This window comes from Streptomyces sp. NPDC007808, from assembly GCF_042868655.1.
Lineage (GTDB): Bacteria > Actinomycetota > Actinomycetes > Streptomycetales > Streptomycetaceae > Streptomyces.
In genome coordinates, this window is sequence record NZ_JBIAEQ010000009.1 from 1 (window position 1) to 114938 (window position 114938).

The window sequence follows — 114938 nt, forward strand, 5'->3', positions numbered from 1 at the left end:
CCCCCGGCACGGCCCCGCCCCACCCACCACCCCCAGGCGCTACGCACACCCCCACAACCCCGCACAGGCGCCGCAGGCACCGCGCACCCCCACCGAACCCGCACAGGCGCCGCAGGCACCCCGCACCCACCCCCCTGTGGCGGACACCTCACCCCATAACGCCGCCGCCCGGAACCGATCCTGCCGGGGGGCGCGTCTAGGGGGGCGTGCAGCGTCAAGGCTCCATCGGCGGCAGCGCCGCGATCAGCAACCCGCTTCGTGTGACGGGCAGCGTCCTGCTGGTCGCTCATCTGGCATTCGTCGCCTGGCTCACGCTGCGCCCGCTCGACGTCCCCTGGGTGATGCCCGCCAACCTCCACCCCTTCGCCGGGATAAGGGCCGACCTGGCCCTGGGCTGGCAGGAGGCCGCCCGCCGTATCGCCGAGGGCCTCGCGCTACTCGCGCCGCTCGGCGTACTCATCCCCATGGCGCACGGCAGAATCTGCGCGTCCCCCCTCGGCTCCCTGGTCCGCACGGCCACCGCCGCCGCCCTCATCTCCCTGGGCATCGAACTGCTGCAGACCGGCGTACCCGGCCAGGTCGTGGACGTCGACTCCCTGCTCCTGAACACCGTCGGCGTGGCCCTCGCGCACGCGTCGATCGTGCCCGCCTCCCGCGCGTGGCTCCGCCGCAAGTCCCAGCGCGCACACCGCTCGACGGTCCCCCAGGAGGAGCCGTCTCAGGGACGGACCCCGACGATTCCCAGGGTCGGGATAGCTCCGTAGAGTGACGTTTTGCCCGCTTCGTCGCCGTAGCGTGGATGTCAGTCGAGGCACCCACCTCCCACCGACGCCAAGCGAAGGAGCCGCACCATGACCGCGCTCGCCCGACCCACCCACGGCCGCATGATCGGCGGAGTGTGCGCCGCGCTGGCCCGGCGCTTCGGCACCTCCGCGACGACGATGCGGGTGATCTTCCTGGTCTCCTGCCTGCTCCCGGGCCCGCAGTTCCTGCTCTACGCCGCGCTGTGGATCCTGCTGCCCTCGGAGGACAAGGCGAAGGCCCGCACAGCCTGGTAACCGCGCAGACGAGTGCGCCCCCGCCGTCGGCGGGGGCGCACTGGGCAGTGTCACACGGCTCACGCGGCCGTGACCGGCTCCCGCCGCCGCAAGCGAGCCGCCCGCGTCCCGAACACCGTGATCGTCACGACCCCGGCCACCGCCAGCAGCCCGACCCCGACGGTCCCGGCCCAGCCGCCCGTGTGGAAGGCCACCGCGCCCAGCATGCTGCCGGCGCTGGAACCGACGTAGTAGGCGGACTGGTACAGCGCCGACGCCTGGGCCCGCCCGTGCGTGGCGGTCCTGCTGACCGCCGAGGACGCCACCGCGTGGCCCGCGAAGAACCCGCCGGTGATCAGGACCAGCCCGAGCAGCACCAGCGGCAGGGACCCCGCCAGGGACAGCAGCAGACCGGCCGCCGTGGTGGCACCGCCGGCGTACAGCGCTCCGCGCCGCCCCAGCCGGCCCACGAGCCGTCCCGCCGTCGACGCCGAGACCGTGCCGACCAGGTACACCAGGAAGATCGAGCCGACGACGCCCTGGGGCAGACCGAACGGCGCCTCCGTCAGCCGGTAGCCGATCACCGTGTACACGCCGCCGAACACCGTCATGAACAGCGCGCCGATGGCGTACAGACGGCACAGCAGCGGGTCGGAGAGATGCCCCCGCACCGTCCGCACGAGCACCCGCGGCCGCAGCGACCCCGGCTTGAAGTGACGCGGCGCCGGAAGCAGCATCCGGAAGGCCACCGCGCAGGCCACGGCGAGCGCGCCGACGACCCCGACGGCGACCCGCCAGCCCCACTCCTGCGCGACCCAGCCGGTCACGACGCGGCCGCTCATGCCGCCGACGCTGTTGCCCGCGACGAACAACCCGATCGCCGTGACCAGCGCCTTCGGCCGGACCTCCTCGGCGAGATAGGCGGTCGCCGACGCCGGCAGTCCCGCCAGCGCCGCGCCCTGGACCGCCCGCAGCGCGACCAGGACGGTGAGGTTCGGCGCGAAGGGGACCAGCATTCCGACGGTCACGGCGACCGCAAGCGAGGCCGTCATGACCGTACGGCGTCCGAACCGCTCCGACAGCGCGCTCATCGGCAGCACGAACAGCGCCAGCCCGCCCGTGGCCGCCGCCACCGTCCAGCTCGCCGCGCTCGCCGTGACCCCCAACTCCCCGGAGATCAAAGGCAGAAGGGCCTGCGTGGAATAGAGCAGGGCGAAGGTCGCGACACCGGCGAGGAAGAGGGCGAGACTCATCCGGCGGTAGCCGGGGCCGCCCGGGGCCATCCGGGAGTCGAGGGAGGGGACGGAGTGCGCGGCGCCCACGACGGTGGACGCCCCGGTACTGGCGGGAGACATGCTTCGAAGCTACGTACGCCCCTACTCATCCGTCCAATGCATGGATTCGACATAATCGTTCCCATGGTGCATCAACACAGCTCACAGCCTCGCCTGTCACCGTCCGGTGACACAGAAGACATGGCGGAGATGTCGAGGCTGCTCGCGCCCCGTCTCGCGTACTTCGCCGGTGTCGCCCGCACCGAGCACGTCACCCGGGCCGCTCAGGAGATGCGGGTGCCCCAGTCCACGCTGTCGCGTGCCATGGTCCGCCTTGAGCAGGACCTCGGCGTCGACCTGTTCGCCCGCCACGGCCGTACGGTCTCCCTGACCCCCGCCGGCCGCACCTTCCTCGCTTCGGTCGAACGCGCCCTCACCGAGATCGGCCGCGCCGCCGACGAGGTACGGGCCGATGCCGACCCGGCCACTGGGAAGGTCGCCTTCGGGTTCCTGCACACCATGGGCGCGGAGACGGTGCCCGGGCTCCTGCACGCCTTCCGCGCCGACCATCCCCGCATCCGCTTCAGCCTGGTCCAGAACTACGGCGAGGCGATGATCGAGCGTCTGCGGGCGGGCGAGCTGGACCTGTGCCTGACGTCCCCCGTGCCGGACGCCCCCGACCTGGTGGCCCGCCGCCTGGACGAGCAGAAACTTCGCCTGGTCGTGCCGGCCGACCACCGCCTCGCCGCCCGCAGGCGCATCCGTCTGGTGGAAGCGGCCGACGAGACCTTCGTGACGCTGGAACCCGGCTACGGCCTGCGCCGTATCACCGACGACCTGTGCCGGGAGGCCGGATTCAGTCCGCGCGTCGCTTTCGAGGGCGAGGAGGCGGAAACACTGAGGGGCCTGGTCGCGGCGGGCCTGGGGGTGGCGCTCCTGCCTCCCCCGACCGTCCCGCGGCCGGGGGTGGTGGAACTGACGGTCACGGCCCCGAGGGCGGCCCGGGAGATCGGCGTGGCCTGGCTGGCGCACCGCCCGGACACGCCTCCGGTGGCGGCCTTCAAGAAGTTCCTGCTGTCCAGGAGGGGCAACCTGCTGCCGGCCTGACGAGTGCGGAACCACCACACGATCCGCACCCCGACCCGACAGCCGCCCCCGACAACCGACCCGACAGCCGCCCCCGACAACCGACCCGACAGCCGCCCCCGACACCCGACCCGGCAGCCGCCCCCGACAACCGACCCGACAGCCGCCCCCGACAAAGCTACCGACGCAACGACTTGCCGAATCCCGCGGCCAGCGGCATACGCAGCCCCAGCGGCGGCGGAGCGGCGAACGCGTCCACGACCGGCCGCGAGAACGCCCGCCCGAACAGCACCCCCATGACGAAGTCCTCGGCCAACGCGAGGACTTCGTCCCGATGCTGCTGCAACCCGTGCCGATCGGAGTGCACTTCGAACCGGCACACCTCCCGGTTCGCCTTCTTCGCCCGCGCCGCCAACCGGAACGACAACTCGGGATCGGTCCGCTCGTCGTTCGTGCCGTGCACGATCATCACGCGCCGCCCCCCGAGCTGCTTCACCGGTTCGGGCGACGCCGCCACGTCCTCCTCGGGCAGCCAAGGGGCCATCGCAAGGACGGAGTTCACCGCTTCGTGTCCGCCGGCCTGGAGGGCCGCCCGTCCGCCCATGTCGACCCCGGCGAGGCAGACAGGAACGTCGCCGTAGCGCCGTACGACCTCGTCGGCGGCCCACAGCGCGTCGCTGCGGTGGTTCGCGTCGCTGCCGTTCCACCCGCGGTACCGGTAGTGGACGACATGCGCGGCGAGCCCCTCCTCCCGCCCGGCCCGCGCCAGACGGCGCCCCAGTGTCCGCAGATACGAGGGCGCCAGCAACGTCGCCGGCTTGCGATGTGAGACCTCGTCACCGCCGGGAAGCAGGAGCACCACACCGCTCACCGCTGTCGGCTCCGGTCCGATCGCCTTGCCCAGTCGGGCTCTGCGAACCGGCGTCGCTTGCTGTGCCATGACAGAACAGTGTCAGAAGTGCGGGTGTACGCCACCCGTCCGTGGGGTCACTGTTACGTATCGACGGATTCGTAAAGCGCGGTGCGCGCCGGGGGGCGGGCGGGTGGCGATCGGGCCGTCACCCAGCGATCTACGCGGGTAGGCGTTTAGAGTTCCACAATGACGAGCGAGACTGCCCCGAAGGCACACACCCCGAGCTCGGACCAGATCCGCCGAGCGCCGAAGGTTCTGCTGCACGACCACCTCGACGGCGGGCTCCGCCCCGGCACGATCATCGAGCTCGCCCGCGAGTCCGGCTACTCCGGGCTCCCCGAGACCGACCCCGACAAGCTCGGCGTCTGGTTCCGCGAGGCCGCCGACTCCGGGTCGCTGGAGCGGTACCTGGAGACCTTCTCCCACACCGTCGGCGTGATGCAGACCCGTGACGCCCTCGTCCGGGTCGCGCGGGAGTGCGCCGAGGACCTCGCCGAGGACGGGGTGGTCTACGCGGAGGTGCGCTATGCACCCGAGCAGCACCTCGAAGGCGGGCTCCGCCTCGAAGAGGTCGTCGAGGCGGTCAACGAGGGCTTCCGGGAAGGCGAGCGGCTCGCCCGGGCGAACGGCCACCGCATCCGGGTCGGCGCCCTGCTGACCGCCATGCGGCACGCCGCCCGCTCCCTGGAGATCGCCGAACTCGCCAACCGCTACCGCGATCTCGGCGTCGTCGGTTTCGACATCGCGGGCGCCGAGGCAGGCCACCCGCCCACCCGGCATCTCGACGCCTTCGAGTACCTCAAGCGCGAGAACAACCACTTCACCATCCACGCCGGCGAAGCCTTCGGCCTGCCGTCGATCTGGCAGGCCCTGCAGTGGTGCGGCGCCGACCGGCTCGGGCACGGGGTGCGCATCATCGACGACATCCAGGTGCACGCCGACGGCTCGGTCAAGCTCGGCCGGCTCGCCTCGTACGTGAGGGACAAGCGCATCCCGCTGGAGCTGTGCCCCAGTTCCAACCTGCAGACCGGCGCCGCCGACTCCTACGCCGCCCACCCCATCGGCCTGCTGCGCCGGCTGCACTTCCGCGCCACGGTCAACACCGACAACCGCCTGATGTCCCACACCAGCATGAGCCGGGAATTCGAGCATCTCATCGAGGCATTCGATTACACACTCGACGACATGCAGTGGTTCTCCGTCAATGCGATGAAATCATCGTTCATTCCTTTCGATGAACGACTCGCGATGATCAATGACGTGATCAAGCCCGGATATGCCGAACTCAAGTCCGAGTGGCTCTTCCAGCAGACCACGTCTACCAGCGACTCTGCAGCTGAACAGGACTGACCGGGGGAACCGCGCGTACACGGAGCGCAAACGGCATTCACAATCCGTCCTCATTTCGATGTTTGCGGCGGCAGCCGCGGCGTGTTTACGGTCGAGGACCGCTCAAAACCCCGTAACGAATTTCGAGGACGCATTTCATGAAGCAGTCTGCTGCCAAGACCCTCGGTGTCGCCGCTCTCGGTGCCGCCTTCGCCGCCGCGGGCGCCGGCGTCGCGAACGCCGCGCCGGTCGGCCCGGAGGCCGCCGGCACGGCGCTGGACACCGTGACCAAGTCGATCCCCGCCGAGAACCTCTCCCAGGCGACGCCCGCCGCCACCGAGGGGCTGGCCCAGGGGCAGGAAGCGGTCACCACCGGCCTCGCCGCCGCGCAGCCGGCTGCCGAGCAGGCGGTCGCCGGCGGTCCGACCGGCCTGGTCACCGGACTGCTCGGCGGCCTGCCGGTGCAGGGCGGCCTGCCCACCCAGGGCCTGCCGGTGAACGGCCTCCCGGTCGCCTGACCCGTCGTCGCACCCGGCCCGCACCACACTGGGGCGCACCCTTCTGCGGGGTGCGCCCCAGCTGCGTTCCGGGACCCTGTGCACGGTGACCGCATTCGGCATCGGGGCCCTTTGAACTGCGCCTTCGTCCGCTCCGGGGGCCGTTGTCAGTGGGCTGCGGTAGCTTCCGAAGTGTGGGGCGCGACGAGGCGTCCTCCGGGAGAGGCCACAGGGGTGGGTGGACGATGAGCGACGGTACGGCGACAACGACGGACCTCGACGTCAGGCTGGAGAAACACCGCGTCGAACTGACCGGGTACTGCTACCGCATGCTCGGCTCGTCCTTCGAGGCGGAGGACGCGGTGCAGGACACGATGGTCCGCGCCTGGCGCAGCTACGACAAGTTCGAGGGGCGCTCCAGTCTCCGCTCGTGGCTGTACCGCATCGCGACGAACGTGTGCCTGGACATGCTGACCGCCGGCAACAAGCGGGCCAGGCCCATGGACCTGACGGAGTCGACTCCGCTCGCCCACGCGGCGCTCTCGCCCCGCCCGGACAACACCTGGCTGGAGCCCATGCCGGACAACCGGGTGCTGCCCACGACCGACGACCCCGCCGAGGCCGCCGTCGCCAAGGAGTCGGTCCGGCTCGCCTTCATGGCCGCCCTTCAGCAGCTGCCGCCCAAGCAGCGGGCGGTGCTGATCCTGCGCGAGGTGCTGGCCTGGAAGGCGAGCGAGGTCGCCGAACTGCTCGGCACCACGGTCGCCTCGGTGAACAGCGCGTTGCAGCGGGCGCGCGCCACGCTCGCCGAGCAGCAGCAGCCGGGCGGCGACGCGGCCGTCTCCGACCCGCTGGACGACGAGCAGCAAAAGCTCCTCGACCGGTATGTCGCGGCGTTCGAGGGCTACGACATGACGGCGCTCACGGCTCTGCTGCACGAGGACGCCATCATGACGATGCCGCCGTTCGACCTGTGGCTGACGGGCGCGCGGGACATCACCGGCTTCATGACGACGCTCGGCGCCCCCTGTGCCGGCTCGCATCTGGTTCCGGTGCAGGTCAACGGGCTTCCGGGGTTCGCCCAGTACAAGCCGGACCCGGAGAAGGGCGGCTTCGTTCCCTGGGCGGTCCAGGTCCTGGAGATCTCAGACGGCCGGATCACCGGGTTCCACTGCTTCCTCGACACACAGCGTTGGTTCCCGCTGTTCGACCTCCCCCTCCGCCTCGAAGCCGAGGCCGACCAGGTCGAGGAGGGCGTGTAGCGCGGGATCGGCGTCCCTGAGCCGGATGTGGCCCCCGGCTCGCCGCGCGGCCAGCTGAAGCCGCGCCAGCAGTTCCACGGCGCCCAGTCCCGGCGGCCCCAGCCCTCCCACGTCACACACCAGGACCTTGGCCCCGGTGGTCTCCAGCAGCGCCCGCGCCCTCTCGTACAGCCCCGCCACCTCGTCCCGGGTGACGGGGCCGGCCAGCACGAGTACCGCGGGTGTCATGGCGTCCACGATCGGTAGACCGGGCGGGGGCACGGAACTCATCGGACGGCGGGCCCCTCGCCCGGCGCCCGGTGTACCGGTGCCCATGCGCGGGATGTCCGCCGACCGGGATCACATTGACCCGCGCCCCTCCTGCCCAGGAGGGTTTGCTGTATGCGCCACCTATCAGCATGTCTCCGTGTACGCCGTGGCCGCCATGCCACCAAGGGGGCTCCGTGCAGGGGGTGTTGACCGGCTTCGCGGTGATCGCGGTCGTCATCGGGGTGGGCTATGCGATCGGCCGGCGCGGCCACCTCGGTGTGCATGGCCGGGACGTCCTCACCAAGCTGGCCTTCCACGTGGCCTCACCCGCGCTGCTCTTCACCACGCTCGCGCGGACCGACCTCTCGGTGATCTTCTCCAGCCGACTGCTGGTGACGGCGCTGAGCACGGCCGCGGCGGCCGGGGTCTTCGTCGTAGTGGGGGCCGTACGGCGCTGGGGCGTGGGCCGTACGACGATCGGCGCGCTGTGCTCCAGCTACGTCAACTCCGGCAACCTCGGCATCCCGATCGCGGTGTACGTGCTCGGAGACGCCTCGCTCGTGGCGCCGGTGCTGCTGTTCCAGCTGGTCGGGGTCACGCCGATCGCCCTGACGATCCTCGACCTGTCCGGCGGGGGCGGGAAGGGCCCGCTGTGGCACCGGCTGCTCACCCCGCTGCGCAACCCGATCGCGGTCGGCTCCCTGGCGGGCGTGGCGGTGTCGGCGACGGGGCTGAAGGTCCCCGCTCCGGTCTTCGACCCACTGACCCTGATCGGCGGCATGTCGGTCCCGGCGGTCCTGCTGGCCTTCGGTATCTCCCTGTGCGGCAGCACGATGCCCGGCCGCGGCCCGGACCGCCTTCCGGTCCTGCTGTCGGTCGCGCTGAAGTCCCTGGTTCAGCCGGCGGCGGCCTGGGCCCTCGCGGCGGGGGTCTTCGGCCTGCGGGGCGCTCCGCTGCTGGACGTGGTGGTGACGTCGGCCCTGCCTGCCGCGCAGAACCTCTTCACGTACGCGTCGAGTTACGGGGTCGGCGAGCGGTTGGCGCGGGACTCGATCCTGCTGTCGACGGTGCTGTCGGTGCCGGTGCTGGTGGCCGTGGCGACACTGCTTGGGTGAGGTCAGTCGACGGGGAACTCACCGGTGTCGATCGTCACGTCGAACGGCTCCGGCAACGTGATGGGGTCAGCGAACTTGACCGCGCTCAGAACCCCGTAGACATCGCCCTTCGGCTCTCCGAAGAGCGTGGCGGTGGGCGTGGGCCCTCCGGGGGCCCAGCGGTCGATCAGCAGGTAGAGCGGGATCCCGGCGGTGGCGTAGACGGCGGGCTTGCTGACGCGGTCGTGGTGGGCGTTGGACCTGGAGGTCACCTCGACGACGAGTTCGGCCAGGGCCGCCGGGATGTGGGAGTCCGCCTCCGCGCATTCCCGCACGGGAGTGACGAGCAGGTCAGGGATGAGCATGCCCAGCCGGGACGGTACGGCGATCGCCTGTGTCTGGAAGATGCCCCGGTCCTCGGGGATCGCGGAGTAGAGGCGACGCTGGATACGGCCGCGATCACGTTGTGGCGGGACGCGGGAGCAGGTGTCACGGTGACGATCCCCTCGATGATCTCCACCTTGCTGCCCTCGGGCCAGTCCATCTCCTCCCAGAACCGGACGAGGTCGTCCCAGTTCTGGTCGGGGTCCTGGCTCACGGTGAGTGCGCTCATGGCGGTCTCCTTGTCGAGGCGCCATCGATCCCAGCACGCCGAACGGGACCGGTGGGGGTCCACCGGTCCCGTTCACCCGAAAGGGCTTTGGACGTCCGCGGCGTCCGACCGCGGGCGCGCCAGGTCAGGCGATGCGTTCCAGCACCACCGGCGACGCGGTGAAGTCCGTGCCCGCCGCAGCGATGTCGTAGGAGCCCTCGACCGACTGGAGGGCGTACTCGAAGCGCTCGGGGGTGTCCGTGTGCAGGGTCAGCAGGGGCTGGCCCTCGGTCACCGTGTCGCCCGGCTTGGCGTGCAGCTCGACGCCCGCGCCGGCCTGCACCGGGTCCTCCTTGCGGGCACGCCCGGCGCCCAGGCGCCAGGCGGCGACGCCGATGTCGTAGGCGTCCAGGCGGGTGAGGACACCGGAGGACGGGGCCTTGATCACGTGCTGTTCGCGGGCCACCGGCAGCTCGGCGTCCGGGTCGCCGCCCTGGGCCGCGATCATGCGGCGCCAGACGTCCATCGCGGAGCCGTCGGCCAGGGCCTTGGCCGGGTCGGCGTCACGGACACCCGCCGCCTCCAGCATCTCCCGGGCCAGGGCGACCGTCAGCTCCACGACGTCCGCGGGGCCGCCGCCCGCGAGGACCTCCACCGACTCGCGGACCTCCAGCGCGTTGCCCGCGGTGAGACCGAGCGGGGTCGACATGTCCGTCAACAGGGCCACCGTCTTCACACCGTGGTCCGTGCCGAGGCCCACCATGGTGGACGCCAGCTCCCGCGCGTCCTCGATGGTCTTCATGAAGGCGCCGGTGCCGACCTTGACGTCCAGGACCAGGGAGCCGGTGCCCTCGGCGATCTTCTTGGACATGATCGACGAGGCGATCAGCGGGATGGCCTCGACCGTGCCCGTGACGTCCCGCAGGGCGTACAGCTTCTTGTCGGCGGGGGCCAGTCCGTCGCCCGCCGCGCAGATCACCGCGCCCGTGGTGTCGAGGACGTTCAGCATCTCCTCGTTCGACAGCAGCGCCCGCCAGCCGGGGATGGACTCCAGCTTGTCGAGCGTGCCGCCGGTGTGGCCGAGGCCCCGGCCCGACAGCTGCGGGACGGCGGCGCCGCAGGCCGCGACGAGCGGGGCCAGCGGGAGGGTGATCTTGTCGCCGACGCCGCCGGTGGAGTGCTTGTCCGCGGTCGGGCGGGACAGGGACGAGAAGTCCATGCGCTCGCCGGAGGCGATCATCGCGGCCGTCCAGCGGGCGATCTCGCGACGGTTCATGCCGTTGAGCAGGATCGCCATGGCGAGCGCGGACATCTGCTCGTCGGCGACCTCCCCGCGGGTGTACGCGTCGATGACCCAGTCGATCTGCGCGTCGCTGAGTTCGCCGCGGTCCCGCTTGGTGCGGATGACAGAGATTGCGTCCATGGCCATGACTTTCCTTCCGGCCGTACGTTCGAAAAATGACGGCCCTTCTGAGCGGCTCGCTCGATCGAGCGCTCAGAAGGGCCGCACAGGAGTTACTTGTCGAGGTGGCCCCGCCCGAAGGCCTGGGGCAGCATCCGCGACAGCGGCAGGATCCCTTCGGGGGTCTCCAGCAGCAGGTCCGGGCCGCCGAACTCTTGCAACAGCTGACGGCAGCGGCCGCACGGGACCAGGATCTCGCCGTCGCCGTCGACACAGGTGAAGTGCGTCAGCCGACCGCCGCCCGTGTTCTGCAGCTCCGAGACCAGCCCGCACTCGGCGCACAGGCCGAGGCCGTAGGAGGCGTTCTCGACGTTGCAGCCGGTGATCGTACGGCCGTCGTCGACCAGAGCCGCGACGCCGACCGGGTAGCCGGAGTACGGGGCGTAGGCGCGGGACATGGCGTCCCGGGCCGCCGCGCGCAGCTTGTCCCAGTCGACGTCGTGGGAGGCGGCCGGGGTCACTTGCCCTGCCCCTTCCGGTACGGCAGCCCGTCCGCCTTCGGCACCCGCAGGCGCTGCGCGGACAGGACGAGGACGACGAGGGTGATGACGTACGGCGTGGCCGAGACGACCTGGTTGGGGACCTCGTTGGTGGTGGCGTACCAGGTGAGGACCAGGGCGCCGATGACCGCCGTGATCGCGGCCGAGGTGTACTTCTTGCGGACCGCCAGCCAGATCGCGCCGATGAGCAGCAGCAGGGCGGCAAGCAGCAGCAGGGCGTGGACGTTCTCCGAGCCGCCGCGCAGGTTGAGGCTGTCGGTGTACCCGAACAGGCCGGCGCCGAGGGCGAGGCCGCCCGGCATCCAGTTGCCGAAGATCATCGCCGCGAGGCCGATGAAGCCGCGACCGCTGACCTGGCCCTCCAGGTAGAAGGGGTTGGCCACGATGGACAGGAAGACGCCGCCGAGGCCGGCCAGTCCGCCGGAGATGACCACGGCGATGTACTTGTACTTGTAGACGTTCACGCCGAGGGACTCGGCCGCGACCGGGTTCTCACCGCAGGAGCGCAGGCGCAGGCCGAAGGCGGTGCGCCACAGGATCCACCAGGTCGCGGGGATCAGCGCCACGGCGACGAGGGTCAGCCAGGAGACGTTGGTGACCAGGCCGCCGAGCAGGCCGGCGATGTCGGAGATGAAGAACCAGCCCTGGTTGTTGAGGTCCCGCAGCGCGTCGGACAGGCCGGGCACGGTGAAGTTGCCGAGGGACTCGACCGCCGGGGACTGCTTGGCGGAGCCGCCCGCGTGGCCCTCGAAGGCGAGGGGCGCGAGGTAGCGGGTGGCGCCGAGGGCGAGGATGTTGATGGCCACACCGGAGACGATGTGGTTGACGTTGAAGGTGACGGTGACGAAGGCGTGCAGCAGGCCGCCGATCGCGCCGCCGAGGACGCCGACCAGGACGCCGGTCCACGGACCCCACTGGAATCCGGCCCAGGCACCGAACCAGGTGCCGAGGATCATCATGCCTTCGAGGCCGATGTTGACGACGCCCGCGCGCTCGGCCCACAGGCCGCCGAGACCGGCGAGGCCGATCGGCACGGCGAGCTGGAGCGCGGTGGACATCTGGCTGACGTTGGTGATGCCGTCCGCGCCGGTGATGATGCGGACGATCGAGGTCAGCGCCAGGGCTCCGGCGATGACCAGCAGCAGGACGGGCCACGACAGGCGCCGGCCGGTGGGGGCCGCGGGCTGCAGCGTGGGCTGGTTGACGTCGACCGCTGAAGTCTGCGGGGTGGTCATCGGCCCGCCACCTCCTTCGTGGTGTTGTTGTCGGCGCCGAGGACGTGACCGGCGGCCAGTTCGGCGCCCACGCGGCGCTGCTGGCGGCGCAGGCCCCACTCGCGGACGGCCTCGTAGGAGACGACGACCGAGAGCACGATCAGGCCCTGCATGATGACCGCGATCTCCTTGTCGTAGTCGTGGAAGTCCAGCTCGGGCGAGGCCTTGTCGAGCCAGGCCCACAGCAGGGCGGCGAACGCGATGCCGACCGGGCTGTTGCGGCCGAGCAGGGCGATGCCGATACCGAGGAAGCCGATGCCGGTGGGGAAGTTCAGGCTGTAGGTGTGGGTGTCGCCGAGCAGGATCGGCAGGCCGGCGAGGCCCGCGATGCCGCCGGAGAGCAGCATGGCGGTGAGCACCATGCGCTTGGGGTCGACACCGCTGGCCGCGGCGGCGGTCTCCGAGGCGCCGGAGGCGCGCAGGTCGAAGCCGAAGCGGGTGCGGTTGAGCACGATCCAGTAGGCGATGCCGAGCAGCACGGCGAGGAAGACCAGGCCGTAGATCTCACCGGCGTCGCCCATGTTGATGCCGGGCACCCAGCCGGACTCGTACATCTCGCCGGTGGTGTTGTTGTTGCCGACCTTGACGCCGAAGACGCTCGGCAGCCACAGGTAGGCGATCACCGAGGTGGCGATGGCGTTGAGCATGATCGTCGCGACGACCTCGCTGACACCGCGGGTGACCTTGAGGACACCGGCGATGCCGGACCAGAACGCGCCGGTGCACACCGCGGTGAGCAGCAGCAGCGGGATCTGCAGGGCGGTCGGCAGGTTCGCGTGGGCGCCGACGATGGCGGCCATCATGGCGGCGAGCTGGTACTGGCCGTCGACACCGATGTTGAACAGGTTCATCCGGAAGCCGATGGCCACCGCGAGGGCGGCGATGTAGTACATCGAGGCCTGGTTGATGATCAGGACCTGGATGTCGGAGAACGAGGCCTGCTCGAACATCAGGGTGTACGGCTCGACCGGGCTCTTGCCCGAGGCGATCAGCACGATCGCGCTGAGCACGAAGGCCACGGCGAGCGCGATGACCGGTCCGGCCACGGCGAGGAGCACGCGCTCCTTGTCGAACTTCTTCATCAGCGGGCCTCGTCTTCACCGGACTCGGGAGACTTGCGAAGGTCGGGAGTCTCGGGGGTCGTCTCTTCGTGCTCCAGGTGCCCGGTAGCGGCACCCGTCATGGCCGAGCCCAGCTCCTCCGGGGTGATGGTGGCCGGGTCGGCGTCCGCGACCAGCTTGCCGTTGTAGATCACGCGGAGGGTGTCGGACAGGCCGATCAGCTCGTCCAGGTCGGCGGAGATCAGCAGTACGGCCAGGCCCTCGCGGCGGGCCTCACGGATGTGGTCCCAGATCGCGGCCTGCGCGCCGACGTCCACACCGCGGGTGGGGTGGGCGGCGATCAGGAAGCGCGGCTTGTGGCTCATCTCGCGGCCGACGATCAGCTTCTGCTGGTTGCCGCCGGACAGGGAGGCGGCGGTGACCTCGATGCCGGGGGTACGGACGTCGTACGCCTCGACGATGCGGCGCGTGTCCTCCTGCGCGGCCTTCGGGTCCAGCCACACGCCCTTGGCGTTGGGCTTCTCGGTGACGTGGCCGAGGATGCGGTTCTCCCAGAGGGGGGCCTCCAGGAGCAGGCCGTGGCGGTGGCGGTCCTCGGGGATGTAGCCGATGCCCTGCTCGCGGCGCTTGCGGGTGGGCCAGCCGGTGATCTCCTCGTCGATCAGCTTGATCGTGCCGGAGTCGGCCGCCTTGAGGCCGATGAGCGCGTCGACCAGTTCGGTCTGGCCGTTGCCCTCGACGCCGGCGATGCCCAGGACCTCGCCCGCGTGGATGGTGAAGGTGATGTCGTCCAGCAGGGCCTTGCCGCCGGCCGTCTCCAGGCGCAGCTTGTCGACCGTGATGACGGGCCGGTCGGTGACCGTCGACTCGGCGGTCTCCGGGGTGGGCAGTTCGCTGCCGACCATCATCTCCGCGAGCTGGCGCGGGGTGGTCTCGGCGGGCACGGCCGTACCGACCGTCGTACCGCGGCGGATGACGGTGATCTCGTCGGCGACGGAGAGGACCTCGCCCAGCTTGTGGGAGATGAAGATGACCGACAGGCCCTCGGCCTTCAGCTCGCGGAGGTTCTCGAAGAGCGCGTCCACCTCCTGCGGCACCAGGACGGCCGTCGGCTCGTCGAGGATCAGGGTGGTGGCGCCGCGGTAGAGGACCTTGAGGATCTCCACGCGCTGGCGGGCGGCGACGCCGAGCTCCTCGACCAGGCGGTCGGGCTCCACGCCGAGGCCGTAGCGCTCGGAGATCTCCTTGATCTTGCGGCGCGCCCTGGCTCCGATGCCGTACAGCTTCTCGCTGCCCAGCACCACGTTCTCGAGGACGGTGAGGTTGTCCGCGAGCATGAAGTGCTGGTGGACCATGCCGATGCCGCGCACGATGGCGTCGGCCGGCGACGAGAAGGCGACCTTCTCGCCGTTGATCGCGATGGTGCCCTCGTCCGGCTTCTGCATGCCGTAGAGGATCTTCATCAGCGTCGACTTGCCGGCGCCGTTCTCGCCGACGAGGGCGTGGACGGTGCCCTTGCGGACGGTGAGGTGGATGTCGTGGTTGGCCACGACGCCCGGGAAACGCTTGGTGATCCCGGCGAGCTCGACGGCGGTCACCTGACCGTTGACCGCCGCGTCGGCCGGAGGGCTGCTGGACGCGTTGATGGCGCACTCTCCTGGGGACGGGGGTCGTCTACGCGCGTAGCGCCCCTATGGCCTGAAAGGGGGCCGACGCACCGCGACAACGGGGTACGGGCAAACACCCCCCGTACCCCGCCTCGCGGACGTAACCCCTCGGTTACCGCTGCTCAGGGTGTAGCTTCACTCAGCTGGTCTTGACCTTGATCTCGCCGCTGATGATCTTCTCCTTGGCCGTCTTGATGGCTTCCTGGACCTCGGCGTCGTCCGCGAACTTCGGGTTGGAGTTCGACAGGCCCACCTCGCCGGACTTCAGATCGCCACGAACGATACCGGTCTCGGGCTTACCGTCCTTGACCGACTTCGCCAGGTTGTAGACCGCCTTGGCGACATCCTTCATCGCCGAGGTCAGGATGGAGTCCTTGTACTTGGCGAGGGCTTCCTGCTGGTACTGGTCGGAGTCGACGCCGATGGCCCACACCTTGTTGGCGGCGGCGGCCTCGATGACACCCTGGCCCGACAGACCGGCGGCCGCGTAGACGACGTCGGCCTTCTTCTCGATCTGGCCCTCGGCGGCGGACTTGCCCTTGTCGGGGCTGGAGAAGCCACCCTCCTCCGCGGTCTGCGTGAGGTACTGGGAGAGGACCTTGACCTTCGGGTTCGTGTCCTTGACGCCCTGCTCGAAGCCCGCCTGGAACTTGTGGATCAGCGGGATGTCCACGCCGCCCACGAAGCCGACCGTGTTCGTCTTGGTGCTCTTGGCCGCGGCGACGCCGGCCAGGTACGAGGCCTCCTCCTCGGAGAAGACCAGGTCGGCGACGTTCTTCGCCTCGACCGTGGAGTCGTCCACGATGCCGAAGGTGGTCTTCGGGAACTTCTCCGAGGCTCCCTTGACGGCGGCGGCGTAGGCGTAGCCGACACCGATGACCGGGTTGTAGCCCTGCTTGGCCAGCGACACCAGTCGCTGCTCCTTGTCGGCGTCCGTCTCGCCCTCGGTCGGCTCGACGTCATCGGTCTGGTAGCCGAATTCCTTCTTCGCCTTCTCCAGGCCCGCGAACGCGGCGTCGTTGAAGGACTGGTCGCCCTTGCCGCCGACGTCGTACGCGATGGCGAGGCCCTTGTCGCCCTTCGACTCCGAAGACGAGGCGGAGGTGGAGGTGCCGCCGCAGGCGGAGAGCGCGAGGGCCAGAGAGGCGGTCGCTGCGCCTGCGACCGTGATCCGGGAAATCCGGCGCATGTTGTGTGACTCCTGTCGTACAAGCGCCGGACGGTACAGCTCGGTACAGCTTCACAGCAACGGCGCTGGCTTTCGCCGCAGAGTAACGCGCGTAGACCTGCCAGGAAACCCCTTCTGTCCACCTTGTTATGCGCCCGTGGCCAACTCCACTCGCGGCCTTGACCAAGGGCTTGCCGAAAGCAAAGGGAGGGTGGCGCTGGGTGACGCGAGGCCGGAACAGCGAACGGGCGGGCACCCTCTCGGATGCCCGCCCGTACGGAGGTGTACGACCGCGACTACTCGGTCTTGACCTTGATGGAACCGTCGATGATGCCTTCCTTGGCCTTCGCCACGGCGTCCGTGAGACCCGAGATCTTCGCGAACTCCGGGTTGGACTCGGACAGGCCGACGCCGTTGACCTTCAGGTCGAAGGTCTGGGTGCCGGTCAGCGGCTTGCCGTCGTGGACGGACTTGGCCAGCGTGTAGACCGCGCCGCCGACGTCCTTCAGGGCGGAGGTCAGGATGTAGTTCTTGTACGCCGCGAGGGCTTCCTGCTTGTACTGGTCGGAGTCGACGCCGATCGCCCAGACCTTGGCCTTGGCGGCGGCCTCGATGACGCCCTGGCCGGACAGGCCGGCCGCCTGGTAGACGACGTCGGCCTTCTTCTCGATCTGGCCCTCGGCGGCGGCCTTGCCCTTGTCGGGGCTGGAGAAGCCGCCCTCCTCCGCGGTCTGGGTCAGGTACTGCGAGACGACCTTGACCTTGCCGCCGCTGGTGTCCTGGACGCCCTGCTTGTAACCGGCCTCGAACTTGTGGATCAGCGGGATGTCCACGCCGCCCACGAAGCCGACCGTGTTCGTCTTGGTGGCCTTGGCGGCGGCGACGCCGGCCAGGTACGAGGCCTGCTCCTCGGCGAAGACGAGGGAGGCGACGTTGTCGCCCTCGACCACGGAGTCGACGATGCCGAAGGTGGTCTTCGGGTACTTCTTGGCAACGGCCTCCATCGCGGGGCCGTAGGCGAAGCCGACACCGATCACCGGGTTGTAGCCCTGCCGGGCCAGCGAGGACAGACGCTGCTCCTTGTCGGCGTCCGTCTCGCCCTCGGTGGGCTCGACGTCGTCGGTCTGGTAGCCGAACTCCTTCTTCGCCTTCTCCAGGCCCGCGAACGCCGCGTCGTTGAAGGACTGGTCGCCCTTGCCGCCGATGTCGTACGCGATGGCGACGCCCTTCTTCTCGCCGCCGTCGCCGCCGTCGCTGCCGCCACCGTTGTCACTGCTGGTACCACCACACGCCGTGGCGGCGAGCGCGATCGACGCGACCCCCACCGCGACACGGGTCAGTTTGGATGTCCGACGCATCGTGAAGTCCCCATTCTCCAAGCCCCGCAGTGGGTGCTGAGTTCGGCGCACATTAACGCGCGTAGACACTCCTGGGAACGGGGTTTCGCCGTGCCGTTATCCATTCGTGCCGATGGCCGGTTACGCCCTTGTGAACCACCGGCCCGAAAGGTACGCAAGGGGCGACTGCCCCCTGTACGCACCGCGCACTGCCGTGACCACGCGCACCAGGGGTAGCGCCGCCGTGGTGGCGCCCAGGACCGCCCGCCATGGGGCCAGACTCCCTCGGCTTCGCCGGGGCCGCAAGCGGAGGACGCGAAGGGCCCAGGGCGGGTCCGCGAAGTCCCGCCGCCCGCCCGGAGGACGGGCCGCGGGGCAGGCGGGACTTCGCGGAGGCGGCCTGCATGGAGGCGGTCTAGACGGAGGCGGTCTAGACGTGAGGCGGTCTACACGGACGCGTCGAGGAGCGCCGCCGCCGTGAACAGCTCCACGCCGACCTTGATGGCCGACTCGTCGACGTCGAAGTCGCCCTGGTGCAGGTCGCGGCCGATCCGGTCGCCCGGGTGGCGGACGCCCAGACGGGCCATGGCTCCCGGGACGCGCTCCAGGTACCAGGAGAAGTCCTCGCCGCCGAGGCTCTGCTCGGTGCCCTGGACGGAGTCGGCGCCGAGGCGGGCGGTCATGGCGTCGCGCAGCAGGGCGATGGCGTCCGCGTCGTTGACCACGGGCGGGACACCTCGCACGTAGTTGATCTCCGACTTGGCGCGGTGCAGGTTGGCGACCTCGTCGATGGCGGCGACGACCAGGTCGGCCGCCTGCCGCCAGGTGTCGAGATCCAGGCAGCGGACGGTGCCCGACAGCTCGGCGTGCTGGGGGATGACGTTCGGCGCGTGGCCCGACTCGATACGGCCCCAGGTCACGGAGAGGCCGCTGCGGGCGTCGGCGCGCCGGGCGACCAGCGCGGGCACGTCGGTGACGACCCGGGCGACGGCGGTGACCAGGTCGGTCGTCAGGTGGGGGCGCGCGGTGTGCCCGCCGGGGCCGTCCAGTGCGATTTCGAGCCGGTCGCAGGCCGAGGTGATCGCACCCCGGCGCAGCCCGATCTTCCCCGCGTCCACCTTTGGGTCGCAGTGCACGGCGAGGATCCGGCCCACGCCTTCGAGCGCCCCGCACGCGATGGCGTCCGCGGCGCCGCCGGGGAGCACCTCCTCGGCGGGCTGGAAGACCAGGCGGACGGGGCGGGGCAGCTGCCCGCGCCGCAGGAGGTCGGCAAGGACCAGCCCGGCGCCGAGCACCACGGTGGTGTGGACGTCGTGGCCGCAGGCGTGCGCCCGGTCGGGCACGGTCGAGCGGTACGGGCACTCACTCTTCGTGTCCGGGATGGGCAGGGCGTCGATGTCGGCCCGCAGGGCGAGTATGGGCCGCTCGCCGTCCCACTCCCCGATGTCACAGATGAGGCCGGTCCCGGAGGCGAGCACGCGGGGCTGGAGGCCGGCCTTCTCCAGGCGGGCCTTGATCGCCGCGGTCGTACGGAACTCCTGGTTGCCGAGCTCCGGGTGCATGTGCAAGTCGCGCCGGAACTCGATGAGTTCGGCACGGAGCGCCTCCGGCAGGGTGCCGGGAAGGGTGGCTTCCCCGGTGTGATCGGCCTCGGACTCTGGGGACATCAGTCGGTTCACCCTCTACAGGGTAGGACGCCGGAGTGGCCAACTCGCCCTCGATCAACAAAAGTTCAACCCGTTGGGGGCAGAAAACCCGGCCGCTCGACGCATGGGCGTGGATGAAGATGGGTAGGTTCCTCTTTTCTCTACGCATACCACGCCGGGAACAGAACCGTCGGTTCTGTTCATCTTTCGGGATCGCGCATCCTCGGTGAACTTCCGGACGTCGGTCCACCGCCGCGGGAGTCGGCCCATGCCCGCCGAGTACCCCGAGATCGCCGACTTTCTCGGCGCCACCGGGGCCCTGCAGGCGCCGCCTGCGCCCGCCCGGGCCGCCGGCGTCCGTCCGCCGTGCAGTCCCCGTGCGCAGCTCAGCGCGGGCGCCGCGTTACGGCTGCTCCGGGCGGCCGGCGTCCGTCCCGGCCGTCCGGCGGGCGGCACGGGCCGGACGAACCGAGCGGAACGCCGTCGCGAGATGGTCCAGCAGCGTCGCGGCGCAGGGGTGCGGGTCGCGACGCGGTGTGATCGCGTGGATCCCGCGGGTCGGAGGATCGACGAGGTCCACGGTGGTGAGGTCGGCCCGCAGCGCGCACGTCAGCACCCCGGGTACCAGCGCGATGGCGTGTCCCGTGGCGACCAGGGCGGTCTTGCCGGGCAGATCGGCCGCGGTGAGGTCGATCCGGGCGGTGACCCCGGCGCGGGCGGCGTGCTGGCGCAACAGCGCCGCCGAGCCGTCGTTGTCCTCGACCCACGTCTCGTGGGCCAGCTCCTGGATGTGTACGCGGCCGTGCCCGGCCCGCGGGTGGCCCACGGGCAGTACGACGACCATCTCGTCCATGCCCAGACACCGTCGTTCGAGACGCGAGTCGTCGGGCAGCCCCGGTGGCGCGTCCGTCACGACGGCGACATCGAGGTCGCCGTCGAGCACGCGGTCGTGCAGTTGTGCGCTCAGCCCTGGTACCAGGCTCCACCGGACGGGTCCGGCCGTGTCCAGCAGGCTGCGGACCGCGGCAGGCACGACCCCGGCGGCCAGGGACGGCGTCGCGCCGACGGCCAGGGGTCGGCTGAGCGCGCCGTCCCGGACGTCCCGTACGGCACGTACCGCACGGTCGGCCTCGTTGAGGGCGGCCAGGGCGTGGTACCGGAACGCCTCTCCCGCCGGCGTCGGGCGTACGCCCCGGGCGTGCCTGTGCACCAGTGGCTCGCCGAGCCGGCGCTCCAGCGCGGCGATCTGCCGGGAGACCGCCGACTGCGTGTAGCCGAGCTCGACGGCCGCCGCCGACAGGGACCCGAGGCGGCACACGGTCACGAACGTCCGCCATTCAGTCAGGGACATGGCGGCCAGTATGCGCTCGATATGCGTGACGCGCATGGCAGACCTTCGCGATCTGCGCTTTTCGCAACCGCCCGGGGGGCTCAGTCTGGGGTCCATGACCGCACCGCACCAGACCGCACCGCACGAGACCGCACCGCACCGCATCGCCGTCCTCGGCCTGGGCCGCATGGGTGCCGCGATCGCGACCCGACTGTCCGACCGTGCCTGGGACGTCGTCGGCTGGACACGCTCCGGACGCACCACGGCCGCCGTGGGGACGACCGGCGACCCCGGCGAGGCCGTGGCGAAGGCCGACACCGTGATCCTGGCGTTGTTCGACGGCCGGGCCTGCGGGCAGGTCGTCGACCACGTCCGCGACGCGCTGCGCCCGGACACGGTCGTGGTGAACACCAGCACCGTCGCCCCGGCCGAGGCATCGGGGCTGGCCCGGCGGCTCGGCCCGTCCTACGTCCACGCGCCCGTGCTCGGCTCCGTGCCGGCTGCCGCCGCCGGCACCCTGCAGTTCCTCGCCGCCGGCGGCACCGAGACCCTTCACCGGGTCCGACCGGTCCTGGAGACGCTGGGCACCGTGCGGCGGGTCGAGGACGCCGCCGACGCCGCCGCGCTCAAGCTGATCGCCAACCACAGCCTCGCCGGTGCCGTCCTCGCGCTGCGCGACTCCTTGCGGCAGGCCGACGCCCTGGAGCTGCCCCGGGCCCAGGTGCTGGACGTCCTGGAACTCGGCCGGCTCGGCGGGCTCGTCGGCGCCAAGCGCCCTTTCCTCACCGGCCGACCGGTCACGGCCACCGCCGAGTTCACGATCGGCGCGCTGGCGAAGGACATGGCGCTGCTGGCCGCCGCGTCGAACACCCCGCTGCCCTGCGCGGCCGACCTGGCGGCCGGTGCCGCCGACCCTTACGCCGACATCGCCGTGGCCGCCACGGCCCCCGCGGTGCAGGACGCCGTGCTCGCACCGCTCCGGGCGTACATCCGCGGACACGCCACCGGCGATCCGGCCCACTTCCGCCACGCTTTCCTGCCGACCGCCCACATCGAGGGGGTCAGGGACGGCGCGTTCGTCTCGTGGCGCCTGGACGAGTACTGCGCTCTCTTCCGGGGCCGGCCGGCCCCGGACGAACCGGCACGCTCCCGCCGCATCGACGCCGTCGACGTCCACGGCACCGTCGCGACCGCGGCCATGACGCTCCGGCACGGCGCGGACACCTTCACCGACGTCTTCCTGCTGGTCCACGTCGAGGACGTCTGGCGCATCGCCAACAAGGCCTACCACCGGCACTCCTGACCTCGGTCCGGCCGGCCGGGCCGGGCAGTCGGTCGCCCCGGGGGCGCCGTCGTCACCCGAGTGCCCACCCCGCACGCGGTCTTCTACCCTGGGCCGGGCGGCTGAGTGGGGGGATCGGCGATGAGCATGTACTTCGACGTCGGCGACGAGACGCTGTGGAACCCGTCGAGCGGTGCCGGCCGCCTCTTCCTACGGCAGGTCGAGGTCTTCGAGGCCGAGCTCGGGCTGGCCTCGGGAATCGGCCGGGGCAAGGAGGGGGGCGACCCGGACACCCTTGAGGTCGATCCGGCCGTGTACGCGACGTTCGTACGCAAGCTGGTGGCCTGGCACTGCCGGACGGGACACTCCGTCATCCTCGCGCTCTCCGAAGGGTTCGTGGCGGCAGCGGTCACGCTCGCGCGGCGCGCGGGGATCGACGTGGAGATGCCCGGAACCGGGTCCGGCTCCGCGTGGGGTGACGTCCGGCGCGACGTGCAGGTTCCCGGCGGTCCTCGCGCCGCGTCGGCCGCCGTCGTCACCGCGCTGGACACGCGGGCGCGGGAGATGGACCGCTGGATGGCCCGCTGAGCCGGTGCGCCCGGTCCCGCCCGCCGCCGGCTCGATCATCGGTGCGGACGTGCCGTTCACCTTCGCGGACGCCTCGGGGAACCGCGTACCGCAGCCGTGGTGTGGATGGCCCGAGCCGGCGATCACACGGCTGTGACCGCCGACAACCGGTGCACGTCCCGAGCCGTCCCCGTGACCCCCGACAAGAACCCCTGCGCCCGCGGCGAGGCGTTCTCGGTCAGCCATGCCGGGTCGATGTCGCAGACCGCGACGCGGACGTCCGTGCCGGTGAGGGCCAGGGGCAGGGTGTGCACGACCGTCGACGGGAAGCTCAGGATCGTTCGGCCGATCGGGCCCCGGCGGGCGATCAGCTCCAGCGGGAGGTCGGGGCGTACGACCTCCAGGCCGGTCTCGACGGCCAGCCGGTGGAGCTTGTCCGCGCTCTCGCGGCGGTGGGCGAAGTAGCGGGTGGCGCCGTGGGTCTTCGCGAGGGTGTGGACGGCCTCCAGGTAGCGGTCGTTGTCCACGACGCCGGTCTCGACGAGGGACGTGCCGACCATGTCGGCGCCCTTGGTGATGCGGGGCGGGCCGAAGCGGTCGCGGGTCCAGGCGAAGGTGTTGGCCGTGACCGTGACGCCCTGCGGGGTCTGCTCCATCGGCATCGACGAGAAGATCTCGACCCTGCGGTGGTCGCTCGGGGTGAGGCGCCTGCGGGCGGCGGAGGACACGGGGGCGAAGACCAGGTCGCGGGGGCCGGGACGGCCGCCCTTGCGGTGCCAGCGCACCAGCCTTTCGCCTCGGGCGAGTTGGGCGACGAACTCCATGGTCGCCGTGCCGTCGTCGACGACGACCAGCTCACGGGCCTTGGTGATGGTCAGCAGGAGCTGGACGTAGCGGGAGAACGGGTCGCCCAGGACCACGCGGTCGGCCCGGCGCAACCGGCCCGTGAGACCGCCGATGGTCTGGAAGGGAGCGGCCGCGCCGCCCCGTGCCTCCTCCCAGCGGACCTCGTGTCCGTCCTCGCGCGCCAGTTCCGCCATCCGGCGCAGCTGGCCGCGGGTCATGGGGTCGTTCGGGGCCAGGACGACGAGGGTGACTCCCGCGCCGACGGCGTGCTCGCGGGCGTGCGCCCACTCCAGCACGTTCAGGAGCTGTACCGGGCTCTCGACGAAGGCGAGAGTGCGGGGGCCGGTGTTCCCGGCGCGGAGGCTCATCGACGTACGACCTACCCGTCGTAAGGCGCTCATGCGGCGCTCGTATGCAGGCTGGGGATCGGCTCGTGGTCAAGAGCCCGAAGGGCGCCGAGTCCGAGCACCCCGGCTCGGGGCACTCGGACGTCGGCGCGCTCGGACTCGGTGCGTTCCGGCTCAGACCTGGACCGGCTCGCCCGCCGCCGCGGCGATCTCCGCCTCGGCGACCACGCCGGTGACGCGGCGCAGCTTCTTCATCGGGCCGAGCTCGGAGTCGTAGACCTTCTTGACGCCGTCACCGAGGGAGGCCTCGATGGTGCGGATGTCGCGGACGAGGCGGGTCAGGCCCTGCGGCTCGACCGAGGCGGCCTGGTCCGAACCCCACATGGCGCGGTCGAGGGTGATGTGGCGCTCCACGAAGGTCGCGCCGAGGGCGACCGCGGCCAGCGTGGTCTGCAGGCCGGTCTCGTGGCCGGAGTAGCCGATCGGGACGTTCGGGAACTCCTTCTCCAGGGTGTTGATCACACGGAGGTTCAGCTCGTCGGCCTTCGCCGGGTAGGTGGAGGTGGCGTGGCACATCAGGATGTTGTCGGAGCCGAGGACCTCGACGGCGTGGCGGATCTGCTTCGGCGTCGACATGCCGGTGGAGAGGATCACCGCGCGGTTGGTGGCGCGCAGGGAGCGCAGCAGCTCGTCGTCGGTGAGGGAGGCGGAGGCGACCTTGTGGGCGGGGACGTCGAACTTCTCCAGGAAGGCGACGGCCTCGGTGTCCCACGGGGAGGCGAACCAGTCGATGTTCTTCGACTTGCAGTAGTCGTCGATGGCCCGGTACTCGTCCTCGCCGAACTCCACGCGGTGGCGGTAGTCGATGTAGGTCATCCGGCCCCAGGGGGTGTCGCGCTCGATGTCCCACTGGTCGCGCGGGGTGCAGATCTCCGGCGTGCGCTTCTGGAACTTCACGGCGTCGCAGCCGGCTTCGGCGGCCACGTCGATGAGCTTGAAGGCGTTCTCCAGGTCACCGTTGTGGTTGATGCCGATCTCGCCGCAGATGTAGACGGGGCGGCCGGGGCCGACCTCGCGCGAACCGAAGGTGCGGATGCGGGAGTTGGTGCTCATGGCAGAGATGTCCTTACTTGGTGAGGGAATCGAGAGAGGGGCCGAGGATCCAGCTGGCGATCTCTCGGATCGCGCCGTCACCGCCGGGGACGGTGGTGACCGCGCGTGCGGCGCCGCGCACGACGTCGTGGGCGCTCGCGACCGCCACGGGCCAGCCCACGAGGGCGAAGCACGGGAGGTCGTTGACGTCGTTGCCGACGTAGAGCACGCGCTCAGGCGCGATGCCCTGCTCCTCGCACCACTGCTTCAGGGCGAGGTCCTTGCGGTCGATGCCGTGCAGCACGGGAATCCGCAGCTTCCGTGCGCGGGCGGCGACGACCGGGTTCTGCTCCGTGGACAGGATCAGCATGTTCAGGCCGCTCCTGCGGAGGGCCGCGATGCCGAGGCCGTCTCCGCGGTGCACGGAGACGAACTCCTTTCCATCGGCGTCGATCAGCACCCGGTCGTCGGTCTGGGTGCCGTCGAAGTCCAGTACGACCGCGTCGATGTCGTCGGCGGTCGGAAGGGCGCCGGGCCGGTCCGCGTCGAACAGCGGCGCCAGGGCCCGGGCGCGGGCCAGGTCGTGCGGGTCGTCGATCTCCAGCACGCGGGCCGGCTCGGTCCGTACGAGTTCGGTGCGGCCGAAGAAGCGGTGCCGGTGCTTGCGGAAGCCGGGCGCGTCCATCGCGTAGGCGGCGCCGGTCTCCAGCAGGTCCTGGGGGCGGTCCTGGCGGCGGGGGCGGAAGGACTTGTCGTGATTGACGCCGTAGCCGCCGCCGACGGCCGCGTCGGCCTCCGTGACGGAGCCCGCGGTGACCTCGTCCTCGCTGTCCCGCCAGATGAAGCCGTGGAAGGGGGCGACGGTCACGGCGGTGTCCGCGCCGTTGTCGGCGATCGCGCCCGCCACCCCGTCGATGTCCTCGCGGACGATGAACGGGCTGGTGCACTGCACGAGCAGGACGACGTCCACCGGCGCGCCGTGCAGGGCCTCGTGGGCGTCCATGGCGTGCAGCACGGCGGCCTCGGAGGTGGCGGTGTCGCCGGCGATGGCGGCGGGGCGCAGCACGACCTCGGCGCCGGCCTCGCGGGCGGCGGCGGCGATGGCCTGGTCGTCGGTGGAGACGACCACGTCGGTCACGAGCCGGGAGGCGAGGCACTCGCGTACCGCGCGGGCCACCAGCGGGACACCGCCGACAGGCAGGAGGTTCTTCGCGGGTACGCCCTTGGAGCCGCCCCGCGCGGGGATCACCGCGAGCACGCGGCGCACCGAAGCGCCTCGGCCCGCTTCCGGGTTGGACATGGCTTCTGCTCCTTGACGTGCTTGACGTGGTATCGGGCGGCTCACAGCTCCCCCATCCGCCGGATGACGGGCGCCACGCGCTGCACGCCGTGCCGGTAGGCGCCGCGCGCCGCCCGGCGCACGATCTGCCGGACCGGGCCGGGGTCCTTGTCGTGCGCGGGGGCGCCGGGCAGCGGGCCGCCGTCGGGGCCGAGGTGGTGGCGGGCGAGGATGCCGGGCAGATAGCCCGGCGCGGTGGCCGGCGTGTAATACGGGGTGAGGGCGGGCAGCCCGCCGGGCCGGTCCAGCAGCTCGGTGATGCGCTCGCGGGCGGCGTCGAAGGCGGTGGCGTACGAGCCTCCCCCAGAGGGGGTACCGCCGGCGCAGACACCCTGCCGGGCCACCCACTCCTCGTCGGGCACCGGCCGGTGGCCGTCGTCGAGCTGGTCCCAGGAGGCCAGGCAGCCGGAGCCGACGAAGTGGTGGTTGCCGAGCACCTCGCGCACGCCGAGGTCGGTGAGGACGACGGTGGGGATGCGGCGGTGCAGCGACTCCAGCGCGGCGGTGGAGCTGATGGTGACCAGCAGGTCGGTCCGGTCGAGGACCTCGCCCATGTTTCCGTACACGAGGCGGAAGTTGGCGGGCGGATCGAGGCGCTGCACCAGCTTCTGGTACGGCAACTCCTCGATGTGGGTGGTGTGTTCGCCCGGCTTGGAGCGCAGCTTGAGCAGCACCTCGCGCTCGGGGTGCTTGCGGGCGTGCTGGATCAGGCGGTTCAGCAGGTACGTGCGGTCCCGGCGGTTGTCCGGCACCGAGGGCTGGGCGGCGAAGACGACCGTGTAGGGCCCGCGCCGCCCCTGTTCCGCGGACGGGTCGCTTTCGCCGGGGTAGGGCTTGCCACCGAGGAACGGCAGCGCCACCTCGGTCACCGCCGAGGCGTCGGCGCCGACCCCCTCGTACACCGCGCGGAAGCGCTCGGCGTCCTGACGGGAGTTGGCGAGGACGAGGTCCGCGCCGTGCCGCAGCAGCAGGCCGTCGGCGAGCTTCTCGTAGACGACGCCGACGTAGCCGGTGACGACCACGGGGCGCTGCGGCTGTCCTTCCCAGACCCGCTTCAGCCCGTGCAGCACGGCCTGCACACCCCCGCCGACGAGGGCGAGCACCAGGACGTCGTACGACTCCCGCGCCATGGTGCGCAGAAACTCGACGGCGGTCACCTCACGGAGGAGGTCGGCGTGGACGCCGACTTCGTGGAGCTGGCGCGGGGTGGGCGTGGCCCGGCCGCGCAGGAGGTAGCCGTCCAGGCGGATGTCCGCTTCCCCGGTGTTCTCCTGGGCGATACGGCTCGCGGTGAGCGCGCCCCATTTCCACCGGGTATCGGAATCCGCGAGTACGGCAACTCGCCGGGTCTTTGTCGCACTTTCTGGCACGTCGAAGACGCTAGGAAGGCATTTCGAGGTTCCGCCCAACCCGAATGCAACAAACGGTTAACAGCACACCGACGAACGGCGAATCGAGGCCCGGGAGCGTCGAGAAAAAGCCTGGTTCACGGCATCGCCACGCGTCGTTCACCTGACATCAAGGTCCGGGTAAAGACGGGTGCCGGACCGCCCCCTAACGTCCTTCGCGTGGTCAAGCTCTCCGTCATCGTGCCGTTCTACAACGTGCAGCAATACGCACCGGACACCGTGAAGAGCCTGCGTGCGAACACACGTGAGGACTTCGAGTTCATCCTCGTCGACGACTGCTCGACGGACGCGACCCCGGAGGTGCTCGCGCGCGCGGAACGCGAGCTGCCGGGCGCGGTGGTCGTCAGACACCAGCAGAACGGAGGACTGGCCACCGCCCGCAACACCGGTATCGACAGGGCGCGCGGCGAGTACCTGACGTTCCTGGACGGCGACGACTGGCTCGCCCCCGGCTACTTCCCGCAACTCCTCGCCGCGATCGAGGAACTGGGCTGCGACTTCGTGCGCACCGACCATGTGCAGTGCACCGGGCGGGCGCGCAGCGTCCACCGGGTGCCGCACGGCCGGCGCGGGACGGTGATGGACCCGCGGGAGGCGATCCTGCCCGCCGACCGGTCGACGTCGGTGGACTACGCGTACGCCTGGGCGGGCGTCTACCACCGACGGCTGGTCGACCGCGGGCTGCTGCACTTCACCCACGGGTTGCGCACCGCGGAGGACCGGCCGTGGATCTGGAAACTGCACCGGGAGGCGGAGTCGTTCGCCGCGGTGGGACTTCTGGGTGTCCACTACCGGCGCGGAGTGGCGTCCTCGCTCACTCAGATCGGTGATGTCCGGCAGCTGGATTTCATTCGCGCGTTCGACCAGGTAATCGAGGAAACCGCGCAGGATGGGGAGGCGGACAAGCTGCTGCCGAAAGCGGTGCGCACATATTGCGCCATCATGGCTCACCACCTCGGACAAATCGAGAGGTTCGAACCCGCCGTGGCTCGAAAACTGCGCTCGCTGAGCGCCGCAGCCCTGAAAAGAATGCCGCAGGACGTGCTCGCGGAGGTCATGGACTCGATGGACGCCCAGCGAGCGGCCCGGCTGCGGCGGGTGCGCCGCAGGTCGGTGGGGGCACGGACGGTGGCCGCCTGATGCCGCGCACCACCCAGATCTTCTGTGCCTCGACCCTCTACGGCGCCGCGACCCTCGCCGCCGCCCTGGACGCCGGGCTCTTCGAACCGGCGGACCGCCGGCTGCTGCTGGTCACCAACAACGCGACCAACCCCGAGACCACCCCGTCCGTCGACGCGATGCCCGGCTTCGACCGGCTGCGCTACCGCTTCGACGAGGTGCTCTCCTGGAACGCGACGATCTCCCCGTTCCATCCCGGCGGCTGGTCCCCCCGCGCCGACGACATCCCCCTGTGGGAGCGGTACGTACGGCTGCTGTGGAACCTCGGCGACGACGAGGTTCGCCTCGCGGTCGAGTCCGTCCACGTCAATCCGGCTCTGGCGCTCTGCCGGCTGTTCACCGGCGCTCCCGTCGACGTCTACGCCGACGGCCTGATGAGCTACGGCCCCACGCGCGACAAGATCGACCCGCTGGTCGGCACCCGTGTCGGGCGCCTGCTGCACCTCGACCTCGTCCCCGGCCTCACCCCGCTGCTGCTCACCGAGTTCGGCGTCCCGGCCGTGCCGGTGCCGTCCGAGGCGTTCGTGAAGGTGCTCGGCGAACTCGCCGAGGCGGAGGCCGGGTCGGCCGAGGCCGCCGGTGGCGAGCAGCCGGCGCTGCTGCTCGGCCAGTACCTCTCGGCGCTCGGCATCCTCACCGACGCCGAGGAGGAGGAACTGCATCTGCAGATGGTGCGCGGCGCGGTCGGGCTCGGCCATCGCAGGCTGGTGTTCAAACCGCACCCCGTGGCGCCGGCCCGCTGGTCGCGGCGCCTGGAGGACGAGGCGGCGAGGCTGGGCGCCGAACTGACCGTGCTGGAACGGCCGGTGCCCGCCGAGGTGGCCTTCCAGCGGCTGCGGCCCGCGCTGGTGGCCGGCTGCTTCTCCACCGCGCTGCTGACGGCCGCGAGCCTGTACGGCGTTCCGGTCGCACGGGTCGGCACCGGGGCCCTCCTGGCCCGCCTCGCGCCCTACCAGAACAGCAACCGGGTGCCCCTGACCATCGTCGACGCGCTGCTGCCGGACATCGCGGACGCCGAGGCGGTCGAGGGCTGGACGATGCCGGCGCGTGCACGGGTGGACGAGCTGACCGCGTTGCTGAAGGCGGTCGGCTTCGCCATGCAGCCGAGGATCCACCCGGAGCTGCGCGGCGCGGCCGAGTCCTACCTCTCCCAGCACCTGAACCCGCACACCTGGCGCTACTTCAAGCGCAGGCGCCTGACGTCGCTGGCCCTGCCCGGTGCCGTGCCGGCCCAGCTCTCCTTCATCCCGCGCAACGCCACCGTACGGCGACTGGCGCGGCGGGCAAGGGCGTTGAAGCGGGCGACGGTCAGGAAGTAGCCGCCGGAGGCGTTCATCCCGGTGACATCTTCGGTCCCCCCGTGCGTCAGCCGTCACTCACCTGCCACCCGTCGGGGGGACATAGCGTTCCGTCACTCGACTCCCCCCACGAGAAGGGTCCCAGGATGAGCACGGCTGAACAGGCCACGGCACCGCCGGCACCAGCGGCACTCCGGCTGGAACAGGTCCTGGCCGAGCGGCCTGCCGTACGGCGGCCCCGGGGGGAGAGCCGGCTGCGCGCCTTGGACGGGCTGCGGCTGCTGGCGGCGCTGATGGTGTGCATGTACCACTTCACCGGCAAGAACGGTGAGGTCGCCGCCTCCTGGAACCAGTCCCCCGGCACCGTGTTCCCGACGCTGTCGCAGCTGTCCACCTACGGCAGCCTGGGCGTCCAGTTCTTCTTCGTCATCAGCGGCTTCGTGATCTGCATGAGCAGCTGGGGCCGCAGCCTGGGCGACTTCTTCCGGTCCCGGATATCCCGCCTGTACCCGGCGTACTGGGTGGCCGTCGTCATGGTGACCGGCGCGGCGGTGCTGCTGCCCGTCGTCGTCGCCCCGGTCCGGCCGGACGAGTTCCTGGTCAACCTGACGATGATGCAGCAGCCGCTGGGCGTGGAGCGGGTGCTGGGCGTGTGCTGGACGCTGTGGGTGGAGCTGAAGTTCTACGTGCTCTTCGCGCTGTTCGTGATCTGGAAGGGCGTCACCTACCGTCGCGTGGTCATCTTCTGCATCCTGTGGACGCTGGCCGGTGCCTTCGCCCGGGTCGCCGACAACCCGCTCACCGACGAACTGGTGATGCGCGACCACGCCCCGTTCTTCGTCGGCGGCCTCGCGCTGTACCTGATCCACCGCTTCGGCAGCGACCTGCTGCTCTGGGGGATCGTGGGCATGTCGTTCCTGCTGGGGCAGCGCTACTCGGTCATGGCGCTGTGGCACCCCGCTGAGCAGGGCGACTTCCACCGCTCCCCGTACGTCATCCAGGCCGTCGTCTTCCTCGCCTTCGCCGCCGTCGCGGCGGTGGCGCTGGGCTGGACGCGCTGGGCCGACTGGCGCTGGCTGACGGTGGCGGGGGCGCTCACGTACCCCTTCTACCTGATCCACGAGCACCTGGGCTGGTTCTTCATCCGGGTGCTGCACCGGGGCCTCGGGCTGGACCCGTACACGACACTGGCGCTGTCCGTGGCGAGCCTGCTGTCGCTGGCCTACCTGATGCACCGGTTCGTGGAGAAGCCGTTCGGGCCGAAGCTGAAGAGGGCGTTGCCCGCCGTGCGCTCCTGAAGCCCGAAAGGCAGTGGGGGCGCCCCGTGACCCGGGGGGCGCCCCCACTGCCCTGCACCCGCTTGTTCTACTTGCGAGCCGTCGACCGCAGCTGCCGTACGGCCTTGCGTACCGCCGGATGCCGGCGCAGTGCCTCCGCGCGCACCGGGCTGCCACCGGGCAGGCGCAGGCTGGTCAGGCGACGGCGCTTGAAGTAGCGCTGGTTGCGGTCCAGGTGGGCGGTGAGCCAGGCGGTCACCTCGGCGCGCAGGTCGTGGTGCTTGCGGGACTGCATGCAGTAGCCGACGCTGCGCACCAGCGGCGCCAGTTCCTCGGCCGCGCCGGTGAGTTCGAGCGGTCCGCCGAGCTCGGCCTGCTCCGCGTCGGGCAGGGCCGCGTCGATGATGGTGAGCGGGATGCGGTTGCTGTTCTCGTACGGGGTGATGCGTTCGAGGAGCAGGTCCGTGCCGACGCGGGCGACCGGGATGCCGTAGAAGGCGGCGGCCGTCATCAGCGCGGTGGAGAAGCAGCCGATGACCAGCTTCGGCTTGAGGCCCGCGAAGACGGTCTCGGCGAGCACGGGCTCGTTCAGCACCGTGAGCCGGACGCCGAGTTCGTCCGCGACCGCCTCCAGGGAGTCGTTGAAGACGGCGGGTGCGCTGGGGTGCGGCTTGAACAGGACGTCCCTGTGGCCGGCCCGGGCGGCGGCGCGCAGCATGCGGATGTGCAGCTGCTCCTCCTCGTCCTGGCTGATCAGGTCGATGGCCGAGAGGTACTGGCCGAGAAGGACCGCGGTGGACGGGTTGTCGACCGGGAGGCGCTCGGCGAGGACGCCGGCGCCCGACTCGCCGATCTGCGCGAGGACGTCGACGATCGCGTCGTTCGGGACGGCCTCGGGTGGGACGCCGTACTCGGCGAGGAGCATGGGCGTGAGGCCCGGCACCAGGTCGAGGTGGAGGACGCGCTTGATACGGGTGCTCATGCCGTGCGGGATGCGGTTGCGGGTGGGGCCGTAGCTCATCAGGCCGTCCGCGTACACATGGATCGGGCTGTCCGCGAAGATGTCCGCGACCGCGCGGGAGGGGTTGGCCTGGATGGACTCGCAGGCGATCTCCACGGGTTCGTCGCCCAGGTTCCAGGCGAGGCGTACGGCCTTCTCCCACAGCAGGGTGTCCTGCCCGCGCGGCGACCAGCCGGCCGGGTGGTGCGGGGAGATGAACTCGTTCCAGGAGCGCACCTCGTCGAACTCGGGGCGCAGCTTCTCGAAGCCGGCCATCTTGTCCAGCGGGGTGCCGACCTCGGGGACGGCGGAGGTGTTGCTGACGACGAGGATGCGGCGCACGCCCTCGCGCGGTCCGAACAGGCCGGCGCGGATGGCGGCGGTGACGGTCGCGGCCGCGTACTGCGTGGCCGAGAAGAACAGCTGGATCATGCCGCCACTCCCTTCATGCCGCCCCGTATCCGGCGCAGCATGTACACGCGTTCCTCGCCCATCCCGACGAGGGCCTCCTCCAGTTCGTCCTCCGGCATCCGGCCCAGCGCCTCGGCGGCCAGCTGCTTGAGCCGGGCGGCGATGCTGCGCTCGAACCGGCCGCGGCTGAGCAGTTGGTGGGCGATGACGACGCAGTAGTTGCGCAGCGCCTTCTTGCGCAGCCTGTCCGCCTCGGGGTCGTCGGCGAGCTCGGCGAGGACGAGGTCGAAGGAGCGGAAGAAGTCCAGCTGGCGCACATCGCCGATCTGGGTCAGCGAACTGGCCACGCCCCGGCGGTAGAAGACCCCGCGCAGGCTGGCCACGGCGTAGGACTCGGCCCTGCGGTGCAGGTCCCAGATCCAGGGGCGGTCCTCGGCGGTCTTGAGACCGTCGTGGAAGCGCAGCATCCCCCTGTCGAGGAGGCGGCGATGGTAGACGCCCGCCCAGGCGTAGGGGTAGTCGACCATGGTCGTGTCGTCCACGGGGAGGATCGAGGTGCGTGGGTCGAGCGGGGTGTGCCGGCGGCCCTCGGGCGCCCGGTGGACGGTGCGTTCGACGCCTGTCACCTGGACGTGGTCGGTCCGTACGAAGTCGACGTCGAACCGCTCGACGGCGTCCACCAGATCCGCGAGATAGCCCGGCGCCAGCCAGTCGTCCCCGTCGAGGAACGTGAGGTAGCGGCCCTCGGAGGCGTCGATCCCGGTGTTGCGCGCGGTGGCCAGTCCGCCGTTGTGCTCGTGTCGGATCACCCGGCTGTTCCTGAGTCTCTTCGTCAGCGTCAGCAGCGCTTCGTACGTCTTGTCCTTGGTGGACCGGTCCTCGACGAAGATGAACTCGAAGTCGTCCCGTTCGTTGTTGACCAGGCTGGTCACGGTCTCGGGTACGTACGACTCGATGTTGTAGCAGGGAACGATCACGGACAGTGTCGGGGGGCGGTTGGTCACGCGTACACCTGGGCTCTCTCCGGGGGGATCCCTGCGACCGTAGGAGACCTTCGGCGCCGGACACCGACTCCCCGCCGACCACCGGGTGAACGAAAGGTAACGGTCAGCTGATCCCGTACCGCGCCCCGATCCCGGCGATCACCACCGCCAGGCCTTCCTCGAAGTGCGTGTCGTAGTCGGTGAAGATCTCCGCGCCGGCCTGGGCCGACAACGGGAAGTCGGCCATCGACCGGGCCCGTTCCGCAAGGTCGTACCCCTCCCTGCGCTCCCCCGCCACCGGCTCCACACCCTGCTCCTCGGTGACGAAACCCAGCGTGTAGAGGTACGTCGTCGAGATCGCCCGGACCGCCTGGGCGAGGGTGAGGCCGGCGGCCGTGAACAGGCGCAGGTTGTCCTCCATCTGCTCCGCGTGGTCGGTACCGGTGAAGCGGGAGCCGCTGAACACCTTCGCGCCGTCGCGGTAGCCGAGCAGCGCCGCGCGCAGTGCCCGGTTGGACCGGAGCAGGCGTTCCCGCCAGGTGTCCGCGGGGTCCAGGGGGGTCGCGGCGACCATCCGGCGGTACATCTCGGTCGCCATCTCGTCGAGCAGCGCCTGTTTGTCCTTGAAGTGCCAGTACAGGGCCGGCGCCTTGACGTCCAGCTCCTTGGCGATGGCACGCAGGGTCAGGCCGTCCAGTCCGACCTCGTTCAGGAGCCTGAGGGCGGTGTCGGCGACGCGGTGGCGGTCGAGGGGTGCTCGGCGTGGTGCGGTCACGCTTGACAGCTTAACGACGTTAAGGGCACGCTCATGGCCAACGGGGCTTAACAACGTTAAGGGGGATTGCCCGATGCATCCAGGTAAGGACATCGACGTGCTGATCGTCGGCGCCGGCCCTACCGGTCTCGCCCTCGGCATCGACCTGGCCCGGCGCGGAGTGGACGCGCTGCTCGTGGAGCGGGCCGACGGGCTGTTCCCCGGCTCACGCGGCAAGGGCATCCAGCCGCGCACGATGGAGGTCTTCGACGACCTGGGCGTGCTCGACGCGATCCGCGCGGCGGGCGGCGGCTATCCGGTCGGGATGATCTGGCAGGACGGCCAACGGATGGGCGAGCACCGGATGTTCGACCCGGCCGAGGCGACGGAGGACTCCCCGTACACGGAGCCGTGGATGGTGCCGCAGTGGCGGACACAGGAGGTGCTGCTCGGGCGGCTGGAGGAGTTGGGCGGGAAGGTCGCCTTCGGCCGGGAAGCGGTCGGGATCACGCAGGACGAGGACGCGGTGACGGTCCGCTTCACGGACGGCGGGAGCGTCCGGGCCCGCTACGTCGTCGCCGCCGACGGAGGCCGCTCTGCGGTACGGCGGTCCGTCGGCATCGGCATGACCGGGGAGACCGTCGATGCCCACCCGATCCTGGTCGCGGACGCGAGGATCACCGGCCTGGACCGCGACCACTGGCACCTCTTCCCACCGCGCACGCAGGGCGAGGGGTTCCTGGCCGTCTGCCCCCTCCCGGGTACGGAGGACTTCCAGGTCGTGGCCCAGTTCGCGCAGGGGGCGTCCGTGGACGTCTCCCTGGAGGGCGTACGCGAGGTCGTCGCCGCGCGCTCGCACCTGGCGCCGCAGGACGTGACCGAAGTGGGGTGGGCCTCGGACTTCCGGCCGCGTGCGGCGCTCGCGGACCGGTTCCGGGACGGACGGGTGTTCCTCGCGGGGGACGCCGCGCACGTGCACTCACCGGCCGGCGGGCAGGGGCTGAACACGAGCGTGCAGGACGCCTACAACCTGGGGTGGAAGCTGGGGGCGGTGCTGCGGGACGGGGCGGACGCCGCGCTGTTGGACACGTACGAGGAGGAGCGGCGGGCCGTCGCCGCGGACATGCTGGGGCTGTCGACGAACGTGCATCGCGGGGAGGTCCGGCGCGGGGCGGCGACGCGTCAATTGGGGCTCGGCTACCGGGAGTCGAGCCTCACGGCGGAGACGCGGGCGGCGCCGGGCGCGGTACGGGCCGGCGACCGGGCGCCGGACGGGACGCTGGGCGGTGAACGGATCTTCGACGCGTTCCGGGGGCCGCACTGGACCCTGCTGGCCGTCGGCACGGCCGCCGCACCGCAGGCGCTCGCCGCGCGCACACTGCGGGGCGCCTCGCACGAGACGTACGGCACCGGGATCTTCCTGGTCCGCCCGGACGGCTACGTCGGCTGGGCCGGCGACCGGGCGGCCGGGCTCACCGAGTACCTGGCCCGCTTCGGGCTTCGCCGGTCGCCTGCGTAGAGGAGAGTGTCGACGGCGAGGTCGTCGGTGACGCCGACGGATTCGGGGAGGGGGACGGTGTGGCCTCACCCGTAGCGGGCGGGGTCCTTCGCCCCGATCACCGATTCGACGGAGTCGGCCGGCTCAGAAGGCGTCCGACGGCACGTACGTTCCCCAGACCTCCCGCAGCGCGTCGCACACCTCCCCCACCGTCGCCCGCGCCCGCAGCGCCTCCTTCATCGGGTACAGCACGTTGTCCTCCCCCTCCGCCGCCTTCTTCAGGGCGTCGAGGGCCGAGTCGACCGCCTCCTGGTCCCGCTCGGCCCGCAGCCTCGCCAGCCGCTCCGCCTGCTGCGCCTCGATGGCGGGGTCCACACGGAGCGGCTCGTACGGCTCCTCCGCGTCGAGCTGGAAGCGGTTGACGCCGACGACGACCCGCTCGCCGCAGTCCGTCTCCTGGGCGATCCGGTAGGCGCTGCGCTCGATCTCGTCCTTCTGGAAGCCGTGCTCGATGGCCGCCACCGCGCCGCCGAGTTCCTCGACCCGCCGCATCAGGTCGACCGCCGCGGACTCCACGTCGTCGGTCATCCTCTCGATGGCGTACGAGCCCGCGAACGGGTCGACCGTCGCCGTGACGTCCGTCTCGTACGCCAGGACCTGCTGGGTGCGCAGGGCGAGGCGGGCGCTCTTGTCGGTCGGCAGCGCGATCGCCTCGTCGAAGGAGTTGGTGTGCAGGGACTGCGTACCGCCGAGGACCGCCGCGAGGCCCTGGACGGCGACGCGCACCAGGTTCACCTCGGGCTGCTGGGCGGTCAGCTGCACCCCGGCCGTCTGGGTGTGGAAGCGCAGCATCAGCGACTTGGGGTTCTTCGCGCCGAACTCCTCCCGCATCACCCTGGCCCAGATGCGGCGGGCGGCACGGAACTTGGCGACCTCCTCCAGGATCGTCGTACGGGCGACGAAGAAGAACGACAGCCGGGGCGCGAAGTCGTCCACGTCCATGCCGGCCGCCACCGCCGTACGGACGTACTCGATGCCGTCGGCGAGGGTGAAGGCGATCTCCTGCGCGGGTGACGCCCCGGCCTCGGCCATGTGGTAGCCGGAGATCGAGATCGTGTTCCACTTCGGGATCTCGGCCCCGCAGTACTTGAAGATGTCGGCGATCAGCCGCAGCGACGGCTTCGGCGGGAAGATGTACGTCCCGCGCGCGATGTACTCCTTCAGCACGTCGTTCTGGATCGTGCCGGTGAGCTGGTGCGCCGCGACCCCCTGCTCCTCCGCGACCAGTTGGTACAGCAGGAGCAGCAGCGCGGCCGGGGCGTTGATCGTCATCGACGTCGACACCCTGTCCAGCGGGATCCCGCCGAACAGCACCCGCATGTCCTCGATCGAGTCGATGGCCACGCCCACCTTGCCGACCTCGCCGTGCGCGATCGGCGCGTCGGAGTCGTGGCCCATCTGGGTGGGCAGGTCGAAGGCGACCGACAGTCCGGTCGTGCCGTGGGCGATCAGCTGCCGGTAGCGGGCGTTGGACTCCGTCGCCGTACCGAAGCCCGCGTACTGGCGCATCGTCCAGGGGCGCCCGGTGTACATCGTGGGGTACACGCCCCGGGTGAAGGGGTACGCGCCCGGCTCGCCCAGCTTCTCGGCCGCGTCCCAGCCGGTCAGCGTGTCCGGCCCGTAGACCGGCTCGATGGGCAGTCCGGACTCCGACTCGCGCGCCATGGTGTTCCTCCGTGTCGCCGTTCACCGCTGTGTCCCACCATGCCCCGTAGTTCGCAACCGGTCACCCGCGGGGAACATCTCAGGTGACATCAGGGCGGTCGGGGGCGGCCGCGGTGAGACGCCGGGGGTCGGGATGCGTACCAGGGGCATGGGGAGATCGACGGCCGTACTCGCCGCGGGTGCCGCGCTCGTGGCGCTGTGCGGCTGCACCGTGCAGGGACAGGACGGGGAGCGGCGGTCGCCGGTGCGCATAGAGCTGCCGGACGGCACCCCCTCGCCCAGGTCGGCCCCGCCCGACGACAGACCCGTCGCTCCGGACCGGCCCGCGGCACCGGCCGTGCTGTGGTCGCGGGGCGACGAGGGCCGTGACATACGGGAGCTCCAGGCCCGGCTGCGGCAGATCGCCTGGCTCTTCGACGGGCCGACCGGGACCTACGACGACCTGACCGAACAGGCGGTCAGGGGCTTCCAGGGCAAGCGGGGACTGCCGAGGACGGGGAGGACGGACGAGGTCACCTGGCGTCAGCTGCTGAAGATGACCCGCGAACCCGGCAAGTGGGACCTGTATCTGATGGGCGGCCAGCCGGCCGACGCGCCGGACGCACGGTGCCTGACCGGCCGGGTGCTCTGCGTCAGCAAGACGAGCCGGACGCTGCGCTGGATGATCGACGGACGGACGGTCCTGACCGTGCCGGTGCGGTTCGGGTCGCAGTACACACCGACACGGGAAGGCGTGTTCAGCGTCTATTGGAAGTCCCGGCACCATGTGTCGACGCTCTATGACTCACCGATGCCGTACGCGATGTTCTTCAGCGGTGGCCAAGCGGTGCACTACTCGTCCGACTTCGCGGCGACGGGCTACGCCGGCGCCTCGCACGGCTGCGTCAACGTACGGGACGAGCGGGCGATCGCGGAGATGTTCGCCCAGGTGAGGACCGGCGACAAGGTGGTCGTCCACTGGTGAGGCCGGACGCGGATGTGGGGCGCGGGCGGGACCGGGGGAACGTGTCCCGCCCGCGCCGATGCACGAGCCGCAGGTACGGGGGGAACCCCGGCTCTGTGCGACGGCCGATGACCAGTCGGCTCACTCAGTTCAGCGCCACCGGGGCCGAAAGTGTCACTGCTGGCGCGAGAAAATTTGAAGAGTCGACATAACCGCAGGTCAGCGGCTTGCGGGCGGGCCGCTCCGGCTATCGGAGCGCGCCGGGCGACGCATTCGCCGGCACGGGCACCAGCGCGGCGAGGCGATCCGGTACCGGCGCGGTCACGACGGTCGGGGCGTGGGCGGCGCCGAGCGTGCGGTGATCCTGCCGGCTGCCCTGGCCGTCGCGGCCGGGGTTGCCCTCACGGCCGTGATCGGAGTGGCCGGCACCGTGCGAGCCGCCGGGGCGGTTGCCGTGGTGGCCCTTGCCGCCACGGTCGCCGGAGTCGTCCTCGTCCTGACTCCTGCCCCGGTCCTTGTCCCTGTCCTGGTCGCGCTCCTTGTCCCGGTGCGCTCCGGTGCCCCCGACGGCGAGGTCGAGGACCTTCTTGCAGTACTTAGGCACACGCAGGGAGCCGCCGGCCGCACCCTCCAGGTCACGGCGGCGGTCGAGGGAGAGCTGTTTGCCGTCACGCATGTCACGGCAGGACGAGGCGAGGTCCTGCCACCGGCCGTCGGACGACCTGTCGTCCTCGCCGGCACCGTCTCCGTCGCCGCTGGGACCACCGGGTGCCGTGTCCCGGTTGCCGCCGGAGCCCGTGGGGCCCGGCGAGGCGCCCCCGACCGCGCCGCCGTCGCGCTCGGTGCTCCGCGGCCGCGGTGAGACGAGCGTCCGTTCCTGCGGAGCCGGTGCCGAGACCGTGGCGGCCGGGCGAGCCGGTTCCTCCTCGCCGAACGGCGTCGGCAGGACTCCGGTTCCGGCCGCGACCGCGACCCCGCCGACCATGCCGACGGCCAGTGCGGCGGCGAGGGCGAGGCGCAGGGGACGGCCCCAGCGGGGGCGGCGGGTGGCCGGGGCGGACCGGCCGATCCGGACGAGCCCGCCGTCGAGGGCGTGCGAGGCGTCCGATGCGGAGCGGTGGCCGACCGGCATGGCAACGTCGTCATGACCCGCGCGCGCCGCGCGGAACGCCGCCAACGCGGCGGCCTCTCCGGGCAGTTCCGTGCTGCTCAGCGGGGGTTCGACGGTCAGCGACTCAAGGGTCTTGGCGAGGCGTTCGGCCTGGTCGCGATCGGCCGCGTCCAGAGCTTCGAGTGACTCTCCGCGCAGCAAACGCTCCGCAGTTTCGCGGTCCAGCCACCTGTACTGCTCGTCGGCCATCACACATCCTTCTGCGTCCGCGAACGCGTCTGCGTCACACTCGCGGACGTCACCGCGCGGCCGCGCGGTTCTCGCTGGGGAGGCAGGGCGTCGAGCACCCCGGTCGATTCCGGATCGTCGCCGAGCAGCTCGGCGAGCCGCTTCAGGCCACGGTGCGCGGCCGTCCGTACGGCACCCGGCCGCTTGCCGAGCGTCTCCGCGGCCGTCTTGGCGTCGAGCCCCACGACCACGCGCAGGACGACGGCTTCGGCCTGGTCCTGCGGCAACCGGGCGATGAGGGAGAGGGTGCCGTCGGTGGCCAGGGCCTCCATGGCCTCTCCCGCGGTGTCGGACTCGGCCGCCTTCCCGGTCAGCTCCGTCTCGTCGCCGCCGATCGCGGGGCGGCGGCCGCGCATGCGTATGTGGTCCAGGGCGCGGTTGCGGGCTATTCGGGCGGCCCAGCCGCGGAAGCGGTCCGCGTCCCCGCTGAAGCGCTCCAGGTCGCGCGCTATCTGCAGCCATGCCTCCGACGCGACGTCCTCGGCGTCGGGATCGCCGACCAGCGTCCGTACGTACCCGAGCAGCCGCGGGTGCACGGAGCGGTACACAGTCCGGAACGCGGTCTCGTCCCCGTCCTGTGCCGCAAGCACCGCGGCGGTCAGCTCCGCGTCGTCCCCCAGCACTGGATACCTCAAGTTGATGGTCGCGGTATGAAGACCGCAGGTCGTTGCGGTGGTCTTACACCCTCCGCGTCCGGCGCGAAAGGCACGTTACGGCCTGAAAGCGCTGCTCGTCCATGTCCGTACAACATGCAACTACCCGAGAAACCAGGAATGTGTCCCCCTGGGTGTGACAGAAAACGCAGTCACGGCGCTGTAGAGAGTACGGGCCGCCGCGCGGCCCGTGCCGCGCGACGGCCGGGGCCTCTCCTGTGGGGGGTGGCGGCCCCGGCCGTCGCCTCGGCGCCGGGGCGACCGCGGCGAGCATGACCGCGCCGAGCGATGACCGCAGTGGACGACTGCGACTGCGACAGGTAACCCGGACCAGGGCGTGGGCCTTGGAGTCAGCCCTTCCTCTCCGAATTCTGCTGAGAGTTCTGCTGCGAGCCCCCTTCGGAACTCTGCTCCGAGCTGTTCTCGGGATTCTGCCCCGCGTCCCCGCCGGAGGGGTTCTCCGGGCTCTTCTGGACACCCTCGCCCGGCGCCTGCCCGTCCCCGCGGTCCTGCTCGCCCCCGCGGTCCTGCCCGTTCTGGGCCGTCCCGCTCCCGTCGGGCGCCTTGCTGGGCCCGGTCTTCGCGGCCGCGAGCTGCTCGGCGCAGTACGCCTTCACCTTGTCGGCGCCGCCCGCCGCGCTGACGAGCCGCTCCCAGGCCGCCGCGTCCAGGGCGTTCCCGCGCTCCTCGACCTCGCTGTAGGCGCGGCACTTGGCCTCGGTGTCCTGAGCGGTGGAGGGGTGACCCGGCTTCCCGGCGTCGGACGCCCCGGCGGAATGCCCGGCGGCAGGGCGGTCGGGTGCGCCGGACGACGAGGCGGCCCGGCCCCTGTCGCCGGCGGAGGTGTCGGGCGCGTCGGCCGAACCGATCGCGGCGACGGCCACTCCGCCCAGTGTGAGGCTCACGGCGAACAGGGAGAGCAGGGTCTTCACCGAGCGCGCGAGACGCCGTTGCTCACGGGGCCGCCAGTCGTCCCGGCGCCGGGTGCGGGCCTGGGACGACGCCCCCGCCGCCCGGGCGGCCCGGAACGCGGCCACCGCGCGCTGCTCGCCCTCGGCGTCCGGGCGGTGCCCGCGCAGCACGGCGGCGGCGAGCAGCGCCTCCAGCTCGGCCTCGTCCAGCGCCAGGGCCGCACCGGGGCCGAAGACCCTGCCGTCCGGGTGCACACGCCGACGGCCGGTGGACCCACCGCCGCTCTGCTGTTCACCCATGTCCGTTCCCGTTCCTGTCCGACCTTGCCCGATGTGCCCCTGGGGGCGTTGCGCGGTTCCCGGGCCTTGCATGCCCGAAGAAGCACACGTGACCTGTGTGACTCGTGTGACCACCGTGGCTCACGAGTCCCCGGAGCCCTGTACGTCACCGAGGCCCCGTACGACTCAGCGTTCACTCCGCTCGCTTCAGCGAAGCGCCGCTGCGCCGCTCCGGCCGCCGCCGTCATCCACACTGTTCATTTCGATTCCCCCAGCGTCCGGGGGCCGTCTTCCGTCACACCTTCGACGCCCAGCTGTTTGGCCAGGCGCTTCAGACCCCGGTGGGCGGCAGTCCGCACCGCGCCCGGGCGCTTGCCGAGGACGCGTGCCGCGGCGGGCGCGTCGAGACCGACGACGACCCTCAGCAGCACGGCCTCCGCCTGGTCCCGCGGCAGGCCGCGGATCAGCTCCAGGGCGGACTCCGTGGACAGCGACTCCAGGGCCTGGTCGTACGTGCTGTGCGGACCCGGCAGGTCCAGCACGTCCTGTTCCAGCGCGGACGAGCGCGGCCGCACCTTCTGCCGGCGCAGATGGTCCAGCGCCCGGTGCCGGGCGATGGTCGCGCTCCAACCCCGGAACCCGGCTCCGTCGCCCTTGAACCGACCGAGGTCCCGGGCGATCTCCAGCCAGGCGTCGGACGCCACGTCCTCCGCGTCGTTGCCGACCAGGCCGCGCAGATACCCGAGCAGTCCCGGCTGCACCAAGCGGTACGCGACCGCGAAGGCGGCCTCGTCGCCTTCCTGGGCCCGCGCGACGGCCGCGCCCAATTCCCCGTCGTAGGCATACACCCGACGGGGTTCCCCTCCTCGACCCAAGAACTGTCCTCGTCCGTACCGGTTCGCGGCGAATCCGCACCTCCGGGTACGGCCACCCTTGACCACGCTCCTCCACGGTCAACAGCGCTCGGACTCACAGAAGTGTCACAGGGCACGCCCCGCCCGGCCCCGGCTACAACCATTGCGGCGCATCGGCAGTCAGAGACGCCGAGACGTCATGGGCGCCGTGTGACGGCCCGTCACAGCAATGGCATACGATGCGTGCGTTTCGCATAAAGTTCCCATAAGAGGATGTACACGTCATGGCAATCCGTGCCCCTTATCGTTCCCTTCGCGGTGTTTCCGCCGCCGTCGCACTGCTCGCGATCGGCGCGGCGGGCTGCTCGGATGTCTCGGATGCCGTCGACAGCGCCAAGGACGGCGCCAAGAAGGTGGCCCGTCAGCGGTCGGTGTTCACGCTGCACGTCGGGGACTGCTACAACCCGAACACCAAGGGCGAGGGCGAGGAGATACTCGTCGAGATCGTGCCCTGCGACGAGGCCCACACGGGCCAGGTCGTGGCCGACTTCCAGATCACCGAAGTGACGAAGTACCCCGGCGAGACCGAGGTTTCGGCGATCGCCGACAAGCGCTGCCCGGTCGAGGCGAACAAGTACGCCCCGGACACCTGGGCGCTGCCCAAGGAAGTCTCCCTCTTCTACTACACGCCGACCGCGCAGAGCTGGCAGACCGGTGACCGTGCCGTGAGCTGCACGTACACCAAGGAGTCGGGCAAGTTCACCGGCTCGCTGGCCGGCAAGTCCCTCAAGCCGGAGCAGAAGACGTACCTGAACGGCTCGAACGCCGTCTACGACGCGCTGTGGGCGAACCAGCCCGAGAAGGAGACCGTCGAGGACGACCTGCCCGGTTACAAGGCGCAGGCCAAGGCCGTCGCCGCCGCTCTGGAGAAGCACCTCGGCGGCCTGGACGGCATCGAGGGCGCGGAGGTCGGCAAGCTGCGCGAGCAGCTGAAGAAGGCCGCCGCGCAGTGGAAGAAGGCGGCTAACGCCGCCGACGCCGACACGTTCTACATCGCCTACGACCCGGCCTTCACCGGCATCGACCCGAACAAGACGGTCGCCGCCCGCAAGGAGTTGGGCCTGGCCACCACCGTCCCGGCCGACGAGGCCGAGGTCTGGGCGGGCTGACGCCCGACGAGAGGCGGGGCCATGTCCGACACGGACGTGGCCCCGTTTTCTCGTGGTCCCGCCCCTCCCGACCCACCCCTTCCCGACCCACCCCCTCGCGGCCGCGTGCTCGTCGTGCCCCGGGTTCCTCGTCGGCTCACCTGCTCACCGACTCACCACGAACGTATGCGCGAGTGACGGTTTGTGATCTCCGTGCGCTGGGTCTGATGCCACCTGTGTGACAGGTGATGCTCTCGTGACCATTTCCTAGGGGTGGGACAGTTGAGTCCTCGCAGGACCCGTGCGTACAAACCGCTCAGCCTCAAGAGACGCGTCTGGCTGACGCTGGGAGCCGTCGTTCTCAGCGGCGCCGGCGTCGCCACGTACGCCCTCGCGGATCAGTCCGCGCCGGCGCAGGCCGAGGCGGGCGGCCGCAAGCCGTCCGTGCACACGCTGAAGCTGAAGGACCGGGGCTCCGGCCGCAAGGGCCTGGCGAAGCAGGAGACCAGCCGTTTCAGCGCGGTGGTGCTGACCTGGAACGACCCCCGGGCCGGAGCCCGGGGAACCCCCGAGGTGCGCACCCGGGACCTCAGGACCGGCAAGTGGTCCGGCTGGCAGCGGGTGACCGTCGAGCCCAGCCAGGCCGACGGCGCCGAGGGCGAGCGGGCCGCCCTGCGCGGTGGCACGGAGTCGGTGTGGACCGGTGACTCCGACGGCATCGAGGTGCGGATCGTCGACGCGGACGGCACCGAGGTCGGCGGCCAGCCGGCCGGCATGGACGTCAAGCTGCTCGACCCGGGCACCGACCCGCAGGACGAGTTGAAGCCGGCCGCGTTCGCGGCGGAGGAGACCACCGAGCCCACGACCGCGGCGCCCACGACCGAGCCCCCGGTGCCGACCGACCCGGCCACGACGCCCGGAGAGCCGACGCCGACCGACACCCCCACGACCCCGGGGGAGCCGACACCGACCGGATCCGGCACGCCCACCGACTCGGCGTCCCCGACCGCCTCACCGACCCCGACCTCCACCGTCCCCGCGCCCCGGCCGTCGACGGTCGTCGAGCCGCCGGTCATCACCCAGACCGAGTGGGGCGCGTCGACCGAGTACGACGGCACTCCGGAGTACGGCACCGAGATCAAGGCCGCCGTCATCCACCACACGGGCGTCGACAGCGACAACACCCTGTCCTGCGCCGAGTCCCGGGCACGGCTGCGTTCCATCCAGCAGGCGCACATCAGCCAGGGCTACTTCGACATCGGCTACAACTTCGTCGTCGACAAGTGCGGCCAGATCTTCGAGGGCCGCAGCGGCGGTATGGAACTGCCGGTGATCGGCGCGCACGACGCCGGGTTCAACACCGACACGGTCGGGATCTCCTACATCGGCAACTTCGAGACTGCCGCGCCGAGCCGTGCCGGCATGGACGCGATCTCCCGGGTCGTGGCCTGGAAGTTCGGGATGTACGGCATCGACCCGACCGGCAAGGTCACACTGACGTCCGGGGTCCCGCAGGGCTACAGCGGCAACAAGATCCCGCAAGGCACGTCCGTCACCCTTCCCCGGGTCCTCGGCCACCGGGACACCAACTCCACGGCCTGCCCCGGCACCAACCTCTACTACAAACTCAGCCGGATCGCCCAGGTCGCCAAGGCCCCGGGCATCTCGCACGCCCTCGCCACCTCGGACTTCGACCGTGACGGCATCAGCGACCTGGTCGCCGGCACGCCCCGCGCGCTGAGCAACGGCGGCACCCTCACCGTCGTCCCGGGCGGCATCGACGGCCCGGTCACCGCGGCCAAGGTGACGCTCACCCAGAACAGCGCCGGTGTGCCCGGCTCCCACGAGTCCGGCGACAACTTCGGCGCCGCCACCGCATGGGGCGACGTCAACGGCGACGGCTACGCCGACCTCGCCATCGGTGCGCCCGGCGAGGACGACACCAGCGGCCACGCCGACCGCGGCTCGGTCACGGTGCTCTACGGCCCGGCGCTCGGCTCCGGGTTCTCGTACACCACGTCGGGCGGTGTCACGGCGACCGGCGCCAAGCTCGGTTCGACGGTCACCGTCGGCGACTTCAACGGTGACGGCAAGGCGGACGTGTTCGCGGCCGGCACCGGCAAGGGCGGCAACTGGAACGCGCGGCTCACCGGCGGCGCCACCGCGGCCGGCACGCTCACCACGGCCACCGGCTCCGTCGGCCATCTGGACGCCGCGACCGGCGACTTCAACCGGGACGGCTACGCGGACGTCGCCCTGAACTACCGCGACACCGGCGGCATCGGCCGGATCGTCCGCTTCGCCGGCTCGGCGACCGGTCTCACCAAGGCCGGCGTGATCTCCGTCAAGGGCGGCCGTTCGCTCGCCGCGGGCGACGTGAACGGCAACGGCTACGACGACATCGTCATCGGCCAGCCGGTGGCCTCCGAGTCGGGCGGCAGGTCCGGCGGCCAGATCACCATGGTCCCCGGCACGTCCACCGGTTTCACCACCACCGGCATGACGACGGTCCACCAGGACACGACGAACGTCGCGGGCGGCGACGAGTCCGGTGACAACTTCGGCGCCTCCGTCTCGGTCGGCGACTACAACGCCGACGGCTTCGCCGACGCCCTCACCGGCGTTCCCGGCGAGGACTTCCCGCGGGGTGGCGTGAACCAGGCCAACGCGGGTGACGTGCTGCTGTTCACAGGCACTCCTTCCGGCTTCATCGGCACCGGCTCGATCCGCATCTCGCAGGAGACGTCCGGCGTCCCCGGCACCGCGGAGGGCGGCGACCTGTTCGGCTCCGCGGTCTCCCTGACCGACCTGTCCGGCTACGGGCGCGCCGACCTGACAATCGGCGCGGAGGGCGAGGACGGCACGGACGGCATCGTCCTGTACCTCCCCAGCAACAGCACGGGCCTCGGCTACAGCCAGGCCGTCATCTACAGCAAGACCGCGCTGGGCACCCCGACGGACGCCCACCTCGGCCAGGCGCTGACGCCGTGACCGCCGGGTGAAAGCCGAACCGGCCGGGGTCCCGCCCATTCACGGGACCCCGGCCGGATTCGGTGGGCCCGCCCTACCGCACGGACCCGCCCTGCGTGGCGTCCCGGCACAGCAGTCGCAGCGAGCCGTCACCCGCGAAGCACCGGCGGGCCTCGTCGATCGGATCCCACAGCCGCCCGTCGGGCGTACGGATCCAGTGGTCGCCGCCGGACGCCCACCACTCGGCGCCCGTCTGACGGGCGATCACCTCACCGGCGTACGCGCCGAGTCCGCGCAGCGTGGCCTCGACGGCGGCGTACGGCGTTCCCTCGCCGCGCAGTTGGTCGATCATCCGGTCGACCCGCCACAGGCTCTGCGCCGAGTAGTCGAGCCTCAGCCGCGCCCCCTCACGCATCACCGACACGGCGTCCGCCGCCCACCGCACCGGCTTCGTCGCAGCTGAGGGCCTGGTCTCCGCTTGAGTCGTCACATTCTTGGCAGCGCGGCCCGAGCGCTTTTCGTCACGCGGATTCCCGGGCTGCCCAGGACCGGCGCAGGACCGCCGCACCTCGCCCCCAGGACAGTCACAGGACTCCCCCAGCGGCCGGGTTTACCCGGGAGTGACGCTTCGCCGCCGCCGTGCGCTCCTGTCACTGATGAGCATGTACTTCCATCTCCGCGCCGTGCCGCCCTCGGCCCTGCGCAACAGCGCGACCTGGTTCCAGCGCCTGTTCGAGGACGACTGGAACACCGTGCGGGACCGCATCGGCCGGCACCGCGAAGAGGTGCTCGACAAGCAGTACGGCGATGTCGAGCTCCTCTACTGCGGCATCCCCCCGCACCACGCACCGGAGGGCCCCCGGACCCAGGTGGTCCTGGGCGGTCACCCGCTGTCCCACACGGACGCGTCCCAGCCGCCGTTCCTGCTGCTCACCGCGGCCCAGGTGACCGGGGTCGCCGCGTACCTGAACGCGTCCGACTTCGACGACCTGTGGCAGCGCGCGCGCACGAAGCTGCTGCGGCCGTACCACCTGTCCGACGCGGAGCCCGAGGTCCGCGGCCTGTTCGCCGCGACACACCGCGACCTGACCGCCTTCTACGCGCAGTCGGCGCACTACGGCGACGCGGTGGTCAAGTGGCTGGTGAGCTGACCACGCCGGAGGCGACGGCGCCTCAGCCCCGGCCCCGGGCCCGGCGGGACACCACCGCCCGCAGCACCCGGCGCCCCTCCGTCGACACCTCCAGGGCCCGGCGCAGCCCGCCCGCGCCATGCCCGGCGAGCAGTTCCAGGACGCTGATCTGCCGGCGCAGTTCGGCGGCGACGAGCGGTGACATGCCCTCCGTGCGGCCGCCGACGGGAGCCCCGCCCGCGCGCACCGAGTCGAGCGCCTGAGCGCCTCCGGGGGACGCATCGCCCTCCGCGGGGTCCAGGAGCCGGTGTATCTGCAGGGCGGCGACCGAGCAGGCGTCGGCCCAGATCCGCGCCTCCGCGGCGGACCGTACGACGGGGGCGGCGGCCAGCATCCGCCGGGCGAGCAGCGCGGCCTCGTCCTCGACGTCCTCGTCGTCCACGACCTCGGCGACGCCCAGCTTCGCGCGCACCTGGTCCAGCAGCTCGCCCCACTCGGCCGGGTCGCCGACCGCCGCGAGGTTCGCCCACAGGGGTCTGAGCACCTCGTCGTCCCCGCCCAGCAGGGGCACGCACCGATCCAAACAAGCCAACCCGCTGGCGGCCAATCCGCGTTCGTCGGCCTGAGCGATCAGTTCCACCAGGCTCATCCACGCCTCCCTAAGCGGGTCGTCTTCGAGGGTCCGGGTCCCCGCACAAGACCCGAACGGGCCCGTTCCTTAACGGAGCCCGCACTTCCCCTTACTGCGTGCAACGGCCCCGGATTGTCACAGCGGCACCACACCGAGCCGGTCGAGCAGCCGGAAGAAGAGGTTTTCGGCCAAAGGATCCGCTTCAGCGGTGAGTACGTCGACCAGCGAGTCGGCGTTCACCTCGTGCCCCGCCTCGGCGGCCCAGGCGACGGCCCGCGCGGCGGCGTCGTCCGGTTCGAGGAAGTAGTCCTCCAGGGTGAGCCCCGCGCCCTCCTCGCCCGCGCCGTCGCCGTTCCCGGCGCCGAGGTGGGCGGCCATGGCGGCCCGCCCCAGACAGGTCGTCCACGCCCCGCTCTCCGGCGCCGCCGCCTCCACCACCACCGAGGCGCTGTCCATGACGTACCCGAAGAGCGCGGGCGCCCCGGTCTCGCGGGCCAGGTCGTTCATGTTCCCGATCCCGCCGTCACCGCTCGGGTACTCCCACACCTGCCAGCCGCCCGGGGCCCGGCCGCGCAGGGTCATGCCCCCGGCATCCGACAGCGCGTCCAGCTCCGCCAGCGACCGCTCGTCACGGCCCACGACGAAATAGCCCCAGTAGCCCATTCCGGATCCCCCCGGCTGTTCGGTTCGCCTCGGGCCGAATACACCACAGTCGTACGGGGGTTCGCAGCCGTATGGGCCAATCCGGAGTTCAGCCGAGCCGGTCCGCGAGCTCCCTGAACCGCTCCCAGGACAGCTCGGGCCGCCCCTCGTCCCACAGCTTCTGTGCCGTCGCCCGCAGCGGCATCCTGATCCCGGCCGCGACCTGGGCCTGTGTCTGCGCGTTCGCGAGGTCGCACCAGACCGCGAAGGACCCGCCGAGGATCTGGTCGTCGTAGGTGTCCGGCACGGCCGTGGTCCCGCGTACGACCCGCGGCGTCCACTGCTCGTAGATCCGCCGGCCCGTCGGATAGACGAAGGTCTGCGGCTCCCCGAGCACGTAGTAGAGGAACTCGTCGTTGTAGTTGATCAGTTTGCGCCCGGCACGCAGGTACTCCACCGGCAGCCGCGCGCCGATCTCCTTGCCGGTCCAGTACGCCACCTGGATGTCCTTGTCCGGCTGGACGGAGGTGTTCCGGAAGAACCCGTCGTTCCACGCCCTCGGCGTGCGGTCGTGGGCGCGGACGGTGGCGGCGCGGTCGTTGAGCCACTTGGTGGTCAGGTCGGCGACGGTCCCGCCGGATCCGAACTCCTCGCGCGCGGCCGCCGCGAGCTGCGGGTAGCTCGCCTGCGGGTCGGACACGGTCAGCGCCTGGTACTCGTCGCCGCCGAGGTGCCACTGGTCGCCGGGGAACAGAGCGGCGTACTCGTCGAGCAGGTCGTCGACGATCCGCGCGGACTTCGGGTCGGAGATGTCGATGGCCCCGCGCGTGGCGACCCCCGACACGTTCCGCAGCTGGAGGTCGGGGTGCGCGGCGATCACCGCCCCGAGGTGTCCGGGCGAGTCGATCTCGGGCACGACGGTGATGTGCCGGGCGGCCGCCAGCTCGACGATCTTCTTGACCTGGGCCTTGGTGAGGTGCTGCCGCGAGACGACCTCGGGGTGGGAGTCGGACTCGACGCGGAAGCCCTGGTCGTCGGAGAAGTGCAGCCCGAGCTGGTTGTACTTCAGGTCGCCGAGCTCCCGCACCCGGTCCTCGATCCAGTCCGCGGTGAAGTGCTTGCGGGCGATGTCGAGCATGAACCCGCGCACCGGCTTGGCCGGCTCGTCGCGCACGACACCCTCCGGCGCCGTCCCCCCGCCCTGCACCGCCTGCTTCAGGGTCCGGGTCCCGTAGAAGACCCCCGCCTGCCCCGGCCCGCTGACGGTCACGCGCCCGCCGCGCACGGTCATGGTGTACGACTGCGGGTTCGCGCCCCGGTCACCGCCCAGCGTCAGCCTGACGTCCCCGGCACGCACGTCGTCCTTCTCACCGGCGTACGTCAGCCCCAGCTCACCGGCGACGAGCCGCCCCTCGTCGGCGAGACCGGCGTCGCCCACCACGACGCGCTGCCCGCGCGCGGGACGCCAGCCGGGCCCGCGCTCGGCCGTGTGGGCGCCGACGGCGGGGATGGTCTGCGGAGCCTTCGACAGCGGGTACGACCGGCTGGGCGTCGGCGTGGGGGCGCCGGGCCGCTTCGGAGCCGACGGCGAGACGTCACCGGCCGCGCCCGGCGTGGATCGCCCTTGCTCCGAGGCCGCGGGCCCGCTGTCGTCGCCGGTCGCCAGGAGTCCGAGGCTCACCCCGGCGGCGACCGTCACGACGACCACCGCGACGATCAGCACCCATGTCTGCTTGAGCGCCCTCTTCGCCGGTTGCCGGCGCCTGTGCTTGTGCTGGCTCACGGCGCCAACCTAGCCGTGTGAGCTCGGCCGGGCGTCCACCACACGTTCCGAAACTCTCCCGTTCGACTGAAATTCGGGCATCCGTCGGACACCTCACGTCCACACTCGATAACGTGGCGCCACTCCTCTCCCAAAATCTTCTGCCGAAACCCACGTGACGCCCACACACCTTCCTGGCCGAGTGGCCATACGGTCGCTCCCCGAGCAGACCCGCACTCCACCGCCCCCCAGCGGGCTGGAGTCCTTCAACACGTCGCCCGCCGACGAGGTCCGGCGCACCCTCCTCACCTGCCTCCGCAGCACCCGCTGGGCCGACCGCATCGCCGTCCACCGCCCGTATCCCGATGTGGACTCCCTGCTGGCGGCGTCGGACGAGGCGGCGTACGACCTGTCGCCGGCCGATCTGACGGAGGCGCTGGCAGGAGAAACGTTGCCGGTGCTGCCGGAAGGGGTCTACGGAGCGGCCCATACGGCACTCAACGCGGCGAACGCCGCATACGAGGCCAAGTTCGGGCACGCGTTCGTCATCTGCCTGGACGACCTGCCACCGGCGGAGGCCCTGGACCACGTTCTGCACGCCATCCGGTCTCGATTGGCGAACGATCCGGACGACGAGCGGGTCCTGACGGCAGAGGAACTCCGGCGCCTCGCGAAGGGGCGGTTGGTGCGCGCACTCAGGGGCGCGGGGGACTGCGCGACCAGCCCCAACGGCGCCGCACCCGGCAAATAACCGCGCATACCACCCCATGAGCCACCAATCACCCATCCGCGTGCCAGTTTGATCACACCACCTGCCCCCCGCTCAGCCCAGCGGCAGCGCATGGCTACGATGCTGGGGGCCGGTGGACCGTACCCGGCCGGGCCCGACCGACAGCACAAGCCGGCGCGGCCCCAATCCCCGCTCCCGGAGGAACTTCCGTGCCGGCTGGAACGCTGTACCGCGGCCGGGAAGGAATGTGGTCCTGGGTGGCTCACCGAGTCACCGGCGTCCTCATTTTCTTCTTCCTGTTCGTTCACGTGCTGGACACCGCCCTCGTCCGTGTCTCCCCCGAGGACTACGACAAGGTCGTAGCCACGTACAAGACCCCGATCGTCGCGCTGCTGGAGTACGGCCTCGTCGCCGCCATCCTCTTCCACGCGCTCAACGGCCTGCGCGTCATCGCCGTCGACTTCTGGTCCAAGGGCCCGCGCTACCAGAAGCACATGCTCTGGTCCGTCGTCGGTCTGTGGGTCGTGCTGATGATCGGGGCGATCTACCCCGTGCTCGGCCACGCCGCTCGTGAACTGTTCGGGAGCTGACGCGCATGTCCATCACTGACAAGACCGCGTCCGGGATCGGCCCCGTCGAGGGCGGCTCGGTCTACAACGTCGACAACCCCGCCCCGTTCATCGAGGCCCCGCGCAAGCGCACCAAGAAGACCCCGCGGTCCACCCGCGGCAACTTCGAGATGGCCGCCTGGCTGTTCATGCGCCTGTCCGGCATCGTGCTCGTCGTCCTGGTCATCGGCCACCTGCTGATCCAGCTCGTGCTGGACGGCGGCGTCTCCAAGATCGGTTTCGCCTTCGTGGCCGGCCGCTGGGCGTCGCCGTTCTGGCAGGTCTGGGACCTGCTCATGCTGTGGCTCGCGATGCTGCACGGCGCCAACGGCCTGCGCACGGTCATCAACGACTACGCGGAGCGCGCGAACACCCGCCTGTGGCTGAAGGGTCTGCTCTACACCGCCACGGTGTTCACCATCCTGCTGGGCACGCTGGTGATCTTCACCTTCGACCCGAACATCCGCTAGGCACGGGGCTGAGGCAACCACCATGAAGATCCACAAGTACGACACCGTCATCGTCGGCGCCGGTGGCGCGGGCATGCGCGCGGCCATCGAGTCGACGAAGCGCAGCCGCACCGCCGTGCTGACCAAGCTCTACCCCACCCGCTCCCACACGGGCGCCGCGCAGGGCGGCATGGCCGCCGCGCTGGCCAACGTGGAGGAGGACAACTGGGAGTGGCACACCTTCGACACGGTCAAGGGCGGTGACTACCTGGTCGACCAGGACGCCGCCGAGATCCTGGCGAAGGAGGCCATCGACTCCGTCCTCGACCTGGAGAAGATGGGCCTGCCGTTCAACCGCACGCCCGACGGCACGATCGACCAGCGCCGCTTCGGCGGTCACAGCCGCAACCACGGCGAGGCCCCGGTCCGCCGGTCCTGCTACGCCGCGGACCGCACCGGCCACATGATCCTCCAGACGCTGTACCAGAACTGCGTCAAGGAGGGCGTGGAGTTCTTCAACGAGTTCTACGTCCTGGACCAGCTGATCACCGAGGTCGACGGCGTCAAGAAGTCGGCCGGTGTCGTCGCCTACGAACTGGCGACCGGTGAGATCCACGTCTTCCAGGCGAAGGCCGTGATCTACGCATCCGGCGGCTGCGGCAAGTTCTTCAAGGTGACGTCGAACGCGCACACGCTGACCGGTGACGGCCAGGCGGCGGTCTACCGCCGGGGTCTGCCACTGGAGGACATGGAGTTCTTCCAGTTCCACCCGACCGGCATCTGGCGCATGGGCATCCTGCTGACGGAGGGCGCCCGCGGTGAGGGCGGCATCCTGCGCAACAAGGACGGCGAGCGCTTCATGGAGAAGTACGCGCCGGTCATGAAGGACCTCGCGTCCCGTGACGTCGTCTCGCGCTCCATCTACACGGAGATCCGCGAAGGCCGCGGCTGCGGCCCCGAGGGCGACCACGTCTACCTGGACCTCACCCACCTCCCGCCGGAGCAGCTGGACGCCAAGCTGCCCGACATCACGGAGTTCGCGCGGACGTACCTGGGCATCGAGCCCTACACGGACCCGATCCCGATCCAGCCCACGGCCCACTACGCGATGGGCGGCATCCCGACCAACGTCGAGGGTGAGGTCCTGGCGGACAACACCACCGTGGTCCCGGGCCTGTACGCGGCCGGCGAGGTCGCGTGTGTGTCCGTGCACGGCGCCAACCGCCTGGGCACCAACTCGCTGCTGGACATCAACGTCTTCGGTCGGCGGGCGGGCATCGCGGCGGCGGAGTACAGCCAGCGGGCCGACTTCGTCGAGCTGCCGGAGGACCCGGCGCAGCTCGTGATCGAGCAGGTGGAGCGGCTGCGCACCTCCACCGGCACCGAGCGGGTGGCGACCCTGCGCAAGGAGCTCCAGGAGACCATGGACGCCAACGTCATGGTGTTCCGTACGGAGCAGACGATCAAGACGGCCGTGGAGAAGATCGCGGAACTCCGCGAGCGCTACAAGAACGTCTCGATCCAGGACAAGGGCAAGCGGTTCAACACGGACCTGCTGGAGGCCATCGAGCTCGGCAACCTGCTCGACCTGGCCGAGGTCATGGCGGTCTCCGCGCTGGCCCGCAAGGAGTCCCGCGGCGGTCACTACCGCGAGGACTACCCCAACCGCGACGACGTCAACTTCATGCGCCACACCATGGCGTACCGCGAGGTGGGTGACGACGGCTCCGAGACCGTCCGTCTCGACTACAAGCCGGTCGTCCAGACCCGCTACCAGCCGATGGAGCGTAAGTACTGATGGCTACCCCCGTTATGGACAAGGCCGAGGCTCAGTCCGCGGCCTCCCCGTACATCACGGTCACGTTCCGGGTCCGCCGCTTCAACCCGGAGGTCTCGGCCGAGGCCACGTGGGAAGACTTCCAGCTGGAGATCGACCCCAAGGAGCGCGTCCTCGACGGCCTCCACAAGATCAAGTGGGACCTGGACGGCACGCTGACCTTCCGCCGCTCCTGCGCCCACGGCATCTGCGGCTCGGACGCGATGAGGATCAACGGCAAGAACCGTCTCGCCTGCAAGACCCTCATCAAGGACATCAACCCCGAGAAGCCGATCACGGTCGAGCCCATCAAGGGCCTGACGGTCCTGAAGGACCTGGTCGTGGACATGGAGCCGTTCTTCCAGGCGTACCGGGACGTCATGCCCTTCCTCATCACGAAGGACACCAACGAGCCCACGCGCGAGCGGCTGCAGACGGCCGAGGACCGTGAGCGCTTCGACGACACGACGAAGTGCATCCTCTGCGCCGCCTGCACGTCCTCCTGCCCGGTCTTCTGGAACGACGGCCAGTACTTCGGTCCGGCGGCCATCGTCAACGCGCACCGCTTCATCTTCGACTCGCGCGACGAGGCCGGCGAGCAGCGCCTGGAGATCCTCAACGACAAGGACGGCGTCTGGCGCTGCCGGACGACCTTCAACTGCACGGACGCCTGCCCGCGCGGTATCGAGGTCACGAAGGCGATCGCCGAGGTGAAGAAGGCGCTGATCACGCGCCGCTTCTGAGGCCGTGTCCGGTACGGCTGTGCGTACCGGGTCGTGAGGGCCCCGCTCCCCGGGTCGGTTCCGGGAGCGGGGCCCTCTGGCATGCGTTGACACGTTCGAGTGAGCGCGATCGTTCCGGACGTGCCGGAGGTGCCCGCCCTACGATGATGCTCTCGACACCAGCCCCTAGGAGGCACGCGATGTCCGCTGCATCCGTCGAGCAGCCCTTCGACGCCGACGAGCCGTTCTCCCTGACGGCCATCGCCGACGAGATCATGGAGCGCCATCCGGGCTACCGCGTCGAGATCATCGGAGGCCACCTCCTCGTGACCCCATCCCCGGATGCCCCGCACGCGCGCGCCCTGACGAAGCTCATGCGCCCCTTCATCGCTGCGGGGCTCGACGACGACGAAACCGAAGTTCTCCAGAACGTCGGTCTCTGGCTCCCCACCGGCGACGAGGACTACGCCATCCCCGACCTCGTGGTGGTGGACGCCGACATCGACGACCACTTCGTCGAGAACAACGCGTACGACCCGGCCTGCTTCCGCCTGGTCCTGGAGGTCACCTCCGGGAACTGGAAGGACGACCTCAAGACCAAGGTCGCCGCGTATGCCCGGGCCGCGGTTCCCGTCTACGTCGTCGTCGACCGCAAGCATCAGCGTCTCCACGTCCTCACCGACCCGGCTGGGGACCGCTACGAGAACCACCGCCCGCACGCCCCCGGCGAGATCGTCACTCTCCCGGACTCCATCGGCGCCAAGGTCACCCTGGACGTGGCGGAGATCCTGAAGGCGGGCCGGCCCAAGAAGTGAAGGGCGGGCCGGAAGGGGGTCGTTCCCCGGGCGCCTCGCTCTCTTCCCGCGTACCGGCCTCGCGCATCATCCCCGGCCGCCTTCCTGTCCCCGGGCACCCGCCTGCGCCTCCAGCGCCCCGCGGAGGTGAGCCGCGGCCGGGTTCCCCGCCGCAACGCAACGCTCACCCCGACGGCGTCACGAGCCACCACCGGCAATCACGGCCTCCGGCCGATCATCCCCTTATTCTGACGCCATGTCAGATGACGAGTCCTACGAACTGCTCGGGTTCGACAACGTACTGCTGCCGGTCGGCGACCTGGGTGAGGCCGTCCGGTTCTACGAGTGCGCCGGGTTCGCGGTCGGGTTCCGGCTGGACGAGGCCGGGATCGCGCTGCTGAAGGTCGGGGGCGAGACGCCGGGCATCCTGCTGCGGCACGAGGAGGCGCTGGGGCACCAGCCGCCGCCATGGCCCTCCCCTCGGGTCTGGCTGGAGGTGCCGGACGCGCGGGCGGCGGCGAAGGTGCTGGCGGACACCGGCATCACGCCGCTCGACGCGCCCTTCTCCGGAGCCACCGGCTGGACCGTTGAGATCGCCGACCCCTGGGGGAACGTCATCGGGTTCACGGACTACAGCAAGCGACCGGAGCTCGGGCGCAGACCGTGAACAGAGCCCCGCGCGGGCGACCGACGCAGACGTGACACAGCCCTCACTCCACTGAGTTGAACACGTTCAAAGACGGGTCTAGAGTCTTCCTCGTCAGCATTTTGAACGTGTTCAAGAAGGGTGGGGGCAATGGACCGCACGGTCGTCGCCTACGTCATCTACCTGGTGGTCAGCATCGCCCTGACCATCTGGGTCGCGCGCACACTCAGCCGCAACGGACGGATCTTCCTCGCCGACGTACTGCGTGGGAACGAGAAGCTCGCCGACGCCGTGAACCACCTCCTGGTGGTCGGCTTCTACCTCGTCAACCTCGGCTTCGTCGCCCTGTACCTCAGCGACGACGAGACCATCGTCGACACCCGCGGCATCTTCGAGGCCCTGTCGACCAAGCTCGGTGTGGTGCTGCTGGTGCTCGGCGTGATGCACCTGGGCAACGTCTACGTGCTCAACAAGATCCGCCGGCGCGGTGTGATGGAGCGTGAGCAGGTGCCGCCGGTCGCGCCGCAGAACTGGGTCGCCCCGACGACCGGGGTGTGAGCGGTGACCGACGTGACGGACGACGCCGTCGCGGGCGGCGGACCCGGCGCTCCGCGCCCCGGGCCCGCCGCCCCGGTCCGACGGCTGACCGTGCTCTACGACGCCCGGTGCTCCCTGTGCGCCTTCCTGCGCGACTGGCTGATGCGGCAGCCGCAGTTGGTGCCGCTGGACCTGGTGCCCGCCGGGTCCGACGAGGCGCGGCGGCGCCACCCCGACCTCGACCACGGCGCCACGCTCGACGAGATCACCGTCGTCGGTGACGCCGGCCAGGTCTACCGGGGGCCCGCCGCATGGATCGTCACCCTGTGGGCGCTGCGCGAGCACCGGCCGCTCGCCCATCGCCTCAGCACTCCGTCAGGGGCCCGGCTCGCCAGGGGCGCCGTGCTCGCCGCCGCGAAGTGGCGCGAGGGCCCGTGGGGCACGGCGGCACAGCACGAGGGCCGGTGGCGTCAGCCGCAGTGGGGCGGGCGCGTCTACCAGGCGGAGGACGGGTGGTCGTACGACCCCAGCGCGGGCTGGACGTACAACCCGCCGGGATGCGACAGCGGTACCTGCACCACCCGTTGACACCCGGGCCAGGGCCCCGACGCGTCCGACTGGGTCGGCTTTTCGCTCCCTGATTTGGCATGCACCCTTCCAAAACAGGGCGGGAGTTGGCACTCTGCCCCCGGTTCTCCACTCCGCACTCGCACCGACTGTCTGTCAGCCGGGCGGCTCACCCCGGCCGCCCGGGCCCCCATCGCAGAAGGAGTACGCGTGAGAGGCACACCCGGCGTCACCCGCATACCCCGCCCCCTCCTCGGCACCCTGATCGGCGTCACCGCGCTGGTCACCGCGGGCGCCCTCGCCGTCCCCGCGAGCGCCGCGCCGAGGCCCGACACCTCGAACAACGTCAGCTCCGTCCCGGCCGGCGCGCAGCAGCAGGCCCGTGACTTCTGGACCGCGGAACGGATGCGGACGGCGACCCCGCTCGACCTGGTCACCGTCGACGGCCGGGCAGACGGCGGCAAGGCCCTGCGCAAGGGCACGCCGTCCACCGTCTCGCCCAGCGCCCCGGCCAAGGCGCTCGGCAAGGCCGCCGGCGGCATCGGGCTGATGGCCTTCCCCAACAGCGGCGGCCAGTGGACCGGCGGCGGTGCGGTCGTGTCCACCGCGGGCCGGGTGTTCTTCACCCACCAGGGACGTACGGCGTCCTGTTCCGGCAACGCCGTCACCAGCGCCAACAAGAGCACCGTGATCACGGCGGGCCACTGCGTGAAGCTGCAGGGCGCCTGGCACACCAACTGGGTCTTCGTGCCCGGCTACCACGACGGGCAGGCCCCGTACGGCCGCTGGAGCGCGACGAAGACCCTGTCCACGCCCCAGTGGACGGCGAGCGAGGACATCAACTACGACATCGGCGCCGCGGTCGTGGCCCCGCTGGACGGCAAGAAGCTGACGGACGTCGTCGGCGGACAGGGGCTTGCGTTCAACACCGGCTACAACCTGCGCATGTACTCGTTCGGCTTCCCGGCCGCCGCCCCGTACGACGGCGAGAAGTTCATCTACTGCAGCGGCACCACCAACCGGGACTTCCTGCTCTCCAACGACCACGGCATGACCTGCAACATGACCGGCGGTGCCAGCGGCGGCCCCTGGTTCACGCGGTTCGACGAGGCCACGGGAACCGGCCTGCTGTCCTCGGTGAACAGCTTCAAGTACAACTTCCTGCCGAACCGGATGTACGGCCCGTACTTCGGAGCCGACGCCCAGAACCTGTACCAGACGGCGCAGGCCTCCTGACGGTCGGCCGAAACGCCACTCGTTAGGCTCTCTTTCCGTGCCCGAGAAGAACGACAGCCCTGAACAGGGCGACACGCCCAGCAAGTCCGAGCAGACCCGTGCGCTCATCCTGGAGACCGCCATGCGGCTGTTCCAGGAGCGGGGCTACGACAAGACGACGATGCGGGCGATCGCCCAGGAGGCCGGGGTCTCCGTCGGAAACGCGTACTACTACTTCGAGGGCAAGGAACACCTGATCCAGGGGTTCTACGACCGGATCGCCGCCGAGCACCAGGCGGCGGTCCGGCCGATCCTGGCCCGGGAGACCGACCTGGAGGCACGGCTCGCGGGCGTGCTGAAGGTGTGGCTGGACATCGCCACGCCGTACCACGAGTTCGCCGTGCAGTTCTTCAAGAACGCCGCCGATCCCGACAGCCCGCTCAGCCCCTTCTCCGCCGAGTCGGAGCACGCGCGCGTGGAGGCCATCAGCATCCACCGCCAGGTCCTGGCGGGCGCGAAGACCAAGGTGCCCGAGGAACTGCGGGACGTGCTGCCCGAGCTGATGTGGCTCTCCCAGATGGGGCTCGTCCTGTACTGGGTGTTCGACCGCACCGAGGGGCGCGAGCGCAGCTACCGGCTGGCCGAGCGAGGGGCCCGCCTGACCGCGCGGGGCGTCTCGCTGGCCCGGTTCCGGGTGCTGCGGCCGCTGGTGCGCGAGGTGCACGAGCTGTTCACCGACTTCCTGCCCGGGATGACGAACGCGCTCCCGGATCCGGCGAAGAAGACCGGCGGGAAGGCCGGCACATAGGCCACCGGCAGGGGGCGCCCGCCGAGGACGAGCGCCCCCGAAGCGCCTTCGTCAGGGCCGCCTGACCGCGTCCAGTTCCCCTTCCGCCAACTCCACGTCGTACACCAGCGGGCCGTCCGCCACGACCACCTGCCCCGCCCGGGAGCCGTAGGGCTCGGCGGTCGTCGCCAGCAGATACGTCCCCGGACCCGGCACCGAGACGATGTACGAGCCGTCGGCGAGCGAGGTCACCCCGTCCAGCTGACGGCCGCCCACGGTCAGCAGTGTCACCGCCGCGCCGTCGACCGGCTCACCGTCCGCCGTGCGGACGAACCCGTGGACGACCGAGGACCTGTGCGCGGCGTCCGGCTCCGCCTCGGCCACCGGCGGCGCCTCCTCCTTCGGCTCGACGGCCAGGTGCGGCAACCGCTTCTCCAGCCAGTCCGGCAGCCACCAGTTCGCCCTGCCGAGCATGTGCATCGCGGCCGGCACCAGGGCCGTCCGCAGGACGAAGGCGTCCAGGGCGACGGCGGCCGCGAGACCGACGCCCGCCATCGCGCCCTCCATGTCACCGCTCAGCACGAACGCGCTGAACACACAGATCATGATCAGGGCGGCCGAGTTGATGACCCGGCTGGTCTCCGCGAGGCCGACGCGGACGGCACGGGCGTTGTCCTTGGTGTGCACCCACTCCTCGTGCATCCGGGAGACCAGGAACACCTGGTAGTCCATGGAGAGACCGAAGAGCAGGGAGAGCATGATGACCGGCAGGAACGAGGTGATCGGTCCCTCCTTGCCGACACCGATCAGCTCGGTGCCCCAGCCCCACTGGAAGATCGCCACCAGGACGCCGAAGGACGCGGCCGCCGCGATGAGGTTCATCAAGGCGGCCGTCAGCGGCACCACCAGCGACCGGAAGGCCACCAGCAGGAGCAGGAAGCCCAGGGCGATGATCGTCGCGACGAAGTACGGCAGGCGCTCGCCGGTCACCGCCGCGAAGTCCTTGAAGACCGCGGTCACGCCACCGACATGGGCCTCGGCGCCGGAGTCCGGGATGACGTCCTCGCGCAGGCGGTCGATGAGCCGGTCCGTCTGCTCGGACTGGGGTGAGGTGGTCGGGACGACCTGGATCACCGTCACGCCGTTCGCGGGCGGGACGGCGGCCACGTGGGCGACTCCCTCGGCCGACCGGATGCCGTCCACCAGGCCGGCGGGGGCGTCGCCTTCGACGACGACCTGCAGGGGGCCGTTGACGCCGGGTCCGAAGCCCTCGGCGAGCAGGTCGTACGCCTCGCGCGTCGTGGTCGACTCCTGGTGGTTGCCCTGGTCGGTGGCGCCCAGACGCAGGGACAGCACGGGTATCGCGAGGGCCGCCATGACGACGACGGCCATCGCCGCGATCGGCCGCGGGTGCCTTTGGACGTACGACGACCAGCGCGCCGCGAGCCCGCTCGTCTCCGCCGGCTCCGGCCCCGCCGCCGCGAGCCGGCGCCGCTGCCGCCTGCTGAGCACCCGCATGCCGAGCAGGCCGAGCAGGGCGGGCAGCAGGGTGATGGCGGCGAGCACGCTCAGGACGACGGTGAGCGAGGTCGCGATGACCACGCCGTCCAGGAACCGCATGTTCATCACGAGCATGCCGGCGAGCGCGATACAGACCGTGCCGCCCGCGAACAGCACCGCGCGGCCAGAGGTGTTCAGGGCCGTGACCGCCGACTCCTGCGGCTTCATGCCGCGCAGGATGCCGCGCCGGTGCCGGGTGACGATGAACAGGGCGTAGTCGATGCCGACGCCGAGACCGATCAACGAGCCGAGCAGCGGGGCCACTTCGGGCACATCCGCGACATGGCTGAGCAGCATCGTCCCGATCAGGCCGGTGCCGACGCCCGCGATCGCCACGACGATGGGCAGCAGCATCGAGAAGAGCGAGCCGAAGGCGAGGAAGAGCACGACCGCCGCGGCGAGGATGCCGACCGCCTCCGCCGTGCCCTGCGGCGGCTCCTGTGTGCGGGCGATGGCCTGACCGCCCAGCTCGACCTGGAGTCCGTCCCGTTCGGCGGCCTGCGCGGTCTCGACGACGTCCTCGATCAGCTCCTTGGGGATGGCGTTCGCCTGCTCGGTGAAGGTGATCTGCGCGTACGCGATGCGCCCGTCCCGGCTGATCTGCGCGGCTGTCCGCGCCGCGTACGGGTCGGTGACCTCGCCGACCCCCTCCATCCGCCCGATCTCTTCGAGGGCGGGCCGGATCCGGGACCGTACGGCCTCGTCCCGCACCGATCCGTCGTCCACCTTCCACACCACCGTGTCGGTGTCGCCCGCGCGCTGCGGGAAGGCCTTCTCCATCAGGTCGTACGCGGTCGCGGAGTCCGTGTCCGGGAGGGAGAAGACGTTCGCGTAGTTCGTGCCCGCGGCCGAACTCGCCGCGCCCAGGCCGAACAGTGCCCCCACCCACAGCAACAGGACCACCAGCCGGTGCCGATAGCACCACCGTGCCAATGCCGCCACGCTCAACGCTCCTTAATCGGTTTCGGTCGGTCCCCCAGGTCCTGGGCAACAGGATCGGTGGCGGCACGCGCGTGTGGCAGGCGATGGCCATGACTCTCAAGGAACTCCAAAGAGCGAACCCGCCCGGTTGTCGGTGGCCGCGTCGATACTGGGGCCATGACGACGGCTCCCGGCACCGTGCTGGTGGTGGAGGACGAGGAGAGCATCGCGGACGTCCTCGCCATCGCCCTGCGCTACCACCGCTTCGAGGTCGTGATCGCGGGCACGGTCCGCGAGGCGCTCACCCTGACCGAGCGCATCCGACCGGACGCGGCGCTGCTCGACGTCATGCTCCCGGACGGCGACGGCCGCACCCTCGGGCGCGAACTGCGCAAGCGGCGGCCCGACCTGGCGCTCGTCTTCCTCACCGCGCGCGACTCGCCCGCCGAGGTCGTCGGCGCCCTCGGCTTCGGCGACGACTACATCACCAAGCCGTTCAACATCGACGAGGTGATCGCCCGCGTCACGGCGGTGCTGCGCCGCACCCTCCCCCACGCTCGCACCGGCTCGCCCGGGGCCACCCCCGCCGCCGACGTCCTGCCGCAGCGCCCACCGCTTCGCTACGGCGACCTGGAACTCGACGAGACGACGTACTCGGTGCGCCGCGCGGGCCACACCGTCGAACTCACCCCCACCGAGTACGCGTTGCTTCGCTTCCTCGTGCGCAACGGCGGCCGGATCGTACCCAAGGACCAACTGCTGCGCCACGTGTGGCAGTACGAGCACGCCCCACCCGAGTCGACCGTCGTGGAGACCTACATCAGCTACCTGCGGCGCAAACTGGACGCCCTGGGACCGCCGGTCATCACCACCCGGCGGGGCGTCGGATACGGGCTGACATGAGGCTGCGGGGAGTGCGGGGCAGACGCGGTGTCCACTCGCTGCGCGGCAAGCTGACCCTGGCGAACGTGGCGCTGCTGGCGGTGGGCATCGCCGCGGCGACCGCGATCAGCCTGATGACCGCCCGTTTCTACCTGCTCGACAAGGTCGACAGCGAGCTGAAGGGGGCCCGCAGCACGCTGCACAGCGCCGACTTCACCCTGCGGCAGATCGAGTCGCTCAGCGAACTCGGCATCGCCCTGGACAAGTTCACCGACGGCGGCGCCAAGGACACCGATCCGCTGCCGAACCCGACGATGGTGTACGTCGCCGTCGACTTGGCCGGGCAGCCGGTGGCCCTGGGCCCGCTCGAACCGACGCCCCGCCAGCACGCGCTGGCGGCGGCCGCCGAGGATCCGGTCGCGCTGGCCGCCGACGAGGAGCCGCGGAACGTACGGGTCGAGGGCGACCGCCACCGGATGGTCGGCGCACGCTTGTCCGACGGCACCGTCGTGCTGATCGCCGTACCGACCGAGGGCCTGCACGAGGGCATGGGCAAGGCGCTGCGGATGGACCTCGCCGTCGGCACCGTGCTGCTGGCGCTGCTCGCCTGCCTGACCATGTTCGGCGTGCGCCGCCGGCTGCGACCGCTGGAGGACATGGTGGAGACGTCGTCGGCGATCGCCGAGGGCGATCTGACCCGGCGCATCCCCTCCAGCCGCGAGCCCACCCTGGAGGTCGAGCAGCTGCGGGTCGCCCTCAACTCCATGCTGCACCAGGTGGAGTCGGCGTACCGCACGCGCGAGCGCAGCGCGGCCCAGCTGCGCCGCTTCGTCGGTGACGCCTCGCACGAGCTGCGCACCCCGCTGTCCGCGATCCGCGGTTACCTCCAGCTGTACGACAGGGGGATGCTCCGGGAACCGGCCGAGCGCAAGCGCGTCTGGGACCGGATGAACGGCGAGGTCGACCGTATGGGACGCCTCGTCGAGGAGCTGCTCACGCTCGCTCGTCTCGACCAGCGGCCCGAACTGCGGTTCCGCAACGTCGACCTCAACCGCCTGGTGCGGGAGGCCGCCGAGGACCTGCGGGTTCAGCAGCCCGAGCGGCCGATCGCCGTCGCCGCCGAGGGCACCCTGCTCGTGCACGCCGACGAGGCGGGGCTGCGCCAGGTGCTGGGCAACCTGCTGAGCAACGTCCGCACCCACACGCCCGCCGAGGTGCCGGTGCGGCTGGGGGTCGAGCGGGCGGACGGGGTCGTACGGCTGTGCGTGCAGGACGAGGGGCCGGGGCTGTGCGAGGAGGACGCCGCACGCGTCTTCGACCGGTTCTTCCGGGCCGGCGGGGGCGCGGGCAGCGGTCTGGGAATGGCGATCGTGCAGGGCGTGGTGGAGGCCCACGACGGCGAGGTCGCGGTGCGCACGGCGCCGGGCGAGGGACTGGCGGTGACGGTGACGCTGCCGGCGGGCACGGCGGTGCGGCCGTGACCCGCCGGGGCGTCAGATCCAGGTGAGACGCCAGAGCCGGAACACTCCGGTGCCGTCGGACAGGTACTGGCCGCCGCCGACGTCCTCGCTGGTCACCACGTACTCCTTGGCCTGCCACAGCGGGATGACCGGGACGTCGCGGGCGACGGTCTCCTGCAGCGAGCGGAAGTCCCGCGTGGCCTGGCTGCGGTCGGCGAACCGCTGACTGGCCGTGATCAGCCGGTCGACGGCCTTGTCGCTGTAGCCGGTGTTCATGGTGCCGTCGGTGCCGACGAGCGGGCCGCCGTAGGTGTCCGGGTCGGGGAAGTCGGCGACCCAGCCGACGGCGTACGCGTCGAGCTTGCCGCTCGCCCAGCGCTTTTGGAAGTCGGACCACTCGTAGCCCTTGACCGTCACCTTGAACAGGCCGCTCGACTCCAGCTGCCGCTTGATCTCGGCGGCCTCCGCGGCTCCGGCGCCCCGGCCGGTGGCGTAGCCGTAGGTGAAGCGGACGGGCAGGCTCACGCCCGCCTCGGTGAGCAGGGCGCGCGCCTTGGCGGGGTCGAGCTCGGGGTAGGTGTCGAAGAACGACGTGGTGTGGCCGGTGATGCCGGTGGGGATCAGCGAGAACAGCGGGTCGACGGTCCCCTTGTACACGGTGGCCGCCAGCCGGTCCCGGTCGATCAGCCAGGCCATGGCCTGCCGCACCCGGACGTCGTGCAGCGGCGACGACGCGCGGGTGTTGAAGTACAGGTTGCGGGTCTCGGAGCTGTCGGCCTCCGACACGCGCTGGCCGGGGTCGGCGGTGTTCAGTCCGGCGAGGACCTCGGGGGGCAGCGTCCGCGTGGCCACGTCGATCCGCTTCGCCTTCCAGGCGGTGTCGAGGGCGTCCGCGTCCGCGTAGTAGCGCAGCTCGACGGGGCGGCCGCTGTCCTTGAGAGCGCCCTTGTAGTGCGCGTTGGGGGCCAGTTCCGCCCTGGCGTTCTTCGAGAACGCGGTCAGGGTGTACGGGCCGGTTCCGTCCACGGAGTCACCCTTGCGCAGCGCGTCCGCCGGGTACTTCTCGCGGTCGACGATGGCGCCGGCTCCGGTCGCCACCTTGAGCGGGAACGTGGCGTCCGGCGACGACAGACGGAAGGTGACCGTACGGCCGCTCGCGTTCACCGAGCCGAGGGTGTCCAGCAGGGAGGACGGGCCGACGTCCGACTTGATCCGCTTGACGCGGTCGAAGGAGTACTTCACGTCCTCGGCGGTCATGGCGCGCCCGCTCGGGAAGGTGACCCCCTCGCGCAGCTCGCAGCGGTAGGTGCGCAGTTGGCTGCCGACGAAGCCGCAGCTGCGGGCCGCGTCGGGCACGGGCGTGACGCCGCCCGGCTCGAAGGTCAGCAACGACTGGAAGACGTTGCTGAACAGCGCCCAGGAGCCGGCGTCATAGGCGCCGGCCGGGTCGAGCGACGTGACCGCGTCCGTCGTACCGACCGTGATGGTTCTGTCCTCGCCCTGCTGTGACGACCACAGTTGCCAGCCGCCCACTCCCACGGCCGCCAGTACGAGCAGCGACGCGAGAATCCGCATGCGAACCGTACGCATGGGTGTGCCCTCTCCCCGGCCCTTGACGGGCCCCCGCATGAACTGTGAATTCGAGCCACTCCCCTAAGCGGCGCGCACACCTAATCACACGTTTTTCACCGGGGGGAAGGGGATTTGGGGGACATGGACAAGAACTTACCTACGGGTGTTTCCGGCGAGTTTCACAGACTGCTCACAGGTACGGCGGGGCTGGGCGGGGCCGCCGGCGGACGGCCCGCAACGGTCACCGGCGCACTCAGGCCTGACGGGACGCCAGCTCGATCACCGTGATGTCCGACGGCGCTCCCACGCGCGTGGGCGGGCCCCAGGCGCCCGCGCCCCGGCTGACGTACAGCTGGGTGTCGCCGTAGCGTTCCAGACCGGCCAGTGTCGGGTTCGCCAGCTCCGCGACGAGGTTGCCGGGCCAGAGCTGGCCACCGTGGGTGTGCCCGGAGAGCTGGAGGTCGACGCCGTGCTCGACGGCGTCGTGGATCTGCACCGGCTGGTGGGCGAGGAGCACGCACGCGCGTGCGGTGTCCCGGTCGCCGAGCGCTCTGGCGAAGTCGGGGCCCTGGCCCTCGCTCTCGCCCGCCACGTCGTTGACGCCGGCCAGGTCGAAGTGGGGCAGTTCCGTGCGGGCGTTCTCCAGGGGTCTCAGACCCAGGCGGCGTACCTCGTCGATCCACTGCCCGGCGCCCGAGAAGTACTCGTGGTTGCCGGTGACGAAGAACGCCCCGTGCCGCGCCCGGAGGCCGGCGAGCGGTGCCGCGGCCGGGCCGAGGTCCTTCACGCTGCCGTCCACGAGGTCGCCGACGACCGCGATCAGGTCGGGCTGGGTGCCGTTGATCGTGTCGACGACCTTCTGGGCGAACCCGCGGCCCAGGACCGGGCCCAGGTGGACGTCGCTGACGACCGCGATCCGGTAACCGTGCGCCGCGCGCGGGAGCTTGGCCAGCGGGACGGTGACCCGCTTCACCTTCGGTCCGCGCAGCACGCCGTAGGTGCCATATCCGACGGTGCCCACGGCGGCCGCGGCGGCGGCACCGGCGACCACCCGGGAGACGAAGAGGCGTCGGGTGGGGGCGGCCAGGGGGCGGGACGGGTCGGTGGTCTCGGGGGCGGGCGCCGGGTCCGGGTCGGCGTCGGTCGCCGCGGGTCGCTCGGTGCTGGGTGCCGGGGGCTGCCCGGCTGGGGGCGGGGCGGTCGTGAGCGTGGCGGAGGTGTCCGGCGTGAGCGCCGCAAGCGGCTGGGGGCCGGCCGGTGCGGCGGCGGGTGGCGTGGCCGCCACGGCTCCCGCGGGCACGGGCTGCGGTACGGCACCCTCCTGCCCGCCCGCCCCGGCGCGCGCCCGTCGCTCGACCCACCGGCGCAGCAGCGGGCGTACGACCTCACCCGCCACCACCCCCAGCAGCAGGTACATCGACAGGGCCAGCCACAGGAAGCCCGGCCAGGCCAGGACCTGCTGGAGCCAGAAGGGCGCGCCCGAGCGCTCGGCGACCAGGGCCCCGATCGTCAGGGCCCATCCGCCGGCGATCACCACCACGCCCGCGCGGCGTACGAACCCGGGGCCGCGGGTCGTGTCGCGGAACAGCCGACGCCACATCAGCCAGTTGCCCGCCACGACGACGGACAACACGAGCAGTGCGACGAGCGCGAAGACGATGACCACGCCGACGTTCCCTTTCCTTTGCGTGCTGAGTGAACGTCCCGGTCCGCGGCCGAGTTCCTATGACGTGCGGCGCAGTGCGCGCAGTCCACGCAACCCGATGACCCCGATGACCGTCCCCAATACGAAGGAGACGACGGCGAGCAGCAGGTGCACCCAGAAGTACGCCGTCGGGTGACCGTCCTCGAACGCGAGCCCGCTGCTGTCCTTGATCAGGTTTTTGACGAAAGTGACCCAGATGACCCAGCTCCACACCCCGAAGGCGAGCAGGAACCAGGAGACGGGGCGGCTGAGCTTCATACGTTCAGTATCACCGTCGCGTGTTCGGTTCCCCGTCCGGGGTGGGGGCGGAAGCGGGACTTCCGTGCAAACGGCAGGTACGTTCTCGCTCGTGCCCGCACCCAAGAAGACCGCCAGGCGATCCCTGCTGGTCGCTTCCGCCGTCCTGTCCTCCCTCGCACTGACCGCGCCCCTCTCCCACGCGGCTCCCAAGCCCTCACCGAGCACGAGCCCGTCGGCCACTCCTCCGGCGAACATGTCGACGGTGGGCGGTGAGCGGCTGGGCAGGCCCGGCACCCAGGTGAACCTCGCGAGCGGTGTCCCCGTCCTGCCCAAGGACGTGAGCGCCCGCTCCTGGGTGGTCGCCGACGCCGAGACGGGGGACGTGCTCGCCGCGCACAACGCGCACTGGCGGCTGGCACCCGCGAGCACCATGAAGATGCTGTTCGCCGACACGGTCCTGCCGAAGTTCCCGAAGACCATGACGCACAAGGTCGTCCCGTCCGACCTGGCGGACGTCGGGGCCGGGTCCAGCATGGTCGGGATGAAGGAGGGCGAGACGTACTCCGTCCACGACCTGTGGCTCGGGGTCTTCCTGCGCTCCGGCAACGACGCCGTGCACGTGCTGTCCAAGATGAACGGCGGCATCGAGACCACCGTCGAGGAGATGAACGAGCACGCCGAGGAACTCCAGGCCCTCGACACGCACGCGGTGTCCCCGGACGGCTACGACGCCCCCGGGCAGGTCTCCTCGGCGTACGACCTCACCCTGATCGCCCGCTCCGGGCTGCAGAAGAAGGACTTCCGCGAGTACTGCTCGACCGTCACCGCGAAGTTCCCGGGCGAGACCAAGAAGAAGAAGGGCAAGTCGGTCCGCGAGTCCTTCGAGATCCAGAACACCAACCGGCTGCTGGCCGGAGACAGCGACGTCCCCGTCTACCAGGGCATCGCGGGCGTCAAGAACGGCAACACCACGAACGCCGGCGCCACGTTCACGGGCGTGGCCGAGCGAGACGGAAAGGTGCTGCTCGTCACGGTCATGAACCCGGAGAAGAGCGAGCACAACGAGGTCTACAAGGAGACCGCAAGGCTGTTCGACTGGGGCTTCAAGGCGGCCGGCAAGGTGCAGCCGGTCGGTGAACTGGTGCCGCCGCGGAGCGCGGCGCAGGCCAGCGCGCAGCCGGGGGCGAACGACGCCGGGGAGGCGGGTGGCGCCGGGGACTCCGACGGGGCCGCCGGATCCGCCGAGTCCGCCGTGGGAGCCTCGGCGGCGGGCGGTTCGAGCGGCATCGGGGTCGCACTCGGGATCACCGGCGGGCTGCTGGTGCTGCTCGCGGCGGGCGCGTTCCTGATCAACCGCCGGTGGCCGCTGCCGGACCTGGTGCGCCGTCGGAACCGCTCCTGACGCCGGGGCTCGCGGGGATTCCGGGGATCCCGGGGTTCTCGGGGTTCTCGTTCTCGGGGGCCTTCGCCAGTTCGACCTCCTTGCTCTGCGTCGCCGTCCAGGCGGCGCAGAACACGATCAGCTTCGACGTGAAGTTGATCCACAGCAGCAGGGCGACCGGCACTCCGAAGGCGCCGTACATGCTCTTCGTCGCCACGCCCTGCATGTAGCCGCTCAGCAGCAGCTTCAGCAGCTCGAACCCGATCGCGCCGGTCAGTGCGGCCACGATCAGCCGGCGGCGCGGCGGTTCCACGCCGGGCAGCAGGGTCAGCACGTACAGCAGGACCAGGAAGCCGGCGAGCACGGCGACGAGGAACGCCGCCACGCGCAGCAGGACCCCGCCCCAGCCGCCCTCGTCGACGCCGAGCTGCCGGGTGGTCCAGCCGACCGTCGCGGAGGCGACCGTGGAGGCCAGGATCGTCACGAGCACGGCTCCGCCGAGGCCGACGAGGACCCGCGCGTCCTTGGCGTACCGCAGCAGGGGGTTCTCCTCCTCGTCGGGCAGCTCCCACACCGCGCGCAGGCACTCGCGCATGGAGCCGACCCAGCTGATGCCGGTGAACAGCAGCACGGCCCCGGCGATGAGGCCGATGGTGCCGGCGTTCTGGACCAGGCCGTCGATGTCCAGCTGGTCGGAGATGCCGGGCACCTGGTCGGCGAGCTTGTCCTCCAGCCTGTCCTGCTGCTCCTGGCTGAGCGTCGCGGCTGTCACCGCGGCGGACACGGTCAGCAGCGGGAAGAGCGCGACGAAGCTGGTGAACGTCATCGCAGCGGCCAGCTGCGTCCACTTCACACGTTCCATGCGCTCGAACGAGCGCCACGCGTGCGTGGTCATCAGCCGCGCGAACAACGGCCCCACACCGGGAAGTCTCTTCAGCCAGTCCATGATCCGACTCTGCCCTCCGTCCGGAAGACCAATGTCCGTATGCCCCAAAACCGCAGCACCGTAGCCAGTGCCATGCCGATTCCCGCGCCGGAGACGATGTCCGCGCGCTGGGAGGTGAGACCGAGGCCGTAGTGGCTGATGGTGAGGCACAGCAGCTGTACGGCCGCCCCGGCGGCGTTCACCGCGAGGAAGAGGGCGCAGGGCCGCAGGCCCCGCGGCCGGGTGTGCCGGTAGGTGCCGAGGGCGTTGCCGCCGTAGGCGACGGCGCAGCCGGCCGTGAAGGAGAGGGCTTTGGCGGTGAGGGGGTCGAGGGCGGCCGGGCCGCGCAGGCCGGTGAAGAGGGCGAGGTCGACGCCGTAGGCGAGGAGGCCGACGGCGGCGAAGCCGAGGAGTTCACGGCGGGTGGTCCTCGGGCCGGTGAACCGTCGCCGGGGAGGGGCCCCGTGTCGGTCGCCCCACGCGCGCGTGCCTACCAATCGGCCACCGCCAGCCCGTACATCACCAGCCACACCACCCCGATGACGGTGAGGGCGCGGTCGCGCAGGACGACGTCCTCCGGTTCGCCCGCCGTGCCGCGGTCGGCGAAGACGGCGTAGCGCAGGATCGCGAGGATGAAGGCGACCACGGACAGCTGGCGCCAGGGCAGTACGCCCGTGTGCGGGACGCCGCCCTCCTCCAGCGCCCACAGGCAGTACCCGAGGACGGCGACCCCGGCCGCCAACTGCCAGACGAAGCGCAGGTATCCGGTCGTGTACTCGGTCAGCAACGCGCGCGTGGCGCCCGCTTTCCCGGCCATCTGCACGGCTTCGGAGTAGCGCTTGGCCGCCACCATGAACAGCGCGCCGAACCCGGTCGTGATCAGGAACCAGCGCGACAGCGGGATGGCGAGCGCGAGCCCGCCGGCCATCGCCCGCATCAGGAACCCGGTGGTGACGACGGTGAGATCGACGACCAGGACGTGCTTGAGGCTGACGCAGTAGGCCAGTTGCATGCCGATGTACGCCGTCAGCAGCGCCGCCACGGCGGGCGAGGTCGACCAGGCCGCGGCGACGGGCGCGAGGACGGCGAGGGCGCCTCCGACCGCGTACGCGACGGGCACGGGCACCAGGCCGGCGGCGACCGGGCGGTGACGCTTGGTGGGATGCGCGCGGTCCGCCTCGGCGTCGCGTGCGTCGTTGATCAGGTAGACGGCGGCGGCGCAGGCGGTGAACAGGACGAAGACGAGCGCGAGTTGGGTCAGAGCGTGGATCGAGAAGAGCCGGCCGGCGGCGGCCGGGGCCGCGGCGACCAGCGTGTTCTTGACCCACTGCTTGGGACGAGCGGTTCTGAGCAGGCCGGCGAGGAGCGCGCGAAGGCCGCCTCTGCGGGGCGGTGGCGGAGCCCCTCGGGAGGGTGTGCGCTGCCCGTGGAGCGCCGCTTCCCTGATGCGCGCCGCGCCGGCGAAGGGCGCCGTCTCAGTCATGGGCGCTCCCCCGCCTCATCCAGCCCGTCGCGACGGACGCCGTGAGTGCCCCGAGGGCCGCGCCCGCCGCCACGTCGGAGGGGTAGTGCACGCCGACGACCAGGCGTGACAGGCACACCGCGGCCGCGAGCGGCGGGATCGCGTACGCGCCGAGCGTGCCGTAGGCGACGGCGGCAGCCGCCGCGGAGGTCGCGTGGGAGCTGGGGAAGGAGTGTCGGCCGGCGGTGCGCACGAGGGGCTGGACATGCGTCGGGCGGGGGCGCCGCACCACCCGCTTCACCCCCATGCTGACGACGTGGGCTCCCACGGTGAGCGCCGCGCCACGCAGCCAGGCGCCGCGTCTTCCCCTGTCCACGGCCGCTCCCACGAGGCCCGATGCGAGCCAGAGCGCTCCGTGCTCACCCGCCCACGACAGGGCCCGCGCGGCGGTCGCGACGCGTGCGTCACTGCCGTGGGCATGGAGCGCCGAAAGGATTCGCCGGTCCGCGCCCCGAAGGCTTCGGTGGTCCATGTCGTCGAGGTGATCCATGTGGACTCACTGTTCACTCCGACAACGCCAGAATTACGGCAATATTGAGCGACATCCCATTAATCACCCATTTCGGGGAGAGTAGGTATGTTTCAGAAGTAGTCGCTCATCCATCGGCACTACGGTCGCCGACATGCCTGCCGAGACCGCCTCCGTCACGGGATGGGGCCGCACCGCCCCGACCACCGCCCGTCTGATCCGTCCACGGACGTACGAGGAGGCCGCGGCCGCCGTCCGGGACTGCGGGGCCCGCGGGGGCATCGCGCGGGGCCTGGGACGGGCGTACGGGGACGCGGCGCAGAACGCGGGCGGCACCGTGCTCGACATGACGGGACTGGACCGTATCCACGCCATCGACGTCGCCGGCGGCACCGTGCTGTGCGACGCGGGTGTCTCCCTGCACCGGCTGATGGAGGTGCTGCTGCCGCTCGGCTGGTTCTTGCCGGTGACGCCCGGCACCCGCCATGTCACCGTCGGCGGCGCGATCGGGGCCGACATCCACGGCAAGAACCACCACGTCACGGGCTCCTTCTCCCGGCACGTGCTGTCGCTGGAGCTCCTCACCGCCGACGGCGAGGTCCGCATGGTCCGCCGCGGCGCCCCCCTGTTCGACGCGACCGCCGGCGGCATGGGCCTGACCGGCCTGATCCTGACGGCGACGGTCCGGCTCCAGCCGGTCGAGACGTCGCTGATGTCGGTCGACACCGAGCGCGCGCGGGACCTCGACGACCTGATGGCACGCCTGGTCGCCGGCGACGACCACTACCGCTACTCGGTCGCGTGGATCGACCTGCTGGCGCGGGGCGCGGCCACGGGGCGCGCGGTACTCACGCGCGGCGACCACGCACCCCTGGAGGCACTGCGCGAGGGCACGCGCGCGCGTAGGGACCCTCTCGCCTTCCGTCCCGCCCGGCTGCCCGCCGCGCCCGCCTTCCTCCCGGCAGGACTGCTCAGCCGCCGTACCGTGGGCTGGTTCAACGAGCTCTGGTACCGCAGAGCGCCCCGCGCGCGTACCGGTGAACTGCAGACCCTCTCCGCCTTCTTCCACCCCCTGGACGGCGTGCCCCACTGGAACCGGATCTACGGCCCGGACGGTTTCGTGCAGTACCAGTTCGTCGTCGGACACGGCCATGAGGACACCCTGCGCCGGATCGTGCGGCGCATCTGCGAGCACCGCTGCCCCTCGTTCCTGGCCGTCCTCAAGCGCTTCGGGGACGCCGACCCCGGCTGGCTCTCCTTCCCCGTGCCCGGCTGGACGCTGGCCCTCGACATCCCGGCCGGACTACCCGGCCTCGCCGTCCTCCTGGACGAGCTGGACGAACAGGTGGCCGCGGCCGGCGGGCGCGTCTACCTGGCCAAGGACTCCCGGCTGCGCCCCGAGCTGCTGGCCGCGATGTACCCCCGCCTGGACGCCTTCCGCGCACTGCGCGCGGAACTCGACCCGCGCGGGGTGTTCGTGTCCGACCTCGCCCGCCGCCTCGGCTTTTGACACCCGGATCATCAAGGAGCTGTCGTGAAGGACGCCTTCGGCCTCCCGCAATCCCTGCTCGTCCTCGGCGGTACGTCCGAGATCGCACTGGCCACCGCACGCCGTCTGATCGCCCGCCGTACCCGTACGGTCCACCTGGCGGGCCGCCCGTCGCCCGCCCTGGAGCGGTCCGCGGCACAACTGCGCGCCCTGGGAGCCGACGTGCACACCGTGCCCTTCGACGCGCTCGACCCCGAGTCCCACGAGGCGGTGCTCGGCAAGGTCTTCGCCGAGGGCGACGTCGACATGGTGCTGCTCGCCTTCGGGGTCCTCGGCGACCAGGCGCGCGACGAACGCGAGCCGCTCAACGCGGTGCGCGTCGCCCAGACCAACTACACCGGCGCCGTGTCGGCCGGCCTGGTCAGCGCGGGCGCCCTGCAGGCCCAGGGCCACGGCTCACTCGTCGTCCTCTCCTCGGTCGCCGGCGAACGGGCCCGCCGCGCCAACTTCATCTACGGCTCCAGCAAGGCCGGCCTCGACACCTTCGCCCAGGGTCTGGGCGACGCCCTGCACGGCACGGGCGTCCACGTCATGGTCGTACGTCCCGGCTTCGTGCGCTCGAAGATGACGGCGGACCTGCCGGAAGCCCCGCTGTCGACCACCCCGGAAGCGGTGGCCACGGCGATCGAGGTCGGATTGCGCCGCCGCTCGGAGACGGTGTGGGTGCCCGGGTCGCTCAGGATGGTGATGGCGGCGCTTCGGCATGTACCGCGGGGGCTGTTCCGACGGCTGCCGATCTGAGCCGCGACGGCCCGGCCTCGTGTCGAGGCCACGGGTCAGCGACGCCCCGGGGGGCGCGGGGAACTGCGCGACCGGCCGCACGGCACCCGCCGACGATCCACGGCCGCCCGGGGCATCGCCCCGCGATCAGCCCTTCAGTTCGCGGGGATCGACCCGCGCTCCACATGACCCGCCTGCGGCGGCACCACCGCACCGCCGAACGCGAAGTCCCTCAGCCTGCGCCACACACCGTCGGCGCCCTGCTCGTAGAGGGCGAAGCCGGTGCAGGCCCAGTGCGCCTCGTAGTCGGCGAGTTCCTCGAAGGCGCGGTCCATCGACGCCTCGTCGATGCCGTGCGCGACCGTGACATGCGGGTGGTAAGGGAACTGCAGGTCGCGCGCCACGGGCCCGGAGGCGTCGCGGACCTGCTTCTGCAGCCAGGTGCAGGCCTCGGCGCCCTCGACGACCTGGACGAAGACGACCGGCGACAGAGGCCGGAAGGTTCCGGTGCCGGACAGCCGCATCGTGAAGGGGCGCCCCGCGGCCGCGACGTCGACGAGGTGCGCCTCGATGGCGGGCAGCAGCGAGGCGTCGACCTCGGTCGGCGGCAGCAGCGTGACATGCGTGGGGATGCCGTGAGCCGCGGCGTCGCCGAAGCCCGCGCGCCGCTCCTGGAGCAGGCTGCCGTGAGGCTCCGGGACCGCGATCGACACGCCGATCGTTACGGTCCCCACGTCGTCTCCTGTCGTCTGTCGGTGAGCTCGTCCGTCGAGAGCCCGTCCTGTTGTGAGCCCGTCCTGGTGTGAGCTCGTGCGTCGGTCCCGCGAGCGGCCGCCGAAACGGCCACCCGGCTATCGACTGTACGGCCACGGCTGTGCTGCGGGCAGGCGCAACCGTAGTGATGTGCAGCGCTGTGCGGTGGTACAGCGGCGTTCCGGCCGCCGTGGGCCGCCGTGGGCGTCAGTGCTTGGCGGGCAGGAAGCCCACCTTGTCGTACGCCTGGGACAGCGTCTCCGCGGCGACGGGCCGCGCCTTCTCCGCGCCCTTGGCCAGGATCGAGTCCAGCGTCTCCGGGTCGTCCAGGTACTGCTGGGTGCGCTCCCGGAAGGGCGTCACGAACTCGACCATGACCTCGGCGAGGTCCGTCTTGAGCGCACCGTAGCCCTTGCCCTCGTACTTCTGCTCAAGTTCCGCGATTCCCGTGCCCGTGAGGGTCGAGTAGATGGTGAGCAGGTTGCTGACGCCCGGCTTGTTCACGAGGTCGTAGCGGATGACCGTCTCGGTGTCGGTGACCGCGCTCTTGACCTTCTTCGCGGTGGCCTTGGGCTCGTCGAGCAGGTTGATCAGGCCCTTCGGCGTGGACGCCGACTTGCTCATCTTGATCGCCGGGTCCTGAAGGTCGTAGATCTTCGCCGTCTCCTTGAGGATGTACGGCTTCGGGACGGTGAAGGTCTGCCCGAAACGGCCGTTGAAGCGCTCGGCGAGGTCGCGGGTGAGCTCGATGTGCTGGCGCTGGTCCTCACCGACCGGGACCTCGTTGGCCTGGTACAGCAGGATGTCCGCGACCTGAAGGATCGGGTACGTGAACAGGCCCACCGAGGCCCGGTCCGCGCCCTGCTTGGCGGACTTGTCCTTGAACTGCGTCATGCGGGACGCCTCGCCGAAGCCGGTGAGGCAGTTCATGATCCAGGCGAGCTGGGCGTGCTCGGGAACGTGGCTCTGGACGAAGAGCGTGCAGCGCTCGGGGTCGAGTCCGGCCGCGAGGAGCTGGGCGGCTGCCAGGCGGGTGTTGGCGCGCAGCTCCTTCGGGTCCTGCGGAATCGTGATCGCATGCAGGTCCACGACCATGTAGAACGCGTCGTGGGTCTCCTGGAGAGCCACCCACTGGCGGACGGCACCGAGGTAGTTGCCGAGGTGGAACGAGCCTGCGGTGGGCTGGATTCCGGAGAGCACGCGGGGTCGATCAGAGGCCATGTCCACCATTCTCTCAGGTCCCGGGGGGCGGGCCGGAACTGGTCGGAAACAGATGGGAACCGATCCGTCCCCGGCGGTGTAACAAAGGTGTGAGGACGCGGGAGGGGGGCCGCATCGTCGATGAGGCTGCGGTGATCGCACGTGTACGCGCCGGGGAGCCGGAGGCGTACGCGCAGCTGGTGCGGGCCCACACGGGCATCGCGCTCAGGGCGGCCGCGGCGCTCGGGGCGGGTGCGGACGCGGAGGACGTGGTGCAGCAGGCCTTCGTCAAGGCGTACTGCTCGCTGGGCCGGTTCAAGGACGGCTCGGCGTTCAAGCCCTGGCTGCTGGCGATCGTCGCCAATGAGACGAGGAACACAGTGCGCACGGCGGCACGACAGCGCACGCTCGCCGGTCGCGAGGCCGCGTTCGTGGAGGCGGAACCGCTGATACCGGAGTCGGCGGACCCGGCGGTGGCCGCGCTGGAGATAGAGCGCCGCGCCGCGCTGCGAGCCGCCCTGGGCAGGCTCAGCGAGGAGCACCGCCTGGTCGTCACCTACCGCTATCTCCTGGAGATGGACGAGTCCGAGACGGCCCAGGCCCTCGGCTGGCCACGGGGCACGGTGAAGTCCCGGTTGAACCGCGCCCTGCGCAAGCTGGAGCGTCTGCTGCCGGGCTTTCAGCCTCGGGAAGGGGGTGATGAGCGTGAGTGACGGACAAGAGCCGTCCCACGGTGAGGGGCGCGGCAGGCACGGCGGTGACGGGCGGCGCGCGTACGAGCGCGACGGCGCCGGCAGCGGCGGCGTTCCGAGCGGGCAGGGCGGACACCTCGGCGGCGAGAGCCCCGGCGATCACGAGGGGCGTTCGGCGGCGGCGCGGCTTCCCCAGGAGCTGCGGGCCCTCGGGCGCTCGCTGGATCCGCCGGGTGCGGCCGACAGCGCCGAGACGATGGTCGAGCGGGTGCTGGGACAGCTGCTCGCCGAGCAGGTGCCGGTTCCGGTGGCCGAGCGGCCGGGCTCCGGAGAGCGGCTGCGGGCGGTGCGGCGCTGGACGCGGGCGCGGTGGCGGTCGCTGACCGCGGCCCTGTGCGGCCTGCTGACCGTGCTCGCGCTCACTCCCCCGGTGCGGGCGGCGGTCCTCGACTGGTTCGGCGTCGCCGGGGTCGAGGTGCGGTACGACCCGTCGGCGGTGCCGTCGCCCGGCGCCGGGACCCCCGGCTGCGGCCGCTCGGTGTCACCGGCGGAGATCGAGCGGCGGGCCGGTTTCCGGCCCGTGGTGCCCAGGGCGCTGGGGACGCCGGACACGGCGACGGTGAGCAGGCTGCCGCAGGGCCGGTCCCTGGTGAGCCTGTGCTGGCGCGAGCGCGGGGGCACGATCCGGCTGGACGAGTTCCGGGCGCGGCTGGACCCGAGCTTCATCAAGGGGGTCCGCGAGCAACCGGTGGTGCTGCCCCCGGTCGGTGGCGCTCAGGCCGAGGGGGTGCCGGACCCGGTGCTGTGGTTCCCCCGGCCGCACCTGCTGAGCTTTCCGCTGGTGGATCCGGACGGCGGCCACTACACATGGCAGAAGCGCACAGCCGGGCCGACCCTGCTGTGGACCTCCTCGGACGGTGGAGGTGTGGTCACGCTCCGGCTGGAGGGCGTGGAGGCCAGGGAGCGCGCGGTGGAGATCGCGGAGTCGGTCGCTGGCGGGACTGCCGGGTCTGCGACGGCCTCGCCCGATTGAGGCGGGCGAAGTGGGAACCCCGAGGGGCCGGGCGGTGTACCAGAAGTGACAGGCGGCCCGGGGACGGGTCGCAGGGATCAGTTGCTTCGGGGGTTCGGATGCACCGGTGGAAAGACTTGGTGCGGGGACTGACCGCGTGGACGGGGACGTTGGCGGCAAGTCTGGCTCTGGTCGTGGTGGCGGCCTCACCCGCCCCTGCGGGAGGGCCGACGAGCGCGCTCGTGGTGTCGCCGGGGAGTGGGGAAACGGCGTCGCTGCACTACAACGACAAGGAGTACGAAGAGCTGCAGCGGCTGCTGGGCGGCATCGGCGGGGGCGAGGGGACGCGCACGAAGCCCCCGGAGGCCGTTCTGGAGTCGTCCCGCCAGATCAATGTCACCTGGTTGATCCACGATGTGGATCCCTGGCGGGTCGACTACGTGTACCTGGCGACCGACAGCCAGAACATATGGGTGCACACCACGACAAAGCCGACCGGCTCCTTCGACGGTCTCTGGCATCGCGCCCTCAAGCCCGCCCAGCTCCGGCAGCTGCTGAAGGAGCTGGGGGTCATGGGAGCCTCAGGTGAACGCCCCTCAGGGGTGGCCCCGGCTCCGGCCCGGACCGGCGGCGGCCCGGCCGACACGACGGCCCCGGTGGCCCCGGCTGCCGGCCCCCCGGTGACCCGCGCGGACGAGGGGACCGACGCATGGTGGGCGCTTCCCGGCGCTGCGGCAGGGGCGGTGCTGGCCCTGGTCCTGCGGCCGTTCGTGTCACGGATACCGGCGAAGCTGCGCCGTCGTGAAACGGGACCGCGGCAGGAACTGCTGGACGCGTGACGCGGATCCGCGGGCGACGCGGGTATGCGGAGCGGCGGGGGGGGGGCGCGGGCGGGGGGCCCCCCCCCGGCCCCCCCCCCCCCGCGCCCCCCCCGGGCCGGGGGGGGGGGGCGGGGCCCCCGGGGGGGGGGGGGGGGGGGGGGGGGGGGGGGGGGGGGGGGGGGGGGGGGGGGGGGGGGGGGGGGGGGGGGGGGGGGGGGTGGGGGGGGGGGGGGGGGGGCGGGGGGCGGGCCCCCCGCGGCAGGAACAACGCCCCGGCTGACGGATCCGTGACCGGCGAGAGGGCCCGGACCGCCGTGGGCCTGCAGGTCGGCCCGTGGGCCGTCAGCCCAGGTCGATCTCCGGGTACAGCGGGAAGCCGGCCACGAGGTCGGTGGCGCGGCGCGAGATCTCGTCGGCGATCTTCGGGTCGAGCACGTGCTGCGCCTTGGAGGGAGCACCCTTGCTGGTGGTGCCGGGCTCCGTGGTGGTGAGGACGCGGTCCATGAGGGCGGCGACCTCGTCCATCTCGGCGGTGCCCAGGCCACGGGTGGTCAGAGCCGGGGTGCCGACGCGGATGCCGGAGGTGTACCAGGCGCCGTTGGGGTCCGCGGGGATGGCGTTGCGGTTGGTGACGATGCCGGACTCGAGAAGAGCGGCCTCGGCCTGGCGGCCGGTGAGGCCGTAGGAGGAGGCGACGTCGATCAGGTTGAGGTGGTTGTCCGTGCCACCGGTCACCAGGGTGGCACCGCGCCGCATGAGGCCCTCGGCCAGCGCCCGGGAGTTGTCGACGATGCGCTGGGCGTAGTCACGGAAGGACTCCTGACGGGCCTCGGCCAGCGCGACGGCCTTGGCGGCCATGACGTGCGGGAGCGGGCCGCCGAGGACCATCGGGCAGCCGCGGTCGACCTGGTCCTTGAGCGAGTCGTCGCACAGGACCATGCCGCCACGGGGGCCGCGCAGCGACTTGTGGGTGGTGGTGGTGACGATCTGGGCGTGCGGGACCGGGTCGAAGTCGCCGGTGAGCACCTTGCCGGCGACGAGACCGGCGAAGTGGGCCATGTCGACCATGAGCGTGGCGCCGACCTCGTCGGCGATCTCGCGCATGATCCGGAAGTTCACGAGACGGGGGTAGGCGGAGTAGCCGGCGACGATGATGAGCGGCTTGAACTCGCGGGCGGAGGTGCGCAGGGCGTCGTAGTCGATCAGCCCGGTGGCAGGGTCGGTGCCGTAGGAGCGCTGGTCGAACATCTTGCCGGAGATGTTCGGGCGGAAGCCGTGGGTGAGGTGACCGCCGGCGTCCAGGGACATACCGAGCATGCGCTGGTTGCCGAAGGCCCGGCGCAGCTCGGCCCAGTCGGCCTCGGAGAGGTCGTTGACCTGGCGGACACCGGCTTTCTCCAGGGCGGGGGCCTCGACGCGGGCGGCGAGGACGGCCCAGAAGGCGACGAGGTTGGCGTCGATGCCGGAGTGGGGCTGGACGTAGGCGTGGCGGGCGCCGAAGAGCTCGCGGGCGTGCTCGGCGGCGAGGGACTCGACCGTGTCGACGTTGCGGCAGCCGGCGTAGAAGCGGCGGCCGACGGTGCCCTCGGCGTACTTGTCGCTGAACCAGTTGCCCATCGCCAGCAGGGTGGCCGGGGAGGCGTAGTTCTCGGAGGCGATCAGCTTGAGCATCTCGCGCTGGTCGGCGACCTCCTGGCCGATGGCGTCGGCCACGCGCGGCTCGACGGCGCGGATCACGTCCAGGGCGGAGCGGAAGGCGGTGGACTCGGTGGAGAGGGGCTCGGCTGACATGGGGACCTCCGGACGTCGTGTACAGCGATCACGGTACGGCCCAGGCGCACGGCACTCGGTGCTGGACGAGAGGGTCCAGTGGGCCGCTCCCCGATGGTCGGTCCCATCCCAGCGCGCCAGTCACGGCCCGTCGATCAGCCTACCGGGCGCGCCGACGCGGCATGGTGCCGCGTCCACCATGCGAGCAACGATAGGAAGGGGGCCGCAAAGCACTCGAAGGGTCGGAAATGGACAGTGGCCACGAGCCCCGGGACCGCCGCAGCGCGGGCCCTCGTGGTGGCGGAACGGAGAGCCCCGTGAGTACGTCGAGCACCACCGAATCCCTGATCGCCACCGCCGAGGCGCGCACCGCGCGGACCTATGAGCCGCTGCCGGTCGTGGTGGCGACGGCGGACGGGGCATGGATGACGGATGTGGAGGGGCGGCGGTATCTGGATCTGCTGGCCGGGTATTCGGCGCTGAACTTCGGGCACGGCAACCGGCGGATTCTGACGGCGGCGAAGGCACAGCTGGAGCGGGTGACGCTGACGTCGCGGGCGTTTCACCACGACCGGTTCGCAGCGTTCTGCGAGCAGCTCGCGGAGCTGTGCGGCATGGAGATGGTGCTCCCGATGAACACGGGCGCGGAGGCGGTGGAGACGGCCGTGAAGACCGCGCGGAAGTGGGGGTACCGGGTCAAGGGAGTGCCGGCGGAGATGGCGAAGATCGTGGTCGCGGGCAACAACTTCCACGGCCGTACGACGACGATCATCAGTTTCTCCACCGACTCGGAGGCGCGGGCGGACTTCGGCCCGTACACGCCGGGCTTCGAGATCGTGCCGTACGGGGATCTCACGGCGATGCGCAAGGCGTTGACGGAGAACACGGTCGCCGTGCTGCTGGAGCCGATCCAGGGGGAGGCGGGGGTGCTCGTTCCGCCGGCCGGTTATCTGCCGGGCGTGCGGGAGCTGACGCAGGAGCGGAACGTGCTGTTCGTTGCGGACGAGATCCAGTCGGGGCTCGGACGCACGGGGCGTACTTTCGCGTGCGAGCACGAAGGGGTGGTGCCTGATGTGTATGTGCTCGGGAAGGCGCTCGGCGGCGGGGTCGTGCCGGTGTCGGCGGTGGTGTCGTCGGCGGATGTGCTGGGGGTTTTCCGGCCCGGGGAGCACGGGTCGACGTTCGGCGGGAACCCGCTGGCCTGTGCGGTGGCGCTTGAGGTGATCGCGATTTTGCGGACGGGTGAGTTCCAGGAGCGGGCGGCGGAGCTCGGTGAGCATCTGCTGCGGGAGCTGGGCGCGTTGGCCGGGACGGGGCGGGTGACGGCGGTACGTGGGCGTGGGTTGTGGGCAGGTGTCGACATCGCCCCCCGGTACGGCACGGGCCGGCAGGTCTCCGAGAAGCTGCTGGAGCGGGGGGTGCTGGTGAAGGACACCCATGGGGCGACGATCCGGATCGCGCCGCCCCTGGTGATCGGGAAGGAGGACCTGGACTGGGGGCTCGCCCAGTTGCGGGGTGTGCTCGGGGTGTGAGCCGGTGGGCGGGCGGCACGTGCTCGGCCCGGCCTTGCCTGACCCGGCCCTGCCTGGCCCATCCCGGACCGGCTCGGCCCCTCCCGGACCGGCTCGGCCCCTCCCGGCCCGGCTCGGCCCCTCCTGCCTGACCCAACCCAGCCCTGCCTGACCCAACCCGGCCCTGCCTGGCCCAACCCGGCCCTGCCTGACCCAACCCGGCCCTGCCCAGCCCGGCTCGGCCCCGCCCTGTCCTGCCCGCCCTGCCCTGCCCCGCCCCGAGGCAGGCTGTCCGTCTAGAGGATCACGTGAGGAAGGAAGCGCGCGTACTCGTCGGTGATCAGGCCGGACGACTCACGGATGCCGAGGCCCGCCGACTCGTCCTCGACGACCCATGCGCCGAGGACGACGTGCTGGCCGTCGAAGGCGGGCAGCGGCGCCAACTGCTGGTAGCAGCAGGGCTCGTCGCGTGTGACGGGCTCGGTGCCCTTCTCGTGCACGGTCACTCCGGCGCCCTCCCGGCCCAGGAGGGGCTTGGCGACGTAGCCCGTGGTGCCCGCCAGCTCCCTCGGACCGTCGAGGTAGGAGGGGAGGAGGTTCGGGTGGTCCGGATAGAGCTCCCAGAGGATGGCGAGGAGTGCCTTGTTGCTGAGGAGCATCTTCCAGGCCGGCTCGATCCACAGGGTCGTGCCGGTGCCACCGCCGTTGTCGAGGGTGTCGAGGACGTGGTCCGCGAAGCGGTCGGTGGTGAGCCACTCCCAGGGGTAGAGCTTGAAGCAGCTGCGGATGAAGCGGAGCCGGGTGTCGACGAAGCGGCCGGAGAGGCGGTCCCAGCCGATCTCCTCCATGGAGATCCAACCGGTGTCCAGGCCCGCCTGCTCGGCGGTCTCCTTGAGATAGGCGACCGTCATCATGTCCTCGCCGAGTTCGTCGGCGGAGGAGTACGCGAAGTACAGGGGGCTGCCCGGCGGGAGGAGGGCGGACTGCTTCTTCCAGGCGGCGACGAGGCGTTCGTGCAGGGAGTTCCACTGGTCGGCGCCGGGGAAGCGTTCCTCCATCCAGAACCACTGCGGTGAGGCGGCCTCCACCAGTGAGGTGGGAGTGTCCGCGTTGTACTCCAGGAGCTTCGCCGGGCCGGTGCCGTCGTAGCGCAGGTCGAAGCGGCCGTAGAGGGAGGGGAGTTCGGCGCGTCGACGCCAGGACTCGGCGACCGCGTCCGCGACGCGCCGGTCGCTGATGCCGAGGTCGGCGAAGCGGTCGCGGGCGACGATGTGCTCGGCTGCCGTCAGGCACATGCCGTGCAGTTCCTCCACGACCTCTTCCAACGCCTCGACCTCCGCCAGGGAGAAGACGTAGTGGGCGCTCTCGTCCCAGTACGGGCGCAGGGAGTTGTCGGGGTGGCGGGTCAGGGGGTAGATGAGCCCCTGCTCTTCCACGGTCTGCTGCCAGCCGGGGCGAGGCTCGACAGTGCGGCGCTCCATCGGTCCGTCTCCCCGCTCAGCCGCCGCCGCTGCCGGAGCCCGAGCAGCCGAAGCCGCCCCGGTCGACGGCCTCGCTGCGACTGAAGGTGCCGTAGTCGGCGCGGCCGGCGGAGACGTCGGCGTCGTAGTACCAGGCGGCGTCGGACCCGCCGGACCGGGTCTTCTTGCCGCCCCTGGAGTACGAGGAGCTGGAGGTGGAACCGGACTTGCAGTTCTTGTCCGCGACGACCTTGTAGCCCTCGTAGGTGTAGCTGTCGCGGTCCACGCAGCGGCGGTCGGGTTCCGAGCCGCAGGAGGTCAGGGCCGCCGCCATGACTCCCATGCCGCCGAGGACGACCGTGCTCGAACGCAGCCTGCGCCGTGTCTCTGCCATGTGCGACTCCCCCGATGTTCCGTTCACGAGCACCCGAGCAACCGAGCACCCGAGCGATCCATGCGATTTTCGGTCGACAGCCTAAGGATCGACGATCGACAGGCGCGCGAGGCCCCCCATCAACCCCCCTCTGGCTGCAGTCGCTTTGCGCCCTTCGCGATGATCTGCACCGATACGCCCACCCGGTAGTGCGCGTCGTCGGCCCGGCCGGTCACGGCAGCACCCGGCACAGCGCCTCCAGGGCCCCCGCCCACGCATGGTCCGGTGGGGTCCCGTACCCCACGACCAGGGCGTCGGCCGGGGGTGTCGTGGCGGCCTCGTGGCGGAAGAACGTCAGGCCGTGCAGGGCGAGGCCCTGCCAGGTCGCCGCCTGGACCACGGACTGCTCCGTCCCGGGCGGCAGACGCAGCAGGACGTGCAGGCCGGCCGCGATGCCGGTGACCTCCAGGTGCGGGGCCTGGGCGGCCAACGCCCGTACCAGGGCGTCCCTTCGGCGCCGGTAGCGCAGCCGGGCGGCGCGGACGTGCCGGTCGTAGGCGCCGGACGCGAGGAACTCGGCCAGGGTCAGCTGGTCCAGGGCGCCGCAGGTGTCGGTGCCGCCCTTCGCCGCCGTCACCTCCTCCACCAGCGTCGGCGGCAGCACCATCCAGGCCAGGCGCAGCCCCGGGGCCAGGGACTTGCTGGCCGTGCCCAGGTAGACGACATGGTCGGGCTCCAGGCCCTGGAGCGCGCCGACGGGCTGGCGGTCGTAGCGGAACTCCCCGTCGTAGTCGTCCTCCAGGACCAGGCCCCCGGTGCGGCGCGCCCAGTCCACCACCGTCGCCCTGCGATCGCGGTGCAGGGGCACGCCCATGGGGAACTGGTGGGCGGGGGTGAGCAGGACGGCCCCCTCGTCCGTCAGGGCGGCCGGATCCGTGCCGAGTTCGTCGAAGGGCAGGGGGGCGGTGGTCAGACCGGCTGCCGTCAGCTGCTTCCAGTGCCGAGGCAGGCCGTAGGACTCCACCGCGATCGTGGCCGCGCCACGCGCCCGCAGGACCCGGCCGAGCAGTTGCAGACCGTGTACGAAACCCGCGCACACGACGATGTGTTCGGGATCGGCGCGCACGCCCCGGGCACGGGCGAGGTAGCCGGCGAGGGCGGTGCGCAGTTCGGGGCGGCCGCGCGGGTCGCCGTAGCCGAGGGCCTGGTGCGGGGCGCCGAGGAAGGCGCGGCGGGCCGCCTTGAGCCATTCCGCGCGAGGGAAGGCGGAGAGGTCGGGGGTGCCGGGGACCAGGTCGTGGACGGGGCGGGGGCGCTCCCGGCGGGACGGGGCGGGCATGCGGGCGTGGGCACGGCCCGGAGCGGATGTGCGGGGCCCCGCGGTGGCGTCGGGCGGTGGGGTCACCGTGCGGTCGGCGACCCGGGTGGCCGAGCCCTGGCGGGCGGTGAGCCAGCCCTCGGCGACCAGGTCGGCGTAGGCCTCGGCGACCGTGTTGCGGGCGATGCCCAGGTCGGCGGCGAGGGAGCGGGACGACGGCAGCCGGGTGCCCGGTGCCAGGCGTCCGGTGCGGACGGCGTCGCGCAGGGCGTCGGTCAGCCCCCGGCGCAGGCCGGTGCCCGCCGGTTCCAGGTGGAGGTCGATGCCCAAAGTGGCCCAGGGTTTCGCCATGGAAGTGGACCATACTCCTGGGCTGCTTGGCTCCTAGGGTCGAGATCATGACGACGATCCCGACAGCTCCCCGGACAGCGACCCGCACGGCGACCCGGACAGCCGCCGACACGACGACCGAGGTGGAGTACGCCTTGGAGCACCCGGCCCGGCTGCAGTGGGCCCAGCTCGCCCCCGAGGTGTACAAGGCGATGATCCGCCTCGACACGGCCGCGAAGAAGGGCCTCGACCACCGGCTGTACGAGCTGGTGAAGATCCGCGCCTCGCAGATCAACCACTGCGCGCTGTGCGTCGACATGCACAGCAAGGACGCGCTGGCGGCGGGCGAGAGCGTCGAGCGGATCATCCAGCTCAGCGCCTGGGAGGAGTCACGGCACTTCTACACCGAGAAGGAGCTCGCGGCGCTGGAGCTGACGGAGGCGGTGACCGTCCTGACGGACGGGTTCGTGCCCGACGAGGTGTACGAGAGGGCCGCGAGGCACTTCGAGGAGGCCGAGCTGGCCCAGTTGATCTCCGCGATCGCCGTGATCAACGCGTGGAACCGGTTCGGGGTGACCTTCCGTATGGCGCCGGGCCACTACCAGCCCGGACAGCACGGGTGACGGCCAGGACCCGGCTCCTCGACCGGGACGTCGGGCAGGCCATGTCCGCGCTCAGCGCGAAGGCGAAGAGCGGTCTCGGCGCCCCCGCGCTCGCCGAGCTGGTGGTGATCCGCGCCTCGCAGCTCAACCACTGCGCCTTCTGCCTGGACATGCATCTCGCTCTCGCCCGGGAGCACGGCGTGCCCCGAAGGCAGCTCGACCTGCCGGCCGCCTGGGAGGAGGCCGAGGGCGTCTTCGACGAGCGGGAGCGGGCCGCGCTCGCGCTGACCGAGGCGGTCATCGTCCTGACCGGGGGCACCTCCCCGGTTTGCAGGTCCGGGGGAGGCTTCGTGCCCGACGCGGTGTACGAGCGGGCCGCCCAGTACTTTGACGACATACGACTCGCCCATCTCGTCGGGCTGATCGTGGCCATCAACAACTGGAACCGGGTGATGGTCGGCCGACGCGTTCCACCAGGGGGACACACACCGTGACTCAGTCCGTGACCAAGATCGAGGCTTTACGAGCCCTGCACCGACGCACCGCTCCCGGCGACCCGCTCGTCCTGCCCGGACCGTGGGACGCCGCCAGCGCCCGGGTCTTCGTCGAGGCCGGGTTCCCGGCGCTCGCCACGCCCAGCGCGGGCGTCGCCGCCGCCCTCGGCCACGAGGACGGGCAGACCCCGGCCGACGAGATGTTCGCGGCGGTGGCCCGGATCGTGCGGGCGGTCGACGTGCCGGTGTCCGCGGACATCGAGGGCGGGTACGGGCTCGCGCCGCGGGAGCTGGTGGAGCGGCTGCTTCAGACCGGTGCCGTGGGCTGCAATCTGGAGGACTCCGAGAAGGAAGAACTCAAGGACCCGCGGCGGCACGCCGACTGGCTCGCCGAGGTACGCCACGCCGCCGCCGACCGGCTCTTCGTCAACGCCCGGATCGACACCTTCATCCGGGCGAGCGGTGACGCCGACCCCAAGAAGGTCGCCGAACAGACCATCCGGCGGGCCGCGTTGTACGTCGCCGCGGGCGCCGACTGCGTGTATCCGATCGGCGCCCCCACCGACGTGCTGCCGCTGCTGCGGTCCGGCATCCAGGGGCCGATCAACGTGCACGGCACGGTGACCGGGGGCCCCTCACCCACCGAACTCGGTGAACTCGGGGCCACCCGCGTCACGTTCGGCCCCGGACTCCAGCGCAGCGCCGCTCAGGCGCTGCGGGACATCGCCGCCGAACTCACGCCGTGACGGTCAGGACAGCCACGTCTTCCACGTGGACTCGTGGCTGTCCACCCACTTCTTCGCCGCCTCCTCGGGCGACAGCTTCTGCTCGGCGATCATCAGGGAGACCTCGTTCTGGTCCTCGGTCGTCCACTTGAACTTCCTCAGCAGGTCGGCCGCCTTACCGCCGCTCTCGGCGAAGTCGGCGTTGAGGTACTTCTGCAGCGGGGTGTGCGGATAGGCGCAGGCGACCTTCTCCGGGTCGGCGTCGCAGCCCTCCTTGTACGCCGGCAGCTTCACCTCGGTCATCGGGACCTTCTCGAACAGCCACTGCGGCTCGTACCAGTACGTCAGGAAGGGCTTCTTCTCCTTGGCGAACTGCTTGATCTGCGTGATCTGGGCGGCCTCGGAACCGGCGAACACCACCTGGTAGTCCAGGTTCAGGTTCTTCACCAGCGCCTTGTCGTTGGTGACGTAGGAGGGCGAGCCGTCCATCAGCTGGCCCTTGCCGCCGCTCTCCGGGGTACGCAGTTGGTCGGCGTACTTGTTGAGGTTCTTCCAGTCGGTGACGTCCGGGTGGGCCTTGGCGAAGTACGTGGGGACGAACCAGCCGATGTGCCCGGTGACGCCGAGGTCGCCGCCGTTCACGATCGTCTTCTTGTCCTTGACGTACCGCTGTTCCTCCTCCGGGTGCCCCCAGTCCTCCATGATCGCGTCGACCCGCCCCTGACTGAGCGCGTCCCAGGCGGGCACCTCGTCGATCTGGACGGTGTCGACGCGGTAGCCGAGCTCGTGCTCCAGGAGGTACTGGGCGACGGCCACGTTGGCCTGGGCGCCGACCCAGGACTGGACGGACAGGGTCACCGACTTGGCGCCCTGCGCGTTGGCGAACGGCGAGGCCTGCTTGGTCATGTCGGCGGCGCCGCAGCCGGTGAGCAGCAGCAGCGAGGACGCCCCGGCCACTACGGCGGTGGTACGAAGTCGCATGTCACGCTCCCTTCTTCGCGTGGCGCCGGGTCGGCTGGGTCACCCGGTCCAGCATCAGGCCGAGGCACACGATGGCCGCACCGGCCACCAGACCGGTCGCGAGGTCGCCCTGCGCGAGGCCGAAGACGACGTCGTAGCCGAGCGCGCCACCGCCGACCAGGCCGCCGATGATGACGACGGCGAGGACCAGGACCACGCCCTGGTTGACGGCGAGCAGCAACGCCGGGCGGGCCAGCGGGAGCTGGACCTGGCGCAGTTGCTGCACCGGGGTCGCACCGAGCGAGCGGGCCGATTCCAGGGCGGCCGGGTCGACCTGGCGCAGGCCCTGGGTGGTGATGCGGACGACCGCGGGCAGCGCGTAGACCACGGCCGCGGCGACCGCGGGCGCGCGGCCCACGCCGAACAGGGCGACGACCGGGATCAGGTACACGAACTGCGGCATCGTCTGGAAGACGTCCAGGACGGGGCGCAGCAGGCGCTCGACCCGGTCGCTGCGCGCCGCCGCGACACCGGTCGCGAAGCCCAGGACCAGGGTGACGGCGACGGCCGCGAGGACCTGGGAGAGGGTGTCGAGCGAGGGGCCCCACACGCCCAGGACGCCGATCGCGGCCATGGCGAGCACGGCGGTCAACGCGGTGCGCCAGGTGCCGATCAGCCAGGCGAGGGTGGCGACGACGAGCAGCAGCGACCACCAGGGCAGCCACTGCAGGCCGTCGCGCAGGGGGTTGAGGACCCAGGTGGTGAAGTGGGCCGCCCAGTCGGCGGTGCCGCCGATGACGGGGACGCCCGAGTAGAGGTGGGCGGTCATCCAGTCGACGGCGCGGTTGACCGGCTCGGCGATGTTCATGGTCCAGCTCTCGGGCCAGTCGAGGCGGCCCGCGAGACGACCGGCGACGGCCACGGCCACGGCGGCGAGCAGGGCGTACAGCGAGCGCGCCCGGCCGTTCGGCCGGGGCTCGTCGGCGAGGGCCTGCCCGGCCGCGCCGGTCACCCGGTCCAGGACGACGGCGAGCAGCACGATGGGGATGCCGGCCGCGAGGGCCGCGCCGACGTCGACCGTGGCCAGTGCCTGGTAGACGCGGTCACCGAGGCCGCCGGCGCCGATGACCGACGCGATGACGGCCATGGACAGCGCCATCATGATCGTCTGGTTGAGGCCGAGGAGGAGTTCCTTGCGGGCCAGCGGGATACGGGCGGTCAGCAGCCGCTGTCGTGCGGTGGCGCCCAAGGACTCGACCGCCTCCAGCACCTCCTTGTCGGCGCCGCGCAGACCGAGCGCGGTGAGGCGGGCCATCGGCGGGGCGGCGTAGACGACGGTGGCCAGGACGGCGGCGGGGACGCCCATGCCGAAGACCAGCACGACCGGGAGGAGGTAGGCGTAGGCGGGCAGCACCTGCATGGTGTCCAGGACGGGGCGCAGCATCCGGTCCATACGGTCCGACAGCCCGGCGGCCAGGCCCAGCAGCGCGCCCACGACGACCGAGGCGAGCACCGCCACGACCATGAGCGCGAGGGTCTGCATGGTCGGGATCCACATGCCGAGGAACCCGCAGGCCAGGAACGCGATGCCGGTACCGGCGGCGAGGCGCGGGCCTGCGACACGCCAGGCTGTGAGGGCGGCGGCGGCGGTGACGCCGGCCCAGCCGGCGGCGAGCAGCACGAGGTACACGGCGCGTACGCAGAGCACGACCGCGTTGCTGATGTGCCCGAAGAAGTAGAGGAACAGCGGGTGGCTGTCCCGGTTGTCGATGACCCAGGTGCTGGCGTTGGTCAGCGGCTCGGAGACGTCGACGGTCAGCGCGGCCGGCCAGCTGCCGCTCGCCCAGCGGGCGTCGGCCAGCGGGACGAGGATCGCGGCGACGAGGGCGAGCAGCGCGAGCTTGCGGAAGGCGGGACGTTTGAGGACGGCGGGCAGGGTGACCCGAGGGGCCGGAGCGGTGACGGTGGCCATCAAGCGACCTCCTTGCTCTTTCCTGCCCCCGCTACGACACCTTGCTCAGCCCCCGCTGAACCGTTCTGTTCCATGCCCGCCACGACTCCGAGAAGCCGCTCGTGATCGACGACACCCAGACAGCGCGCCCCGTCCATGACGCGGACCGGGGAACCGGTGCGGGCCACCGCCTCGATGGCCTCCGACACCGTCGCCTCCGGTGCGACCGCCGGGCCGGCGCCGGTCTCGTCCGCGGAAGCCGGGCGCATGGCCGTCCGGACGGTCATGACCTGCTCGCGCGGGACGTCGCGGACGAACTCGCGGACGTAGTCGTCCGCCGGGGAGCCCACGATCTCCTCGGGGGTGCCCAGCTGGACCACGCGGCCGTCGCGCATGAGGGCGATGCGGTCGCCGAGCTTGAGGGCCTCGCTGAGGTCATGGGTGATGAAGACCATCGTGCGGCCCTCCTCCCGGTGCAGGCGCACGACCTCCTCCTGCATGTCCCGCCGGATGAGCGGGTCGAGGGCGCTGAACGGCTCGTCGAAGAGGAGGACCTGGGGATCCACCGCCAGCGCCCGTGCCAGGCCCACGCGCTGGCGCTGACCGCCCGACAGCTGGCCGGGCCTGCGGTGCTCCATGCCCTCAAGGCCGACCTTGGCGACGACCTCGGCGGCCCGCTCACGGCGCTCCGCCTTGCCGACGCCCTGGATCTCCAGGCCGTAGGCCACGTTGTCCAGGACCGTGCGGTGCGGCAGCAGACCGAAGTGCTGGAAGACCATCGCGGCACGGTGGCGGCGCAGTTCGCGCAGCCGGGACTTGTCCATGGCGCGTACGTCCTCGCCGTCGATGGCGATGGTGCCCGCCGTCGGCTCGATCAGCCGGGTCAGACAGCGCACCAGCGTGGACTTGCCGGAGCCGGACAGGCCCATGACGACGAAGACCTCGCCCTTGCGCACGTCGAAGGAGACGTCCCTGACCGCTGCCGTGCAGCCGGTGCGGCTGCGCAGCTCGGCGGGTGCGAGCGCGGTCAGCTCCGGGTCGGCGGGGACCCGGTGCGCCTTGGGGCCGAAGACCTTCCACAGCCCTTCCACGGAGAAGACCGGTGTACCGGTCGGGGGCTTGCGGGTCTCGGGCGTCGTGTTCCGGGGCGTCATCTGCGCGTTCGTACTCATCACGCCTCACCTCCCATCAGATCCGCCGCCTTCTCCCCGACCATGAGCACCCCGATCATCGGGTTCACCGCGGTCATGGTCGGGAAGACGGAGGCGTCGGCGATTCGAATTCCGTCAAGGCCGCGGATCCGCAACTGCGGATCGACCACGGCCAGTTCGTCGTCGGCGGCCCCCATACGGCAGGTTCCGGCCGGGTGGTACACGGTGTGCGCGACCTTGCGCGCGTACTCGCTCAGTTCCTCGTCGGACGTGATGTCAGGGCCGGGGCAGACCTCGCGCTTGAGCCAGCCGGCCAGGGGCTGCGTCTTCGCGATCTCGCGGGCGATGCGGATGCCGTCGACGAGGGTGCGGGCGTCGTAGTCGTCCTCGTCGGTGAAGTACCGGAAGTCGAGTGCGGGCTTGACGTCCGGGTCGGCGCTGGTCAGGTACAGCCGGCCGCGGCTCTTCGGCTTGGGGATGTTCGGGGTCATGGAGACGCCGAACTCCGGGCGCTCGTAGCCCAGTCGCTCCGGGTTGTCGGTGAAGGGGATCTGGTAGAAGTGGAACATCAGGTCGGGGCCGGGGTGTTCGGGGTCACGGCGCACGAACAGGCCCGCGTCGGAGTCCATCGCGGAGTTGTCGGGGATCGGACCGTCGGTCTCCCAGACGATGACGGACTCGGGGTGGTCGAGCAGGTTCTCGCCGACGCCCGGCAGGTCGTGGACGACCGGGATGCCCAGTTCGGTCAGGTCCTCCTTGGGGCCGATGCCGGAGTGCAGCAGCAGGCGGGGCGAGTCGACGGCGCCCGCGCACAGGACGACCTCGCGCCGGGCGCGGATCAGCAGTTCCTCGCCGTCCTTGGTGCGCACGTGCACGCCTTCGGCGCGGGTGCCGTCCAGCTCCAGCCGGTACGCCCAGGTCTCCAGGAGGATCGTGAGGTTCTCGCGCTCGTCCATCACCGGGTGCAGGTACGCCACCGACGCCGACGAGCGCTTGTTGTTCTCGGGGTGGTAGGCGAGGTCGAAGAAGCCGACGCCCTCGTTGAAGGGCTGCTTGTTGAAGCCCTCGACGCGCGGGACGCCGAGCGCGCCCTGGGCGGCGTCGACGAAGTCCCGGGCGATGGCGTTGCGGTCCTTCTCGTCGACCGGGACGATGTTGTTCTTCAGCCGGGCGTAGTACGCCTCCATCGGCACGGCGCCCCAGCCCTTGGCGCCGGCCTCCTCCCATTCGTCCCAGTCGGACGGCAGCGGCTTGAAGGAGATCAGGGTGTTGTGGGAGGAGCAGCCGCCGAGCACCCGGGCACGGCTGTGCCGGATGTGCGAGTTGCCGCGCGGCTGCTCGGTGGTGGGGTAGTCGTAGTCCAGCTCGCCGCCGAGCAGGCCCAGCCAGCGGCGCAGGGTGAGGACGTCGTCGCGGTCGACGTCGCTGGGGCCGCCCTCGATGACGGCGACGGTGACGTCGGGGTTCTCGGTGAGGCGGGAGGCGATGACGGAGCCTGCGGTGCCGCCGCCTATGACGACGTAGTCGTAGACATGGGGGTTCTCGGACATGGGCGGGTAACTCCAGGGATCTTGCGAAGTCTTGCTCGGTGGGGGGCGGACGGTCGGTGGGGACCGGAGCGGTCAGCCGGTGAACCAGCGGACCGGCTTCGGGGCGAGGTTCTGGTAGACGTGCTTGGTCTCGCGGTACTCGGCGAGTCCGGCGGGGCCGAGTTCGCGGCCCACGCCGCTCTTGCCGAAGCCGCCCCACTCCGCCTGCGGGAGGTAGGGGTGGAAGTCGTTGATCCAGACGGTGCCGTGGCGCAGCAGACCCGCGACCCGGCGGGCGCGGCCCGCGTCGGCGGTCCAGACGGCCCCGGCGAGGCCGTACTCGGTGTCGTTGGCGAGGGCGACGGCCTCTTCCTCGGTGCGGAAGGTCTCGACGGTGAGGACGGGTCCGAAGACCTCCTCGCGTACGACCCTCATCTCGCGGTGGCAGTGGTCGAGCACGGTCGGCTCGTAGAAGTAGCCGCTCTCCGGCCGCTCGGGGGACGGCTCGGGCCGCTTGCCGCCGGAGCGCAGCACGGCGCCCTCCTTGAGCGCGGAGTCGACGTACGACTCGACCTTCGCGCGCTGCTGCTCGGAGACGAGCGGGCCGCACTCGACGCCGTCGGCGGTGCCGCGGCCGAGGCGAATCCTTTCGGCACGGCGGGCGAGTTCGGTGACGAAGCGGTCCCGAACGGACTCCTCGACGATGAGGCGGGCGCCCGCGGAGCAGACCTGGCCGCTGTGGATGAAGGCGGCGTTGAGGGCCTGGTCGACGGCGGTGTCGAAGCCCTCCTCGGTGGCGCACGCGTCGGCGAAGACGACGTTGGGATTCTTGCCGCCGAGTTCGAGGGCGACCTTCTTGACGGTGGGTGCCGCGGCCTGGGCCACCTTGGTGCCGCTGACCAGTCCGCCGGTGAAGGAGACGAGGTCGACGTCGGGGTGCTCGGCGAGCCGGGCGCCGACCGAATGGCCGGGCCCGGTGACGATGTTGGCGACCCCCGTCGGCAGGCCCGCCTCGATCAGCAGCTCGATCAGGGCGATCGTGGTGAGCGGGGTGATCTCACTGGGCTTGACGACGAAGGTGTTTCCGGCGGCGAGCGCCGGGGCGATCTTCCAACTCGCCTGGAGCAGGGGGTAGTTCCAGGGCGTGATCAGCGCGCAGACACCGACCGGCTCATGGACGACGACACTGTGGATGTCGGGTGAGCCCGCGTCGACGACCCGGCCCGGGGCCTCGCCCGCGACGAGGTCGGCGAAGTAGCGGAAGGCGTCGGCGACGCAGTCGATGTCGACGCGGCCCTCTTCGACGGTCTTCCCGGCGTCGCGGCTCTCCAGCAGGCCGAGCTGCTCGCGGTCGCGCACGAGCAGGTCGGCGACGCGGCGCAGCAGGGCGGCGCGCTCGGCGACGGGGGTGCGGGGCCACTCGCCCCGGCCGCCGTCGAAGGCGCGGTGGGCGGCCGCCACGGCCAGATCGGTGTCCTTCTCGTCACCCTCCGCGACCACGGCGAAGGGTGCGGCGTCCGCGGGGTCGAGGATCTCACGCGTTGCTCCGGAGACGGCCGCTCGCCATTCCCCTCCCGCGTGGATGGTGCTGCGCGCCTGGAGTTCCGTTCGTTCCGCCATGATCGAGTGTTGCCTTCCGTTCCTGTTCAGAGCCCGTGTGTCACACAGGTGTCACTCACGGGACCGAGTGCGCATGCCCCCTGCCCCCGGATGCATGCGCGATCCGGGGGCGAAAGTGCGCTGTGTCACTGGACATGCGGACGAACCGGGCGGAATCGGTCCGGTCGGCGACGCTCAGCGACACCGCTGTGACAGTCACGCCCCGCGAGGAGACGCAGCCGACCCCTACGGCTCAGGGCGCCGGGAAGTCGGCCGGCGGGTCCTCCCCCACCCGGCCGTCGAGTGACTCGCGGATCATGTCGGCCTGCCCGACATGGCGGGCGTACTCCTCGATCAGGTCGACCAGGATGCGCCGCACGCTGGGCGTCCGGCCGTCCGGCCAGGTGTGGCGGGCCGGCTGGTCCACCCCTGCCTCCAAGAGCACGCGGCGCAGGTTCTCCCGGGAGCGGGCCACCGCGTCACGCCACAGCGCGTACAGGTACTCCGGCTCGTCCTGCGCGGCCGACCGCCACTCCCAGTCGGGGTCCGCGTCCCAGTCGACCGCGTCCCACGGCGGGGGCATCGTGACGCCGAGCAGACGCCGGGTGAAGTACTCGTCCTCGACGAGGGCCAGGTGCTTGAGCAGCCCGCCCAGGGTGAGGGCGGAGGGCGCGAGCCGGGTGCCCAGGCCCGTCGCGTCCAGGCCCTCGCACTTCCAGGCGAAGGTTCGGCGCTGCCGTTCCAGGGAGCCGATCAGGGTGTCCGCCTCGGAACCGGCGACGGGCGGCTCGACGGGGACCGGCTGTTCGGTGTCGTAGGTCATGACGCGCAGAGTAGGAACGATTCCGGTCGATCGGCTTCCGGAAATGCGGGCGTCATGGACCCCGGAGAGATCTTTGACTAAAGTCAAAGGTTATGCAGCCGGTCTCGACGGAGCACGTGACGGCCTTCCGCCGCTTCAACCGCTACTTCACCCGCCGCATCGGCGTCCTGGACGACCACTACCTCGGCCAGAACCGTCCGCTGGGCGAGGCCCGGCTGCTGTTCGAGATCGGGGACGGCGCCTCCTTGCGCGAGCTGAGGAGCCGGCTCGGCCTGGACGCCGGATATCTGAGCCGGATGGCGAAGGCGCTCGAGGCCCAGGGCATGGTCCGGCTCGGCGCACACCCCGGGGACAACCGGCTGCGCATGATCGAGCTGACCCCGGCCGGGCGGGTGGAGGTCGCGGAGCAGGACCGGCGGGCGGCCGCTGCCGCGGCCGGGCTCCTCGACGGTCTCAGCGAGCCCCAGCGTGCCGAACTGATCCGGGCGATGACCGTCGCGCACCGCCTGCTGCGCCTGGCGGGCATCACGGTGGACCTCGTCGACGGCGCCGCGCCGGAGGCCCGGTCCTGCCTGGACGCCTACGCGGCCGACATCGACGAGCGGTTCCCCGAGGGGTTCGACAAGAACGACCTCGTACGACCCGAGGAGGTGTCCGGCGACGCCGGCGCGTTCTTCGTCGCCCGCGAGGAGGGCCGAGCCGTGGGCTGCGGAGCGCTCCGGCGTCTGGAGCCCGGCGTCGGCGAGATCCGCCATGTCTGGGTGCACCCCGGCGCCCGACGCCTCGGCCTCGCCCGCCGGCTGCTCGACGCCCTCGAACGGGAGGCCGCCGCCCGGGACTTCCGGGTCGTACGCCTCGACACGCACGCCGCGCTGACCGAGGCGCAGGCGATGTACCGGGCGTGCGGGTACACGGACATCCCGGCCTACGACGACAACGTCTACGCCAGCCACTGGTTCGAGAAGCGCCTGACTGCCTGAGCAAACCGCTCAGCTGAAGAACCAGGCGATCACGAAGACCGTGCTGATGACGCAGAAGCCGACGCCGCCCGCGAGCAGGCAGCCCGCACCGCCGATCCGGCCGGAGATCCTTTCCTTGAACGGTTTCGGCGGGTGGTCCGGCGGTTCCGGCGGCACGACGGGGGCGGGTGCGGCTCGGGGCACCGGAGGGACCTGAGGTGTCGACGGAGCCGGATGCGGTCGGTCGGCCCGCAGCAGCGCGTTCCCCAGAAGCCGCCCCCAGACCTGCGGGGGCAGGTCCGGGACCTGGCCGCCCGGCGGCTCGACGATGCTCTGCCGCAGCCAGTTGCCCGTCGTGGGGTGGGGGTCGCGGCTCATGCGGTACAGGAATTCCTGAAGGGGCCGCAGATGGCGCTCCTCCCGGGCCAGCGGGGCGACGGCCCAGGTGAAGAGATGAGCCGCACGGGACGCCCGGTCCGCCCCCGACCTGCCGTCCGTGCCCGGTCCGTGGGGCGTGAAGTACAGGTCCTGACGCAGCACCTCGGTGCACAGCTCGTGCCGCAGTTCCAGCGGGCGGGCCCGCACCCGGTGGGGCTCTCCCAGCACGTCCAGCAGCAACTCGACGGAGTCCGGGGGCAGATCGCCGGAACGCAGTTCGTGCAGCAGCAGTTCGTCGGGCTGCCTGCGCAGTTCGGCCAACAGCACGCTCCGCTCCATGACGTCACCGCGCCGGTGGCCGCGGAGCTCCCGACGGAGAGCGCCCGTGTCCGGACCGCCCGGGTCGGGGGCGGGCCGCTGGAAGGGCTGCGCGGGAGTGGCGGAGGGAGGGGAGGGGGCCGTGGAACCCACCTTCGGTGTCGCACCGAGATCCGGGTGGGGCTCCCCGTACGCGTCCGTGCGTGACTCCGGACGCGGGTTCGGGTACGGCTCCTGGTACCCCTCGGCGTGCGGCTCGGGACGCGACTCTCGGTACCCGTCCGCGACCGGCTCCGGGCGCGGCTCCCGATATCCGCCCGCGAGCGGGTCCGGGCGCGGCTCCCGATACCCGTCCGCGAGCGATTCCGGCCGCGGCTCCCGATACCCGTCCGTGCGCGATTCCGGCCGCGGCTCCCGATATCCGCCCGCGAGCGGGTCCAGGCGCGGCTCCCGATACCCGTCCGCGAGCGGGTCCGTACGCGCCTCTCGATACCCGTCCCCGCCCGACTCCGGACGCGGCTCCGGGCGCGGCTCCGTACGCGCCTCTCGATACCCGTCCCCGACCGACTCCGGACGCGGCTCCGGACGCGGCTCCCGATACCCGTCCGCGAGCGATTCCGGCCGCGGCTCCCGATATCCGCCCGCGAGCGGGTCCAGGCGCGGCTCCCGGTATCCGTCCCCGACCGACTCCGGACGCGGCTCCCGATACCCGTCCCCGACCGGCTGCGGACGCGGGTTCCGGTGCGGATCGGTGTACGGCTCCGGGGCGACCGCCGCTCGGGGCGGTTCGCCCGTCAGGTCCCGTTCCCGTTCCCGCCTCCGCTCCCGGTCCCGGTCCCGGTCGCGCCCGCGTTCGGGTTCCCGCACCGGCTCGCGGTCCCGCTCCGAGGGCTGCCGGCGGTCCGTCCGCCGCGGTGCGGGCGTGGGGATCCTCGTACCGGCCGGGGGTGTGCGATCGGTGCCGAGGATCTGCTGGAGACGGACCCGCCGTCGCTCCCAGTCCAGTCGCGCTCCGCCCGCCAGTTCCTTGACCAGCTGCGGGACGCCGGGAGGCGCCTGCCGGTGGTCGAGGAGGTGCCTCACCAGTTGGGCCGCCGCCCGGTGCTCGAACCGGGGCTGGACCTGCCGGCCCTTGACCCTGGCCAGTGGGCCGGAACCGCCCGCGTCCTCCTCCCAGCGCGGGACGGCCATCAGCCGCAGGGGATGCGCGTCCGTCGTGTCGCAGGTCGCGAACGTCCACTCGTGTCCCAGCCAGCCCCCGAACAGCATGAACAGCCCGAGGTAGACCAGCGGGACCGCGTCCCGGTCCGGCCAGTCGCGCGGGGGCTCGTCCTCCAGGAGCAGCGACACCCGCTGTGTCGGATCACGCAGCAGTTCCGCGGTGGCGAGGATCAGCGCGTGCTCGACCTTCTGCAGCTGCTCCAGCATGCCCGGCAGCCGGCCCCGCGCCAGCTCGTGGAGGTGGGTGCCGTCGAACTCGGGCAGCCGCCCGGAGGCCTGCTCGGCCTTCTCCTGACTGCGCCAGCCGCCGCCGTACGCGAGCCCGAGGCACTGCCGCACCTTCAACGTGCCGCGGTCACCGACCAGGACGTGGCTGACCGTGCTGGGCCGGCCGCCCCGGTCGGTGGTGGGCCAGCGCTGGACCAGCAGGACGTCGCCGTCACGGGACAGCGTGCGCACGACGCTCGGCCGGGCCGCCGCCGCACCGGACACCCACAGCAACGGGCCCAGTTCCCGGCCCAGTTCCTCGGCACGCTCGGCGTCGCAGGAACGGGCGACGGCGCTCATGCCGGTGCCCTGGCGGCCGTGGTTGCCGTCCCACCGGTAGACGACCTGCTGCACGTGTCCCCTGCCCTGGAAGTCGTTCACTGACGTTCCCCTCCCTCGGATCCCTCGGGCTCCTCGGGCCCTTCCGACCTCTCGAACAGCTCGGCTTCGTCCCACGGCACCGCCTCCAGCGCGGGCGCCTCCCCCAGCGCCAGCGCCTCCGTGCCGCCCGGCACCTCGATCAGCCCGTGCATGGCCAGCAGCGCCAGCAGCGGCTCCAGCACCCGCCGGGGCCCCGCGCCCGCGGGATAGCGGCCGTGGTCCTCCTGGCCGCCGGTGGCCGAGGCGACGTGCAGGGTGCACCGGCGGATCGCGTCGAAGGGACGCAACCACGCCTGCCCGGCGTGCCGACGCAGCAGCCCGTAGAGGTCCCGGCTCTCCTCGCGCACCAGTGCCGGGTCCAGGGAGGTGGCCGGCGGCCGGGTGAGCCAGCGGTCGACGGGCGGCTGGAACCTGAGCAGGTCGGCCTTCCCGAGCACCATCGCGGCCGGCACGTCCAGATACCCGCCGCTCTTGGGCAGCCGGTCCAGCACCGTGCCGAAGGCGAGGTCACCGTCCCGGTTCACCTCCACCCCCCAGCGTTGCCTGGCGTGGTCCAGCTGAGGCAGTGGCAGGGCCAGCGCCGGGTCGACCACGAAGACCAGGGCGTCCACACCGAGCAGGAAACGCAGCGCCGCATCGGTCCGTACGAGGTCCTCGCCGCCCAGGTCGAAGAACGCGACCGGGCGTACCTGCCCCCTCGGGTCGGTGATCAGCAGCGACTCCACGAAGCGGGCGAAGTCGTCCATGCCCAGGGCGGGGGTGTGGTCCAGGACCTTGCCGTTGCGCAACGGCTGCACCCGGTCCCGTACGAACCTGGCGTGCTGCTCGGGGTTGACGGACTGCCACTTCAGGCCGAACGGCTCCAGGCCGCCGTCCGTGATCGCGGCGATCATCTGGGTCAGCAGATGGCTCTTGCCGGTGGAGGACTGGCCGACCATGGCGACGGTCAGCGGGCGGCCGTACGTCAGGTAGGGCACGGGGATGTAGTGCACGGGGAACTCGGGGTCCGCGCTGCACTTCTGGACGGCCCCGCGCATGATGTCCGTCCGCCGCACGGAGTTGGTGATGCCCTTGAGGTCCAGCGGCTGGTACTGCATCCGGCTGTCGGTGACGTACAGCTTGGTGAGGTCGAGACGGATGGTCTCCAGGCAGTACGGGCAGAGCACCTCCCCGTTGGCCTGTTCGGAACCGGTCGTGCCGCGGGGACGGGCGGCGGGCGCCTGCCGTTTGAGGGACAGGGCCTGCTCGAAGGCCTCGTGGTGCGGGCGGCTCTCGTCGGGCGGCACGGCGACCCGGACGCGGTGGGCGGCGCCCGGCGCCACGAGTTCGAGGAGCTGGGCGGGCGTCGGCCGGGCCGCCGCCCGCGGGGCGAACGCGGCCCGCAGCGTCTGGTCGAGCTTGCGGTGTTCGGCGAGGTCGGCGGGCGGCCGGTCGGCGGGGCCGGGCCGGCCGGTCGCCAGCCGGTAGAGCACCTGGGCCGCGCTCCACACCGCGTCGCGCGGGTCGGCCGGTCCCTCGCCGGCGCGCTGCTCGGGCGAGCAGAAGGGCGACCGTCCCCACGGGCGCCGCGGCCGTCCGATCCGGGTCACCGACTCCAGGCCCCACAGCTGGACCCGGGCTCCGTCCCACAGCACGGTGGCGGGCGAGACACCGCGCGGCACCAGGCCCTGGGCCTCCAGCAGGCACAGGGCCAGCATCAGATCCCGGGTGAAGACCTCCTGGTCGGCCGCCCCCATCACATGGATCCGCGACACGGCCGAGCCGCGCGGCGGGTCGTACAGCAGGAAGGGCTCGGCCGTGTCCAGCTCGTAGCCGATGAGCCTCGGGAAGAGCGCCGCGTACTCGGAGTCGCCCAGCGCCTGGTTCAGCTGGACGGCGGTGCCCGCCTCGGTGTCCAGCAGGGCGCGCGCGGCCGGGTTCGCGGCGTCCTTGGCGGTGAGCCGGACCTGCACGCACTGCTGTCCCTCGTCGTCGAGCACCGCCTTGCGCAGCAGTTGGGGCAGCAGCCGGTCGCGGCGGAACTCACGGCCGACCCGGACCGGGGTGACGCGCCGCCGGCCCGAGGGCTCGGTGAAGGCGAGCTTGTCCGGAGGCGGCTCACCCGACCCCGGCGGGCGGGCCTGCGTGGTGCTGGTCACCGGTGGTCCTTTCGTTCGTACCTGTGCGTGGGGCCGTACGGGGCGGTGTGCGGTGGGCCGGGACGCTGGCTGCCGGTCACCAGCGGTCGCCGTCCCCTCGGTCGCCGTCGCCCGGGCCGTCGGAGCCCGACCAGTCGTCCGAATCGAGCCAGTCGTCCGCGCCCGCCCGGTCGTACGGCGCCTCCCGGTCGTACGGGTTCCTGCCCTCGCCCCGTCCGGGCCGGTCGTAGGGGTCCGCCGTGGCGTACGGCTCCGCCCGGTCGTACGGGTCCCTGCCCTCGCCCCGTCCGGGCCGGTCGTACGGCTCGGTCGTGATGTCGTCCGTGTCCGTCCCGTCGGGTCCCGAACCGTGCCGGGGGCGGACGGTGTGCACCACGCCCATCCGCAGCGGGGTGAGCCGCACCAGTCCGGCGTACCGGCCCGACGACGTCCACAGGACCTCCTCGGGATGGACCGAACCGCTGGTCCGCCAGGACTTCTCGACCTCGTCGCGGACCGCCGCGGGCGCGAACCTGAGCCACACCGCGGCCTGTGGATCGCGGCTGAGCAGCGTGCCCTGCTCGGGGGTGGACAGCTGCACCACGGTCTGCCGGTCGGTCTGCGCGCCGACCAGCTCGGCCAGTCCGTACGGGTCGGTGCCGAGCAGGTTCGCCGACGAGGCGCGCACCCGGCGCGGGGCGGCGAACGGGGGCGGGGCCAGAACCCCGTTGTGCCGCAGGTGGTGGCGGGCCGTGGACAGCAGTTCGCGCACCCGTTCCTCGGTGCGCCGGACGGCACGGGCGCCGGCCTGGCCGCGCTCGACGGCACCCCAGTAGTGCTTCATGGCCTCCAGGGCGGCGTCCGTCAGATCGGCGGACAGGGTGGAGACCAGTTCCGGCCCGCCCTCACCGCTCTCCCGCTCCAGCCAGCGCGGAACGCTCCCAGGACGATTCCCCCCGGCGCTCTCGTGACCCTTGTCCCGCTCCTTGTCCTCGGCGGGGCCGTCCCACGACCCCCCGTCCTCCCAGGCGTACACGCTCGCCCAGTCGCTCTCCCCCTCGTCGGCCCCGGCGTAGGCGTCCTCCGGTTCCACCTCGGGGTCGCTGAAGAGCCAGTCGTCCTCGACGGGGGCCGGCCCACCGGACGCGCCGAAGGAGTCGAACGCCCCGGTGGCCGCGCGCCGGGCCGGCTCGGGCGCCGCCTCCGCCTCGGCCGCGGCCGCCGTCGCCCGCAGCATGCCGGCCACGGAACGTGCGGCGTCGGCGCAGTACAGGCGCTCCTCCACCGCCCAGTGCTCCCGGACCGCCTCGGCCAGCAGGGCGTCCAGGCCGTCGAGGGCCCGGCGCAGCACGGCGGTCGTGTGCCCCGGTGCCCAGGCGTCGGCCGCCGCCCGCCAGAGCCGGCGTACGGTCTCCCGCGCGATGCCGGCCGCCAGCAGCAGGCCGATGGTGCCCAGCCAGAGCGGCGGTTCGGTCACGTGACCCACGGCCGCGCCGACGACGGCGCCGCCGAACGCCGCGACCCGGGGAGCCACCGCCCAGCGGCTGGGGCGTCCCGCACCCCGCAGCCGGGCCGCCCCGAGCATCGCCATACCGGTGAACAGCAGCGGCACGACGAGCGCCAGCGCGAGCAACGGCCCCGACCACAGCGCCCCGAGCAGTCCCGCTGCGGCCGCGCCCAACGGGCCGGCCACCGGCATCCCGGGCGCGGCCGTACCGGTCACGCCCGCCGTCTGCCGGGCCACGGCCTCGGCGGAGTGCGGGGCGAACTTCGGCAGCAGTGCCGAGCTGGGCAGCGGCTCCACCCGCCCGGCCAGCCCGGTGAAGCGCTGGGCCACGGAGCGCAGGGCGAGTCCCTGGCCGAGCAGTTTCACGGCGAACTCCCGCAGCCCCTCGCCGATCCGCTCACCCATGCCCTCGGCCGACGGCACCCGCAGCCCGAGGGCCGCCAGCCGGGTGGCCGCCTCGGCGGCGGAGGGTGCCGTGCCGCCGCCGCTGCGCAGGGCTGTGGCGACCAGGTCGCGGTAGCCGTCGAGCGAGGTGCGTGCCTGGTCGACCTCCGTCTCGAACGTCTCCCGGCGGGAGGCCCGCAGCAGTCCGGGCAGGGTCCGCAGCCCGGCCAGCGCGTCGTCGGCGTAGTGCAGGGCGTCCGCGCAGGCGCGGTAGGCCTCGTCCGCGATGCCGCCGGGCTCCCGGTGCCCGACCTCCCGGCCGCCCCGGCCCGCCACCAGATGGCGCAGCGGCTCGGGCAGGTCGGCTCCGGACGAGGCGGTCAGCAGCACGTCCGGCGCGAGGTCGTCGTCCGCGCCGGCGAACCGGGTCAGCGCGTCGCGCCAGGCCCGGTCGCGCACTTCCGGCGGCAGGTCCTGCTCCAACAGCCGTACGCCGGGCGCGGCGACGGCCTCGGGCAGCGCCTGGACGCTGTCGAGCACGCTGAGGTAGACGTCCGGGACGGACAGCACGTCCACGAGGACCGCCAGCGCGTCCGGGTCGTCGGGTGCGGGCTGTTCCAGGGCGGTGCGGGCGGAGCGCAGATCACCGACCCACAGCAGTCCTGCCCCCGACTTCCGCAGCACCGCCGGCCGCAGCAGCCGCCGGTCGGGCTGGAAGTCCCCTTCCACGCCGGCGAACGAGCCGGGCGCGCTCCCCACGAGCAGCACGAGCAGTCCGACGTCGCCCACCGCCCGGTAGCCGGCGAGCAGTTCGTACTGCGTCTGGTGGTCGGTGAGCCCGGCCGGGGTGTCGACCACCAGGAACAGCGGGTCGTCGGGTTCCGCCGCCCCGGCCCGGCCCAGCTCCTGGGCGACCCTGGCGCGCAGGGCCGAGGGGCTGTTCAGCGCCGCCGCCCCGATGCGCAGGTCGAGGCGGATGACGATGCGCGGGGAACGGTCCCTGTTCACTGGGCGTCACCGTCCCAGGGGGCGCGGCGGTCGGAGTCGCCGGGCTCGTCCTCCCACGGTGCGCGTCGCCCGCCCTCGCCCCGGGGGGCGGCCAGGTCGGGATCGTCGTAGTCGTCGCGGCGGCGGTCACCGCCGGGCCTGCCGTAGTCCTCGCGGGCGTCCCGGTCCTCGTGGTCGTCGTGCCGGCCACCCGTGCAGGGCCCGGCCTCACCGGCGCCCCAGACGTCCCCGCCGTCCCGCTGCCCCGCCCGGCGTTCACCGCTCTGCGGCCTGTCGTAGCCGTCGTACTCGTCCCGACGGCGCTCCGCACCGGCACCCCCGAGGTCGTCGGCGTACTCGTCACGCCGACCGCTCCCGCGGGCACCGCTCTGCGGCCCGTCGTAGCCGTCGTACTCGTCCCGACGGCGCTCCGCACCGGCACCCCCGAGGTCGTCGGCGTACTCGTCACGCCGACCGCTCCCCCGGGCACCGCTCTGCGGCCCGTCGTAGCCGTCGTCGCGCGGCCGGCCGCGTGACGCGACCGGGGTGGTGCCCCAGTCGTCCTCGTCGGGCTTCGGGCGCCGGGGTGCGGAGTGGCCCTCGCGGTCGCGCGGTCCGCCCGGACTGCCGCCGCGGACGTGCTCCAGCAGGGTGCGCAGGGTCGGCTGGACGGCTCGCTGGTCGCCGAACTCGGTGTCCAGGGCGGCGGGGAGGGTCTCGGCCCAGAACTCCCACAGCGGGCGCACCCAGCCCTCGACCCGCTCACCGCCGCGCTCCCGGCGCTCCGCCAGCAGCTCCAGCTGACGCGGGGCGACCTTCTCGACCAGGTCGACGAAGAGCGGATGCGGTTCGCTGCCGGCCCGGGCGAGGCCGAGGGGCTGAGCCCCCATCAGCTCCCGGCAGTAGTCCTCGACGATCCGCTCGTCGTCCAGAACCGTCCAGCGCTCGTACGAGCGCAGCAGCTCGGCCCAGCTGGACACGCCGCCCGGGAAGTCCCCCAGTCGCAGCCGTACGCCGGGGACGTGCGCGTCCTTCTCGGGGTGCAGGCGCAGCCGGATCCGGTCCGGGGAGGACGGGTCGCCGTCGACGACGTCGACCTGGCCGTTCCACATGCAGCACAGCAGACGGTGCAGGATGACGCGGCGGTCCTCCTCGGCGCTGACCATCCAGCTGTCCCGCCAGCCCAGCCGCTGCCGCCACCGCAGCACGTCCTGCGCCTGCTCGTTGTCCTTCGCGCGGGCCCACTGGCGCAGCACCTTGCGGGCCTCGGGCACCTGGGTGAGGCTCATCTCGCTGCGGAAGAGGACCACGGTGATGGAGTCGCTCTCCACGCCCCGGTACTCCACGGAGTTCTTCGCGTCGGCCGGCAGCCGCAGCGTCTTGCCGAGGAACTCCTGCACCTCCTCCACCGCCTGCACCCGCGGATGGGTGACCAGGACCCGCAGCAGCCCGGTGCCCTCCGGGGTGAACCCGACCGGCAGCAGTCCGGCCAGCTTGCGGCCGAACAGATCGAGCGCCTCCTTGCTGACCTGGTCCTTGGCGTCCGCGTCGCCCGCCGCGGCGGCCAGCAGCGTGCCCATCGACGGCAGCAGCGGCCGCTCCTCCAGATGGGCGCCGCTCTCGGCGAACAGCCGGGTGATCCGGGCCTCCAGCTGCCCCTTGACCCGGGCCACGGCGCCCTCCGGGTCGCGCCGGCTGATCCCGTGGATCTGGCGCCAGGTGTCGCCGTCGACCAGCTTGAGCAGCAGCGCCGCCTCGTCGTCGGTCTCGCGCAGCCCCTCCCGGCGCACCAGCCGGACGACCACGTCCTCGTAGAAGTGGTTGAGGGTGCGCTGCGGCGGCAGGAGGTACGAGATGCCCGTGCGGTCCTCGTAGAGTTCGTGGGCCTTCTGCTGGGCGCTCTTGTTCTCCTGGTCGCTGTGCCTGCGGAAGGCGCTCACCAGCCGTACGAGGTCGGTGCCGGCCGCGTCCGCGTGGGGCTGCCAGTGCTGCTGCTGGTCGCGCCAGGCCTCGTGCCAGATCGTCCGGCAGCGCCACTGGTACCAGGCGTTCTGCTCCTGCAGGGCCGCCTGCACGTCGTCGTCGCCCCAGCGGGCCAGCACCATTCCGCCCAACTGACCCTTGATCCGGGGGATCTTGGGCGGCTGCTCGGTCACCCCGGCCGGGCGCTGCGGGTTGCGGGCGCGATGGTCCAGCATGCCGAGGAAGCCGAGCCGGGCGATCGGGTCGTCGCTGTCGGGGACGCCCCTGACGACGCGTTCGGCGAGGAAGGGGTCCACGGTCTGCAGCAGTTTCTCGATGGCGGGGCGCGGCGCGAACCGGTCGGCCATCGCGATGGCCGCGCGCTCCGCCTGACCGCGCAGGTCGGACAGCAGCCGCTGCATGTCCGCGACGCGTTCGCCGAGCGCCTGCTCGATGTTCTTGCCGCCGCGCGGCAGCGGATCGGGTTCGGGCACGTGCAACTGACCGCGTTCCCAGAGCTCTTCGAGGTGGGAGTCGGCGAACAGCTGCCGGATCATCGGCACCGCCTGCTCCCGCAGCTCCGGGCGCGGCCGCTCCGCGAGATCGGTGACCGCCAGCCGCAGCAGCCGCCCGGCCACCAGGTCGGCCAGCTGGTCCATCGGCGCGGTCATGGAGGCGACCAGGCTGGTGGAGACGCCCTGCCGGCCGATGCCGGTCGGGGACACGGCGCTGCGCTGCACGCCCCGGTTGATGAAGCTCGCGGCGAAGGTCTGGTAGTCGTCGTCGGCGGCCGTCTTGCGGCCCCGCGAGCGGCCGTCGCCCAGCTCGGTGCCGATCAGCGACATCACCAGGGAGACGATGGAGCGGCGCAGGTCGTCCGCGCGGATGCCGGCGGTGGGGCTGAACAGGAAGGCCGTCGGCAGGATGCCGGTGCGCAGCCGGATCGGCGTGGTGCCCGGGTAGCGGATACCGATCCCGAGCTCCTGGTCGAGGTCGCCGATCTCATGGCCCGCCGACGGCGCGTTCTGCGTGTCCACCAGCCGGAACAGGTCGACCAGCGCCCGGGCCGCGTTGAGTTCGGCCTCGCGCCCGCCGCCGGTCGCGGCGGAGAACGACGACGGCATGACGACCAGCGGGTAGATCTTCACGCCGTCGAAGCGGCGCAACTGGAAGGCGTGGTTGATCAGGTGCAGGTAGTCCAGGAAGATTCCGGCGCCGGTGCCGCCGGCCACCGAGAAGGCGACGAACACGTCGCAGCCGTTGACCTTGCCACCGCCGAGCTCGCTCAGCTCGCCCGCCGACTTGGCGATGGCGTCGATCGCCTGGAGCAGCGGCTCCAGGACCGGGGCGAGGCTGTGCCGGAGCGTGGCGAACAGCGCCGCCCGTCCCACGGTGGGCAGCTGGCCCGCACCGGCGTGCAGCGGGGTGACCTTCGGCTCGTCGACGCGCGGCGGCAGCCACTCGGCGACCTCGTCGCGCAGCACCGCCCGCAGCATCTTCGTCACTTCCGGGGAGGCGTCGAAGTTCGGCAGCAGGTTGTGGGTGGCCCGGGACGTACGGGCATAGGCGGCCCGCAGGGACGGGTCCACGTTGAACTGCGGGAGCCGCTGCAGGTCGCTCTCGCTGTAGTCCGCGTACACGAACTGCAGGCAGTCGGGCAGCTGGAACGGGGCGTGGCCGCTCTGCCGGCTGAGCGCCATGCCGTCCGGCCCGCACAGTTCGGCGCGCAGTCTGCGTTCCAGTTCGGCACCGACCAGGCCGCCGGTGCCGCCCAGGCCGACGAAGAGCATCGGCTGGAAGATCTTCATGGGTTCCTCCCCGCTTCACGGCCGGGTCGGCCGCAGGTTCGTGCTCGGTACGTCCGTGGTGTGCGCGTCACAGGTACGAGGTGAAGGGGCTGTCGCTCTCGCTCTCGCCGGACCCCGTCGAGGGGCCCGCACCGGTCGGCGCGGTGGGCGGCCTTCGGCGACCCCGGCGGCCGGGCCGGGTGTCCTCGCCGAGGGCGAGGCTGAGCGTGTCCGTCAGCTGGGCCTGGCCGTTCGCGGGCAGTGAGGTGCGGCCGCTGCCCTGCTTGCGCAGCACCGCTCCCCCGTCGCGGCTGCGCTGGACGGCGTACTGGCCGTGCGGGCGCCGTTCGATGCGCGGACTGCGGTGGGCCTCGACGACGGTGAACTCGTACCACTGCTTGCTGTTGCCGTGGCCCGCCGGGTGCTCGTTGACGACGCGGCCGTCCTCCGAGAGCAGCTGGAGCGTCAGGCCGTACGGGTCCTTCTGGCGGTGGCGCAGCCGCCGCCAGGCCAGCAGAGCCGCGGCGGCCAGCCCGATCAGGGCCGCGCCGGTGACGAACGCCCACCAGTACTTCGCCCAGATGCCGGGCTCGGGCGTGACCCGTACCGAGACGGGGGCCCGTTCGAGGGTGCGGTCGTCGGTGGTGTCGACGACGGTGAAGGTGCCGGAGAGGTCGAGACCGTCGCCGAGGCGGTCGCCGAAGGCGCTCTCGGGGGACACCCTGACCGTGACCTTCCGGGTGCCGCGCTCACCGGCCTTGAGGGTGATCTCGTTCGGCTCGACGGAGAGCAGCCCGTCCTTCACGTCGGCGACGGACAGCCGCAGCTTGCGCGGGGTGTCGGTGCTGTTGCTGACGTCCAGGGTGCCGGTGACCGTGCCCCCGGGGTGGGTGTCGCCCTCGGGCAGTTCGAGCGGCGCCTTGACGGGCAGTTCACCCCGGGCGACCTCGCCGGTCTCGCTGCGGGTGTCGGCGCTCAGCCCGGAGGCGGTCAGCGTGGCGCTCACCGTCAGCGTCCCGTCGGCCTTCCGCGGGATGGTCACGGTGCCGGTGAAGGAACCGTCGCTCGCCTCGGGATCGGAGGCCTTGCCGTCGTCGGCGAGGTCGAGCTCCAGCGGGGAGAAGCCGTCCCCGGTCAGCTCGCTGCGCACCCGCAGACCCTCGTAGTCGCGCGGGTCCTTGATCTCGTAGCCCTCGCGTGTCTGCAGCCGCATGGTCACCGTGACCTTCTCGCCGGCCTGCGGCGAGGGCGGGTCCATGGTGATGGCGCCGCGCAGCTCGCCCTGCCACAGCACGCTGACGGCGACGGGCAGCGAGCGGTGGCCCTCCGGGGCCTCGGCCTTCACCTTCCAGGTGCCGGGCAGCGGGTCGACGATCTTCAGCGCCTCGACCGTCCCGGTGGCGCCCGCGAGTTCGAACCGGGACTTCTTGAACGTCTCCTCGGAGGTCGGGACCTCGTCGCCCGCCGGGTCGATGTAGGTGATCTTCACCTCGGGGTCGCCCTTGTCGACGACGATGCTTCCGACGGTCGCCAGCGGCGAGATGCCGATCTTCAGGGTGGCCGGCGGTCGCTTGCTGGGGCCCTCCTCGTGACGCAGGCAGTGAGCGGCGGCGAAGATCTTCTCCAGGGTGGTGCCGACGTCCTTCGCCCCGTCGACCTTGTGGGCCCTGGGCTTCGCGGAGGGCAGCTCCACGCAGCCCTTCTGGTAGCCGCCGGCGGCGATCTGGTCGAGCTGCTTCTTGTCGGGGTCGGCTCCGAAACCCAGCGGCCAGATCTGCACGTTCTGCGCGGCGGCTTCGTCGAGCGCCTCGGCCAGCTGCCGTTCGCCCTCGGCCACACGGTGCGCGGGGTCGCCGTACTTGAAGCTGTCCTCGACGTCCATCTTGCCGTCGGTCAGCAGGAACAGCAGCCGCGGCACCGAGGGGTCCGAGCCGTCGGTCAGGTCGTCGACGCCCTGGCGGATGGCGGTCGGCAGGTCGGTGCCGGTCCCCTCGCTCTTCTTGCGGCTGCGCAGCTCGTCCACGCACCTGCCGACCTCTTCGCGGCCTGCCGCGTCCAGCGTGGTGCGCGGGCAGACCGGGTCCACCACGCGCTGGCCGCGCTGCTCGGCGGCGGCGAAGCCGAACACGGTGACCTGTGAGGACGAGGAGACGTCGCCCAGCGCGATGCGCTTGGCCGCGGCCTTCTCGGCCTTCATGTCCTCGGGTGCGAGGCTGGCCGACTCGTCGACGGCCACCGCGTAGTTGACCGCCGGGAACGCGCGTGTGCTCTCCGCCGCCGGCACCGGGTCCTGACCGGCCGGTGCCAGCAGGGACACGAACACCGCGGTGCCGCCCAGCACCGAGGCCGCGGCGCGGCGCACCCCTGGGCTTCCTGTCTGCCGTCTTCCCGTGACTCTTCCCACGGCCGTCCCCTTGGTCTTCGTGAAGTTGGTGCTCGAATGTCGTGCGTGAGGTTCGCGCCGGCGCGTGTGCTTCGGATCCGTGCCGGCGCGCGTGCGTGGCTCGTGCTTCGTGGTGGTGCGTAGGTGGTGACGCGCCGGGCGGCCTGCCTGGTGCGTGCCGGTGTCATGTGCGGTGAAGCGTTGGCGTGCGGGCGGTGGTACACCGTTGCCGCGCGCGCCGTTCGGGATCAGCCCGCGGTCAGCCCCCAGACCACGGCCAGGGCCGCCGACGGGGCGAGCGAGCCCACGCCCCAGCGGATGGCCCGGTACTTGGCGGACAGGATCGAGCTGACGTCCACGGCCTGGACGAGGAGCCACCTGGCCGGATCGCTCCCGGCCTCGTCGACCCGGGCGGACAGCCCCGCGACGTCACGGGGCCCCACCAGGTCACCGAAGTACGTCAGCCCGTCCCCGCCGCGGACCGTGCCGGTGCGCGGCATGAGCGCCCCGACCAGCGCGGTCACCGCGACGGCCCAGCACACCCCGGACAGGACCAGCGTCATGTCGGCGATCCCGTCCCAGGCGGGGGTGCCGCGCCACCCGGCCAGGAAGGCCGGCAGCGCGAGCGTCCCCGACAGCAGCACCGCCGCCTTGGAGTCGGCGCGGCCGAGGTCCTCCCGGACCGTGGTCAGCAGCCGCTCGGCGATGCGCTCCCCCGCCCGGTCGTGACAGTGCCGACCCCCGTCCGGCACGGTCACGACCGGGTCGGGGGAAGTCCCGGCCTGGTCGTCGGCCGTCATCGGTCCTCCTCCGCCCAGGACCAACCGTCGTCCTCGGCCCGCCTGCGGCGGCGCGGCCGGTCCCACTCCCGCTCGTCCTGCGGGTGGTACGGCTCCGGCCGATACGTCCGCCGGCCCCCGCCGTCGCGATCGGGGTCACCGTCCGCGTCGTACGGCTCCGGCCGGTACGTCCGAAGGCCCCCGTCGTCGTGGTCGGCGTCCGCGTCGGTGCGGTACGGCTCGGACCGGCGGCCCGGGCCCCGGCGGCCGTCGGAACGCTCGTCCGGCTCGTGGTCGAAGTCCCTTTCCCCGGCGGGGAGTTCCGGTCGGCGAGGGCGGCGGCGCACCCCGGCGCGGCCGTCGTCGTGGTCGGCGTCCGCGTCGGTGCGGTACGGCTCGGACCGGTGGGCCGGACCCCGGCCGCGGGAGCGCGGCTCGTCGTCGTGATCCGGGTCCTGGGGATACGGCTGTTGCCGGTACGGCCGCTGCCGGGCCGCGGTGCGCGGCTCGTCGAAGCCGTCGTCGTCGCGGCCGTCGGCCCCGTCGGAGCCCGACCGGTAGGAGTCGGGCCGGTAGGAGTCGGGCCGGTAGGAGTCGGGCCGGTAGGAGTCCGACCGGTAGGAGTCCGACCGGTGGCCGCGGCGCCGGGTGCGGGTGCCCGGCTCGTCGTAGGCGGTGTCGTCCTCGGGATACGGCTCGCTTGCGTCCGGTTCCCGTCCGCCGGGCCCCTGCCGCTCGGACCCGCCTCGGGAGGGCGCCGTCCGGTGGGGCGGGCGCCTGGGAGGTTCGTCGGACGCCCAGTCCGGGTTGAAGGGCCGGTCGGCGGGGGACGCCTCCAGCTCCCGGGACCTGCGTGCGGGCACCGTCCCGATCGGCCCCAGCACCGGCCGCCCGTCGCCCCGGTTGAGCAGGTTCAGCACCTGCGTCTCCACGTCCGCGGTGGCCAGTTCGCCGCTCGCGGCCATGGCGAAGAGCCGGGCCACCCGGTCCTTCTCGTCCTGCCTTCCCTCCTGGCGGATCTTCTCCAGGAAGTCCTTGGCCCCCTCGGGATCGGCCGCCAGCATGAAGCTGAGCTGTTCCAGATCCCCGCCCTGCAGCATGCGCCGGTACGAGTCCTGCCGCAGCCGGAGCATCCTGGCCCGGGCATGGGCGTTGCGCTCCTCGTCGGCGTGCTCGATGGTCCGGTCGTCCACCCGCAGGCGCACGTACAGCCGTACCCTCAGCCCGAGTTCGGACCCCAGGTCGGCCCACCGGCCGCCGGCGCACTCACGGGTGATGGCCCGGTTGGCCTGCTCCGCCTCGGTCACCCGGTAGGTGGTGGTGACCTCACGCAGCCGTTCCAGCACCGGCGCGGTCAGCCGGCCCGCGACATCGGTGACGACCTCCAGGGCAGCCAGATGCGGATCGGTCACGGACCACTCGATGTCCACCTCGGCCTTGAAGAAGGTGGTGCCGCCGGCGGCGGGCAACTCCATCTGCAGCGGCGTCACATAGGTGCCGAGCGCGATCTCGCAGATGCTGTGCGGTCTGGCCAGCACGGGCTTGTCGACGTGCTGGACGCCGTTGGCCCTCTTCACCGTGTAGCCGCCGTTCCGGTAGAACTGCACCACCGCCGAGCGGGGACTCACCCGCGGGTAGCCGTCCGCCAGGGTGCCGAAGTCCCGAAGGAACGGACCCGCGGGGCCCACCGACGCGCTGCTCTGCGACCCGTCCGCACCGGCCGCCCCGTCCTCGTTCTCAGCCATACCTCTCCTCCTCGCGCGTCCTGTCCCGACGCGTCCTGTCCTGGCGCGGCACTGCCTGGCGCGGCCTCTCCCGCGGTTCGACGGCGAGCCACCACAGGTCGCGCGCCTTCGGTTCGGGGAGCGGTTTCTCGGGGTCGTTCATCATTCGGCGCAGCAGCCAGTCCAGCCGCCGCCGGTCGTGCTCCTCCGTGGCCAGCGCGGGCAGCAGTTCCGCCAGCCCCGGCCGGGTCCACTCGGTGCCGTCCTTGCGCTCGGCCGACCGCAGCAGTTGCTCCAGCGCGTCCATCGCCACGTCCTTGGACCGCGCGGTGTTCAGCGCGGACCACATCAGGTCCGCCATCGCATCCACGAGTTCGGGCCGGACGGCGGCGAGCGCGAGCACCAGCGGCCAGTCACCGCAGTCCCCCCACGGCGAAGCACAGTCGTCCGCCAGGGAGTCGGGATCCATCAGCAGTTCGTCGACCGTCGTCAGGGCGAGCCGGACGGTGGCGGCCAGCCCCAGGTCCTGGTAGGGCTCGCGCTTGTGATGGGTCCACTCGGCCATCCGCGCCAGCACTTCCGCGGCGTCCGGGAGCACCAGCAGCCGTACGACGTTGTGGGAGGCGACGGAGACCAGTTCGCCGTCGTCCCGGACCCCGATCCTGGCCAGGGCGTCCAGGGCGTCGTCCGTGGTGGCCGCCGCGTTGCCGTAACCCAGCGTCCACGCGGCGGTCCAGCGCTGGGACGGGGTGCCCTTCCTGCTCCAGTCGCCGATCAGCTTGTGCACGGTCCTGCGGTGCGAGGCGTGACCGGCGGTCTGGTCCAGCGTGGTGGCCGCGAAGATCAGCCGCCGGTTGGTGGTCGCCTCGGCGAGCGGACGGACCAGCTCGGTGTAGCCGTGGTCGAAGTCCCGTACGCACAGCTCCCCGGCCGCGACCGCGGCACGCATCCACACCTGGGAGCGGGGGTCGTCCGCCAGCTGCCGCAGCCAGCGCACCACCGGCGCCCGGACCGGGAAGTGCCGGTCCCACAGCTCGGTCAGCACCGCGGACGGCAGGGCGGACCCCCGGTAGAAGACCAGCCGGGCGGGCACGTCGTGCCCCTCCACCTCGACCTTGCCGTCGGTGAGTTCGGCGCGACAGAGCGCCACGTCGGCTTCCGGGTCGTCGCAGAACAACGGTCGGGCCGGGGTGTTGTCGGGGTCGGACTGCACCGACAGTTCCCAGGTGAGCAGCTGGGCGGCGGTCGCCACGGCGCTGTGCGAGGCTCCGCCGAGCACGGCGAGCGCGATCCGGAAGGCCACCGGGTGGAACAGCGTCGCCGCCCCCGACCGCATCGCGCCGCGGTCCGCCCGCTCCGGCTGGTCGGCGACCGCGGTCAACGCGCGGTCCACTCCGGCGAACCACTCCTGGGCCTGCTCGGCGGCGATGCTGCGGCAGCCGGACAGCAACTCCTCGTGGGAGACGTCTCCCAGGACGTGCCCGGCCAGCAGGGACGCCAGCAACTCGGCCTCGGCGGGACGCAGATCGTCGAGACCGACCGCCTCCGTGACGTCGTCCCCGGCCGCGAGGTCCTCCGCGCGGGCCAGCAGGTCCTCCAGCGGTGTGTCGTCCCGCCGGGTCCGGGCGGCCCGTTCCTCCAGCCGCTCGCGCAGCCGGGTGGCGAGCAGTTCGTCGGTGGGCGCGGGCGGGCAGAGCATGCCGTAGCGCCCGGCCAGCAGGGGATTGGCCGCCGACCCGACGGTCACGACGATCACCGCGAACGCCTCGCGGCGGGACAGGGCGGCGGCGAGCTCGTCGAGGTCCATCTCGTCCGGGGGCAGCGCG

The 114938-nt window shown here is 71.8% G+C and carries 97 protein-coding genes, 1 pseudogene and 1 riboswitch (1 of these 99 running past the window's edge); of the genes and pseudogenes, 41 read left to right on the plus strand and 57 right to left on the minus strand.

Annotation, left to right across the window (positions count from 1 at the left end):
• Window positions 1-206 precede the first annotated feature (206 nt).
• Both ACFYNL_RS31020 and ACFYNL_RS31025 read left to right on the plus strand, forming a co-directional pair.
• Complete coding sequence (locus ACFYNL_RS31020) at window positions 207-764, plus strand: VanZ family protein (protein WP_388809119.1); 558 nt, start codon at window positions 207-209, stop codon at window positions 762-764.
• 87 nt (window positions 765-851) lie between these two features.
• A complete protein-coding gene (locus tag ACFYNL_RS31025; protein ID WP_388809121.1) occupies window positions 852-1058 on the plus strand; it encodes a PspC domain-containing protein in 207 nt (68 codons plus the stop codon).
• 59 nt (window positions 1059-1117) lie between these two features.
• On the opposite strand, the gene ACFYNL_RS31030 is transcribed toward ACFYNL_RS31025, so the two are convergent.
• Window positions 1118-2392, minus strand: a complete 1275-nt coding sequence (locus ACFYNL_RS31030) for an MFS transporter (protein WP_388809124.1) — start codon at window positions 2390-2392, stop codon at window positions 1118-1120.
• Window positions 2393-2455: 63 nt separating this feature from the next.
• Here ACFYNL_RS31030 and ACFYNL_RS31035 point away from each other — a divergent pair, with 63 nt between their 5' ends.
• On the plus strand, window positions 2456-3418 hold the full coding sequence (locus tag ACFYNL_RS31035; protein WP_388809126.1) for a LysR family transcriptional regulator: 963 nt from the start codon (window positions 2456-2458) through the stop codon (window positions 3416-3418).
• 157 nt (window positions 3419-3575) lie between these two features.
• On the opposite strand, the gene ACFYNL_RS31040 is transcribed toward ACFYNL_RS31035, so the two are convergent.
• The gene (locus tag ACFYNL_RS31040; RefSeq protein ID WP_388809129.1) at window positions 3576-4337 is read right to left on the minus strand and encodes an alpha/beta hydrolase; all 762 of its coding nucleotides are present in this window, start codon (window positions 4335-4337) and stop codon (window positions 3576-3578) included.
• 159 nt (window positions 4338-4496) lie between these two features.
• Here ACFYNL_RS31040 and ACFYNL_RS31045 point away from each other — a divergent pair, with 159 nt between their 5' ends.
• From ACFYNL_RS31045 to ACFYNL_RS31055, 3 genes are all read left to right on the plus strand, one after another.
• On the plus strand, window positions 4497-5660 hold the full coding sequence (locus ACFYNL_RS31045; RefSeq protein ID WP_388809132.1) for an adenosine deaminase: 1164 nt from the start codon (window positions 4497-4499) through the stop codon (window positions 5658-5660).
• Window positions 5661-5797: 137 nt separating this feature from the next.
• Window positions 5798-6157: an ATP-binding protein gene (locus ACFYNL_RS31050; RefSeq protein WP_388809134.1), complete on the plus strand. Its 360-nt coding sequence runs from the start codon at window positions 5798-5800 to the stop codon at window positions 6155-6157.
• Between the two features lie 224 nt (window positions 6158-6381).
• Window positions 6382-7398: a sigma-70 family RNA polymerase sigma factor gene (locus ACFYNL_RS31055; protein WP_388809136.1), complete on the plus strand. Its 1017-nt coding sequence runs from the start codon at window positions 6382-6384 to the stop codon at window positions 7396-7398.
• On the opposite strand, the gene ACFYNL_RS31060 is transcribed toward ACFYNL_RS31055, so the two are convergent.
• A complete protein-coding gene (locus ACFYNL_RS31060; protein ID WP_388809139.1) occupies window positions 7282-7668 on the minus strand; it encodes an STAS domain-containing protein in 387 nt (128 codons plus the stop codon). The two genes, ACFYNL_RS31055 and ACFYNL_RS31060, sit on opposite strands and share 117 nt — an antisense overlap.
• Before the next feature lie 173 nt (window positions 7669-7841).
• On the opposite strand from ACFYNL_RS31060, the gene ACFYNL_RS31065 reads away from it, so the two are divergent.
• Entirely contained in the window at window positions 7842-8762 is a 921-nt protein-coding gene (locus tag ACFYNL_RS31065; RefSeq protein WP_388809142.1) for an AEC family transporter, read from the plus strand.
• Window positions 8763-8764: 2 nt separating this feature from the next.
• Here ACFYNL_RS31065 and ACFYNL_RS31070 read toward each other — a convergent pair.
• The 10 genes and pseudogenes from ACFYNL_RS31070 to ACFYNL_RS31115 form a co-directional block, all read right to left on the minus strand.
• Window positions 8765-9354: pseudogene (locus ACFYNL_RS31070) on the minus strand (Uma2 family endonuclease).
• A gap of 124 nt (window positions 9355-9478) precedes the next feature.
• On the minus strand, window positions 9479-10756 hold the full coding sequence (locus ACFYNL_RS31075) for a thymidine phosphorylase (RefSeq protein WP_388809144.1): 1278 nt from the start codon (window positions 10754-10756) through the stop codon (window positions 9479-9481).
• 92 nt (window positions 10757-10848) lie between these two features.
• On the minus strand, window positions 10849-11256 hold the full coding sequence (locus ACFYNL_RS31080) for a cytidine deaminase (RefSeq protein ID WP_388809147.1): 408 nt from the start codon (window positions 11254-11256) through the stop codon (window positions 10849-10851).
• A complete protein-coding gene (locus ACFYNL_RS31085; RefSeq protein ID WP_388809149.1) occupies window positions 11253-12530 on the minus strand; it encodes an ABC transporter permease in 1278 nt (425 codons plus the stop codon). The genes ACFYNL_RS31080 and ACFYNL_RS31085 overlap by 4 nt, the downstream gene beginning before the upstream one ends.
• Window positions 12527-13651 carry an ABC transporter permease gene (locus ACFYNL_RS31090; RefSeq protein ID WP_388809151.1) on the minus strand — a complete coding sequence of 375 codons (1125 nt, stop codon included), beginning with the start codon at window positions 13649-13651 and terminating at the stop codon, window positions 12527-12529. The genes ACFYNL_RS31085 and ACFYNL_RS31090 overlap by 4 nt, the downstream gene beginning before the upstream one ends.
• A complete protein-coding gene (locus ACFYNL_RS31095; protein WP_388809154.1) occupies window positions 13651-15228 on the minus strand; it encodes an ABC transporter ATP-binding protein in 1578 nt (525 codons plus the stop codon). Before ACFYNL_RS31095 ends, ACFYNL_RS31090 begins: the two co-directional genes overlap by 1 nt.
• A 208-nt stretch (window positions 15229-15436) precedes the next feature.
• Complete coding sequence (locus ACFYNL_RS31100) at window positions 15437-16486, minus strand: BMP family protein (protein WP_388809158.1); 1050 nt, start codon at window positions 16484-16486, stop codon at window positions 15437-15439.
• 275 nt (window positions 16487-16761) lie between these two features.
• Window positions 16762-17823: a BMP family protein gene (locus ACFYNL_RS31105; protein WP_388809160.1), complete on the minus strand. Its 1062-nt coding sequence runs from the start codon at window positions 17821-17823 to the stop codon at window positions 16762-16764.
• A 425-nt stretch (window positions 17824-18248) separates the two neighbouring features.
• Window positions 18249-19469, minus strand: a complete 1221-nt coding sequence (locus ACFYNL_RS31110; protein WP_388809162.1) for a M20 family metallopeptidase — start codon at window positions 19467-19469, stop codon at window positions 18249-18251.
• Between the two features lie 382 nt (window positions 19470-19851).
• On the minus strand, window positions 19852-20799 hold the full coding sequence (locus tag ACFYNL_RS31115) for a LysR family transcriptional regulator (protein WP_388809163.1): 948 nt from the start codon (window positions 20797-20799) through the stop codon (window positions 19852-19854).
• Window positions 20800-20893: 94 nt separating this feature from the next.
• Here ACFYNL_RS31115 and ACFYNL_RS31120 point away from each other — a divergent pair, with 94 nt between their 5' ends.
• Window positions 20894-22081 (plus strand): nuclear transport factor 2 family protein, encoded by a 1188-nt coding sequence (locus ACFYNL_RS31120; RefSeq protein WP_388809165.1) that lies wholly within the window; start codon window positions 20894-20896, stop codon window positions 22079-22081.
• Window positions 22082-22201: 120 nt separating this feature from the next.
• Window positions 22202-22648 (plus strand): DUF6086 family protein, encoded by a 447-nt coding sequence (locus ACFYNL_RS31125; RefSeq protein ID WP_388809167.1) that lies wholly within the window; start codon window positions 22202-22204, stop codon window positions 22646-22648.
• A 122-nt stretch (window positions 22649-22770) separates the two neighbouring features.
• Here the strand turns inward: ACFYNL_RS31125 and ACFYNL_RS31130 are convergent, their stop codons facing one another.
• The 4 genes from ACFYNL_RS31130 to ACFYNL_RS31145 form a co-directional block, all read right to left on the minus strand.
• Complete coding sequence (locus tag ACFYNL_RS31130) at window positions 22771-23841, minus strand: hypothetical protein (RefSeq protein ID WP_388809169.1); 1071 nt, start codon at window positions 23839-23841, stop codon at window positions 22771-22773.
• A 153-nt stretch (window positions 23842-23994) separates the two neighbouring features.
• A complete protein-coding gene (locus ACFYNL_RS31135; protein ID WP_388809171.1) occupies window positions 23995-24933 on the minus strand; it encodes an N-acetylneuraminate synthase family protein in 939 nt (312 codons plus the stop codon).
• Window positions 24934-24946: 13 nt separating this feature from the next.
• A complete protein-coding gene (locus ACFYNL_RS31140) occupies window positions 24947-26212 on the minus strand; it encodes a cytidylyltransferase domain-containing protein (RefSeq protein ID WP_388809173.1) in 1266 nt (421 codons plus the stop codon).
• A gap of 41 nt (window positions 26213-26253) precedes the next feature.
• The gene (locus ACFYNL_RS31145; RefSeq protein ID WP_388809176.1) at window positions 26254-27621 is read right to left on the minus strand and encodes a DUF6716 putative glycosyltransferase; all 1368 of its coding nucleotides are present in this window, start codon (window positions 27619-27621) and stop codon (window positions 26254-26256) included.
• A 198-nt stretch (window positions 27622-27819) separates the two neighbouring features.
• Here ACFYNL_RS31145 and ACFYNL_RS31150 point away from each other — a divergent pair, with 198 nt between their 5' ends.
• The 3 genes from ACFYNL_RS31150 (at window position 27820) to ACFYNL_RS31160 (ending at window position 31435) form a co-directional block, all read left to right on the plus strand.
• Complete coding sequence (locus ACFYNL_RS31150) at window positions 27820-28800, plus strand: glycosyltransferase family 2 protein (protein WP_388809179.1); 981 nt, start codon at window positions 27820-27822, stop codon at window positions 28798-28800.
• Window positions 28800-30158, plus strand: a complete 1359-nt coding sequence (locus tag ACFYNL_RS31155) for a polysialyltransferase family glycosyltransferase (protein WP_388809182.1) — start codon at window positions 28800-28802, stop codon at window positions 30156-30158. The genes ACFYNL_RS31150 and ACFYNL_RS31155 overlap by 1 nt, the downstream gene beginning before the upstream one ends.
• A 125-nt stretch (window positions 30159-30283) precedes the next feature.
• The gene (locus tag ACFYNL_RS31160) at window positions 30284-31435 is read left to right on the plus strand and encodes an acyltransferase family protein (protein WP_388809185.1); all 1152 of its coding nucleotides are present in this window, start codon (window positions 30284-30286) and stop codon (window positions 31433-31435) included.
• Between the two features lie 67 nt (window positions 31436-31502).
• On the opposite strand, the gene ACFYNL_RS31165 is transcribed toward ACFYNL_RS31160, so the two are convergent.
• The 3 genes from ACFYNL_RS31165 to ACFYNL_RS31175 form a co-directional block, all read right to left on the minus strand.
• Window positions 31503-32846 carry a polysialyltransferase family glycosyltransferase gene (locus ACFYNL_RS31165; RefSeq protein WP_388809187.1) on the minus strand — a complete coding sequence of 448 codons (1344 nt, stop codon included), beginning with the start codon at window positions 32844-32846 and terminating at the stop codon, window positions 31503-31505.
• Window positions 32843-33829, minus strand: a complete 987-nt coding sequence (locus ACFYNL_RS31170) for a glycosyltransferase family 2 protein (RefSeq protein ID WP_388809190.1) — start codon at window positions 33827-33829, stop codon at window positions 32843-32845. The genes ACFYNL_RS31165 and ACFYNL_RS31170 overlap by 4 nt, the downstream gene beginning before the upstream one ends.
• 103 nt (window positions 33830-33932) lie before the next feature.
• Complete coding sequence (locus ACFYNL_RS31175) at window positions 33933-34583, minus strand: TetR/AcrR family transcriptional regulator C-terminal domain-containing protein (protein WP_388809193.1); 651 nt, start codon at window positions 34581-34583, stop codon at window positions 33933-33935.
• Window positions 34584-34656: 73 nt separating this feature from the next.
• On the opposite strand from ACFYNL_RS31175, the gene ACFYNL_RS31180 reads away from it, so the two are divergent.
• Window positions 34657-36081: an FAD-dependent oxidoreductase gene (locus ACFYNL_RS31180; RefSeq protein ID WP_388809196.1), complete on the plus strand. Its 1425-nt coding sequence runs from the start codon at window positions 34657-34659 to the stop codon at window positions 36079-36081.
• Window positions 36082-36204: 123 nt separating this feature from the next.
• On the opposite strand, the gene ACFYNL_RS31185 is transcribed toward ACFYNL_RS31180, so the two are convergent.
• Window positions 36205-37785, minus strand: a complete 1581-nt coding sequence (locus tag ACFYNL_RS31185) for a methylmalonyl-CoA mutase (RefSeq protein ID WP_388809199.1) — start codon at window positions 37783-37785, stop codon at window positions 36205-36207.
• A gap of 148 nt (window positions 37786-37933) precedes the next feature.
• On the opposite strand from ACFYNL_RS31185, the gene ACFYNL_RS31190 reads away from it, so the two are divergent.
• Window positions 37934-38749 carry a L,D-transpeptidase family protein gene (locus ACFYNL_RS31190; protein WP_388809201.1) on the plus strand — a complete coding sequence of 272 codons (816 nt, stop codon included), beginning with the start codon at window positions 37934-37936 and terminating at the stop codon, window positions 38747-38749.
• A gap of 226 nt (window positions 38750-38975) precedes the next feature.
• Here ACFYNL_RS31190 and ACFYNL_RS31195 read toward each other — a convergent pair whose 3' ends face one another.
• The 4 genes from ACFYNL_RS31195 to ACFYNL_RS31210 form a co-directional block, all read right to left on the minus strand.
• Entirely contained in the window at window positions 38976-40088 is a 1113-nt protein-coding gene (locus ACFYNL_RS31195; RefSeq protein WP_388809204.1) for a hypothetical protein, read from the minus strand.
• Window positions 40088-40750, minus strand: coding sequence for an RNA polymerase sigma factor (locus ACFYNL_RS31200; RefSeq protein ID WP_388810084.1), 663 nt, complete (start codon window positions 40748-40750; stop codon window positions 40088-40090). The genes ACFYNL_RS31195 and ACFYNL_RS31200 overlap by 1 nt, the downstream gene beginning before the upstream one ends.
• 380 nt (window positions 40751-41130) lie before the next feature.
• Window positions 41131-41991: a hypothetical protein gene (locus tag ACFYNL_RS31205; RefSeq protein WP_388809206.1), complete on the minus strand. Its 861-nt coding sequence runs from the start codon at window positions 41989-41991 to the stop codon at window positions 41131-41133.
• 236 nt (window positions 41992-42227) lie between these two features.
• Window positions 42228-42845, minus strand: coding sequence for an RNA polymerase sigma factor (locus ACFYNL_RS31210; RefSeq protein ID WP_388809209.1), 618 nt, complete (start codon window positions 42843-42845; stop codon window positions 42228-42230).
• Between the two features lie 263 nt (window positions 42846-43108).
• On the opposite strand from ACFYNL_RS31210, the gene ACFYNL_RS31215 reads away from it, so the two are divergent.
• A complete protein-coding gene (locus ACFYNL_RS31215; RefSeq protein WP_388809211.1) occupies window positions 43109-43993 on the plus strand; it encodes a septum formation family protein in 885 nt (294 codons plus the stop codon).
• A gap of 261 nt (window positions 43994-44254) precedes the next feature.
• Entirely contained in the window at window positions 44255-46963 is a 2709-nt protein-coding gene (locus tag ACFYNL_RS31220; RefSeq protein WP_388809213.1) for an FG-GAP-like repeat-containing protein, read from the plus strand.
• Window positions 46964-47036: 73 nt separating this feature from the next.
• Here ACFYNL_RS31220 and ACFYNL_RS31225 read toward each other — a convergent pair whose 3' ends face one another.
• On the minus strand, window positions 47037-47432 hold the full coding sequence (locus ACFYNL_RS31225) for a hypothetical protein (protein WP_388809216.1): 396 nt from the start codon (window positions 47430-47432) through the stop codon (window positions 47037-47039).
• A 166-nt stretch (window positions 47433-47598) separates the two neighbouring features.
• Between ACFYNL_RS31225 and ACFYNL_RS31230 the strand changes: the two genes are divergently transcribed.
• Window positions 47599-48093: a DUF1877 family protein gene (locus tag ACFYNL_RS31230; RefSeq protein WP_388809219.1), complete on the plus strand. Its 495-nt coding sequence runs from the start codon at window positions 47599-47601 to the stop codon at window positions 48091-48093.
• A 22-nt stretch (window positions 48094-48115) separates the two neighbouring features.
• On the opposite strand, the gene ACFYNL_RS31235 is transcribed toward ACFYNL_RS31230, so the two are convergent.
• From ACFYNL_RS31235 to ACFYNL_RS31245, 3 genes are all read right to left on the minus strand, one after another.
• Complete coding sequence (locus ACFYNL_RS31235; protein ID WP_388809222.1) at window positions 48116-48721, minus strand: hypothetical protein; 606 nt, start codon at window positions 48719-48721, stop codon at window positions 48116-48118.
• A 117-nt stretch (window positions 48722-48838) separates the two neighbouring features.
• Entirely contained in the window at window positions 48839-49366 is a 528-nt protein-coding gene (locus ACFYNL_RS31240; RefSeq protein ID WP_388809224.1) for a hypothetical protein, read from the minus strand.
• An 88-nt stretch (window positions 49367-49454) separates the two neighbouring features.
• Window positions 49455-51068 (minus strand): glycoside hydrolase family 20 protein, encoded by a 1614-nt coding sequence (locus ACFYNL_RS31245; RefSeq protein ID WP_388810087.1) that lies wholly within the window; start codon window positions 51066-51068, stop codon window positions 49455-49457.
• 214 nt (window positions 51069-51282) lie between these two features.
• Here ACFYNL_RS31245 and ACFYNL_RS31250 point away from each other — a divergent pair, with 214 nt between their 5' ends.
• The 11 genes from ACFYNL_RS31250 to ACFYNL_RS31300 all read left to right on the plus strand — a co-directional run bounded on the left by ACFYNL_RS31250 (window position 51283) and on the right by ACFYNL_RS31300 (window position 59999).
• Window positions 51283-51858 carry a 2-oxo-4-hydroxy-4-carboxy-5-ureidoimidazoline decarboxylase gene (locus ACFYNL_RS31250; RefSeq protein WP_388809226.1) on the plus strand — a complete coding sequence of 192 codons (576 nt, stop codon included), beginning with the start codon at window positions 51283-51285 and terminating at the stop codon, window positions 51856-51858.
• Window positions 51859-52046: 188 nt separating this feature from the next.
• On the plus strand, window positions 52047-52427 hold the full coding sequence (gene sdhC / locus ACFYNL_RS31255) for a succinate dehydrogenase, cytochrome b556 subunit (protein WP_388809228.1): 381 nt from the start codon (window positions 52047-52049) through the stop codon (window positions 52425-52427).
• A 5-nt stretch (window positions 52428-52432) separates the two neighbouring features.
• A complete protein-coding gene (locus ACFYNL_RS31260; RefSeq protein WP_388809231.1) occupies window positions 52433-52915 on the plus strand; it encodes a succinate dehydrogenase hydrophobic membrane anchor subunit in 483 nt (160 codons plus the stop codon).
• Window positions 52916-52937: 22 nt separating this feature from the next.
• Entirely contained in the window at window positions 52938-54692 is a 1755-nt protein-coding gene (gene sdhA / locus ACFYNL_RS31265) for a succinate dehydrogenase flavoprotein subunit (RefSeq protein WP_388809233.1), read from the plus strand.
• The gene (locus tag ACFYNL_RS31270) at window positions 54692-55453 is read left to right on the plus strand and encodes a succinate dehydrogenase iron-sulfur subunit (protein WP_388809236.1); all 762 of its coding nucleotides are present in this window, start codon (window positions 54692-54694) and stop codon (window positions 55451-55453) included. Before sdhA ends, ACFYNL_RS31270 begins: the two co-directional genes overlap by 1 nt.
• A 179-nt stretch (window positions 55454-55632) precedes the next feature.
• The gene (locus ACFYNL_RS31275) at window positions 55633-56247 is read left to right on the plus strand and encodes a Uma2 family endonuclease (protein ID WP_388809238.1); all 615 of its coding nucleotides are present in this window, start codon (window positions 55633-55635) and stop codon (window positions 56245-56247) included.
• Between the two features lie 235 nt (window positions 56248-56482).
• Window positions 56483-56893, plus strand: a complete 411-nt coding sequence (locus ACFYNL_RS31280; RefSeq protein WP_388809240.1) for a VOC family protein — start codon at window positions 56483-56485, stop codon at window positions 56891-56893.
• 129 nt (window positions 56894-57022) lie between these two features.
• Window positions 57023-57430: a hypothetical protein gene (locus ACFYNL_RS31285; RefSeq protein ID WP_388809241.1), complete on the plus strand. Its 408-nt coding sequence runs from the start codon at window positions 57023-57025 to the stop codon at window positions 57428-57430.
• Window positions 57431-57442: 12 nt separating this feature from the next.
• The gene (locus ACFYNL_RS31290; protein ID WP_388810088.1) at window positions 57443-57997 is read left to right on the plus strand and encodes a thiol-disulfide oxidoreductase DCC family protein; all 555 of its coding nucleotides are present in this window, start codon (window positions 57443-57445) and stop codon (window positions 57995-57997) included.
• A 189-nt stretch (window positions 57998-58186) separates the two neighbouring features.
• Window positions 58187-59212 carry a trypsin-like serine peptidase gene (locus ACFYNL_RS31295; protein ID WP_388809243.1) on the plus strand — a complete coding sequence of 342 codons (1026 nt, stop codon included), beginning with the start codon at window positions 58187-58189 and terminating at the stop codon, window positions 59210-59212.
• A 37-nt stretch (window positions 59213-59249) separates the two neighbouring features.
• Window positions 59250-59999 carry a TetR family transcriptional regulator gene (locus ACFYNL_RS31300; RefSeq protein WP_388809246.1) on the plus strand — a complete coding sequence of 250 codons (750 nt, stop codon included), beginning with the start codon at window positions 59250-59252 and terminating at the stop codon, window positions 59997-59999.
• A gap of 51 nt (window positions 60000-60050) precedes the next feature.
• Here ACFYNL_RS31300 and ACFYNL_RS31305 read toward each other — a convergent pair whose 3' ends face one another.
• Window positions 60051-62471, minus strand: a complete 2421-nt coding sequence (locus ACFYNL_RS31305; protein WP_388810091.1) for an MMPL family transporter — start codon at window positions 62469-62471, stop codon at window positions 60051-60053.
• Window positions 62472-62636: 165 nt separating this feature from the next.
• Here ACFYNL_RS31305 and ACFYNL_RS31310 point away from each other — a divergent pair, with 165 nt between their 5' ends.
• Window positions 62637-63362, plus strand: coding sequence for a response regulator transcription factor (locus ACFYNL_RS31310; RefSeq protein ID WP_388809249.1), 726 nt, complete (start codon window positions 62637-62639; stop codon window positions 63360-63362).
• A complete protein-coding gene (locus tag ACFYNL_RS31315; protein WP_388809251.1) occupies window positions 63359-64822 on the plus strand; it encodes an ATP-binding protein in 1464 nt (487 codons plus the stop codon). Before ACFYNL_RS31310 ends, ACFYNL_RS31315 begins: the two co-directional genes overlap by 4 nt.
• 12 nt (window positions 64823-64834) lie before the next feature.
• Here the strand turns inward: ACFYNL_RS31315 and ACFYNL_RS31320 are convergent, their stop codons facing one another.
• From ACFYNL_RS31320 to ACFYNL_RS31330, 3 genes are all read right to left on the minus strand, one after another.
• A complete protein-coding gene (locus tag ACFYNL_RS31320) occupies window positions 64835-66376 on the minus strand; it encodes an ABC transporter substrate-binding protein (protein ID WP_388809254.1) in 1542 nt (513 codons plus the stop codon).
• 250 nt (window positions 66377-66626) lie between these two features.
• Window positions 66627-68039, minus strand: coding sequence for a metallophosphoesterase (locus ACFYNL_RS31325; RefSeq protein WP_388809257.1), 1413 nt, complete (start codon window positions 68037-68039; stop codon window positions 66627-66629).
• A gap of 57 nt (window positions 68040-68096) precedes the next feature.
• Window positions 68097-68336 carry an SCO4848 family membrane protein gene (locus tag ACFYNL_RS31330; protein WP_356579840.1) on the minus strand — a complete coding sequence of 80 codons (240 nt, stop codon included), beginning with the start codon at window positions 68334-68336 and terminating at the stop codon, window positions 68097-68099.
• A 91-nt stretch (window positions 68337-68427) separates the two neighbouring features.
• Here ACFYNL_RS31330 and ACFYNL_RS31335 point away from each other — a divergent pair, with 91 nt between their 5' ends.
• The gene (locus tag ACFYNL_RS31335) at window positions 68428-69720 is read left to right on the plus strand and encodes a D-alanyl-D-alanine carboxypeptidase family protein (protein ID WP_388809260.1); all 1293 of its coding nucleotides are present in this window, start codon (window positions 68428-68430) and stop codon (window positions 69718-69720) included.
• Here ACFYNL_RS31335 and ACFYNL_RS31340 read toward each other — a convergent pair.
• Genes ACFYNL_RS31340 through ACFYNL_RS31355 form a run of 4 tightly spaced genes read right to left on the minus strand, consistent with a single transcriptional unit; the run spans window position 69668 to window position 72636 of the window.
• On the minus strand, window positions 69668-70645 hold the full coding sequence (locus ACFYNL_RS31340; protein WP_388809263.1) for a YihY/virulence factor BrkB family protein: 978 nt from the start codon (window positions 70643-70645) through the stop codon (window positions 69668-69670). The two genes, ACFYNL_RS31335 and ACFYNL_RS31340, sit on opposite strands and share 53 nt — an antisense overlap.
• Window positions 70633-71121, minus strand: coding sequence for a GtrA family protein (locus ACFYNL_RS31345; RefSeq protein WP_388809266.1), 489 nt, complete (start codon window positions 71119-71121; stop codon window positions 70633-70635). The genes ACFYNL_RS31340 and ACFYNL_RS31345 overlap by 13 nt, the downstream gene beginning before the upstream one ends.
• A complete protein-coding gene (locus ACFYNL_RS31350; RefSeq protein WP_388809268.1) occupies window positions 71115-72107 on the minus strand; it encodes a decaprenyl-phosphate phosphoribosyltransferase in 993 nt (330 codons plus the stop codon). The genes ACFYNL_RS31345 and ACFYNL_RS31350 overlap by 7 nt, the downstream gene beginning before the upstream one ends.
• Window positions 72100-72636, minus strand: coding sequence for a phosphatase PAP2 family protein (locus ACFYNL_RS31355; protein WP_388809270.1), 537 nt, complete (start codon window positions 72634-72636; stop codon window positions 72100-72102). The genes ACFYNL_RS31350 and ACFYNL_RS31355 overlap by 8 nt, the downstream gene beginning before the upstream one ends.
• Window positions 72637-72769: 133 nt before the next feature.
• On the opposite strand from ACFYNL_RS31355, the gene ACFYNL_RS31360 reads away from it, so the two are divergent.
• Both ACFYNL_RS31360 and ACFYNL_RS31365 read left to right on the plus strand, forming a co-directional pair.
• Window positions 72770-74125: an FAD-binding protein gene (locus ACFYNL_RS31360; RefSeq protein WP_388809272.1), complete on the plus strand. Its 1356-nt coding sequence runs from the start codon at window positions 72770-72772 to the stop codon at window positions 74123-74125.
• A 24-nt stretch (window positions 74126-74149) separates the two neighbouring features.
• Window positions 74150-74905: a decaprenylphospho-beta-D-erythro-pentofuranosid-2-ulose 2-reductase gene (locus ACFYNL_RS31365; RefSeq protein WP_388809276.1), complete on the plus strand. Its 756-nt coding sequence runs from the start codon at window positions 74150-74152 to the stop codon at window positions 74903-74905.
• Between the two features lie 134 nt (window positions 74906-75039).
• On the opposite strand, the gene ACFYNL_RS31370 is transcribed toward ACFYNL_RS31365, so the two are convergent.
• Both ACFYNL_RS31370 and trpS read right to left on the minus strand, forming a co-directional pair.
• Window positions 75040-75618 carry a 2'-5' RNA ligase family protein gene (locus tag ACFYNL_RS31370; RefSeq protein WP_388809279.1) on the minus strand — a complete coding sequence of 193 codons (579 nt, stop codon included), beginning with the start codon at window positions 75616-75618 and terminating at the stop codon, window positions 75040-75042.
• 226 nt (window positions 75619-75844) lie between these two features.
• Complete coding sequence (trpS, locus tag ACFYNL_RS31375; protein WP_388809282.1) at window positions 75845-76858, minus strand: tryptophan--tRNA ligase; 1014 nt, start codon at window positions 76856-76858, stop codon at window positions 75845-75847.
• A gap of 89 nt (window positions 76859-76947) precedes the next feature.
• Between trpS and ACFYNL_RS31380 the strand changes: the two genes are divergently transcribed.
• From ACFYNL_RS31380 to ACFYNL_RS31390, 3 genes are all read left to right on the plus strand, one after another.
• A complete protein-coding gene (locus ACFYNL_RS31380; protein WP_388809284.1) occupies window positions 76948-77550 on the plus strand; it encodes an RNA polymerase sigma factor in 603 nt (200 codons plus the stop codon).
• Window positions 77537-78562 (plus strand): hypothetical protein, encoded by a 1026-nt coding sequence (locus ACFYNL_RS31385; protein WP_388809287.1) that lies wholly within the window; start codon window positions 77537-77539, stop codon window positions 78560-78562. The genes ACFYNL_RS31380 and ACFYNL_RS31385 overlap by 14 nt, the downstream gene beginning before the upstream one ends.
• Window positions 78563-78681: 119 nt before the next feature.
• Window positions 78682-79380, plus strand: coding sequence for a hypothetical protein (locus ACFYNL_RS31390; protein ID WP_388809290.1), 699 nt, complete (start codon window positions 78682-78684; stop codon window positions 79378-79380).
• 324 nt (window positions 79381-79704) lie between these two features.
• On the opposite strand, the gene ACFYNL_RS31395 is transcribed toward ACFYNL_RS31390, so the two are convergent.
• Window positions 79705-81153, minus strand: coding sequence for a glycine hydroxymethyltransferase (locus tag ACFYNL_RS31395; RefSeq protein ID WP_388809293.1), 1449 nt, complete (start codon window positions 81151-81153; stop codon window positions 79705-79707).
• 31 nt (window positions 81154-81184) lie between these two features.
• A riboswitch (ZMP/ZTP riboswitch) is annotated at window positions 81185-81287 on the minus strand.
• A 162-nt stretch (window positions 81288-81449) separates the two neighbouring features.
• Here ACFYNL_RS31395 and rocD point away from each other — a divergent pair.
• Window positions 81450-82664: an ornithine--oxo-acid transaminase gene (gene rocD / locus ACFYNL_RS31400; protein ID WP_388809296.1), complete on the plus strand. Its 1215-nt coding sequence runs from the start codon at window positions 81450-81452 to the stop codon at window positions 82662-82664.
• Between the two features lie 275 nt (window positions 82665-82939).
• Here rocD and ACFYNL_RS31405 read toward each other — a convergent pair whose 3' ends face one another.
• The 3 genes from ACFYNL_RS31405 to ACFYNL_RS31415 all read right to left on the minus strand — a co-directional run bounded on the left by ACFYNL_RS31405 (window position 82940) and on the right by ACFYNL_RS31415 (window position 86145).
• The gene (locus ACFYNL_RS31405; protein WP_388809299.1) at window positions 82940-84124 is read right to left on the minus strand and encodes a glutathionylspermidine synthase family protein; all 1185 of its coding nucleotides are present in this window, start codon (window positions 84122-84124) and stop codon (window positions 82940-82942) included.
• A 16-nt stretch (window positions 84125-84140) separates the two neighbouring features.
• Complete coding sequence (locus ACFYNL_RS31410) at window positions 84141-84497, minus strand: hypothetical protein (RefSeq protein ID WP_388809302.1); 357 nt, start codon at window positions 84495-84497, stop codon at window positions 84141-84143.
• 211 nt (window positions 84498-84708) lie between these two features.
• Window positions 84709-86145 carry a PLP-dependent aminotransferase family protein gene (locus tag ACFYNL_RS31415; protein WP_388809305.1) on the minus strand — a complete coding sequence of 479 codons (1437 nt, stop codon included), beginning with the start codon at window positions 86143-86145 and terminating at the stop codon, window positions 84709-84711.
• Window positions 86146-86192: 47 nt separating this feature from the next.
• Here ACFYNL_RS31415 and ACFYNL_RS31420 point away from each other — a divergent pair, with 47 nt between their 5' ends.
• Genes ACFYNL_RS31420 through ACFYNL_RS31430 form a run of 3 tightly spaced genes read left to right on the plus strand, consistent with a single transcriptional unit; the run spans window position 86193 to window position 87966 of the window.
• Window positions 86193-86747, plus strand: coding sequence for a carboxymuconolactone decarboxylase family protein (locus tag ACFYNL_RS31420; protein ID WP_388809308.1), 555 nt, complete (start codon window positions 86193-86195; stop codon window positions 86745-86747).
• A complete protein-coding gene (locus tag ACFYNL_RS31425; RefSeq protein ID WP_388809311.1) occupies window positions 86744-87220 on the plus strand; it encodes a carboxymuconolactone decarboxylase family protein in 477 nt (158 codons plus the stop codon). Before ACFYNL_RS31420 ends, ACFYNL_RS31425 begins: the two co-directional genes overlap by 4 nt.
• Window positions 87217-87966 carry an isocitrate lyase/phosphoenolpyruvate mutase family protein gene (locus ACFYNL_RS31430; RefSeq protein ID WP_388809314.1) on the plus strand — a complete coding sequence of 250 codons (750 nt, stop codon included), beginning with the start codon at window positions 87217-87219 and terminating at the stop codon, window positions 87964-87966. Before ACFYNL_RS31425 ends, ACFYNL_RS31430 begins: the two co-directional genes overlap by 4 nt.
• 3 nt (window positions 87967-87969) lie before the next feature.
• Here the strand turns inward: ACFYNL_RS31430 and ACFYNL_RS31435 are convergent, their stop codons facing one another.
• The 6 genes from ACFYNL_RS31435 to ACFYNL_RS31460 form a co-directional block, all read right to left on the minus strand.
• On the minus strand, window positions 87970-88926 hold the full coding sequence (locus ACFYNL_RS31435) for an ABC transporter substrate-binding protein (protein ID WP_388809317.1): 957 nt from the start codon (window positions 88924-88926) through the stop codon (window positions 87970-87972).
• Window position 88927: 1 nt separating this feature from the next.
• A complete protein-coding gene (locus ACFYNL_RS31440) occupies window positions 88928-90877 on the minus strand; it encodes an ABC transporter permease (RefSeq protein ID WP_388809321.1) in 1950 nt (649 codons plus the stop codon).
• Window positions 90877-92010, minus strand: a complete 1134-nt coding sequence (locus tag ACFYNL_RS31445; RefSeq protein ID WP_388810094.1) for a glycine betaine/L-proline ABC transporter ATP-binding protein — start codon at window positions 92008-92010, stop codon at window positions 90877-90879. Before ACFYNL_RS31445 ends, ACFYNL_RS31440 begins: the two co-directional genes overlap by 1 nt.
• Before the next feature lie 17 nt (window positions 92011-92027).
• Window positions 92028-93557: a GMC family oxidoreductase gene (locus ACFYNL_RS31450; RefSeq protein WP_388809324.1), complete on the minus strand. Its 1530-nt coding sequence runs from the start codon at window positions 93555-93557 to the stop codon at window positions 92028-92030.
• 72 nt (window positions 93558-93629) lie between these two features.
• The gene (locus ACFYNL_RS31455; RefSeq protein WP_388809327.1) at window positions 93630-95156 is read right to left on the minus strand and encodes an aldehyde dehydrogenase family protein; all 1527 of its coding nucleotides are present in this window, start codon (window positions 95154-95156) and stop codon (window positions 93630-93632) included.
• A gap of 232 nt (window positions 95157-95388) precedes the next feature.
• The gene (locus ACFYNL_RS31460) at window positions 95389-95958 is read right to left on the minus strand and encodes a DinB family protein (protein WP_388809330.1); all 570 of its coding nucleotides are present in this window, start codon (window positions 95956-95958) and stop codon (window positions 95389-95391) included.
• Between the two features lie 92 nt (window positions 95959-96050).
• Between ACFYNL_RS31460 and ACFYNL_RS31465 the strand changes: the two genes are divergently transcribed.
• Window positions 96051-96938, plus strand: coding sequence for a GNAT family N-acetyltransferase (locus tag ACFYNL_RS31465; protein WP_388809333.1), 888 nt, complete (start codon window positions 96051-96053; stop codon window positions 96936-96938).
• Between the two features lie 9 nt (window positions 96939-96947).
• On the opposite strand, the gene ACFYNL_RS31470 is transcribed toward ACFYNL_RS31465, so the two are convergent.
• The 8 genes from ACFYNL_RS31470 to ACFYNL_RS31505 all read right to left on the minus strand — a co-directional run.
• Window positions 96948-99482: a hypothetical protein gene (locus tag ACFYNL_RS31470; protein ID WP_388809336.1), complete on the minus strand. Its 2535-nt coding sequence runs from the start codon at window positions 99480-99482 to the stop codon at window positions 96948-96950.
• Entirely contained in the window at window positions 99479-101620 is a 2142-nt protein-coding gene (locus tag ACFYNL_RS31475; RefSeq protein WP_388809339.1) for a hypothetical protein, read from the minus strand. The genes ACFYNL_RS31470 and ACFYNL_RS31475 overlap by 4 nt, the downstream gene beginning before the upstream one ends.
• A gap of 76 nt (window positions 101621-101696) precedes the next feature.
• Window positions 101697-104498 carry a hypothetical protein gene (locus tag ACFYNL_RS31480; protein ID WP_388809341.1) on the minus strand — a complete coding sequence of 934 codons (2802 nt, stop codon included), beginning with the start codon at window positions 104496-104498 and terminating at the stop codon, window positions 101697-101699.
• Window positions 104495-108247: a tubulin-like doman-containing protein gene (locus ACFYNL_RS31485; protein WP_388809344.1), complete on the minus strand. Its 3753-nt coding sequence runs from the start codon at window positions 108245-108247 to the stop codon at window positions 104495-104497. Before ACFYNL_RS31485 ends, ACFYNL_RS31480 begins: the two co-directional genes overlap by 4 nt.
• Window positions 108248-108314: 67 nt before the next feature.
• A complete protein-coding gene (locus tag ACFYNL_RS31490; RefSeq protein ID WP_388809346.1) occupies window positions 108315-110588 on the minus strand; it encodes a VWA domain-containing protein in 2274 nt (757 codons plus the stop codon).
• 269 nt (window positions 110589-110857) lie between these two features.
• Window positions 110858-111409, minus strand: coding sequence for a Pycsar system effector family protein (locus tag ACFYNL_RS31495; RefSeq protein WP_388809349.1), 552 nt, complete (start codon window positions 111407-111409; stop codon window positions 110858-110860).
• Window positions 111406-113133: a hypothetical protein gene (locus tag ACFYNL_RS31500; protein WP_388809351.1), complete on the minus strand. Its 1728-nt coding sequence runs from the start codon at window positions 113131-113133 to the stop codon at window positions 111406-111408. The genes ACFYNL_RS31495 and ACFYNL_RS31500 overlap by 4 nt, the downstream gene beginning before the upstream one ends.
• On the minus strand, window positions 113126-114938 hold the 3' portion of the coding sequence (locus ACFYNL_RS31505; protein WP_388809353.1) for a hypothetical protein. The gene runs 860 nt beyond the window's last position; the window shows 1813 of its 2673 coding nt (coding positions 861-2673); the start codon falls outside the window, past its right edge; it ends in the stop codon at window positions 113126-113128. The genes ACFYNL_RS31500 and ACFYNL_RS31505 overlap by 8 nt, the downstream gene beginning before the upstream one ends.

Coding starts and splice junctions, on each gene's coding strand:
- ACFYNL_RS31350 (WP_388809268.1), bottom strand. CDS start 72,107: ATGACTGAGACGGCGCCCTTCGCCGGCGCGGCGCGCATCAGGGAAGCG.
- ACFYNL_RS31260 (WP_388809231.1), top strand. CDS start 52,433: ATGTCCATCACTGACAAGACCGCGTCCGGGATCGGCCCCGTCGAGGGC.
- ACFYNL_RS31135 (WP_388809171.1), bottom strand. CDS start 24,933: ATGAGCACCAACTCCCGCATCCGCACCTTCGGTTCGCGCGAGGTCGGC.
- ACFYNL_RS31410 (WP_388809302.1), bottom strand. CDS start 84,497: ATGGCAGAGACACGGCGCAGGCTGCGTTCGAGCACGGTCGTCCTCGGC.
- ACFYNL_RS31355 (WP_388809270.1), bottom strand. CDS start 72,636: ATGGATCACCTCGACGACATGGACCACCGAAGCCTTCGGGGCGCGGAC.
- ACFYNL_RS31435 (WP_388809317.1), bottom strand. CDS start 88,926: ATGCGACTTCGTACCACCGCCGTAGTGGCCGGGGCGTCCTCGCTGCTG.
- ACFYNL_RS31050 (WP_388809134.1), top strand. CDS start 5,798: ATGAAGCAGTCTGCTGCCAAGACCCTCGGTGTCGCCGCTCTCGGTGCC.
- ACFYNL_RS31215 (WP_388809211.1), top strand. CDS start 43,109: ATGGCAATCCGTGCCCCTTATCGTTCCCTTCGCGGTGTTTCCGCCGCC.
- ACFYNL_RS31235 (WP_388809222.1), bottom strand. CDS start 48,721: ATGAGCCTGGTGGAACTGATCGCTCAGGCCGACGAACGCGGATTGGCC.
- ACFYNL_RS31160 (WP_388809185.1), top strand. CDS start 30,284: ATGAGCACGGCTGAACAGGCCACGGCACCGCCGGCACCAGCGGCACTC.
- ACFYNL_RS31455 (WP_388809327.1), bottom strand. CDS start 95,156: ATGGCGGAACGAACGGAACTCCAGGCGCGCAGCACCATCCACGCGGGA.
- ACFYNL_RS31310 (WP_388809249.1), top strand. CDS start 62,637: ATGACGACGGCTCCCGGCACCGTGCTGGTGGTGGAGGACGAGGAGAGC.
- ACFYNL_RS31485 (WP_388809344.1), bottom strand. CDS start 108,247: ATGAAGATCTTCCAGCCGATGCTCTTCGTCGGCCTGGGCGGCACCGGC.
- ACFYNL_RS31100 (WP_388809158.1), bottom strand. CDS start 16,486: ATGCGCCGGATTTCCCGGATCACGGTCGCAGGCGCAGCGACCGCCTCT.
- ACFYNL_RS31440 (WP_388809321.1), bottom strand. CDS start 90,877: ATGGCCACCGTCACCGCTCCGGCCCCTCGGGTCACCCTGCCCGCCGTC.
- ACFYNL_RS31385 (WP_388809287.1), top strand. CDS start 77,537: ATGAGCGTGAGTGACGGACAAGAGCCGTCCCACGGTGAGGGGCGCGGC.
- ACFYNL_RS31340 (WP_388809263.1), bottom strand. CDS start 70,645: ATGGACTGGCTGAAGAGACTTCCCGGTGTGGGGCCGTTGTTCGCGCGG.
- ACFYNL_RS31405 (WP_388809299.1), bottom strand. CDS start 84,124: ATGGAGCGCCGCACTGTCGAGCCTCGCCCCGGCTGGCAGCAGACCGTG.
- ACFYNL_RS31105 (WP_388809160.1), bottom strand. CDS start 17,823: ATGCGTCGGACATCCAAACTGACCCGTGTCGCGGTGGGGGTCGCGTCG.
- ACFYNL_RS31025 (WP_388809121.1), top strand. CDS start 852: ATGACCGCGCTCGCCCGACCCACCCACGGCCGCATGATCGGCGGAGTG.
- ACFYNL_RS31190 (WP_388809201.1), top strand. CDS start 37,934: ATGGGGAGATCGACGGCCGTACTCGCCGCGGGTGCCGCGCTCGTGGCG.
- ACFYNL_RS31180 (WP_388809196.1), top strand. CDS start 34,657: ATGCATCCAGGTAAGGACATCGACGTGCTGATCGTCGGCGCCGGCCCT.
- ACFYNL_RS31395 (WP_388809293.1), bottom strand. CDS start 81,153: ATGTCAGCCGAGCCCCTCTCCACCGAGTCCACCGCCTTCCGCTCCGCC.
- ACFYNL_RS31165 (WP_388809187.1), bottom strand. CDS start 32,846: ATGATCCAGCTGTTCTTCTCGGCCACGCAGTACGCGGCCGCGACCGTC.
- ACFYNL_RS31445 (WP_388810094.1), bottom strand. CDS start 92,010: ATGACGCCCCGGAACACGACGCCCGAGACCCGCAAGCCCCCGACCGGT.
- ACFYNL_RS31115 (WP_388809163.1), bottom strand. CDS start 20,799: ATGTCCCTGACTGAATGGCGGACGTTCGTGACCGTGTGCCGCCTCGGG.
- ACFYNL_RS31030 (WP_388809124.1), bottom strand. CDS start 2,392: ATGTCTCCCGCCAGTACCGGGGCGTCCACCGTCGTGGGCGCCGCGCAC.
- ACFYNL_RS31285 (WP_388809241.1), top strand. CDS start 57,023: ATGGACCGCACGGTCGTCGCCTACGTCATCTACCTGGTGGTCAGCATC.
- ACFYNL_RS31045 (WP_388809132.1), top strand. CDS start 4,497: ATGACGAGCGAGACTGCCCCGAAGGCACACACCCCGAGCTCGGACCAG.
- ACFYNL_RS31415 (WP_388809305.1), bottom strand. CDS start 86,145: ATGGCGAAACCCTGGGCCACTTTGGGCATCGACCTCCACCTGGAACCG.
- ACFYNL_RS31120 (WP_388809165.1), top strand. CDS start 20,894: ATGACCGCACCGCACCAGACCGCACCGCACGAGACCGCACCGCACCGC.
- ACFYNL_RS31320 (WP_388809254.1), bottom strand. CDS start 66,376: ATGCGGATTCTCGCGTCGCTGCTCGTACTGGCGGCCGTGGGAGTGGGC.
- ACFYNL_RS31035 (WP_388809126.1), top strand. CDS start 2,456: ATGGTGCATCAACACAGCTCACAGCCTCGCCTGTCACCGTCCGGTGAC.
- ACFYNL_RS31110 (WP_388809162.1), bottom strand. CDS start 19,469: ATGTCCCCAGAGTCCGAGGCCGATCACACCGGGGAAGCCACCCTTCCC.
- ACFYNL_RS31155 (WP_388809182.1), top strand. CDS start 28,800: ATGCCGCGCACCACCCAGATCTTCTGTGCCTCGACCCTCTACGGCGCC.
- ACFYNL_RS31075 (WP_388809144.1), bottom strand. CDS start 10,756: ATGGACGCAATCTCTGTCATCCGCACCAAGCGGGACCGCGGCGAACTC.
- ACFYNL_RS31450 (WP_388809324.1), bottom strand. CDS start 93,557: ATGTCCGAGAACCCCCATGTCTACGACTACGTCGTCATAGGCGGCGGC.
- ACFYNL_RS31205 (WP_388809206.1), bottom strand. CDS start 41,991: ATGGGTGAACAGCAGAGCGGCGGTGGGTCCACCGGCCGTCGGCGTGTG.
- ACFYNL_RS31230 (WP_388809219.1), top strand. CDS start 47,599: ATGAGCATGTACTTCCATCTCCGCGCCGTGCCGCCCTCGGCCCTGCGC.
- ACFYNL_RS31330 (WP_356579840.1), bottom strand. CDS start 68,336: ATGAAGCTCAGCCGCCCCGTCTCCTGGTTCCTGCTCGCCTTCGGGGTG.
- ACFYNL_RS31140 (WP_388809173.1), bottom strand. CDS start 26,212: ATGTCCAACCCGGAAGCGGGCCGAGGCGCTTCGGTGCGCCGCGTGCTC.
- ACFYNL_RS31280 (WP_388809240.1), top strand. CDS start 56,483: ATGTCAGATGACGAGTCCTACGAACTGCTCGGGTTCGACAACGTACTG.
- ACFYNL_RS31500 (WP_388809351.1), bottom strand. CDS start 113,133: ATGGCTGAGAACGAGGACGGGGCGGCCGGTGCGGACGGGTCGCAGAGC.
- ACFYNL_RS31315 (WP_388809251.1), top strand. CDS start 63,359: ATGAGGCTGCGGGGAGTGCGGGGCAGACGCGGTGTCCACTCGCTGCGC.
- ACFYNL_RS31185 (WP_388809199.1), bottom strand. CDS start 37,785: ATGGCGCGCGAGTCGGAGTCCGGACTGCCCATCGAGCCGGTCTACGGG.
- ACFYNL_RS31085 (WP_388809149.1), bottom strand. CDS start 12,530: ATGACCACCCCGCAGACTTCAGCGGTCGACGTCAACCAGCCCACGCTG.
- ACFYNL_RS31270 (WP_388809236.1), top strand. CDS start 54,692: ATGGCTACCCCCGTTATGGACAAGGCCGAGGCTCAGTCCGCGGCCTCC.
- ACFYNL_RS31460 (WP_388809330.1), bottom strand. CDS start 95,958: ATGACCTACGACACCGAACAGCCGGTCCCCGTCGAGCCGCCCGTCGCC.
- trpS (WP_388809282.1), bottom strand. CDS start 76,858: ATGGCCTCTGATCGACCCCGCGTGCTCTCCGGAATCCAGCCCACCGCA.
- ACFYNL_RS31090 (WP_388809151.1), bottom strand. CDS start 13,651: ATGAAGAAGTTCGACAAGGAGCGCGTGCTCCTCGCCGTGGCCGGACCG.
- ACFYNL_RS31275 (WP_388809238.1), top strand. CDS start 55,633: ATGTCCGCTGCATCCGTCGAGCAGCCCTTCGACGCCGACGAGCCGTTC.
- ACFYNL_RS31195 (WP_388809204.1), bottom strand. CDS start 40,088: ATGGCCGACGAGCAGTACAGGTGGCTGGACCGCGAAACTGCGGAGCGT.
- ACFYNL_RS31060 (WP_388809139.1), bottom strand. CDS start 7,668: ATGAGTTCCGTGCCCCCGCCCGGTCTACCGATCGTGGACGCCATGACA.
- ACFYNL_RS31055 (WP_388809136.1), top strand. CDS start 6,382: ATGAGCGACGGTACGGCGACAACGACGGACCTCGACGTCAGGCTGGAG.
- sdhA (WP_388809233.1), top strand. CDS start 52,938: ATGAAGATCCACAAGTACGACACCGTCATCGTCGGCGCCGGTGGCGCG.
- ACFYNL_RS31040 (WP_388809129.1), bottom strand. CDS start 4,337: ATGGCACAGCAAGCGACGCCGGTTCGCAGAGCCCGACTGGGCAAGGCG.
- ACFYNL_RS31125 (WP_388809167.1), top strand. CDS start 22,202: ATGAGCATGTACTTCGACGTCGGCGACGAGACGCTGTGGAACCCGTCG.
- ACFYNL_RS31495 (WP_388809349.1), bottom strand. CDS start 111,409: ATGACGGCCGACGACCAGGCCGGGACTTCCCCCGACCCGGTCGTGACC.
- ACFYNL_RS31240 (WP_388809224.1), bottom strand. CDS start 49,366: ATGGGCTACTGGGGCTATTTCGTCGTGGGCCGTGACGAGCGGTCGCTG.
- ACFYNL_RS31360 (WP_388809272.1), top strand. CDS start 72,770: ATGCCTGCCGAGACCGCCTCCGTCACGGGATGGGGCCGCACCGCCCCG.
- ACFYNL_RS31420 (WP_388809308.1), top strand. CDS start 86,193: ATGACGACGATCCCGACAGCTCCCCGGACAGCGACCCGCACGGCGACC.
- ACFYNL_RS31130 (WP_388809169.1), bottom strand. CDS start 23,841: ATGAGCCTCCGCGCCGGGAACACCGGCCCCCGCACTCTCGCCTTCGTC.
- ACFYNL_RS31465 (WP_388809333.1), top strand. CDS start 96,051: ATGCAGCCGGTCTCGACGGAGCACGTGACGGCCTTCCGCCGCTTCAAC.